Here is a 111,639-nt window from a genome sequence, read left to right on the forward strand (position 1 = left end):
ATCCGAAAGCTGCTCACAACCCTCAACGCAATCGTCAGAGACAACACCCCCTGGCGAACACAAAACCCTTGACCAACAACACAGCCGCTCATCCGTCTCGGCTTCGCCGATCCACCTTTCCCGCCAGGGGGGAAGGGTCGTGCGCCTCTTCCGCCAACGCTGCTCCGCCCTGCGGGGCCTGCGCTTGTCGCGCGGGGCAGCGCCGCCTAATCCTCGCTCCTGGAAAAGTCGTTCTCTGAAAACGACGCGCGAGGAAACATGGCTTCCCTGGATGCGCGTTATGCGCCGGATTCCTCCTATGCCTGGCTCAGGCTGGCGATGTCGCTGCTGCTCGGCACGGTCGCTTGCGTCGGCACCTGGTCGGTCGTGGTCGTGCTGCCTTCGGTGCAGGCCGAATTCGGCACGCTCAGGGCAGGGGCCGCGCTGCCCTATACCTGCGTGATGATCGGCTTTGGCTTCGGCAACATCGCCATGGGCCGCATCGCCGATCGCTACGGCATCGTCGTGCCGGTGGTAATGGGGGCGCTCCTGCTCGGCAGCGGCTATCTGCTGGCGGCGCTGGCGCAATCGCTCTGGCAGTTCGCGCTGGTTCATCTCGTCCTGATCGGTATCGGCGGCGGCGCCGGCTTCTCCCCGCTGATCGCCGATCTGTCGCATTGGTTCCGCAGGCATCGCGGACTCGCCGTGGTGTTCGGCGCATCGGGGAGCTATCTCGCCGGGGTGATCTGGCCGCAGCTCATCACCTGGGGCGTGGCGCATCATGGCTGGCGGGCGACGCATGTCGCCATCGGGCTAACGGTGCTCATCATCATGCTGCCGATGTCGCTGTTCTTCCGGCGACGTCCCTCGGTCGAGCACATGGCTGCCGACGATGTGGCGAGCAGCAACGCGCGCGGCGATCTCGGCCTTTCCGCGAACCAGTTGCAATGGCTGCTCGCGACCGCCGGCTTCTGCTGCTGCGTCGCCATGGCGATGCCGCAGGTCCATATCGTCGCCTATTGCGGCGATCTCGGTTACGGCGTTGCGCGCGGCGCAGAAATGCTCTCGTTGATGCTGCTGCTCGGCATCATCAGCCGCATCGGCTCAGGCTTCGTCGCCGACCGCATCGGTGGAACGGCGACGCTGGCATTGGGCTCAGCGATGCAGGGCGCGGCGCTGTTCCTCTATCTCTGGTTCGACGGCTTGACCTCGCTCTATATCGTCACCGGCATTTTCGGCCTGTTCCAGGGCGGCATCGTGCCGATGTATGCGGTCATCATCCGCGAATACCTGCCGGCCAAGGAGGCGGGCGTGCGCATCGGCATCGTGATGTCGGCGACGGTCTTAGGGATGGCCTTCGGCGGCTATGTCTCGGGCGCGATCTTCGACTATTTCGCGTCGTATCGCGTTGCGTTCTTGAATGGGCTGGCCTGGAACCTGGTCAACCTCGCGATCGTCTCATGGCTGATGCTCAGGGCACGGCCGCGGAATTTGCTTGGACACTCGACTCCGGCGGCCGTCTGACACGGCTTTTTGCGCTTCCGGTGCTCACGGACGAAAAGTCCGCTCCGCGCCGGTTCTCGAAAGCCACGCCAGTCGACACGCCGGAGCGAATTCCAAATCGAATTCCGGGCCGGTGGTGGCGTGAGGCGCTACCCGTCATTGCGAGCGCGGCGAAGCAATCCAGCGTCTCGCGCTACGCCCCCCTAGATTGCTTCGCTACGCCGGGAATGACGGTGAGGGTATGTCGCTGGCTTGCGCCTCACACCGGCTTGTCGCCCGGCCGGTACGTCCCAAAGCACCAGACATGCCCTTCCGGGTCCTTGCAGATGAAGTCGCGGCTGCCATAGGGCTGGTCGGTCGGCTCCATGCAGATTTCGGCTCCGGCTGCACGGGCGCGCTCGCAGCGGGCGTCGATGTCGTCGGTGGCGATATAGGGCGAGGCGGTGGTGCCGCCGAGTTCGGCCGGCCTTGCGACCAGCTTGCCGAATTCATTGTTCTCGGCCGAGCCCAGCATGACGAAGCTCTCGCCCATGCGCAGCTCGCCATGCAGCAGGGTCTTGCCGTCCGGCGAGTAGTAGGCGGCGTGTTTCTCGAAGCCCAGCGCCTCGATCAGCCAGTCGTACATTCTGGGCGCATCGGCATAGCGCAGCGAGACACAGATCATGGCGGGCGCTGTGGTCATTGCGCTTGTCCTCTCACGGGGTTTGCGGTCTTCGCCGCGCTTGACGCAACATGCCGCGTGCTGAATGTCGGCTCAACCGGCAAGGCTTGGAACCGACAAGGCTTGGAACCGGCAAGGCTTGGAAGGGCATGCGATGAAGGGCGTGACGCAGTTCGAGCATCGCAGGCAGAAGCTCATCCCCGTGCGCCGCTTCGCACTGCGGCTGGGCCGCGCCATCCTGCTCTGGCTGGGAATGGCCATCATCGGCATGGCGATCGGCATGGCCGGCTACATGTCGACCGAGGGCATGAGCGCCATCGACGCCTTCGTCAATGCGGCGATGATCCTGTCCGGCATGGGCCCCGTCGACCAGCTCAAGACCGATGGAGGCAAGCTGTTTGCCGGCGGCTATGCCTTGTTCTCGGGATTGTTCGTGGTGATCGCGACTGGTTTCGTACTGGCGCCGGTGCTGCATCGTGTGCTCCATTCCTTCCATGTCGAAGAGGGGAAGAGCAACGATGATTGAGCCGGGCCTGACGCCAGATGAAGCACCGCGCGGGAGTCTCACCGTGCGCGTCAACGCCATGCCCGCCGACACCAACGCCAATGGCGACATCTTCGGCGGCTGGGTGATGTCGCGGATGGACGCCGCCGGCGGCATCGCCGGGGTGGACCGGGCGCAAGGGCGCGTGGTCACGATCGCTGTCGATGCGATGACCTTCATCAGGCCGGTCAAGGTCGGCGATGTGCTCAGCGTCTATACCGAGGTCGAGTCGGTTGGGCGGACCTCGATGAAGATCCATGTCGAGGCCTGGGCGCGGCGCTTCCGCACGACGCTGCATGAGAAGGTCACCGACGCGACCTTCACCTTCGTGGCGATCGACGAGGAGGGCCGGCCGCGTCCGGTGCCGAAGCCGCCGGAAGGGTGAGTTGCAAGCGGCGCCCGCCGCCTCGCTTCCGCCGCATGGCCTAACGAATGCTGAAGCACCGGGGCGGGCGAGTGATTCAGAAGAATCCGCCCGCTTAAACGTTCCTTAAGTGCATATCCGCGATCTTCAGCTTCGGAAGGCCTTGTCCTGCCTTCTGAAATCGGGGCTGTGCACGCATGCGCGACCGTCGCGAGGTTCTCGCTCTGCGCGAACCTGCGCCAGGTCGCCGGCGGCGCGGTCTGCCGCTTTCTGTCCTTATTTCCTGATTCTTTCCACGCGTTGCGTCAGCATTTCGGAGAGCGCTTCATGACCAAGGCTACGAAGCCCGCGCGCCAGCGCACGCCGCTTCGCATCGGCATCGCTGCCCGCATCTATGCGGCGCTTGGCCTGCTCACGGTGCTGACGATCGTAGCCTCGCTGGTGGCATGGTTCTCCTATGATCGCGTCAACCAGACCGTTTCCGAGACGGTCGAGCGCAAGATGCCGACCGTGGAGCTTTCGCTCGAGCTTTCGCAGGCTGCGACGCAATCGACGGCGCTGGCGCCCCGTTTCATGGAAGTCACCACGGTGCAGCAGCGCGCGAAGCTGACCGGCGAGCTCGACGCCATCGAGGCGCGCCAGTTCGATCTCATCCGCCGCATCGCCGCGCTCGACGCCATCGACATGAAGCCGATCCAGACCGGCGTCGATGAATTGTCGCGCCAGATCAACGATATCAACGACCTGACCGGAGAGCGGCTGCGCAATGCGGCGGCGATGCAGGCCTCGCTCGAACAATTGTCGAAGGCGCGGGGCGTTTTCGTCGGGGTGGTCGGGGCCGAGGCCGATGAGGCCCGGTTCAACATCCTGATGGGGATGGAAAGCGTCAAGGGCTTGAGCGGAGACGATCTCAACGCCTCGATCCAGGGGCTGATCGAGCGCGATTTCCAGGCTTTCGACCTGGCGCGGAAGCTGGAAGCGCAGGTCAACGAATTGATCGGCCTGCTGCGCGAGATCGCGCAGGTCGACGACAAGGCGAAGCTAAGCGCGGCGCGCGACCGCTTCAGCGCCATCGTGACGCGCATCCGCAAGGATTTGTCGGCGATCGAGAAGATCGTCCCCAACAAGGTGCGCGTCGGCGCCATCAACACGGTCATCGATGTCGGCGAGGGCAGCGAAGGCGTCCTCAGCGTGCGCCAGCGTGACCTTTCCACGCAGGAGGGGATCACTGCGAGCCTGCGCGGCGTCGGCAGCGCGGCCGAGGCGTTGCGCGGGCAGGTCGACAAGCTCGTCAAGAGCGCGCGCGGCGAGGCCGTCGCCTCCAGCACCTCGACCCGCACGCTGATCGAGCAGAGCAAGCTCTGGCTCGGCGCGGTCGGCATCGGCTCGCTCCTCGTCGCGCTGGCCTTGTCGCTGCTCTATGTCCGCCCGATGATCGTCGGCCGCCTGAACCGGCTCTGGGCCGCGACGCGCGCCATCGCCGACGGCCAGCTCGAGACGGTCGTGCAGACCAAGGGCAATGACGAGATCGCCGACATCTCCAAGAGCGTGCTGCTGTTCCGCGACAATGCGGTGGCGCTGCGCGCGGCGGAAGCGGCCAAGATCGAGGACGAGGCGAAAGCCCAGCACCAGCGCCGCGAGATGATGGCCGAGCTCGGCGCGGCCTTCGGCGAGGTCGTCGCCGCTGCCGCTGCCGGCGATTTCAACCCGCGTGTCGCGGCGACCTTCGCCGATGCCGAGCTCAACGCGCTCGCCGATTCGGTCAATGCGCTGCTCGAGACCGTCCAGGCCGGCCTGTCGGAAACCTGCGATGTGCTGGCCGAGCTCTCGGTCGGTCATCTCTCGACCCGCGTCGAGGGGCGCTATCAGGGCGCCTTCGCCGAGCTCAAGAACGGCACCAACAGCCTGGCCGAAGAGTTCGAGAGCACGCTGGCGCGGCTCTCCAACACGGTCGCGGCCGTGCGCAGCGCCACCAGCGAGATCCTCGACGGCGTCACCGACCTCGCCGAGCGCACCAGCGAGGAGAGCAACGCCGTCTCGATGGCGACGAACCAGCTCACGGCCTTTGCCGGCACCGTCAAGAAGACCGCCGCCGAAGCCGCCCAGGCGACCGGAATGGCCGAGGGCGCCGAGAGCCAGGCCCAGCAGGGCGAGAAGGTCGTGGCCTCCGCGCTGGAGGCGATGCACCGCATCCGCTCCTCCTCGAACAAGATTTCCGAGGTCATCGCGATGATCGACGAGATTGCCTTCCAGACCAATCTGCTGGCGCTCAATGCGGCGGTGGAGGCAGCCCGCGCCGGCGATAGCGGACGCGGCTTCGCCGTCGTCGCGACCGAGGTGCGCAGCCTGGCCAAGCGCTCGGCCGACGCCTCCAACGACGTCAAGAAGCTGGTCGAGGCCGCCCATGGCGACGTCAAGGTCGGCGTCGGCCTGGTCGAGGAGACCTCGGCGATGTTCGAGGCCATCGTCGCCTCGGTCAACGATCTGACCGGGCTGATGAACGGCATCTCGCAGACCGCCAGGAGCCAGGCCACCGACGTCTCGGCGATCAACAACGAGATCGACGGCATCGGCACCATGGCTCATCAGAACGCGGCGCTGGTCGAGGAGACCAATGCGGCGTTGGCCCTGACCGACGAGCAGACCCGCGCACTGACCGAGCATATCGGCCGCTTCAAGTTCCGCGAGGGCCATATCGCCGACCATGGCGAGGAGCCCCGGATCGCGGAAGCCGCCTGAGACCCGCAGCCGAACCTCAAGGCGAAGCCCTTCACGCCCCCGCTGCCGCAAGGCGGCGGGGGCGATCGATTTGGGCAAGGCCTCAATCCTTTTGCGCAAGTGCCCAGACCGGCCTTGCCCGAAGCGCGGCTGCGATGTTACGCGGGGTGTGGGCCGGTAGCTCAATGGTTAGAGCTCGCTGCTCATAACAGCGCCGGTGCCGGTTCGAGTCCGGCCCGGCCCACCATTTCCGATCAGAGCTGTGAGCTAAGACGTGGCCGCGCGGCATGGCTTCGCAGGTTTTTCTCGAAGTTGTCGTTTCTGCCGACGACCCGGATTGATCCGGGCTCGACGATTATGGCGGCGACGCCGGCATGGGCCAGCTGACGGGCGATCTCGAGGCCAATCCCTTTCTTGGCGCCGGTGACCCGTCCTCGGAGGGCTGGGTGCCTTCGGTGATCAGAAGGCCCATTGTCGCGCGCCGTGCGTAACATTCGGGCGCCAGGTCGCCAGGCGTGCCGTCGGGCTTGGCCCGGCTACGGGTCATCGGTGCCATGGCGAGGCGATGCGGCAGCTGCAGGGCGCCGATTTTTATGGTGGACCAGACATCGGTCATGGGGGTTGGAGGCGAGGGTCAGAGCTTGCCTTCGGCGAGCATCTCGCGAGTTCGCTTCAGCGTGGACAAAAGGGCGGCCTTGTAGCCCTTGTCGCTGTCGAGCTGGGCCTGCTCGGCCTGTTCCTCGGCGCCGTTCGGCTCTTTGCCACGCAGCCCGAGGTAGCCGTAGAATCTGAGCTGAAGCGCGCCCGCTTCATCCTCGAACAGCTCGTTGATGATCGCGCCTTCGCGCGGCCCGGTGGCCTGGAAGAAAGTCACCTTGCGCTGTGGTTCAAGCGTGATGATCTCGCGCAGGTCGGAACCCGCGATGGTGGCGTCACGGACGAAATGCGTCGCGCTTTCCTCCGTGACGTCGCAGCGGGTGCAGAGGCCGGGCGGGAGGAACAGGCGCGCATCGCGCGCCTTCAGCTCCAGGCCTTTCCAAGCCTGCTCACGTGTGAGTTTGGCTTCGCCTTCCGGGTTCACCGGGACGGTGGCGGTCGAATAGATCATGATGATGGTCCTTGTCGGCGTGGTTGCAATTGCAGGATGTCAGCCGGCGATCTGTGCGACGTAGTCGCGATAGGACCGCAACGGACGTCCGAGCAGGGTCGTCAGCCGATCGATGTCGCCGGCATCGGGGAGCATGCCGTCGCTCAGGAACCGCTCGGCCATCAGACGCATGTCGAAGGCCATCCAGCTCGGCATGAACTGGCGCAGGTTCTGCTCGAATCCGGCGGTGTCGTTGCCGGGAAACGCGATCGTACGGCCGAGGACGTCGCTCCAGATGGCGGCGGCGTCCGCACCGGTCAGCGTGTCCGGGCCGACCAGGTTGATGCGGTTGAGCGGCAGCGGCGTGGCCGACTGTTCGCGGCGCATCAGCTCGATCGCCGCGATCTCGCCGACATCTCGGGCGTCGATCATCGCGAGGCCCTTGTCGCCGATCGGCATGGGGTAGATGCCGTAGCCGGTGACCACGTCCTTGATGGTGATCTCGTTGTCCATGAAGTAGGCCGGGCGCAAAATGGTGGCGTTGAGCCCCATCTGCTCGATCATCCGCTCGACGCCGAACTTGCCCGCAAAATGCGGCACGTTCACATAGACATCGCTATGGATCACCGAGAGGTAGACGATCCGCTCGATCTTGGCCTCGCGGGCGATATTGAGAGCGATCAGCGCCTGGGTGTACTCATCGGCGACAACCCCGTTCAGCAGGAACAGCGTGGAGACGCCGGAGAAGGCGCTGCGTAGTGCGTCGACGTCGAGCAGGTCGCCTTTGACGACTTCGACGCCGGCGGGGAAGCTGGCCTTGGACGGGGCGCGGACCAAAGCGCGCACATCGGCGCCACGGTTCTCGAGCTGTTCGACGACGTTGCGGCCGACATTGCCGGTCGCGCCGGTCACGAGAATGGTCATGGGGGGTAACTCCTGGGTTGAGCCGTTTGGCTGTCCCGAATTTATCGATCCACATTCGCGCCAATAGACGCTATATTTGGACAGACCGTCTCTTGGGTGGAACGTATGGATCTGCTTGCCCTTGCCGATTTCAACCTGGTCGCCCGTCACGGAGGGTTCAGAAAAGCCTCGCGCGCCGCAGGCCGTCCCAAGGCGACCCTGTCCCGCCGCGTCGCGGAACTGGAGGCCAGCCTTGAGCTCCGCTTGTTCGAACGGGGCGCACGCGTCCTAAAGCTGACCGAGGAGGGGCGGGCGCTGTTCGAGCGGACGGGCCAGTTGCTCACCGAACTCGACGAGACGGCTGCGGCGATCGCCTCGGGTGGGCATAGCCCCCGAGGAAGGTTGCGGATCAGCGCGCCCTTGCTCTTTTCCCAGACCGCGATGGGGAAGCTCGCCGCCGGCTTTGCGCTGAAATTTCCCGACGTCCGGCTCGAAGTCACGACCGAGGACCGGTCCGTCGACATGATCGAGGAAGCCTATGACTTGGTGATCCGGGTCAATCCGGAACGGGACGAAAGCCTCATTGGGCGAATCTTCCTTCACGACCAGCTGGTGGTCGTGGCGAGCCCGAAGCTGGCGCCGCCTGTCGATGAATCTGCTGCCCCGGCCGTCGTGCGAGGCCAAGGCCGAGAAGCCGAAGCTTGGGAAGTGACGACAGCGACAGGAAAAGCCAGGATCGCGGTCAATCCGATCCTCAGCCTGGCGTCGCTTGTCATGGTCCGGGACGCCGCGCGCATGGGCGTGGGTGCCGCGCGCCTTCCCATCTCGCTCGTAAGTCACGATCTCGCCGATGGCACTCTGGTGCGTTGGGGGGACGTCGAGGGGCCGGAGATCGCTCTGTGGGCGCTCTATCCCTCGCGCCGACTGCTCAGCGCTCGCGTCTCAGCTTTCCTGGAGCATTTGAAGGAAGCCTTTCCTCAAGGGACACCAGACGAACTCGCTGCCTATCTCGGGCGATAAAGGCCCGTAGGGGCCACAGCCGCTCGCAGCAAGCAGCCGACACGCCAGCGCCGGCTTGATGGCGGTTAAACCGACATGCTCTTCGCCCGACGGTCCGTTTAAGGACCCAAATTCTCGCCGATCGTTCCACGCATGAAACGCTTTGTCTAAATTCGAGGGATAGTTGGCACGGAATTGGGCCGATAAAAGATGTTGGAGAAACGGCGGCCTCATTGAGAGGCTCCCCTGCCGAGGAGGCAATCATGGCTAGTTCCGGGAACGACAAGATCCCCACTCGACATTCCAAGATTTTGATTCTCGGGGCGACCGGGGGCACCGGCCGCCTGATCGTCAAGGACGCTCTGGCGCGAGGATACGACGTGACGGTCCTCGTCCGCTCCGCCGAGAAAGGACGCGATCTTGGAGGTGTCAAACTCGTCATCGGCGACGCTCGAGACGAGACCGTGATGCGCGAAGCTCTCAGGGGCCGCGACGCCGTCGTGAGTGCGCTTGGGACGCCAGCCAGCCCGTTCCGCGAGGTGACCCTGCTTTCGTCCGCGACGCGCAGGCTGGTCGACGCGATGAAAAGCGAGGGTGTTACTCGTCTCGTCGCCATCACCGGGATGGGCGCGGGCAACAGCGTCGGGCATGGTGGATTTCTCTTCGACACCCTGATCTTCCCGCTGCTGCTACGCCATGTCTATGCCGACAAGAACCGGCAGGAGGCCATCATCAAAGAGAGCGGACTCGATTGGGTGCTGGTCCGTCCCGTCATCCTGAACAACAAGCCCGGCCGCGGCACCGTGCGCGCCCTAGACGATCTCTCCGGCTTTCACGGCGGGAATATCGCCCGTGAAGACGTCGCACGCTTCGTGGTGGATCAGGTTGAGGGCGAGGCGTGGCTGCGCCGCTCACCGCTGATCACGTGGTGAATGTCTCCAGCTTCGTCGGAGATGGCCTGTGTGACGCGCTCGATCCCTGTGCCGGACCTCACATGACCGCAGCCGACGTTGCGCGCGTCGTCAGCCTCTGGCTCGAGTTTCTACAAGCCCATACCTGTCGGCATCTTTGACCAGCGCTCGTCCTCTGCCAATCAGCGAACGAACGCACCCTAGCAAAAATAGATGGGCCTCCATGGCGCCGTTAGCGGTCGTTGGCCGCTCGCCAGGAAGCAGACATTCCGACATTCTTTCACTGCTGTTGCGGATGGCTAGGCTTTCGGCATCCAGTCAGACTTCAAGGAAGCCAGCACGGCGTGCGCGGCAGCTAGACCGGTCTGAAGGGCGCCATGCGCCGTCGAGAAATCCTGCTTCGAGCAGGCTTCCCCGGCGAAGAAGAGCCTGCCGTCGACATCCCCGGCGAGGATCGCCCGCGCCTCCGCATGGCCGGGCAGCGCGTGGCTGTACGAGCCTTGCGCAAAGGGCTGGCGCCCCCAGCGGGATTGCGCGATCGGCTCCAGCCGGCTCCTGATCCCGGAGCCGAACAGCCCCGCCAGCTCGGCGCGCGCGAAAGCCGCAAAGGCATCGCCGTCGGCTTCAAACGCGCGTGCGGCCTCGCCGCCCACGAAGCCTTCGATCAGCGGCCGGCCGAAGGGCCGCAGATGGTAGCTCGCCGTTCGTTTCACGGACGGATTGCCCAGGACCTGCGTGTCCGGTTCGAAGCCGTCGCAATCGGACAGCTTGAAGATGATCTTGTCCGCCAGGCCCAGCGGGAGCGCGCCGGCAGCGTCGATATGGTCCGCTGCGCGCGGCGGCAGGCGGATTGCGCCGGAAGCCAGCACATCGGTCGGGACCGTGACGATGACGCGCTCAGCCTCGATCTCGCCTTTGGCACTGGCCAGCCGCAGGGCGCGGCCCGATGCGTCGATGCTGGTGACCGCCGTGTTCAGCGCGACCGGCACGTCCTTCGCCGCGGCCGCAACGAGGCTGCCATAGCCCTCGGTCACGCGCCAGTTCACGCCGGTCTCGGCATCGGCATAGGCGAGATAGTCGCGGATCGAGAGCTGCCCCAGCTCCGTGCCGTTAATATAGGTGCTGAGCGCCTCGAGATAGGGCGTCCAGCGGTCGCTTGGGTCCAGAAGGTCGGAGGCGCGGTCGTTCCCGGGAGGGGCCTCGCGCAGGCGCTGCTCGAAACGGACGAAGGCGGCCCGCGCGGCACGCTGGTCGGCTGAGGGAAAGCCGAGATCGCGAAACTGGACGCCCCATGGCGGCGTGGTCCGATCGATATGGAAGCCGAGTTCCGGTGCGAGCGCAGCCCAGCCGTTGCGATCCGCCGAATGGAGCCAGCCGCAGCCGAGGTCGAAATGCAGGCCGTCGTGGAAGGCGGTGTGCGCCCGCCCGCCGATCCTGTCGGTCGCCTCGATCAGAAGCACGTCGAGCCCGGACGCGGCGAGATGCCGGCCCGCCGCAACGCCAGCCGCTCCGGCACCGACGATCGCGACATCGACCGGCTTCATGCGCTGCCCTCCCGCGGCGCGGCGCCGAGTTCCAGCCAATCGAGCTCTTCCTCGAGCCGGTGGAAGGCGTCATCGCCGATGGTTCCGCGCTTCCGCAGATCGAATGCGGTCTTCCTCGCGACCGCGAGCGCGGTCCGCCGCAGGGCATTGTGGTCGGTGTCGAGCTGCGCGGCCCGTCCGGTCTGCTCCAGCATTTCGCGATACTCCTGTCGGATGGCCGCCGCAGCCGCCTTCTGCGCTCCTTCGAGCGATTCGATCGCGGCCTCCAGCGCGGCCTTCCGCGCGAGGGCGAACTCGCGCTCGACGGGGTGATCATCGCTGATCGCGAGATAGCGCAGCAGTGGCGCCAGCGTCAGCCCCTGGATCAGCAACGTGCCGACCACGACGGTGAAGGCACAGAGCAGGATCAGGTCGCGATAGGGGAAATCGGAGGGAAGGGCGTAGGCCGCGGCGAGCGTGACGATGCCGCGCATGCCGCACCAGGCGACGACGACGCTGCCCTTGGCGTTCTGGAGAAAAGTCGCCCTTTCCCGCGCATCCGAAGAGCGACCCGAAACCAGAAGGGCGAGCCCTCTGTAGGTCGCGACCCAAGTCAGCCGCACGAGAATGACCGTTGCGAGGACTGCGAGCGCGATCCAGGCGTAACCGACACGTTGCGCGGCATCGAAACCTTCGAGGATCGGGCGCAACTGCAGGCCGACCAGCACGAAGGCGAGAACCTGGAGCACGAAGACGGTCGTCTCCCAGACTGCGTAAGAAGGGATGCGCAACCGCGCGCTGGTCACGGCGGGAACCGTTCGCGCTAGCACGATGCCATAGACGACGACAGTGATGATGCCGGACAGATGCAGCCGCTCCGCCAGGATCCAGACGCCGAAGGTCGTAACGAACTGCACGATGATGGCACTTGCCGGATCGCGAAACAACACGAGCAGCCGCACCGCGGCCAAACCGAGAACCATGCCGAGAACCATGCTGCCCACCGTGACGAGGGCGAAGGCTGGCAATGCATTCGCCAGGCTGAAGCTGCCGGCCGCCACCGAACCCACCGCAAGGCGGTAAATCAGCAGCGCGGTCGCATCGTTCAGCAGGCTCTCGCCCTCGAGGATGACGACGATGCGATGGGGCGGCCGCACCCTTCGCAGGATCGCCGTCGCTGCAACGGCGTCGGGCGGGGCGACGATCGCTCCGAGCGCAATCGCAGCCGCCCAAGGCAATTCGGGCACGAACCATCGCGTCACAACTGCAACGACGGCGGTGGTGACGCCGACAGCCACGAAAACCAGACTGGATATGGGCAACCAGTTCCTGCGCAGATCCCGCGGCGAACTGTCGAAGGCGGCATCGAGCAGGATCGGCGCGACGAAGAGGGCAAGCACCAACTCCGGATCCAACGTGATGCGCGGCGCATTGGGAATGAAGGCGAGAGCTGTCCCGCCGATGGCGAGAACGACCGGATATGGGATGCCGGCTCGCCGCGAACCAGCAGCGAGGATGACAGCTCCGAACATGATGACGAGGATTGACTCGAACAGGACCATGCTCGGCCATTCTATCTTCGATTGCCGTGGTTTCGATCGCAGGCGATCCGCCCCGGCAACATCCTAGCTTCTTTCAGGCGGCATCCGCCAGTTGCGGAAGCCGAGCAGCGCCTCAAGCGAAGCCTTGCGTGAGAGCGTCTCTGGCCGTCAGGCCTCGCGTCGCCCGGCCCGTGCTTCTATGCCCTGTATCCTAGCGGTTACCTGGCCGCGCGGAGGATCAGCTCAGAGATTCTTTCAGGAAAGGACAGCATTGTGACATGACTGGACGGCACTTCGATCGACATCGCCCGTGATCGCTCCACCTGATCCTTCTGGAGCTGCGGCGGAATGATGGCATCGTTCGTCGCAATTGCCATGAAGGTGGGCTTATCTCGCCAGGCCGCGCGGACGACCGGAGTCGTGAGAGTTCTTGCGTGCAGCCTGCCTTGCACGGCGGTCACCAGCTTCTGCTCTCCGACCGTCAGGTCCGGAGCAAAATAGCGGGAGATTCCCGTATCACTGATCCTGAGGAACCCGTCTTCATCGCGGATGTACTCGGCACGACTTTCCTGTTGCGGATATCGAGAGGTGATGTGGCTCTGGGCCTCTCCGCTGTCTGGCGCGTAGGCCGCCACGTAGACCAGCGCTCCGACCTTAGGGTCGTTACCAGCTTCTGTGATGACGATCCCGCCATAAGAATGCCCGACCAGAACAACCGGCCCCTCAGCATCGCGGATCGCGCGCCGCGTCGTCTCGACGTCGTTTTCAAGCGATTGCAGCGCGTTTTGGACGGCAATGACCTTCAAGCCGGCCTTTTCCAGCAGGGGAATGACTTTGTGCCAGGAGGATCCGTCGGCAAAGGCGCCATGGACGAGGACGACGGATTTGGCCGCCACCTGGGCCATGGTGGTCGAGCTGGCGATCAAAGCGGCGGCACCGGCCGCCACGAAAAGCATCTGCCGAAAACTGCTCATTTTCGCCTCTCTGATGTTGAAGACGTTGGTCGGCCGATCCGATAGGAAGATTAGCGCTCGGCGGCGAGCACAGCTGTAAAATGGTGTAAAATCTGCGACGGGCGCCAGCCCACTCGGAACCTTGGATGGATCGATCCTGACGTCCCTACTCATGCGGATAGGCCAGCAGCCGCGCTTTCGGACCGGTCGAGCATTTCCTACGCGTTGGCTATCTCAGCATCAAAATGGCTGAGCAGCGATCTCGGAACGATCTTCTGGATTTCGCGTAAGCGATCGTCCCGGCTTTTTGACGACCTCAAGCAGGAACGAATGTGCCATCCCAACTGGCCGGTTTGCTTAGCCAGTATCAGCGATTGATCGAGAAGCGCCTCGCCCGAGGTCTGTTCGCCGAGACGCAAGGCGAGTTCTCCCTTCAGGCGCAGGATCTCGGGCGCGACCCAGAGGCGACTGTCGCGCTCGAGATAAGCAAGCTGCTCGTCGAGTAGCACGTGGGCGGAATCCGACTGGCCAACAGATATGAGCGCTTCGACGAGGGCTAGCACGAACCCCGAGTGATGCTGCATGAAGCGTGCACTGCGGAGCTCGTCGACCGCGCGCTGCATGAGGGGTAAGCCGTCGTCGGGCTCCCGCTGCAGTGAGTGCAAATGCCCCCGATAGGCCTGCGCATAGATATGCCAGACCTCGAGGCGGTGCCGCGTCGTCTCCTCGACCAGTTCGTCGATCATGCGTTCCGCCTGCTCAAGATCGCCGTTCAGCAGCGCTATCGGGCAGGCGGACTGGGCCAACGCGTAGCAAAGCGACAGATGGTGATCGAGGGATCGGGCCTCGGCGATACTGGCGGCGGCCATGTCTGCGGCCGCGCCCAGATAGCCCTGCAGCCACAGGACGCGAGACAGCGTCATCAGAGCGGCAATTCGTGGGGCGACCTGATAGCGGGCGATGTGAGAGCGATGGCCAGGCGCCGGGTAGCGATCGAGCATCTGCTCGATGTGGTGGCGCGCACCTTCCTGGTCGCCCAAGAAGTGCAGCGAGGTACCGATCAATCTGTCACCGATCGCGAGATCGTCGGAATCCAAGGAGTGCTCTGCGGCGCTCTTGAACTGGAACGCACTTTCGAGCGCCGTTTCGAAGGCGGCGCTCTTCATGTTACCTGCCCAGAGCCCCCATAGCGATCGCAATCTATAGTCGTTATCGTCCAGACGTTCTGCGAGGCCGTGAGCGGCCTTCCACACGTCGCTCGTCTGCCGCGCCGTACCGGCATTGTACATCAGCGCCCAGCCACGCGCGGTTTGCAGCTTCAAGACAATTTCGTCGTCGGAATCGTCTTCATCACCGTGTCGCGCCAGCGCTTCCTCGACACGTTCTCGGCATTCGCTGACCATTGAAAGACGCAGCCAGAGAGGAATGGCGGCTACGGTCAGCGAGACGCCGGATTTCGCGTCACCATGCGGCGAGAAGGCCCAATTCAAGGCCGCGCGCAGATCAGCCAGCAGGCCTAGTTCGTCGGCGGCCCGCGCCGGGTCGGCTGGCCGCTCGGTCTCGGCGAGCAGATCCAGGCACCATCTTGCATGCCGCTTCGCGACTTCAGTCGCGCAGGGTGCGGCCGCGAGCTTTTCCCGGGCATAGGCGCGGGTGGTCTCCAGCAGGATGAAGCTAGGCTCTTCCTCGGCCGGTGCCGTACTGATCAAGGACTGCGAGACGAGATCGGCGATGCCCTCGGTCACGTCCGTGGTGCTCAATTCGCCCCAAGCCGCGATCGCGGAGGCGGAAGCCAGTGTAAACCGGTTCGAAAACACGGCCAGCCGCCTCAAGAGCGTCTGATCACGCGTGGTAAGCAGGTTGAAGCTCCAGTCGAGTGTCGCATGGAGCGTCTGCTGCCGAGGCAGAGCCTTGCGCTCGCCGCGGGTCAGTACCGCGAAGAGATTGTCCAGGACGGCGGCAAGCCCGCGGGCGCCGAACGCCTCGAACCGTCCAGCGGCGAGTTCCAACGCCAAGGGTATGCCGTCCAGGCGTCTGCAGATGTCGGCCACGAAGCGGCCATCGTCATCGCGAAGCGCCATGCTCCCGCAGCGGGCGCACACGCGTTCGACGAAGAGAGTGGCAGCGGGATAGGCTAGCGCTTCATCGAGGCTGAGTGTCGCTGCGACGGGCGGCGCGGCGAGCGGTTGCAGTCGATAGACCCACTCGTCGGCGACGCGCAGCGGCTCCCGGCTCGTCGCCAGGAGGAAGACATTCGGGGCATGACATAGAATGGCCTCGACGATATCGACCACGGGGTCGATGACGTGCTCGCAATTGTCGATGACGAGGAGGCACGCCTCCTCGCCGAGATAGTTCACGATGCTCGATAGCGCATCGTCGCCGGCCAGGACCACGCCAAGCGCCGAAGCGAAGGCGCTTGGAACGGCTTGCCCGTCGGAGAGCGAGGCGAGATCCACGAAGACGATCTTCTGCCAGGCAGGCTTCTCTCCGTCCTGGCGCATCTGGGCGATCAAGGAGAGGACCAGTGTCGTCTTGCCGACGCCCCCCGTGCCGACCACGGTGACGAGTCGCCGCTGCCGGACTTGCTTCACAAGCGCCTGGATCGATCGATCCCGCCCGATGATCCTACCCGGCCAGGCGGGTGGCGAACCGGCGCCCGCCCGATCTGCGGCGATAGCAGGATTGCCGGGCGGAGCAACGGGCCTGCGGCGCACCGTCTCGACGAAGCTGTATCCACGATTGGGAACGGTTGCGATGTATCGCCGGCCATGGCGTCCATCGCCAAGCACACGACGCAGCTCGTTGATTTGGACGCGAACATTGGCCTCCGCCACGAAAGTGCTCGGCCAGGCACGCGCCAGAAGGTCATCCTTGCTCAGAATCTGACCGGAGGCATCGACGAGGAGACAGAGAATGTCCAGGGCGCGACTGCGGATGCCGACCGGCTTGCCGCTCTCAAGTAGAATCCGTCGCGATGGCATGAGCTCGAAAGAGCCGAACGACAGAACCTCTTCTGATCTGTCGATCCTTGTCATGCGTCTAGCGTTTGGCTCGAGATTGCCGCATGTCGGCATGCCTGCCGGCCCGGCAAGCTTTGACAAGCAATCTGCTCGTCCGATCGCCGCTTGAACTGCTGTTCGTCACGACCCCCCGCCTCTGGCCAGCCCGCGCGCCAAATCATCCTAGCTTTCAGGCGCCGCAGCCGTCCATGGCCATTCCATCTACCGTCAAGTTCTTGAGACGGTCACCGCGCCAGTTTTGAATTTTACATCTTTTAACCGCAGCTCCCAGCGCCACGGTGCTACCTCTTTCCGTGACGCGTATCGGCGGCTCGGTTTAGCCAAAACCGCCGACTTCATTGGAATGACAGGTGGCTCGGGCTCCACGGCATGAGGCGTTGGTCGCCCTTCGAGCCATTGCATCGAGACGCCATCGAATCGAGGGAAAGCGGCCATGCCTCGCACGCTCGACACACTGACGCTGGCAGATGCCAAGCAGATGCTCGAGGCTGGCGAGGCCAAGGCAGCGATCCTCGGGATTCCCTACAATATCGCAGTTGTCGACGCCGGCGGCGCCCTCGTCGCCTTCACACGCCAGGATGGCGCGCTCGCGGGAAGTATCGAACTGGCGATCGGCAAGGCAAAGACCGCCCGTATGTTCGACAAGGCGACGGATTGCCTTGCCGGGTTGGCACAGCCCGGCGCGCCGCTCTTCGGCATCGAGCAGAGCAATGGCGGCAATGTCGTGATCTTTGGCGGCGGCTTGCCGGTGAAGATCGGCGGCCAGATCGTCGGCGCGGTGGGCACCAGTGCGGGTTCGGTCGAGCAGGATATTGCGGTGGCCGAGGCGGCAGCCGCGGCCATCAGCCAGAGCACGGACTCGCAGAAGGCCATTTTCGCGGTAACGAACAGCAACGTCTAGCGAGGGAAGGCGTCGGTATGATCGAACTAACCGTCAATGGGATCAAACACCAAGTAAACGTCGTCCCTGAAATGCCGTTGCTCTGGGTTTTGCGCGATGAACTCGGCATTACAAGCGCCAAATATGGCTGCGGAATAGCTCAATGCGGCGCCTGCACGGTACAGATTGACGGAGCGGCCGTTCGCTCGTGTCAGACGCGTATGGCCGATGTCGCAAGCAAGGCGATCATCACCATCGAAGCGATCGGCAACGGAAAGCTGCATCCGGTGCAGGAATCCTGGATCGAGCATCAGGTACCGCAATGCGGCTACTGCCAGACCGGTCAGATCATTCAGGCGGTTTCCCTGCTCAAAGCGATTCCCAAGCCGACCGATCAAGACATCAACGAGGTCATGTCGGGAAATCTCTGCCGATGCGGCACCTATGAGCGCATTCGTGTTGCGATCCACTCGGCCGCCGAGAAGACGGGGGACAAATGACATGGGCAGGATGCCAAGTCTTTCGCGACGCAATTTCGTTTTCGGCTCCGTCGCGGTCGCTGGCGGTGTGGCCTTCGGTCACTATGGTCAGGCGCAACAGGCACCTTCCGCCGCTGCCGCGGCGAATCCGCTGATGGCGGATCTCGGTCCGCATTCGGTTGCGTTCAATCCCTGGGTCGAGATCAGCCCGGAAAAAATCACACTGATTGCCCAGCATGCCGACAAGGGCCAAGGCGTTGGCTCTATCCAGACCCTCATGATCGCCGAGGAGTTGGACCTCGAGCCCGGCCAATTCGAGCTCCGCTTCGCCGGGCCTAGTCCCGCCTATTTCAATACCGGCTTTGCCCACGAACTTGCGCCCTTCATGGCGCCGGACCAAAGCCCCGCAGCTGAGAAGGCTCGCGCGGTCGCACTGGAGTGGCTGAGGAAGGCCGGGCTGCAGATGACCGGGGGCTCCAGTACGATTCCCGATACATACGAAAAGCTGCGAATGGCCGGCGCGATTGCGCGGGAAACGCTGAAGGCGGCGGCTGCGAAACGCAGCGGACACGCGGCCGCCGCCTTGCGCACCGAAGCCGGAAACGTGATCCTGCCGGACGGGACGAAGATCCCCTACGTGGCGCTTTCCGCCGATGCGGCGAAGATTGCGCCGGTCGCGGCCGTCAAGCTGCGTGAACCATCGCAATGGCGAATGATCGGCAAGCCGATGGAGCGGCTCGATATTCGTTCGAAAGTCACCGGCGAAATGAAGTTCGGTATCGATCGGAAGATGGACGGTATGGTGTACGCGGCCGTCAAGCTGAACCCCAACAAGGGGCAGCCGATCAAATCCTACGACGCGACCAAAGCTCAGGCGATGCCTGGGGTACAGAAGATCCTCAAGGTATCGAATGGCATCGCGGTCATTGCGACGAACAGCTGGTACGCGATGCAGGCGGCCGAGGTTGTCGACTGCGTGTGGGAGCCGAGTAAGTATCCGGCCGAGCAGGCTGACCACTGGAACATCGTGGGTTCTTCCTTTGCTCCGCAGTTCCTAGGCAAGGAGTGGCGCAACGACGGCAATCTCGACGCCGGATTGAAAGACGGGAGGCTGATCGAGGCGGAATATCGCGCACCCTATGTGGGGCATCAGCCGCTGGAGCCGCTTAACGGCATCGGCATCGTGACCGACAAGGGAATGGAAATCTGGGTCGGACATCAAACGCCGCAATCCGTGCAGTACATCGCGGCCACGGCGATCGGCATGAAGCCAGAACAAGTGACCTTTCATAACGAGTGGATGGGCGGGAGCTTCGGGCATCGGCTCGAATTCGAGAATATCAGAGTGCTTGCCGAGATCGCGAACCAGATGCGCGGGACACCGGTGAAGCTCATCTTTTCGCGGGAGGAGGACTTCCTGCAGGACATTCCCCGGCAGATTGCGATGGGCCGGTGCAGGGGAAGCGTCAAGGATGGAAGGATCGTCGCGGCTGATTTGCAGGTGGCCGCAACAGCGCCGTTCAAGGAGCTCTTGGCAAGGATGGGCTCACCCTCGAAGGACCCCGATGGCCAGCTGGGGGTCGGAATTTGGAACGTTTACTACGACATTCCGAATTACCGGGCGACAAGCTTCGAAGTCCTGGGACTGTCACCGTGCACGACCTGGCGGGCCGTAGGGGCTTCCGCCAACGGGTTCTTCACCGAGGGTTTCATCGACGAGTTGATACACGCCGCAGGTCTCGACCCGCTCATGGCGCGCATCGAGATGTGCAAGATTCCGATCTACCGGAAGCTCCTGGAAACCGTTGGCGAGATGGCGGAGTGGAAGGGGCCCCTGGGACGGGGAAAAGGCCGTGGCGTTGCGTTTGTCGAGTCGTTTGGAACGGCTGTCGCCGAGATCGTCGAAGTGACTTCGACCGAGGCGGGCATCAAGATCGACAAAGTCTGGGTGGCGGCCGATGTCGGCAAGATCTTGGATCCTGTCAACTTCGAGAATCTCGTTCAAGGCGGCGTCGTCTGGGGCCTTGGCCATGCCATGAACTGCGAACTCACCTATTCCAAGGGTGCCGTCCAACAGACCAACTACAATCACCACGAAGCAATGCGCATGTATCAGTGTCCGGTGATCGAGGTGCGCGGCCTGGAGAATGATTTCACGGTCCGGGGCATCGGGGAGCCACCCGTACCCCCTGCGGCGCCAGCGCTGGCCAATGCCATCTTCGCCGCGACCGGCAAACGCATACGAGAAATGCCTTTCAACAAATTCGTCGATTTCGTGTGAGGGCAGGTCATGAGAAGGCTAGCTTTGATCGCGCTCACATGTGCCAGTTCATCAATCGTCGCCCTGACGGGTTTTGTTCTAGCCAAAGACGAGTCGAAAGATGCGTTGCCACTGGGCAGCATCAGCCAGGCCGAGGGGCTGCAGGCCTGGAAGAGAATTGAGGCGGTGGTGACGCATCCACGCTGTGCCAATTGCCACGTCGATGCGAAGGCAATTCCAATCTGGACGCCAGCCGGTGAAAGCAAATCCCGAGTGCATGGCATGAACATTCACGGCGGAAAAAGCCGTATCGGAGCAGAGACCGTTCCGTGTTCGACGTGCCATGTCACTTCAACGTTGCCGAATCCTCCCGCACCGGCGCCCTTGCATGCAGGCATCGACTGGCAGCTTGCACCCGTGGAATTCATCTGGTTCGGCAAGAGTGGTGCCGAGATTTGTGCCCAGCTTAAGAATCCCGGGCGTAATGGCGGTCGCGACGCTGTCGGCCTCCTTCAGCATTTGAGGCATGATGCATCGCTAAACGGCTTCATACCCAGGGCATGGGAGCCCGGCGCCGGCCGCGCGACTCCGCCGGGAACCTTTGAGGCTCATGTCAAAGACATGGCTCTATGGGGAGCTGCCGGGCAGCCCTGTCCGGGCTGAGAGCCTGTCCCGAAACTCTACTCCGGAGGCCATCTGACGCGGCTTTCTGCGCTTCCGGTGCTCACGGACATGAAGTCCGCTGCGCTCCGGTTCTCAAAATCCGCGCCAGCCGACTCACCGGAGCGAGTTTCGAGACAGACTCTGAGAGCGCAGGCAAAGGCGAAGATGTCGATGCTGCTCCTTCGCTATAGCCTCATGTTCCCGAAACGACGTTTCTTTGTGAAGTCAATATTGCCGTCAATATGGATGCCGTCGGTGCAAAAAGCTGTCTTAGTGCAGATTTCCGAAGGAATGATCTTGCTCATGGCAATGGAGATCATCACGGAACCTTCCCACTAGGGTCCGACCGCACGACAGGACGATTCCTCGGATTGCTCCGCATGGATCGGCACGATCCGCACAGCCATCGCGAATGGAGGCACTGATGCTGGACAAGGCCTATCGCGGTCAATGTGCCGCAGTGAAGGTGCATTGCACGGACGAAGCAGAGCGGCGCAACCGCGGCCTCACGCTGTTTGCCCTGGCGCTCGGCAGCTTCTGCATCGGGACGTCCGAGTTTGCGAGCATGGGGATCCTTCAGCTTTTTTCGGCCAGCCTTGGCATCGATATCCCCACGGCGACGAACGCGATTGCGGCCTATGCCTTCGGCGTGGTGATCGGGGCTCCTGTGGTGACGCTGGTGGCGGCGCGGCTGAACCGGCGAACGCTCCTCCTATGCCTGATGGGCCTGTTCATCCTCGGCAACGTCCTGTCGGCGGTCGCCTCGGATCTCGGCATGTTCGCCCTGGCGCGCTTCGTCAGCGGCATGCCGCAAGGGGCGTATTTCGGCGCCGGCGCCGTGGTGGCGTCCTACATCGTCGGCCCCGGTCACGCGGGCAAGGCGTTCGCGCTGGTGATGACCGGGCTGACGGTCGCGACGATCATCGGCTCGCCGCTGGCGACCTTCCTTGGCCAGACCATGGGGTGGCGAAACACCTATTTCACCGTCGCCGGGGTCGCCGTCCTGGCCTTCCTTGCCTTGTGGACCTGGGTGCCTCGAACCGAGGCGCTTCACGGCGGGCCCGTGGTGCAGGAGCTTGGCTCGCTGCGCAAGCCGGTCGTCTGGGCGACGATGCTCGTCGCGGCGCTCGGCGTTGCCAGCATCTTCGCCGTGTACACCTTCATCGGCCCCTTCGTCACCGATGTAGCGGCGCTCGATCAAACGTGGATTCCGCTCGCGCTCGCGCTGTTCGGGCTGGGCATGACCGCCGGCAACCTGATCGGTGGAAGGCTGGCGGACAGCTATCCCGCGCGAGGGTTGGTCATGGGCTTCGGCAGCGCCCTGATCGCGCTTGCGGTGCTGGCCGCCGGTGGCGGCCATGTCTGGGTCCTGATGCCGGCGCTGTTCGGCGTCGGCATGACGATGATGGTCGCCATCCCCACGATTCAGGTGCGCTTGACGGGCTTCGCTCCCGAGGCGCCCACGCTGATGGGCGCCATGAACCTCGCGGCGCTCAACACCGCCAACGCCGTCGGTGCCTGGGCGGGCAGCGTGACGATTGCGGCCGGCTACGGCCTGCTGTCTGCGGTATGGGCGGGCTTCGGGCTGACGCTGCTGGGCCTTCTCGTCTTCGCGCTCACCTTGCCGAAGGCGCCGCAATTCGCACCGGCGTGATTGCGGTCAAGCTCCTGATCTGGTCGGATGGTGTCGCGCACGAGAAGTGGCATAGGCCCGATAGGGAGGTCACCCCATGGCAATCGGCGAGGCTCGGCGAGAGCAGATTTTTCCGACATTGTCCGCCCTTCAGATCGCGACGGCGCATCGCTTTGCGAGCGGCGCACCGCGCAGCTTTGGTCCGCGCGAGGTCGTCTATGAGATCGGCGCCCGCGACGCTCCCTCCTGGCTGATGCTCGATGGCTCGGCTGACGCGATCCGGCGCGGCGCAGCCGGCCAGTCGTCCGTGGTCACGACCTACGGTCCCGGCCAGTTCACCGGCGAGACCAATCAGCTCTCGGGCCGTCCATCCCTCATGTCGGTCGTGGCGGGGGACAGCGGCGCGGTCGCGATCCCCTTTGATGCGCCGCATCTGCGTGCGCTCGTCATCGGATCGGCGGATGTCGGTGAAACGATCATGCGCGCCTTCATCCTCCGGCGCGTCATGCTGATCGAGGAGGGGCAAACCGGCGGCGCAGGGTCGATCCTGGTCGGACGCCGGGATGATCCGGGCATCGTCGAGTTGTCGGGGTTTCTCACCCGCAACGGCTACCCCCACACCGTCATTGCCGCGTGCGAGCCGGAGGGGCGCGAACTGGTCGAACGGCTCGGCGTCGCCGCCGAAGATCTGCCGCTGATGATCTGTCCGAACGGCACATTGCTGAGAAGCCCGAGCAATGCCGATGCCGCGACCTGTCTCGGCATCACACCGGATCTCGATCCGAAGACCATCCATGACGTGGCGGTCATCGGGGCCGGGCCGGCCGGGCTTGCCACGGCCGTCTATGGCGCATCGGAAGGATTGTCCGTCCTGGTCCTGGACAGCCGCGCCTTCGGCGGCCAGGCGGGCGCATCCGCCCGGATCGAAAACTATCTCGGCTTTCCGACCGGCATCTCCGGACAGGCGCTGGCGGGCCGGGCCTTCAATCAGGCGGCGAAGTTCGGCGCCGAGCTCGCCATTCCGCTGACCGTGGGATTGCTCCGCTGTCACGGAGCGGATGCGGAAGCTCCGTTCACCCTCGAGCTCAGCAACGGTGGCACTGCTCGGTCGCGCACCATCGTGATCGCCTCGGGAGCGCGCTACCGGCAGCCCGACATTCCCAACATCGAAGCGCTGGAAGGGGCCGGCGTTTCCTACTGGGCATCGCCCGTCGAGGCTCGGCTTTGTGCCGGCGAGGACGTCGTCCTGGTCGGCGGAGGCAACTCGGCGGGCCAGGCGGTTGCCTATCTCGCACCGCAGGTCAGGCATCTGCACCTGGTGGTGCGCCGCCCCCTCGAGCAGACCATGTCCCGGTACCTGATCGACCGGATCGCGGCACTGCCCAATGTCGAACTTCATGTGGACAGCGAGATCGTCGATTTGCACGGCGACCGGGCGACAGGCCTGACCGGGACGAGGTTTCGGGACCGCCGGACAGGTGCGATCCGGGAGTGCACCTCGCGCCACCTCTTCCTGTTCATCGGTGCCGACCCCAATACGCACTGGCTCGACGGCTGTGTGGCGCTCGACGCGACGGGCTTCGTCCTCACGGGGGAGCGTGCCGGCGACGGCGAGCGGCTGCCGCTCGAAACCAGTTGTCCAGGCATCTTTGCCGTAGGGGATGTGCGGGCCGGCTCGACCAAGCGGGTCGCAGCCGCCGTCGGCGAAGGCGCCGCCGTCATCTCACAGATTCATTCCGTCCTGGCACGGAACGTCGGGCGCGCCTTGAATGCGGTGCGGCAAGCATGAGGAAACGCAACCTCTGCATCGCGTCGGGGCCAGCTACGTTGAGATGCGTGCCCGGTCCGGCGGAGTGTTGAAAGCCTCCAATTGTCGGGACTGAAACGCGCCACGAACGCCCATCGCCCGGTCGGGCGAAAGGTGCCAGAAGCGGCCGCACCAGTGCGAATGAGGCGAAGTCGATCCGGCCGCTTCGGTCGCCTTGGTTCGACCGGTACGCCGCTATTGATTTGCCGGCTCTAGAATATACGGTTCTCTGCCTGGAGAGAGCCCGCGATTCGATGAAAAAGGTGAAGCGTGCATCGGACAAGCCGCGTCCCCAGATCGCCGCCCTGCCGGTGCGCCGCTCGCCCTCCGGGGAGCCGGAGATTCTGCTCGTCACGACACGCACGACCCGCAGATGGACCGTTCCCAAAGGCTGGCGGATCAAAGGCAAGAAGGGGCATGAGGCGGCCGCCATCGAAGCGCGCGAGGAAGCCGGGATAGTCGGCAAGATCCGCAAGAAACCCTTGGACCGCTACATCTACTGGAAGCGGATGGAGGATCATTTCATGCTGTGCAAAGTGACGCTCTACCTCCTCAAGGCCGAACGGCGCCTTGAGAACTGGGCGGAAAGCGACCAGCGCCAGTCGCATTGGTTCTCACAGAAAGACGCCGCCGACATTGTCGAAGAGCCGGGGTTGAAGGCGGCGATCCGCTCGCTCAAATTGGGCTGACCGTCAAGCTTAGCCATCAGCGCCCCGTCAGGAACAGGCCCGATGCAGCATAGGCGATCGCCGAGATGAGTCCGGCCATCGGCATCGTCACGATCCAGGCGAACACGATGCCGCGTGCCACGCCCCAGCGCACTGCAGTCACCCGCCTTGCGGCGCCGACGCCAATGATGGCGCCGGTGATGGTGTGCGTCGTCGAGACGGGAATGCCGAGATAGGTCGCCATGAACAGCGTGATTGCCCCGCCAGTCTCGGCGCAGAAGCCCTGCTGCGGTGACAGCCGGGTGATCTTGGAGCCCATCGTATGGACGATGCGCCAGCCGCCGCAGAGCGTTCCCAGCGCCATCGCCGTCTGGCAGGAGATCACCACCCAGAACGGCACCGAAAAGGTCTCGCCCATCATGCCATGCGAGAACAGCAACACCGCGATGATGCCCATGGTCTTCTGCGCGTCATTGGCGCCGTGCCCGAGCGAATAGAGCGAGGCCGAAACGAACTGCAGAAGACGAAAGCTGCTGTCGACTTTCATCGGCGCGATTCGCAGAAAGGCCCAGGACACGATCAGGACCAAAAGTAGCGCCAGCGCGAAGCCGATGGCCGGCGACATAAAGATTGCAACGACGGTCTTGCCGAGGCCCCACCAGACTATCGACGAGAATCCTGCCTTGGTTAGCCCGGCGCCGACCAGCCCGCCGATCAGCGCATGCGACGAACTCGACGGGATGCCGGCGATCCAGGTGACCACGTTCCAGACGATTGCGCCCGTCAGCGCGCCAAAGATGACGCGGTCGTCGATGATCGCAGCTTGAACGATGCCGGAGCCGACCGTCTGGGCCACGTGCAGGCCGAAGAACAGGAAGGCGATGAAGTTGAAGAAAGCCGCCCACAACACGGCCCAGCGCGGCGCCAGCACGCGGGTGGAGACGATCGTCGCGATGGAATTGGCGGCGTCGTGCAGACCGTTCAGGAAATCGAACAGCAGCGCGACGGCGATCAGGAAGATCAGGGCGGGGGCGATGCTGGCGATGTCCACGAGCGCGCCGCTCAGAGATGCTCGAGGACGATGCGGCTGACGCGCTTGGCGACATCCTCGAAGCGATCCACCACCTTCTCGAGATGATCGTAGATCTCCGCTCCGACGATGAAGGACATCGTGTCCAATGTCTGGTGCGCCTTGAAGAGAGCCTTCAGCCCCTCGTCGTAGAGTTCGTCGGACCGTTCCTCGATTGCCCCGATCTCCTTCGCGAGCGCGCCGATCGAGATTGCGTGCTTCTTGATGTCGCGCAGCATCGGCAGCAGCACCGCGACGCGCTCGGACGCCTGGACGATCACCATGCCGAGATCCTTCATGCAGGGCGCGAAGCTCCCAACCTCGAACAGCGTGATCGCCTTCACGGTCTTCTGCATCTGGTCGATGGCATCGTCCATCGCGCCGATCAGCTCCTCGATGTCGCCGCGATCGAACGGCGTGATGAAGGTTCGGCCGACCTCCAGCATCACCTGGCCGGCAATCTCGTCGGCGCGGTTCTCCTGGGCAATGACCTCGGCGCATCCTTCCGGGACAGGCACCGCGCCGGCAAGCAGCCCGTTCAAGGCCTTGGCGCCGGCGACGAGCGTTACGGCGTGGCTCTCGAACAGGTCGAAGAATTTGTTCTCCTTGGGGAGGAGCTTCTGAAACCAGCCGAGCATCAGAGCCTCGTCTTCCATCGGTGAACTGTCACAAATGGCGATAGGCGCTTGCGATTTGGCTGTAAAGCGACCCTCGCGCCAATCGGGATCTCTCCGGCCGGACAGGTCGAGGCAAGTACAAACGATCAGGAATCGTCGGAGAGGATGGGCGCGGCATCAACCGCTGACGATCCGGCCGCCTTTCATCACAAGGATCGGGATGACATCGGGTCCGGTTTTGTGACAGCTTCATGACTTGCCGCCGCATGGACATGCGGTCCGGGCGATCTCGACCGACCTCGACGTCGGCGATGTTTAATAATTGGGAGGACGACATGATCACACGCAGGATCGCGCTCGCGACCGCGCTCGGCTTCAGCCTTGCGACCTCCGCCGCTTTCGCTCAGGCGCCGGCGGGCAAGGTCACGGTCGTGACATCCTTCTCGAAAGACGTCACCGACCCGATCAAGAAGGCCTTCGAGAAGGCGACGCCCGGCGTCACGCTTGAGGTCCAGAACCGCAACACCAATGCCGGCGTGAAATATCTGGAGGAGACCAACGCCAACAACCAGGTCGACCTGTTCTGGGCCTCGGCGCCTGACGCTTTCGAGGTGCTGAAGGGCAAGCAGCTGCTCACCGCCTACAAGCCCAGGGCGACCGGCATCCCCGAGAAGATCGGCTCCTACCCGATCAATGATCCGCAGGGCTTCTATTCAGGCTTTGCGGCGTCGGGTTACGGCATCATGTGGAACGAGCGTTACGCCAAGGCCAACAAGCTGCCCGAACCCAAGGATTGGCAGGACCTCGCCAAGCCAGTGTTCTACGACCATGTCTCGATCGCGTCGCCTGCCCGCTCGGGCACGACGCATCTGACGATCGAGACTATCCTGCAGGGCGAAGGCTGGGACAAGGGCTGGCGCACCATCAAGGAGATGTCGGGCAATTTCCGCACGATCACCGACCGCTCCTTCGGCGTGCCCGAGGCGGTGAATTCCGGTCAGGTCGGCGTCGGCATCGTCATCGACTTCTTCGCCTTCTCGGCGCAGGCCTCGGGTTTCCCGGTCAAGTTCGTCTACCCGAGCGTGACCACGGTGGTGCCCGCCAATGTCGGCATCGTCACGAACGCGCCCAACAAGGCAGCCGCCGAAGCCTTCGTCGAATTCCTGCTCTCGCCCGCTGGGCAGGAGGTGCTGTTGGAGCCCGGCATCCGCCGCCTGCCGGTCAACCCGGCGGTCTACGCCAAGGCCGGTGCGGACTATCCCAACCCCTTCACCGATCCGCGCTTCCAGAAGATGATCGGCTTCGATGTCGACAAGTCGGAGGCGCGCACGGCGGTCGTCGACACGCTCTTCGACCAGTTGATTTCGTTCCAGCTCGACGCGCTCAAGGGAGTCACCAAGACCCTGCATGAGGTCGATACGGCGCTCGCCAGGAAGCCCAGCCCGCAGGCCAGGGCGCTGGCCGACGAGGCCCGCAGCCTGATCGCGGCGCTTCCCGTCACCGAGGCGCAGGCCGCCAGTGCCGAATTGCGTGGCGCCTTCACCGGCGCCAAGGAAAAGGGCGCGCGCCAGGCCGAAGTCGAAAGTCAGTGGGCGAGTTTTGCCCGAGACAACTACGGCAAGGCGAAGGCGAAGGCGGAAGAGGCGCTGAAGGCGGCGCGGTGAGGAGGTGCATCATCCCGAGTGCGCAGCGGCGTGGGACGCCGCTGCGCAGAAGCGGGACCGCGCGACGAGACGCTGCCTCTTTCTGATGACGGTCCCGCATCTGCGCCGACGCACTGCGTGCGGGATGACACGTAACGACAGGCCTTCATGACCGCCATCCCTGCCACAGTCAGCGCTAAACGCCTCTCGGCCACGCCCGGCCAAATCGCGCTGGCGCTCGCCATCGCGGCGTTCCTGGGGCTGTTCCTGGTGCTGCCGGTCGCCACGGTGCTCTACGTCGCCTTCACCGAGAAGGGCACGAGCACGTTCACGCTCGTCAATTTCTACGACTTCGTCCGGACCGAGCTGTTCATGCGCTCGCTGTGGAACTCGTTCTATGTTTCGGCGATGTCGGTGGTCTGGGCCTCGGTCTTCGCCCTGCCGCTGGCCTATCTGACGACGCGCTTCGCCTTTCGCGGCGCAGCCCTTGTGCAGACGCTCGGCTTCTTGCCGCTGATCATGCCGCCCTTCGTCGGCGCGGTCGCGATGCAGCTCTTCTTCGGCCGCAACGGCTCGGTCAATCTGCTGCTCGACGACTGGTTCGACTTCAAGATCGGCTTCATGGAGGGGCTGAACGGCGTCATCTTCGTTCAGTCGGTCCACTACTTCCCCTTCATCCTGATCAATCTCTCGGCCGCGCTGCGCAACATCGACCGGGCGATGGAGGAGGCGGCGCAGAATCTCGGCTCGTCCGGTTTTCGGCTGTTCCGCCGCATCGTCTTCCCGCTCGCCATGCCGGGCTATCTCGCCGGAGCCTCGCTCGTTTTCGTCAAGGTCTTCGACGATCTGGCGACGCCGCTGCTGCTCAACGTCAAGGACATGCTCGCGCCGCAGGCCTATCTGCGCGTTACCTCGATCGGAATCGCCGATCCGATGGGCTATGTCATCTCGGTCGTGCTGATCGTCGCCTCGGTCGTGGCGATGTGGCTCTCGGCGCTGGCGCTGAAGGGCCGCGACTATTCTACGACGCAGCGCGGCGGCGGCGGCCTCGCCCGGCGGGTGATGACGCCCTTCGAGGCGGTGTTTGGCTATGGTGTCGTCATCCTGATCCTGGCGCTGGTGCTGGCGCCGCATCTGGGCCTTCTGCTCTTGTCCTTCGCGACGATCTGGTCGTTTTCACCTCTGCCGGACGCATACACGGCGGCGCATTACGCCCGCGTCTTCGGTGAGAGCTCGATCTACATCAAGAACACGCTGATCTATGCCTCGATCGCCGGCGGCATCGACGTCGTGCTCGGCGTCGCCATCGCCTATCTCGTGCTGCGTACGAAGCTCGTCGGGCGCGAATGGCTCGACTGGGCCGCCTCGGCGGCGCTCGCCATTCCCGGCGTCGTGCTCGGCATCGGCTATCTTCGGACGTTCTACGGCGTCACCTTGCCCGATGGCACGCCGCTCGCCTCGCTCTGGATCATGATCGTGCTGGCGCTCGCCATCCGGCGCCTGCCCTATGCCCTGCGCGCCTGCCATGCTGCGCTTCAGCAGATTTCCGTCTCGCTGGAGGAGGCGGCCGAGAATCTCGGCGCGACCAAGGCCCGCACGGTGCGCCGCGTCGTCGTGCCGCTGATGGTGGGCGGCATCCTCGCCGGCTTCGTCACCTCGTTCTCGACGGCCGCGGTCGAGCTCTCGGCGACGCTGATGCTGGTCCAGTCGAACTCCGACGCGCCGCTTGCCTATGGCCTCTACGTCTTCATGCAATCGGCGGCAGGCCGGGGGCCGGGCGCGGCGCTCGGGGTCGTCGCGGTCCTGCTCGTGGCGCTCTGCACTTTCCTCTCCCATCTCATTATCGAACGCAGCCAGAAGGCCAAGGGAATGGGCCACTGACCATGAACGCCATCGCAGCGATTTCCACGCCGGCGCTCGCCGTCGACATCGAAGGCATAAACCTCTCCTACGGCACAAACCACGTCCTGAAGGACGTCAACCTCACCATTCAGCCCGGCGAATTCTTCGCCTTCCTCGGCCCCTCCGGTTGCGGAAAAACCACGCTTCTGCGGCTTATCGCCGGATTCAACCAGGCCGATACAGGCCGCATCATGATCGGCGGCAAGGACATCTCGAATCTGCCGCCCTGGAAGCGCGATGTCGGCATGGTTTTCCAGTCCTACGCGCTCTGGCCGCATATGACCGTTCGAAGGAACGTCGCTTTCGGCCTGGAGGAACGCGGCGTGGCGCGCGCCGAAATCGAGCGACGCGTCGATGTCGCGCTCGATCTTGTCGGCCTGGGCCATCTCGGCGAGCGGCGCCCGTCGCAGCTTTCCGGCGGGCAGCAGCAACGCGTCGCGGTGGCGCGCACCGTTGCGGTCGAGCCGAAGGTGCTCCTGCTGGACGAGCCGCTCTCGAACCTGGACGCCAAGATGCGCGTGCAGGTTCGCCGCGAATTGCGCGACCTGCAGCGAAGGCTCGGCCTGACCACAATCTTTGTCACGCATGACCAGGAGGAGGCGAACACGATCTGCGACCGCATCGCGGTCATGAATGACGGTGTCATCCAGCAGGTCGGAACGCCGATGGAACTCTACGAGCGACCGGCCAATCTCTTCGTCGCAAATTTCCTGGGCACGGCCAACATCCTCGCTGGCGACATCGTCGATTCCGGCCCCGAACGTCATTTCGCGATCGACGGCGGGATCAGGGTGCCAATAGCGAGCGATGCGATCGTTCCTAAGGGCGCGAAGCTGGTGTTTCGGCCGCAGCATGCCGGGCTGACTGGTCCCGAGACTCCCTCAGGCAATGCCTTGGCTTTGCCCTGCGTGATCGCACATCGCGAATTCCTCGGAGCGAGCGTCCGCTATGGAGTCAGGATTGGCGCCACCGAGGTCGCCGTCGACGTGCCATTCCAATCTGGCGAGGGCCTGTTGGAGATCGGGGAAGCCGCAACGCTTACATTGCCTCAACGCTTGCTGCTCTGGATTGCTGCGTAGCTTTTTTCACCGTTCTGGAACATTGCGCCCCATAGGCCGCAATGACCGAGACGGTTGAGAAGCAGCCGGACGCTCCGCAGCCCCGGCTCATCGAGCCGGGGCTGCCTCGCTCCAAGACCTCAGCCCTTGATGAAGGCGAGCAGGTCCGGGTTGATGATGTCCGGATGGGTCGTGCACATGCCGTGTGGCAGGCCTTCATAGATCTTGAGCGTGCCGTCCTTCACCAGCTTGGCCGCGAGCAGGGCCGAGTCCGCGATCGGGACGATCTGGTCGTCGTCGCCGTGCATGATCAGGACCGGCACATCGATCGCCTTCAGGTCCTCGGTGAAATCGGTCTCCGAGAAGGCCTTGATGCAATCGTAATGGGCCTTGGCGCCGCCCATCATGCCCTGCCGCCACCAATTGTCGATCGCGCCCTGGGAAACCGTCGCGCCTGCCCGGTTGAAGCCGTAGAACGGGCCGGTGGGCACATCGATATAGAACTGCGCGCGGTTGGCGACGAGCGCGGCGCGGAAGCCGTCGAAGACCTCGATCGGCAGGCCGCCGGGATTCGTCTCGGACTTCACCATCACGGGCGGCACCGCGCCGATCAGCACCGCCTTGGCGACGCGGCCGGGCTCGGCGCGGGCGACGTAATGGGCGACCTCGCCGCCACCGGTGGAGTGGCCGATATGGACGGCGTTCCTGAGGTCGAGCGCCGCGGCAAGCTCGGCGACGTCGGCGGCGTAGGTGTCCATCTCGTTGCCGGTCGCGGTCTGGGTCGAGCGGCCATGGCCGCGGCGATCATGCGCGATCACCCGGTAGCCCTGTTCGAGGAAGAACAGCATCTGGTTGTCCCAGTCATCGGCGCTGAGGGGCCAGCCATGGTGGAAAACGATCGGCTGCGCCTCCTTGGAACCCCAATCCTTGTAGTAGATCTCGGTGCCGTCACGGGTGGTGATCGTGCTCATCGTTTGGTTCCCTTCGATTGCCGGGCAGTGGGATCGCCGCCCTCGATGTAGACGGTATAACCGCGCCGTCGCATGCTGCCGCTTGGCGGAACCGACATTATGCGAGGCGAAACTGACAGCATGACGACTGCTCAGAGGATCAAAGCCGAAATCGGGCTCTTGCTCTATCCCGATGTGCAATTGGCGGCCGTCCATGGCCTGACCGATCTGTTCCGCATCGCCAGCGACATGAGCGCGGCGCATGGCGAACCGCCAGCGCCCGCGATCCGCGTGAGCCATTGGCAGCTGGCGGCGCAGGATACTGCGGCTCAGGAGCATGCGGCGCAAGGTGATGCGGCAGTCGAATGCGTCTTCGACAGCCATCCGGGCCCGGCGCACAGGCTCGGCCATCTGATCGCCCCGCCGAGCCTGGTGATGCCGGCCAGGATGCAGCCGATGGCGGGCTTCGCTGCCTGGATGACCAAGCGCCATGGCGAAGGGGCGATTTTGTGCTCGGTCTGCGCGGGCGCCTTCCTGCTCGGCGAGACGGGATTGCTCGCAGGCCGCGAGGCGACGACGCATTGGGCCTTCGCGGAGGCGCTGGCGGCGCGCTTCCCGGCGATCCGCGTCGACAGCGATCGCATGGTGATCGATGGCGGCGACATCATTACCGCCGGCGGCATCCTGGCCTGGACCGATCTCGGCCTGACCCTGGTCGAGCGCCTGCTCGGGCCGAGCGTGATGCTGGAGACGGCGCGCTTCCTGCTGATCGACCCGCCGGGGCGGGCGCAGCAGCCTTATGGCCGCTTCGTGCCGCGCCTCGACCATGGCGATGCGGCGGTGCTGAAGGTGCAGCACTGGCTCCAGGCGACGGGCGCCAAGGACCATGCCGTGCCGGCGCTGGCGGCGCGCGCCGGACTCGAGGAGCGGACCTTCCTGCGCCGCTTCCGCAAGGCGACCGGCCTGCGCCCGACTGAATATGCCCAGCATGTCAGGATCGCCAGGGCGCGCGAGGCGCTCGAGCAGAGCCGCCGCCCGGTCGCGCAGATCGCCTGGGAGGTGGGCTATGGTGATGCCTCGGCCTTCCGCAAGCTGTTCCAGCGCGTCACCGGGCTCGCGCCGGCGGATTATCGCCGCCGCTTCGGCATTGCGGCCTGAGCGGGCGGGATCAAGGTCGCTCCGGGCCAGGCCTCGGTTCCGCAGAGACCGGCCAGCAGGCTCTCGATTTCCGCGCCGAGCTGGCGCGCCAGCGGCTCGGCGAGCGTGCTCTGCCGCATGATCAGCGCCAGCGTCGCGAGGATCGGCGGGTTGTCGATGGCGCGGCGGCTGAGCTCGCCGCGCGCGACCTCGGCCTGGACGGAGGCATGGGTCAGGATCGTGTAGCCTTGCCCGACGCGGACCATGGCCTTGGTCAACGCGACGCTGTCGACCTCTGAGCGGATGGCGAGCCGGACCTCATGGCGTGCCGCCGCCTGTTCGAGCACCCGGCGGTTGTTGTGCGGCAGGCTCGGCATGATCAAGGGCAGGCCGGTGATGTCCTTGATGCGGATCTCCGGGGTCTCGCCGATCCTGCGCGTGTCGCCGGGCGGGCCGACGAGCACCATGCGCTCGCGCAGCAGCGGTACGATCCGGAAGCCGTCGACCGGCATGGCATTGTAGACCAGGCCGACATCGATGCGCTTTTCCGCCAGCCATTCATGGATCAGGGAGCTCACGCCCTCGCGCAGATTGAGGACGATCTCGGGATAGGCCTGCGCCATGTGCGCGGCCAAGGGCGGCCCGAGCAGTAGACCCGCCGCCGGCGGCAGGCCGAGGGAGACCGTGCCGCGCAGGGCAGGGCGGTCCTGGCGGGCATCGGTTTTGATCTGGGCCAGCAGATGCTCGATTTCCTCGGCCCGTTGCAGCACGCTTGCGCCCAGCGCCGTCAGACGGACGCCGCGGCCATGGCGGACGAGGAGCGGCCGGCCGAGTTCGTCCTCGAGTTCGCGGATGCGCCGACTGAGCGCGGGCTGCGCGATCCGCAATTCCTCGGCGGCGCGGCTGAAGCTGCCGGCGCGCGCGACGCTGGCGAAATATCCGAGCTTGCGGGAATCCAAGCGCCTTCTCCGAATTGCCGCGGGAGCATAAGAGATTGAAGCCATGCCGTCACGGCATGGCTGGCCATTCCAACATGGTTTTGGCGTCGATGTGCCTCTCCTGCCAGAGTCGGCAGATTGATCGGACCGCCGGAAGAGCGGCAAAGACCATTCCCAGGGGGAGGGATAATGATGCAGGCGAGATTCCGCGGCTGGCTCGTGATGGCCGCCATGCTGCTGGCCCAGGCGGCGAGTGCCCAGACTTTCCCGAGCAAGCCGATCAGGCTCGTGGTGCCCTTCGCCGCGGGCGGCCCTGCCGATACGATCGCGCGGGCGGTCGCCGAGAGGATGCAGGCGATCGTCAAGCAATCGGTCGTCATCGACAACCGCGCCGGGGCAGGCGGGGCTGTGGGCACCAAGGCGGTCGCGATGGCAGAGCCCGACGGCTACACGATCGGGATCAGCACGGCGGGCGCGCTCGCGATCAGCGTCAGCATGCAAGAAGCGATCGGCTACGACCCGCGCAAGGATTTGCGGGCGCTGACATTGGCGGCAAGCGTCCCGGAATTGCTGGTCGTCGGCTCCAAGGTGCCGGTCACGAGCCTGCCCGAGTTGCTGGCGCTGGCGAAGGCCAAGCCCGGCACGCTGAATTTCGCTTCGTCCGGCGCCGGCAGCATGCCGCATCTGGCTGGCGAACTGCTCAAGCAATATGGCCAGGTCGACATGGCGCATGTGCCCTATCGCGGCGCGGCGCCGGCCGTGACCGATCTGATCGCCGGGCAGGTCGAACTGATGTTCATGGATATCGCGGTGCTGCTGCCGCATGTCCAGGCCGGCACGATCAAGGCGATCGCGATCGGCAGCGCCACGCGCTCGCCGAGCCTGCCCGATTTGCCGACAACGGCGGAGCTCGGCCTGCCCAAGGTCGTCGCCGATAACTGGTATGGCATCGTGGCGCCGCGCGCGACGCCGCAGCCGATCGTCGACAAGCTTCATGCCGCTTTGGTCGAGGCGCTGCGCTCGCCTGAGGTCAAGGACAAGCTCGCTCTGCAGGGCGCCATCGTCGTCGCCAACAAGCCCGAGGAATTCGCCGCCTATATCGTGAGCGAGATCGACAAATGGGCGGCCGTCGTCAAGGCGGCGAACATCAAGACGAACTAGAGCAATTTCCAATCCGGTCGGATCGTCCAATTGCCTTAGATCTTTGTTTTAACGCGTTTTCTTCACGCGAACCGGTATCCGCTTCGCTCGAAAACGCTCTAAGGGGCGGCTCTCATGCCTGTTGCATCGCTTGGCTCCTGCGAGCTTCGCTACGAGATCAGCGGAGAGGGGCCGGATCTGGTGCTGATCCACGAGCTCGGAGGGGCGCTGGACAGCTTCGACGGGCTGCTCCCCCTGCTGACCCCGCATTTCCGCGTGCTGCGCTATGACCAGCGCGGCGCCGGCGGATCGAGCCGCAAGCCTGCCGCGCTGTCGATGGAGGATCATGCGGCCGATCTCGCGGGGCTTGTCGCGATGACCGGTTTCGGGCCGCGCTGTCTGCTTGCCGGCGCCGCGGCCGGGGCTGCGATCGCGGTGGCTTATGCGGCGCGCGACGAGGCTCTCGTCGACGCGCTCGCCCTGTGCGCCCCAGCGCTTTCGGTTCGGCCAGAGCGCAAGGCCTATCTCGACCGGCGCGCCAGGCTCGCACGCCGCGATGGCATGGCCGCGATCGCCGAGGCGAGCCTGGCTCGCTCCTATCCGGAGGCGCTGCGCACCGACAGGCGGGCCTTCGAGGCCTATCGCGAGCGCTTCCTTGCCAATGATCCCGAGAGCTACGCGATGGCCAATGCCGTCTTGGCCGGGACGCGGGTGGCCAAATGCCTGCCGTCCCTGACGATGCCCTGCCTTGTCCTTGCCGGCCGGCACGACCTCTTGCGCCCGCCCGCCGAGGTCGAGGCAACAGCGGGTACAATCCCAGACGCTCGCTTCACGACGATCGAGAGCGGGCATCTGATGCCGGTGCAGGCCGCGCAGGCGATGGCGGCGCAGCTCGTGCCATTCCTGACGCGGCATGCTGGCAGCCACAAGCCCATCGCGGAGAGCGCCCATGTCTAAGGGCCTGTTGCTTGTTGCGATGGAGCCTCCCGCCGCGTTCGAGGAGGAGTTCAACGACTGGTATGACAGCGAACATTTTCCGCAGCGGTGCGGCCTGCCCGGCTTCGAGAGCGCCTCGCGCTGGGTCTGCCTGTCGGGCTGGCCGCGCTGGCTAGCGATTTACGATCTGAATTCCGTCGAGGCGCTCGCGACGCCCGAATACGCCGCCGTCTCCGGGGGAAATTCCACGCCCTGGAGCAAGCGCCTCCTGCCGCGCATGATTGGGCGGCGACGGGTCGTCGCCGAGCAGCTTCATCCCGGAAGTGCTCTGGCTCTGCCCGTGAGCGAGGTCGCGCGCCTCTGTGTGGCGCAGTATCCCGGGGCGGATGATGCGGCCATCGAGGCGCTGCTTCAGGTCGCCGCCGAGCTCGATGGCTTGAGCCAGTTGCGCCTGTTCCACGACACCGCCGGCGCCTTGTGGCTGCTCGCCACCTTCTCGCGTCCTCTCGGTTTCGAGCGCGTCGAGGCCGCGTTCACTATGGCAGGCGGGCACGGTGCGAAACTGCTCAACCTCTATGCCCCCTATCGGCGAGATTGAGGCAAACGCATGCGTATCAAGGATTTCACGCAAGGCGAGATGAACGAGGCCCAGCGACGCGTCGCCGAGGAAGCGGCCTCGGGCAAGCGCGGGCGCGTTCCGGCGCCGCTGCGGGCCTGGCTGCACAGCCCGGAATTCGGTGCCCGGGCCCAGCGGCTCGGCGAGTTCCTGCGCTACGACACCAGCCTCGGGCCGCTGCTTTCGGAGCTTGCCATCCTGGTGACGGCACGGCGCTGGACCTCGCATTACGAATGGTTCGTCCATAAGCGCGAGGGCTTGAAGGCGGGCCTCGATCCGGCGGTCGTGGCGGCGATCGCCAGGCGGGAGACGCCGGATTTCGCGGGGCAGGCGCAGCAGGCCGTCTATGACTACGCGATGGCGCTGCACGAGACCCACACGGTCCCCGCGGCCGTGCATGCGGCGGCGGTGCGCGAGCTCGGCGAAGCCGGCGTGGTTGAGCTCGTCGGCGTGCTCGGCTACTACACGCTGGTCTCGATGACGCTGAATGCCTTCGAGATCGGCCTGCCCGAGGGCGAAGCGCCGGAGCTCACGCTGTGACGGTGGGGGTGGGGCGTCTTGCCGGCAAGGTCGCGCTGATCTCCGGCGCTGGCTGCGTCGGGCCGGGCTGGGGCAATGGCCGTGCCGCAGCGGTGCTGTTCGCGCGCGAAGGGGCGAAGGTTTTTGCGCTCGACCTCACAGCCGAGACCATGGCTGAGACGGTCGCGCGCACTGAGGCGGCCGGCGGCACGATCGCGACCCATCTCTGCGACGCGACCGACAGCGCGCAGGTCGAGAAGGCTGTGCAGGCCTGTTGCGAGGCCTTCGGGGCGATCGACATTCTCGTCAACAATGTCGGGGGCTCGGCGCCAGGCGGTGTGGTGGCGCTGTCGGAGGAGGGCTGGCGCCGCCAGCTCGACTTCAACCTGTCGAGCGTCTTCCTCGCCTGCAAGCATGTCATCCCGGTGATGGAGGCGAATGGCGGCGGCGCGATCGTCAACACCGCCTCGACCTCGGGCCTGCGCTGGACCGGCGCGGCGCAGGTCGGCTACGCCGCGGCCAAGGCCGCGATCATCCAGTTCTCGCGGGTCACGGCGGTCGAATACGCGCCCAGGCGCATCCGCGTGAACACAGTCGTGCCGGGCCAGATGCACACGCCGATGGTCGAGGCCCGGCTGGCCGGGCAACGCGCCGACGGCGATGTCGAGGCGCTGCTTGCAGCCCGCGTCGCCCGCATCCCGCTCGGCTTCATGGGGGATGGGCGCGACACAGCCCATGCGGCGCTGTTCCTGGCCTCCGACGAGGCCCGTTTCATCACCGGCACCGAGATTGTCGTCGATGGCGGCATGACCGCACGCTGCGATTGAGGACCTGACAATGACGACGCCGAAGCCCGACGGCCCGCCGCCGAACCCCAACCCGCGCAAGCCGGCGCTCGCGCTGCCGCCCGGCGCCTGCGACGCGCATTGCCACATCTACGGCCCCTTCGACCGCTTTCCGCTGCCGCCCGAGCGCAGCTTCACCCCCAATGCCGCACCCGAGACGGCGCTGCGGCGATTGCACGACCATCTCGGCATCGCCCGGGCCGTGATCGTCCAGAGCCAGGGGCATGGCCTCGATCACCGTCCGCTGCTCGCCGCGCTGACTGAGGGCGCGGGGCGCTATCGTGGCGTCGCGCTGCTGAAGCCGGATTGCACGGAAGGCGAGATCGCGGCGTTGGACGCCGCCGGCATTTGCGGCGTCCGCTTCAACTTCCTGACGCATCTCGGTGGCCAGCCCGATCTTGCGGCGATGCGGGAGATCATCGCCAAGGTCGCGCCGTTTCGCTGGCATGTCGCGATCCATGTCGCGGGCCATGACATCGCCACGCAGGAGAGCTTCATCGGCTCCATCGCCGTGCCTGTCGTGGTCGACCATATGGCGCGGCCGCCCTTGGCGGAGGGGCCGGACGGGCCGAGCATCGCGGCGCTGAAGCGCCTCATCGACACTGGCCGCGTCTGGCTCAAGCTCAGTGGCGCCGACCGGCTGTCAGTTGCCGGGCCGCCTTTTCGCGACGCCTTGCCGATCGCGGCGAGCCTCGCCCGGCACGCGCCCGAGCGCATGCTCTGGGGCAGCGACTGGCCGCATGTGAACCTGCACGGGCCGATGCCGGATGATGGCGACCTCGTCGATCTCCTGACGGAGATCGCGCCCGGCTCGGGCGAGCGCCAATTGATGCTGGTCGACAACCCCCGGACGCTGTTCAACTTCGATTGAACAGCGCCTGGAAAGCTGGATTCAGGCTAGCCCCTTGGCGATCAGCCTGGTCAGGCGATCGGAGAAGGCCCTGGCGTCGCTCGGTCGCTCGCCATCGAGGATGCGCGCCTCGTCGAGCAGCAGATGAGTGATGTCGCTGCGCAGCGGCTCGTCCTGCGATCCGGCGAGGCGGATGATCAGCTCATGCTGCGGATTGACCTCGAGGACCGGCTTGTTGGCGCCGTCGAGGCGGCCGGCGGCGGAGAGCAGGCGCTCGAACTGGCGGTCGGGGCCCTTATCGGTCGCAACCAGGCAGACCGCGCTGTCGGTCAAGCGGTCGGAGGCGCGGACATCCTCGACCTCGGCTGCCAGCGTCAGCTTCATCGCGCCGAGCAGCGCCGTGACCTCGGCGCTGGTTTCGAGCTGCGGCTTCGCCTCGCCGTCGAGCAGCGGGATCAGGCCGAGATCGGCCGCACCCTGCGTCACGGATTTGAACGGCTTGCCGTCATGGTCGGGCGCGTTCGAGACCCAGAAGCTGTCGACCGGGTCGCTCAGCAGCAGGACCTCGATGCCGCGGGCGCGGAAGCCCTCAAGCTGGGGCGAGGCGGCAATGCGCGCGGGATCGTCGCCGGCGATGTAGTAGATCGCCGTCTGGTTCTCCTTCAGCGCCGCGACATAGTCCTTGAGGCTGCGCCAAGTATCGCCGGAAGCGGTCGTCTTGAAGCGCGCCAGGCCGAGCAATTGTTCGCGCCGCTCGAAATCCTCATAGAGGCCTTCCTTGATGACGGGGCCGAAATTCTCCCAGATTTTGGTGAAGGCCTCGCCATCCTGCTCCGCGAGCTTGCCGAGATCGGTGAGGATGCGGTTGGTCACACCCTTCTTGATCGCGCCCAGCAGCGGGCTGTCCTGGATCATCTCGCGGGAGACGTTGAGCGGCAGGTCGGCGGTGTCGACGAGGCCGCGCACGAAGCGCAGATAGCGCGGCAGGAGCTCGGCTTCATCGGTGATGAAGACGCGCTTCACATAGAGCTTCATCCGGCCCTTGCGGTCGGCGTCGAAGAGATCGAACGGCTTGCCGCCCGGCACGAAGGCGAGCGTGGTGTATTCGTGACGCCCTTCGGCGCGGAAATGGATCGTCGCGGCCGGCTCATCGTATTGGCCGGCCACGCTGCGGTAGAAGTCGGCATAGTCCTCGGGCTTGATCTCGCTTTTCGGCCGGGTCCAGAGTGCGGCGCCATCGGCGAGCGAGGTCGGTTCAGTGCCGGGCTTCTCGACGAGGGAGATCGGCACCGGGACATGGCCGGACTGCGCCTTGACGATGCGCTCCAGCGTCCAGCGTTCGGCATAGCTCTTGGCGTCGTCGAGCAGCGAGAGGGTGACGCGCGTGCCGCGGGTGGGAGCCTCCTCCAGCGTGGCCGGTGCGACCGAGAACTCGCCCTTGCCGTCCGATGACCAGCGCCAGGCCTCTTCGCTGCCGGCGCGGCGGCTGACGACCTCGACCTGGCCCGCCACCATGAAGGCGGAATAAAAGCCGACGCCGAACTGGCCGATGAGCTGCGCGCCCTCCTTGCCCTGGGCCGCCTCGACGCGATCCATGAAGGCGCGGGTGCCGGAGCGGGCGATCGTGCCGAGCGCCTCGATCATCTCGTCGCGGGTCATGCCGATGCCGTTATCGGCGATCGAGAGCGTGCCGGCCTCGGTATCGGCGGCAATGGTGATCGCGAGCCTGGGATCGTCGCCGATCAGCTCCGGCCTGGCGATCGCCTCATAGCGCAACTTCTCGCAGGCGTCGGCGGCGTTGGAGATCAATTCGCGCAGGAAGACGTCCCGGTCCGAATAGACCGAATGCACCATCATATGGAGCAGGCGCGAGACGTCGGCTTCGAAACTGCGATTCTCGGTGGTCGTGGTCATGCTGAAAAGCTCTTTGAACGGATCATCGTCGCGGCCAGCGATTTGGCCGCAAAGTGGCGCGTTTTCAAGGTGTGTGAAGTCTTTTGGGGCGAGCGGATCATGCTGATGCTGGCAAGCTGGGCCCGCTTCGCACATACCGGCGCGCCCGCTTCCGATATTTCGGGCGCCTGGCGGCCGGTCTCGCCGGACGGCAAGGGCATCAACATCCTCGGCGGCGAAAACGGCTATCAGCTTGCCGACGCCGTCCAGCCGGGACGCACCGCGGCTTGGAAGATCTGAGGCGCGGGTTCTGGCGAAAAATGCACGCAGCCCAAGCCGCTGGGTTTCCGTATCGACTGGCGTCGATCGCGGGGGCGCGGTCCTTCAAGGAGACCCAAGCGAAGCCCTGACCGCATCCGCGCCGTCAGATCAACGCCTCCGAAGCGACGATGTGCACGCCGCTCGCCCCAGTTACGGCTGCGGCGACCATAGCGGCAGCGATGCGCTCGGCAGGGTTGATACGCCAGCGCCGCGGCAGGGCTGGGCCGAGCAGGCGCAGGACGAACGACGCCAAGCGTTCGCCTGTGCGGAACTCTTGCCGGTTCCCCCCAATCAGACCCGGCCGCACATAGGTCAATGAGCGAAAGCCTAGGGCGGCGAGATCGCGCTCTACCTCTCCCTTCACCCGGTTGTAGAAGAAGTGCGAGGCGATGTCGGCGCCGATCGCGGAGTTCAGAACGAAGGTCGGCGTGCCACGCGTCCGGGCGAGGCGGGCGGCGGCGAGCGGGTAATCATGATCGACGCGATAGAAGGCCTCGCGCGAACCAGCCGTCCGCAAGGTGGTACCAAGCGCGCAGACGACGGCATCCACAGTCCACCAGGGCGCCTCTTCCGGCAAGACGTCGAAATCGACAACCGGCGCGAGCAGCTTGGAATGCACGGGCAGCGCACGCCGAACCGGCGCGACCACCTGATCGATGCGGTCATCGGCCAAGGCCAGCCGCAAGACATGACTGCCAACCAGGCCGCTTGCGCCCACCACGAGCAGTCTCATGCCGATCCACTTTCCATGCGACCTGCCTTATCGACGCGCGAGCCGCTCGATCGCCTTGCCGATCGGCGTCTCGCCGGCGGTCAGCTCGATGATGATCCGACTAACCGTGGGCTGCTCGATGATCTGGACGAGCGTTGCGGCGACATCATCGCGGGGAACCTCGCCATAGGGAATAGCCAAATCGGCGCTGACCTTGCCGGTGCCGGGAACATCGGACAGCGTTCCCGGCCGCACGATCACCCAGTCGAGATCCGTCGCGACCAGATGCGCGTCGGCGAGCCTCTTGACGCGGATGTAGTTCTCGAAACCCTCCGAGCGCTTCTCGTCGCGCAAGGCGTCGGGGAACGCTGAAACGAGCAGAAACCTCGTAATGCCGGCGATCTGCGCCGCCGCGGCCGCGAGTTCCAGCCCACGACCATCGATCGCATTGGTCACTTCCATGCCGGCGCCGCCGGCGCCAGCCGAGAAGACGACGACGTCACTGCCCTTCATCAAACCCGCGAGTTCGTCCGCCATCAGCTTGGTAAGGTCACCCGCGACGGCTGTCGCGCCGAGTCCGGCGAGCTCGCTCGCCTGTTCGGGCTTGCGGTGCAGGGCGACCGGGTGGTGGCCGCGCTGCGCCAATTGGCGGGACAAGCGGCGCGCAACCTTACCGGCCGCTCCGATGATGAAGACCTTGGCCATGACACTCTCCTCGATTTTTTGCAGCCCGATGCCGGGCCGGCTTCCCTCTGGTCGGCAGGCATCTTTGAAATGCAGGCGTCCGCGGGGGCGCCTCAGGCGCTTGGATGAGTGTGGTAGATCTTGCTGACGATGGTCCATTTGCCGTCGACCTTCAGCAGGTTGAAGAAGTCGGTGAAGCGGTAACCGGAGATGTTGTCGGTATCGATCCGGGCGTTGGCGGCCGTGCCGACGATGTCGATGCGGACGATGGCCGCCTTGGCCTCGGGCGACGGTCGGAAGGCGCTGTCGATCGTATCGAACAACCCCTGGATCGGGCCACCGGAGAGTTTACCGTCCTCGATGCCGAAGATCGTCGCCTTGTCGCTGAAGGCCGGCTTCATCACGGCGCTGTCGGCTTTCTTGCCGCCTTCATTGTACTGGCTCAGCACCGCGACGATGGCATTGTACTCATCGACATAGGTCGGATTGGTCATCATAGTTCCTTTCGTGAAGGGATGGTTGCCCCGGCCTCGCCAGGAAAAATCGCGCCGTCAGGCGGCAACTCGCCGGGCGGGGGACACAGGTCCCAACTGCCGCAGCATGTCCGGCCTCTCCGTCGTGATCGAGGAGAGCGGCGAAGCTCACACGGTCAAGGCAGGCGACAGCTTCGTCCTGCGCGCCGGCTTCAAGGGCACTTGGGAAGTGATCGAGACGACCCGCAAGGACTATGTGATCCGGACTTGAGGCAGCATGGCGGGCGGCGACCGGCGCCGCCCTTCGTGCGGCGGCTCAGCCCTTGGTCTTGCTGGCCTCGTAGCGGGCCTTGTTCTCGGCGTTGGGCGGATAGAGCCCCGGCAGAGCGGCGCCGGCCTCGACCTCCTGCATGATCCAGGCTTCGAGCCGCTCCTGTTCGGGCGCTGCTTCGAGCACGGCGTCGATCAGAGCGGCGGGGATCAGGACCGCGCCATCGTCATCGGCGACGATGATGTCGTCGGGATAGACGGCGACGCCGCCGCAGGCGATCGGCTCCTGCCAGTTGACGAAGGTCAGGCCCGCGACCGAAGGCGGTGCGGCGGCGCCCTGGCACCAGACCGGCAGGCCGGTGCCGAGCACGCCGGCGACATCGCGCACGACGCCGTCGGTGATCAGCGCGGCGACGCCCTTCTTGGCCATGCGCGCGCAGAGGATGTCGCCGAAGATGCCGGCATCGGTGACGCCCATGGCGTCGACCACGGCGATGCAGCCATCCGGCATCGCCTCGATCGCGGCGCGGGTCGATTTCGGCGAGGACCAGGATTCCGGCGTGGCGAGATCCTCGCGGGCGGGCACGAAGCGCAAGGTGAAGGCACGCCCGACGAGGCGCGGCTGGCCTGGCTTCAGCGGCTTCGTTCCGCGCAGCCAGACATTGCGCAAGCCCTTCTTGAGCAGGATCGTCGTCAGGGTTGCCGTCGTCACCTTGGACAGGACATCGACGATATTTGCATCGGTGGTCATCGGAAGTTCTCGCTGCTGAAGGATGGGAAGGAACGATCAGATGCTGGCTATCAGGCCGCCGTCGACGCGGATGACGCTGCCGGTCAGGTAGGCGGCGCGTTCGCTCGCCAGGAAAGCGACGACATCGCCATACTCCTCCGGCCGGCCATAGCGACCGAGCGCAATCGCGCCAGTGCTCTCCGCCGCGACGGCTTCGACGCTGCGGTTCTCGCGCTCGGCCTTCTGCTCATCGAGGAAGCTGATGCGCGACGTCGCGATCCGGCCGGGCAGCACGATATTGGCGGTGACGCCGTCGGAGCCGACCTCCCGCGCCAGCGTCTTCGACCAGCCGACAAGCGACAGCCGCAAGGCGTTCGAGATGCCGAGGTTGGGGATGGGCGCCACCACACCCGAGGAGGTCGAGGTGATGATCCGGCCCCATTTGCGCTCGCGCATGCCGGGCAGGACCCGGTCGGTCAGCGCGATCACCGAAAGCACCATGGCCTGGAAATGCTTCGCCCAGAGTTCGCTCGGTTGGCCGGAGGCGGGCGTCGGTGGCGGGCCGCCGGTGTTGTTGACGAGGATGTCGACCGGTCCGATCTCGGCCTCGATGGTCGCGATACGGCCCTCGATGATCGAGAGATCGGCGAGGTCCCAGGCCAACGCCAGGGCCGTACCGCCTTCGGCCCGGATCTCGCCGGCCGTGCGCTCGAGCGCCGCCGGATCGATGTCGCCGAGCGAGAGGCGCGCACCCTCGCGCGCTAGCGCCTTTGCGATGGCGCCGCCTAGCCCGCCGCCGGCGCCCAGCACCAGTGCGGTCTTTCCCTTGATGCCGAGATCCATCGGTATTCTCCTGTACTTGCGATCAACTTCAGCCGAGCCGGCTGCAGGCATCGGCGATGCGCTCGCAGGCGGAACTCAGGCGCTCGGTGGCCGTGGCGAAGGAGATCCGGAAGAACGGGGCAAGCCCGAAAGCCGAGCCTGGCACGACAGCGACATTGGCCTCCTCGAGCAGGAAGGTGGCAAAGTCGACATCCGTCTCGATCTTTCGTCCATCCGGTCGCATGCGCCCGATCAGGCCGGCACAGGACGGGAACAGGTAGAATGCGCCGTCCGGCGCGCGGCAGCTCAAGCCCGGGATATCGTTGAAGGCCGCGAGGCAAAGGTCGCGACGCTGCTGGAACACCGCATTGCGCTCGGCCAGGAAGTCGAGTGGACCGCTCAGGGCCGCGACGGCGGCGGCCTGAGACACCGAGCTTGGATTGGTCGTGCTCTGCGACTGGATCGTCGCCATGGCCTTGATCAACTGCGTCGGGCCGCCGGCATAGCCGATGCGCCAGCCGGTCATCGCATAGGCCTTCGACACGCCGTTGCAGGTCAGCACGCGGTCGAACAAGGCCGGCTCGACGGCAGCGATAGTGGCGAATTCCCAACCGTCATAGCGCAGGTGCTCGTACATATCGTCGGTGAGAACCATCATCTGCGGATGGTCGAGCAGGACGTCGGCGAGCGCGCGCAGCTCGGCGGCCGAATAACCGGAACCGGTCGGGTTGCTTGGCGAGTTCAGCACCAGCCATTTGGTGCGTGGGGTGATCGCCGAACGCAGCGTCTCGGAGGTCAGCTTGAAACCGTCGGCCTCGCCGCAGGCCACCGTGACAGGCTTGCCGCCAGCAAGCCGGACCATGTCGGGATAGGAGACCCAGTACGGTGCCGGGATGATGACCTCGTCGCCCTCGTCGAGCGTGGCGCAGAGCGCGTTGTAGAGGACCTGCTTGCCGCCGGTGCCGACGCTGATCTGCGACGGCTCGTAGCGCAGGCCGTTCTCGCGCTCGAACTTGGCGATGATCGCGCGCTTCAGCTCGGGCGTCCCGTCCACATCGGTGTATTTCGTCTGCCCCGCGTCGATGGCGGCCTTGGCCGCCTCCTTGACGTGGGCGGGCGTGTCGAAATCCGGCTCGCCCTGTGAGAGGCCGATCACGTCCTTGCCCTGGCGGCGCAGTTCGTTGGCGAGTTGCGTGATCGCGATCGTCGGCGAGGGCTGGACCGCCGACATGCGCCGCGCGAGCCGAACGCCCAGCCCCAGTGCGGGCGGGAATGTTGCAGTGACGCCGTGCATCGTACCGCTCTCCATCAGCGTGCGCGCCATACCGTCAGCCAGATCGGCGCGGCGCCACATGTCGTATTTGCTGACAGCATGCGCCCTTTCTGTCGAAAGGGAATGCGGGTTTCATCGATTTCGAAAGACAGGAAAACTATCAATACCAACGCGGCGCAGCCCATAGCCTCTAGCGATTGGGCAGGCTGAGTTCCTGCCGGATCGCGCGCGCCTCAAGCTCGACCTCGCCACCGGCGATCGGCGGGCGCGCTCGGTAGACCAGCACGCCACGGCGGATCGGCTCGCCGAGTGCGCCGAGCAGGGCCGGCCCCCACAGCTCCGGGATCTCGTGCGCATGGAAGAGCGCGATGCGCGTGGTTTCGCTCCAGGAATGCCCGAGCTTCGCCAGCGTCGTGCCGACCGTGTCGATGGTGAAGCGGGTGCGGCGCTGCATCGCGGCCGGGCTCGTATCGCCCTCGGCAATGATTTTGCCGTCCGCCCCGATATCGGCCTGGCCGGACAGCAGGAAGGTGGTCGCCTTCACCGTCCTGGGAACCGTATAGCTGAAAGCACACATCGCGGTCGCAACCGGTGGATGAAGATCGAGCGCGATATTCGAGCGGCAGACCAAGCTATAGTCGCCGAAGACCAGGCCCCATTCGCGCAGCTTTGCGAGGTAGGGTACGTTGAAGCTCGACCATTTGTCGAAAGTCAGCGGCTCCGGCACCCGCAGCTCGATGCCGCAGAAGGCCTGGACCGGCCGGCCGATGCTCTTCAGGTAGCTTTCGATGAAGCCATAGGCCTCTCCGAGCGGAGCCCAGCTCTGGAGCTCGGCGCGCACAACCTCATATCCCTGATCGGGAACGATGCCGGAGCAATAGGCCGCACCGCTCGGCAGGATGGCGTAGTTGCCGGCAATGTTGGCGAGCAGCCCGTCGGAACGGGTCGTGATCTGCGGCGTGTCGGTCATGGCACTCTCCCTGATGGCGTCTTGAGGCGGCCTAGAATTCGTCGAGCCCCGGCGGGTCGAACCAGTTGGTCAGCGACAGACCGCCATCGACGACAAAGGCCGAGCCCGTGACATAGGCGGATAAGCGGTTTGACAGGACCGCGAGCGCCATCGGCGCGAGATCCTCGCTGCGTCCGAGCCGCCCAAGGGGAATATGCCGCGTCAGCGACGGATCGGCCACGAATCCTCCAGCCGCGATAGCTCCCGGCACCAGTGCGTTGACCCTGATGCCGAAGCGGCCCAGCGTCTTGGCAAGTTCCTTGACCAGCATGGCCAGCGCCGCCTTCGAGGTACTGTAGTGCGGCAGGTTGCGCGGCGTGGCGGCATGGAGCGAGGTCAGCAGCAGGAACGAGCCCGGCTTGCGCTCCGCGATCAATGAGCGCGCGATCTCGCGCGCAAGGTGGAAGCCGGCATCCACGTTCACGGCGCGCATGTATGCCCAGCTATCATCCGACACCGCCAGCGCGTGATCCGCCTCACGCCGCGGCGGCGCGGCGCTATGGACGAAATGGCTGACGGTTCCGAGCGCGGTGCGGGCATGGGCGAGCAGCGCATCACAGCCCTCGCGGATGGCGAGGTCACCGACCCACGGCACGGCCAGTTCCGGCCGGGACGAGCCAGCGATCGCAGCCTCGACTTTATCCTTACTCAGATCGGCGAACACGGTGCGTACGCCTTCCGCGACCAAGGCCCGCGCGATGGCGCGGCCAATGCCGTTGCCGGCACCGGTCACGAGCGCGGTGTCGTGCTTGGGATCGAAAGGGCGATCGAAAATGCTCATATCGCTACATCCTGATGAGGAGCTGCCGCCACGACGCCCAATTGGCTAATTCGTCACCCGCGGCACTGCAGCACATGATCATTGACGCCGCCGCGCTGCGAGGGAATATGTGTTTTCCTGCCTTCGACATTCAGGGAAACTGATAGTGGAGACGCGCTTTCTCCAAACCTTCCTGAGCGTCGTGCAGACCGGTTCGCTCTCAGAGGCGGCAAGGCGGCTCAACATCACGCCGTCGGCAGTCATCCAGCGAATCAAAGCGCTGGAAGACGAGATTGGACGGCCGCTCATCCAGCGTTCCGGTCATACGATGCAGCCGACACCGGCCGGAGCCGCCATCCTCGCTGAGGTCGAGCGCATGCTCGCCGTCGCCGACGACATCAAGGCTGCCGCTGCAGCCGACCTTGAAACCGGCTTGCTACGTATCGGCGTGATCAACTCCGCCCTGACCGGCCTGCTTCCCGATCTGCTCGTGCAGTTGCGGCAGAACCGGCCCGGGATCGAACTCTACATCCTGCCGGGAATGTCCGGGGATCTCTATTCCTGCATCACCGACGGCGAGCTCGACGCGGCAATCATGGTGCAGCCTCACTTCGCGCTCCCCAAGGCCCTGGACTGGCTCCTGTTGCGCCAGGAGGAGCTACTGGTCATCACGCCGCTGAGCGTTACCGAAACCGACACGTGCGCGATCCTGAAGCGCCAGCCCTTTATCCGCTATGATCGCAACCACTGGGGTGGTCGCATCGTCGATCTGCACCTGCGCAAGCTGAAGATCCGGCCGCGCGAGCAATATGAACTCGATTCGCTCGAAGCGATCACAGTCCTGGTCAGCCGCGGCCTCGGCGTTTCGCTCGTGCCGGACTGGCTGCCACCCTGGCCAGAAGGCGCCAATGTGCGCCGGATCAGGGCGAGCGGCGCGCCGACGCGCGATGTCGGTATCCTCTGGTCGCGAAGCTCGAAGCGGCTGCCGTTGATCCGCGCCTTCATGGCCGAGGCGGTCAACGCGATCCGCCTGAAGCATTCCCCGGGCATACGGTCTGCATAGGGATAGCCGCAGCCGGCACTACGGCCGCGGGACGGCCGCGATGCCGGGCCGGCATGGCTGAATGCAGGGTCGCCGGGTCGTTCCTGGCGATATTGGGTCACACGGTCCTGCCGACCGAATAGGCCAGCGTCGGCATGGATGGCCGCGGCGCCCTGGCGAGCGGCGGTGCGTCGGCGAGAACGAAGGTCGCGACCAGCTCGTCCAACCGGCCGATCTGCTCAGTCAGCACGGAGGCCGAGCCGGCATTCTTGTCGGCCAGCGCGACGTTCTGTTGCGTCATGGCGTCCATATGGGTAACGGCCTGGTTCATCTCCTCGATGCCGTGGGCCTGTTCGCTCGAAGCCGTCGAGATTTCCGATACGGTCTCGGCGACCTGCTTCGAAGCGACGACGATCTGCTCCAGCGCCGAACCGGCCGAGCGAACAAGGCTGGAGCCCTGCACGACCTCCTGCGTCGCCGCCGCGATCAGCTTGTTGATCTCCTGCGAAGCGCTTCCGGAGCGCTGGGCGAGGATCCTGACCTCGCCGGCGACGACGGCGAAGCCCTTGCCGGCATCGCCGGCGCGCGCCGCCTCCACGGCCGCGTTCAGCGCCAGGAGATTGGTCTGGAAGGCTATATCGTCGATCAACCGGCTGATCTTCGAGATCTCGCGGCTGGTCTCCTCGATGCGTTCCATGGCCGAGATCGCCTCGCGGACGATCGAGCCGCCCTGCGCCGCCACCGCTGCCGCATCGCTGGCGGCGAGTGCGACGGTGGCGGCAAACTGGGCGCTGATCTTGACCGACGCGGCCAATTCGTCAGTGGTGGCGGCCGTCTGTTCGAGCGAGGCTGCCTGTTCCTCGGCCCTGTGCGAAAGATCATCGGCGCCCGAGCGTATATCGTTGGCAGCCGAGGAGACTTGCGCCGCCGAGGACTGGATGCCGGAGACCACCTGAGACAGATGCGCGATCATGTCGCCGACGGAGCGGTTGAGCTCGGCGAAACGTCCCTGGTAGCGGCCCGTCACGGAGCGGGTCAGATCGCCCTGGGCGATTGCCGCCAGCACCTGTGAGAACTCGGTCGTCGCCAGATCGACGACCGCATTGATCTCGTTGATGCCGTTGACCAGCTTCTGCATCTCGGCGTCGGCATGCTCGATCCTCAACCGCGCGCTGAAATCGCCCGCCGCAGCGGCCGCGACGACGGCACCGACATCGTTCACCACCGCGATCATCGATTCCGCCCGGGCGGCGCGCTCGGCGGCGGCGGCACGCTCCTGCGTCTCGAGCGCCCTGATCCGGATGAGGTTGTCGCGGAAGACCTCGAGCGCGGCCGCCATCTCGCCGATCTCGTCCTTGCGCTCGCGTGCCGGAATGTTGGTTTCGAGCCGGCCCTCCGAGATCTCGCCCATTGCCTGCGTGATCTCGCGGACCGGCCGGGCGATCGAACGGCCGACGATGAAGGCAACGCCGCAGCCGATCAGGAAGACGATAGCGACGAGGACGAGTGCGGTTCGCCCGGCCTGGACCATCACCGCCTCGATCTCGGGACCGGCCACCGCCGCCTTGCTCTCCAGCGCGGCCGCCGCCTGCTTGATCGCGGTCGAACTGTCCTCACCGAGCTTGAGCAGCGCCTGCGAGGCATCGGCCTGCAGCCCCGTCGCCTTCAGGCCGGTCACTAGCTTGAGATAAGCTGCGACCTGGTCGTCGAGCGTTCCGATCAGGGCCTCGACGCCGTCGCGAGCGGCCGCTTTCGCCGCCATGATGCTGTCCAGGCCCGCCTTGGCCGCGGCCTCCGCCTCATCGAGCTTGGAGGGATCGAGGGACAGGCCGAAGGCCTCGCCGGCGAGGCGTGCATCGGCGAAGCTCGCCTGCGCCTTGGCTAGCCCGGCCGCGACGCTCGTGATGGAGCGATATTGCCCGTAGAGCGCCAGCGAACCCCGCGCAGAGGAGATAGCGAGCCAGCCCAGTAGCGCCGACATGGCGACCACGGACAGGAAGCCGATGGCGATCCTGGTCTGAAGGCTGATGGTGTATCCCGCTTTGCGCATGCCGGTTCCGTGGCTGTCAGGTCGGTTGATGGGCGTTGACCCAGCCATCGACGAGATTGAGGCCGAGCAGGAATTCAGAGCTGAAACGCCTCCGGATCAGCGGCTCGACCGGGATTGTCGCAGAAAGGAAAACCTGTTCCGCGGCCCGTGCCGCCACCGCCTCGGCATGGGTAACGACGTGGAAACGGAGCGAGGTCCCGGGCCGCGCCTGCGCGAGCCGGCCGAGATCGGGGCCGATGATCGTCGCGATCTTGGGATAGCCGCCGGTCGGTTGGCGGTCGGCCATCAGCACGATCGGCTGACCTTCGCCCGGCACCTGGATCGCGCCCATGACAATGCCGTCGGAGACGATGTTGAAGCCTTGTGCATGAGTGAGCGTCGGCCCTTCGAGGAAGCAGGCCATGCGGTCACCTCGCGCCGAAATCCGCCAGGGGCCGGCGAGGAAGGCGGCGATCTGGTCCGGCGCGAAATAATCGTCCTGCGGCCCCAGGATGACGCGGATCACCTCCGCCGGCCGGTCGAGCATCGGTGCGACGATCAGGCCGGCCTCGACACCGTCATCGGCGTTCGCCGCGATAGCGATCCTGTCGCCGGCCGCGAGCGCCCGGCCGCCCAGGCCGCCCAGGCTGGAGCGGATATGGGTCGCGGCGGAGCCCAGAGCCTTCGGCACGTCGAGGCCGCCCGTCACGGCGAGATAGCACCAGCTGCCCGCCTGTCCGGCGCGCAGCTTGAGCTTGGCACCGGGCTCGACGAGCGCGACCGTCGCGGGCGGCAGTGCTTGTCCGTCCAGCGCAATCGCGAATTCTCCGCCCGCGACGGCGACCGCCACGGGGGCGCCCTCGGCGGTGACCTCGATGCCGCCGAGCGAGACTTCGATTGCGGCGGCATTGGTGGGGTTTCCAAGCGCGCGGTTGGCAACCGCATGGGCGAAGGGGTCCATCGGGCCCGCGCCGGTGACGCCATAGCGCAGATAGCCGTGGCGGCCGCCATCCTGGATGGTGGCGCCGGGGCCGGCCGAGAGCAGGCGCAGCGCCGCGGTCATGGCGTGATCCTCCGGGCCACGACCTCGCCCGCCTGGACCCGTGCCTCGAGCGCCGCGAAGGTCGCGGCGTCGACAGGCTCGAAACGCAGATCGTCGCCGGGCTCCATCAGGAACGCCTCGGGCCGCTCCGGCGCATAGAGCCGCTCGGGCGTGCGCCCGACGACATACCAGCCGGTCGGCATGGCGAAGGTCGCGATGGCGCTGAGGCCGCCGCCGACGAGCACGGCGCCGGCCGCATGCGGCGGGCGCGGCTTGCTGCGCCGCGACACCGCGATGTCCTCGCCGAGGCCGCCGAGATAGGTGAAGCCGGGAGCAAAGCCATACATGTAGACGCGATAGGTCGCCGCCACATGGCTGGTCACGATCTGCCCGGGCGAAAGGCTCATCGCCCCGGCCATCTCCGCGAGGTCCTCGCCATGGGGCGGCTCGTAGCAGCAGGGGATGGTCCAGAGGTTGGCGATGCGCGTCCCGGCTACAGGGGCTGACAGCCGCGCCGTCACCGCCTCGACCAGCGCCTGGCGGGCGATCCGCAGCGGATCGTAATGGATCATGAGCGAGCGATAGGTCGGCACGAGCTCGCGGACGCCGGCGGGCAGGTCGGCGCTCAAGACGGCGTCGAGCGCGAGCACGCGGTCGTTGATCGCGGGATCGACCACGCGGCCGAACTCGACGACCAGCGCCGCCTCGCCGGCGTCGAGGAAGCGTGGCTGCACCTCGCCGGGATCGTCTTCCTGGTCGGGACCGTCTTGGCTCATCGGAAGGCGGACAGGCGCAGGCCGGCCTGCTCCAGGGCCTGGCGCACGCGCCTCGCCGTGGCGACGGCATGGTCGGAATCGCCATGGACGCAGATCGAGTGGATCTGCGTCGGCAGGCGCTTGCCGGAAGCGGTGATGATCACGCCCTCGGTGACCATCTCGACCATCCGGCCGGCGGCTTCATCGGCATCCGTGATCAATGCGCCGGGCTTGTCGCGGGCGATGAGCTGGCCCTCGTCGGTGTAGCCGCGATCGGCGAAGATCTCCTGATGGACGGCAAGCCCGGCAGCCTCACCGGCAGCGACCTGCTCGGTCAGGGCGATGGCGAGCATGGCGAGACCGGAATCGACCGCCTTGACCGCGCGCGCGATCGCATCCGCCACGCCGCGATCCTCGGCGGCGATGTTGCCGAGCGCGCCATGGGGTTTGACATAGCTGATGCGGTGGCCGGCATAGGCGGCGAGCGCCGCTGCCGCGCCCACCTGATAGGCGACGAGGCGCTCGATCTCGCCCGTCGAGAACGGAATGCGGCGGCGGCCGAAGCCCCAGAGATCGGGAAAGCCGGGATGGGCGCCGACCGCGACGCCGCGCTCGCGGGCGACGGTGAAGGCGCGCGCCATGATCTCCGGATCGCCGGCATGCAGGCCGCAGGCGACATTGGCGGAGGTGACGACAGCTAGCATCGCCTCGTCATCGCCGCAGCGATAAGCGCCGAAGCCTTCGCCGAGATCGGAATTCAGATCGATCGAGAGCATCACATCTCCTCGCTCTTTCCGGCAGTTTGGCCGCGCGCTGGTCCGGGGGAACGCGGGCGCGCGGCCAAGCGCCTAAAGCAGTTTCCGATCCGATTGGATCGTTCGACCGCTCCAGCTCTTTGTTTTAACGCGTTTTCTCCGCGCAAACGCTTCGCGTTTGTCGCGGGGGAACCGGTGTCCACTTCGCTCAACAACGCTCTAGATGCCGAGATAGGCCTTGCGGATGTCGGGGTTGTCGCGCACCTCGGCCGCCGTGCCGGAGAGGATGACCCGTCCGGTCTGCAAGACATAGGCACGGTCGGCGATCTCCAGGCTCTCGGCCAGGCGCTGTTCGACGAGCAGGACGGTGACGCCGGCCTTGCGGATGGCCAGCACCGCCTCGAAGATCTCGTCGACGAGCTTGGGCATGATGCCCTGCGAGGGCTCGTCGAGCATCAGGATGCGCGGCCGCGTCATCAAGGCCCGCCCGATGGCGAGCATCTGCTGCTCGCCGCCCGAGAGGGTGGAGGCCCGCTGCGGCAGGCGCTCCTTCAGGCGCGGAAAGAGCGTGAAGACCTGCTCCATGGGCTGCTCCCGGTCGGGACGCTTGCGATGCAGATAGCTGCCGAGCCGGAGATTGTCGGAGACCGACAGGCGCGGGAACAGGCGCCGGTTCTCGGGCACATAGGCGACGCCGCGCGCGGTGATCTCGTGTCCGGGCAGGCCGCTGATGCGCTCGCCGTCGAAGCTGACCTCGCCGGAGCGCGGCCGTTCCATGCCCGAGATGCTCTTGAGCAGCGTCGATTTGCCGGCCCCGTTGGCGCCGGCGACGACCACGATCTCGCCCTCGGCTACGGAGATCGAGATCTCCGAGATGGCGATCAGGCCGTCATAGGCCGTGGTCAGGGAGGAGACTTCAAGCAGCACGGTGTCTCTCCCCCAGATAGGCGGTGATGACGGCGTCGTTGCGGACGACGTCATGCGGCCTGCCCTCGGCGAGGACCGTGCCGAGATTGAGCACCACGGCCCTGTCGACCAGCGGCATGACGATCTCCATGACGTGCTCGACCATGACCACGGTGACGCCCTGGTCGCGGACCTTGCGGACGAGCTCGACGCCGAGCCGCGCCTCGCTCGGCGTCAGGCCGGTCATGACCTCGTCGAGCAGCAGGAGTTTGGGCTTGGTCGCGAGCGCTCGCGCGACTTCGAGGCGGCGTTTTTCGGGTGGGGTCAGGTCGCCTGCCGAGGCCCCGGCGCGATGGGCGAGGGCGGCGAACTCCAGCGTCTCATAGGCGATGTCGCGGGCCGCGGCCGCACTCCGCGCCCGGACGAAGCCGCCGACCATGACATTGTCCAGCACGCTCATCGAGTCGAAGGAGCGCGGGACCTGGAAGGTGCGGGCGATGCCGCGCTGGCAGCGGAGCGGGGCGGAGAGGGTGGTGATGTCCTCGCCCTCGAACATGATGCGCCCCTCATTCGGCGCGAAGGTCCCGGCGACGAGGTTGAACAGGGTCGACTTGCCGGCGCCGTTGGGGCCGATCAATCCGAGGATCTCGCCGCGCCGGACGGTGATCGAGACATTCGCATTGGCGACGAGGCCGCCGAAGCGCCGTGTCACGTTGTCGACGCTGAGCAGAGTGTCGGTGCTCATGAACGCGCCTCCCGCTTCGGCTTGCGCTGGAACAGGCTGAGGATGCCCTCGGGCCTGGCCAGCGAGACGACCATGATCAGGCCGCCATAGATGATGAGGTCGATGCCCGAGCCGGAACCGCCGAGATAGGAGCGCGTGATTTCGGTGAGCGGGATCAGGATGGCGGCGCCCACGAAGGGCCCCCACAGCGTGCCGATGCCGCCGAGCACGGCAGGCAAGGCGAAGAGCAGCGAGAAGCGGAAGCTCATCACGCTTTCCGGGTCGATATAGGCCAGGAAGCTCGCATAGAAGCTGCCGCCGACCGCGGTGAAGAAGGCGGAGACGGCAGCCGCCGCCATCTTGGAGTGGAAGATCTCGACGCCGAGGCTTTCGGCCGCCTCGGGGTTGTCCTTGACGGCGCGCCACCAATAGCCCCAGCGCGAGCCTTCGATCAGGAAGGTGACGAACCAGGTGACGGCCAGCAGGCCGAGGGAGAGATGGACGTAAGGCACCTTGTCGCGGGCGAATTGCAGCGTCCACCAGCTGTCGGAGCCGAACGGCCACTGGATGCCGAGCGCGCCGCCGACGAAGTCCCAGTTATGGATGAGCAGCAAACCGATCTCGGCAATGACGATGGTCGCGATCGAGAAATAATGGCCCTTGAGCCGGAAGCAGGGATAGCCGAGCAGGAGTGCGACTGCCGCCGAGAGCACGCCGCCGACCAGCATGCCGCCCCAGGGCACGACGCCATAGGTGACGAACAGGACCGAGGTGGCGTAGGCGCCGATGCCGAAATAGAGCGCGTGGCCGAGCGAGATCTGGCCGCAATAGCCGCCCAGGATGTTCCAGCTCTGCGACACGGCGGCATAGAGCAGGGTCAGGATCAGGACGTTCTGGAGATAGACGTCGCGGACGAGGAAGGGCGAGGCCGCGACGGCCGCGAAGACGAGGGCAGCTGTGAGGAGCTGCTTGCGCCGCTGCGGCAGCATGCCGGCCGTGCGGGGAGGGGAAAGCGCGTCTGCTGTCATGGTCAGAGCTTTCCGAAAAGGCCGCTCGGCCGCACGAAGACGACGCCGAGATACAGCATGTAGATGCCCAGCGACTTCATCGCCGGCGGCAGGATGGCGGCGGTCAGGGCCTCGACGAAGCCGACGATGATACCGGCGACCAGCGCGCCGAAAACGCTGCCGAAGCCGCCGAGTGCAACCGTGACATAGGCGATCAGGCCGAAGGTCGCGCCGACCTGCGGGTGGATGTAGTAGAAGATCGCGAGTACCGCGCCGGCCAGGCCGACGAGCGCGGCCCCTAACCCCCAGCCCAGCGTGAAGACGCGGTTGCGGTCGATGCCGACCAGCGCGACCGCGCCCTGGTCTTCGCGGGTCGCCTCGAGCGCCTTGCCGAAATCGGTGCGCGACATCAGGAGATAGAGGCCGCCGAAGGCCGCAATCGAGACCAGCCCGCCGAAGATCTGCGGCAAGGGCAGGAAGACGCCGCCGAGTTCGAGCGTCTTGCCGCCCAGCCAGGAGTTGCCGATGCTGCGGTAGTCGGGCGTCAGAAAATACTGCGCGGCGCCCTGCAGCAGGGTGGCAAGACCGAAGGTCGCGAAGATCTGCACCATGCCCTGATTGGCCTTGGCCCGCATCGCGAAGCGCACCACCCCGAGATAGACCACTGCGCCAACGCCGAAGAGCACGGCGACGACGATGGGCATGACCAGGATGGGATCGAGGGAGGTCAGGAACACCAACCCGAAAGCCACGTACATCGCCGTCATCAGGAACTCGCCATGGGCGAAGTTCACGACATCCATCAGGCCGAAAATGAGCGAGAGGCCCACTGCGATCAGGGCGTAGATGAGCCCCATCAGCAGGCCGCTCGCAAGCACTTGAGCCAGTGCTTGCGCCGTCATGTGAATTTCCTTCCGCCTGTGGAGCGTCAGCCGTTCATCGGCCAGATCGCACCGGCGATCGCGACGTCGGTCGGGAAGATCGTGACGAACTTGCCCTCGACATATTGCAGGAGGACGGGGCTCGCATCGGGGTTCTGGCCGTCGGCGCCATAGCGCACGCGCGCCCAGGGCATGATCGTGCTGGTGCCGGGGATATCGGTCGCGGCCAGCGCGTCGCGCACCTTGGCGCCGTCGGTCGTGCCGGCGCGGTTGATCGCCTCCGCCAGCAGCAGCAGGCCCATGAACTGGCGCGAGCTGTTGTCGTTGAAGTCGCGGGTCGAGCGCGCCTTGAACATGTCGTTCACCGTGGTGATGAACGGGCGCTTGGCCGCCAGATCGAGCGAGAAGCTGGCGCGGGTGATCGCGCCGCGCAGCTTGTCGCCGACCGCGTCATAGGTGACCTGCTCCGAGAAGCCGCTCGCCTGGGCGACCAGGTTCTTGGGCTTGTAGCCGAGCTCGGCCGTCGTCTTGACGAGCAGCATCGCGTCCGTGGTGTAGGAGGACGGCATCAGCACGTCGGGATCGGCGGATTTGAGCTGCTGGACCTCGGCGGTCAGCGAGGGCGAATTGGTGCGGTATTTGACGTCGGCTGCGATCTTGTAGCCGCGCTCGGTGGCGAGCTTGCGCTGGACGTTGGAAGAGTCGACGCCGAAGATCGTGTCCTCGAAGAAGAGCGCGACAGTGTCGATCTTCTTGCCCTTGGCCTTCTGCGCATCGAAGAAATCGAACATCGCGGCCGAGAACATCTCGTCCTGCGCGGCGGGGCGGAAGAAGAACTTCATGCCGCGGCGCTGCAGGCTGGGCGAGGAGGAATCGGCGCACAGGAACGGCACGCCGTAACGCTCGGTGACGGCGCTCACCGTGGCGGAAACAGAGGACTGGTAGCAGCCGATGATGGCGGAGACCTTCTCCTGGGTGATCAAGCGCTCGGCCTCGGCGCGGCCCTTCTGCGGGTCGGCCTGGTGGTCGGCGAAGACCAGCCGCAGCTTGGCGCCGCTGAGCGCCGAGAGCCCTGCGCCCTTGGCGCCGATCAGATCGAGCGCATGGTCGTTGTTGACGATGTCGAGCGCGGTTTCGAAGGCGTGCCTGGCGTCGATGCCAACCTGGGCGCTGGCGCCCGACATCGGATAGATCACGCCGATGACGACCTCGCGAGCCGCCTGGGCCTGGACTGCCCCGGCGAAGCCGGCCGCAGCGGCGAAGGACATGGCGGAGGCTCCGCCGAGCAGCAGTTCTCTACGATTCATGATGTAACCCCTCTTCGTGATGGATGGGCTCTTCGGCCCCTTGTTTGGATCTCTCGCAGTCTGGTCTTCAGATGATCGCGAACTCCGTGTTGCGGCGATCGGTCACCAGCATGCAGCCGGGCGCATGGGTGATGGCGAAGGACGGCTTGACCTCGGCGATGACCGATTGCGGCGTGACGCCGCAGGCCCAGAACACCGGGATCTCGTCGGGCAGGACCTCGACCGGGTCGCCATAATCGGGCTTCGACAGGTCGCGGATACCGATCTGCTCGGGATGCCCGATATGGACGGGCGCGCCATGCACGGCGGGGAAACGGGAGGTGATCTGGATGGCGCGGATCGCCTGGGCTGGCTTCAGCGGGCGCATCGAGACGACCATCGGCCCGGAGAAGCGGCCCGCAGGCGAGCAGGGAATGCTGGTGCGGAACATCGGTACGCGGATGCTGCGCTCGACATGGCGCAGCGGGATGCCTTCGTCGAGCAATGCCTCTTCGAAGGAGAGCGAGCAGCCGATGACGAAGGAGACGAGATCGTCGCGCCACCATTCGCTGACATTGCCGGTTTCCGCGACGAGCTCGCCGTCCTTCCAGACGCGGTAGCCGGGCAGATCGGTGCGGATATCGAGGTCGCGGCCGAGCACGGGAACCCTGGGGCTGCCGACATCGGAGACGCCGATGATCGGGCAGGGGCGCGGATTGGCCTGGCAGAAGCGCAGGAAATCGGCGGCGAGATCGGCGGGCAGGACGGCGAGATTGCCTTGGACGAAGCCCGGCGCCAGACCGGAGGTAGTGCCGGTCAGGGAGCCGTTGCGGCATGCCAGCCGGATCGCTTGCGCGGCGGCGGCGGAGCCCTGGGCGGTCGTGGCGGGAGTGATCTGATTCATCGTGCTCATGGTCCCTTCCTGCCGGTTGCTGTTCGATTGGCACATCGTTGCGTCAGCCCGTCCAATCTTGAATCGGGATCGACCGCGATAAGCTCCAATTATAGAAGCCCCGGCGAGCTGGGCGGCGCCCGCAAGGGTTTGAGAAACATCGCATAAAGGTCAGCGCGCCCTGGCGGGCGCACCGATCTGAACGGCAGCTGAGACAGGCTTAGTTTGACGAGCCCACACCAAATTGAAAGGCGTGTTTCCTCGCTTTCGATTTTAAGGGAATCTGCAAATGGAGGCGACGATCGCCGCAGCAGCGAAGAACGAAGCGATGCGCGGCGCCCCGCGGTAAAGGGCCGAGCAGTGCAGGCAAGCTGAGCCGGCGGGCGATCCCGATCAGGCGTCGGGCGCGGCCTCGAACTGGCGCGCGACCTCCTGGGCGAGCTCGGCCATGGGCTGGGCCAGTCCGCCCATCAGCGCCAGCGGGAAGGCGGCCGTGAAGACGAGGTCGGGCACGGTGAGCGAGGTCTGGACGATGCGCAGGCGTCCTTCCGACAGCTCCTTCTGGACGACGATGGGCGGAATCACGCTGAGCCCGATCCGGTCCAGCGTCATCCGGACGATGGTGGTGAGCGAGGAGTTCCCGAAGATGCGCGGCGGCGGCAGGCTCGGATCGTTCAGCGCCTCGCGCAGGCGGGGATAGGGCGATGTCGCCTTGGGATAGGTGATGATCGGGAAACTCCGGATCCGCGCGAGGCTCAGCGGCTCCTCGCCGATGTCGAGATCGGGAGAGGCGATGAAGGCGAGCGAATAGGCACATAACTCGCGATTGGCCATGGTCGCGTCGCCAAGCGGCCCGAGCAGGAAAGCGAGATCGAGCTCGCCGCGCCCAAGCAGGTCGCGCATGGTCGGGGAGACATCGACCGTGAGGTCGATGACGATGTTGGGATAGACGGCATGCGCCCGCTCCATGAAGCGGCTCAGCCAGGTCTGCGCGATCGTCTCCGAGACGCCCAGCCGCAGGATGCCTTTCATGGCAACGGTGGAGCCGACATCGGCGACCATTTCCGTGCGCAGCAGCAGGAAGCGCTCGGCATAGTCGACCAGCTTGCGGCCCTGATGCGTCAGGCTGATCGAGCGCGAATTGCGCTCGAACAATTTGACGCCGAACTCAGCCTCCAGCGCGGCGATCCTCTGGGAGACGGCGGGCTGCGTCGTGTTCGCCCGCTCGGCGGCCTTGCTGAAGCTGTTTAGCTCCGCGACCCAGTAGAACAGCTCGAGACTGCGAAAATCCGTCATGTTCGCTGCGCGTCTCCAGGCATCGAGGCAAAGCGGCCGAAACAGAGGGAAGCCGGATTGTCGACTGTCGCGGTCTTTTGGCTAGCACAAGCCGTGATGAGGGTCACGGAGACGGCCTGCGCGGCGCGCCTGCTACTTCACCTGCCGCCAGTCGCCGCGGTCGCCCTTCCAGTTGACGGAATGCCCGAGCGCCCTGAGTACGGAGGCCCGCAGCGTGCGCACCAGGCCCTCCCATTCCAGGGCGGAGATGCCGTCGACCGCCGGCTCTGGCGCCATGAACATGCCGTCCACGCCGCCGCCCGCGACGCATTGCTCGATGCAGCGCACCTCCAGCTCCGGCTCATGGAAGACGACTTCGTTCTGGAGCAGGGCTGTGAGCGCGGCGATGATGCCGGTCGCGCCCCAGTTCGAGACATTGGCGACGACGAGATGGCTGGCAGCGGTTGCCGCCGCCACGCCGCCGCGCCCCGGGATGCCACAATCGGCGGCCTTCGGGGAGAACCGCGGCAGGTCCTGCGCGATCACGCCCATGCCGAGCTCGTTGCCGCCGTCGCCGATACCGATGAAGGGCAGGCCGAGCTCCTTGCCGGTCCGAAAGAGATAGTCGAGATCGCCGACCATGTCGTCGAGCGGCCGGCCACCCAGACCGTGATAGAGCCCGTTGGCATTGCAGCCGGGACGCTCGATCGCGATCAGCAGGCTCGGCCGGGTCCGCTCCAGCAGGTCGTCGCTGACGGCGCGGCTGCCCTCGGCATCCTTGGGGATGGTGCGGATATAGACCGGGCGCAGGAAGGCGATCGGCTCGATGACGCCCGAAGCGGGGAAGGGCATGGGGGAGAGGCCGGCGCCGAGGCAGGTCTGGCGCATCATCGCCTCCCAATCCTCATCGACGACGATCACGCTCTCGACGCCGAGGCCGAGAAACAGCGCCCGGGCCAGCAACGCCGCGCCGACCGGGCCATCGGTCTCCGGCACGCCACCGCCTTCGGGAAAACCCGTCGCGATCAGAACGGGCCCACCCTTCTCCTTGATCGTGCGCAGGATGATCTCAGCCGCGCCCATGCAGATCGGCCCGGGCTGGCGCTGGCCCAGCGCCGCATGGATGTTCCCGATCAGGCCGACGCCTGTGAGGTCGATCGTCATGAACTGGTCGATGGTCGCGGCGATGCGGCCATAGAGCGGTGAATCACTTGAAAGCATGGGAAGTCCGGTTCTCTAGGAAGGGCGCCGATGTCGGGCGGGCTCAGTCGGCGATGCAGGCGCTGAACTTGTCGTGGTCGACATTGCCGCCGCTGAGCACGAGCGCGACGGTCTTGCCGGCGATATCGAGCTTACCGGCGAGGATTGCGGCGAGCGGGGCGACGCCGCCGGGCTCGACCACGAGCTTCGTCAGATCGTAAGCGACGCGCATCGCATGCCGGACCTCGGCATCGGTGACGGCGATGCCGCCGGCGAGCAGCGCCTGGTTGACGTGGAAGGTCAATTCACCCGGGATCTGCACCTGCAGCGCATCGCACAGGCTCTTGGCGCCGGGTGCATTGCCCTCGCGGCGGCCGGAGGCGAGCGAGCGGATGGTATCCTCGAACCCTGCGGGCTCGACGCAATAGACTTGGGTCGCGGGCGAGACGGCGTTCATCGCGACGGCGGTTCCAGCTGCGAGGCCGCCACCGCTGCAGGCGACCAGCATGAGGTCGATCGCGGCACCGAGCTCGCGAGCTTGTTCGACGCATTCGAGCGCGACTGTGCCTTGGCCGGCCATGATGTCTGGATCGTCATAGGGCGGGATGATCACCGCGCCGGTCGCCCGGGCGATCTCGGCGCCGATCTCCTCGCGCACCTCGGTCAGCCGATCATAGAGGCGCACGGTGCCGCCGAAGCGCTCGGCGCCCTCGACCTTGGCACGTGGCGCGTCGGACGGCATCAGGATTGTCGCCTTGATGCCGTGCCGGGCTGCCACGGCCGAAATCGCCAAAGCGTGATTGCCCGAGGACCAGGCGACGATGCCGCCAAGCCTTTCCTCCGGCGTCATCCTGGAGACGCGGTTGAGGGCGCCGCGGAACTTGAAGGAGCCGGTGACCTGCAAGGTTTCCGCCTTCAGTAGCAGGCGTGCCGACAAGCGTTTGTCGAGCTCGTCATTGCGGATCAGAGGTGTCCTGACGGCTTGTCCGCGGATACGGCCTGCCGCGTCTTCAATATCGGCGAGATCAATACCGAACGTTGCATTGCTGTTCTGGGCAGTCTTGTTCGTCGAGCCGAGCACGTCTTCATCTCCGATTTAAGTGGAGACGCTAGTCGAGGTGGCGTTTCAGTCAAATTCTATCTGTTTATTCTCTGGGATAAGCTGGACTTATTCGAGAATTGAGCCCTCATCATTCGAGACGCCATTCTCTAGGGAATGACGTCTCGAATGATGAGGGCTGTGGGTCATCTCAAACGGTCATATGAGCCGTTGCGGCTGGCAATCCTGCGCAGCATCGCGACGTCGTCTCGCCAGAGGGCTTCTGCGTGGCTGGGTCTGGATGATGCGCGTTTTGCGCCGTTCCGCGGTCAAATCACGAATTCGCGCGCGGGTTCTTCTTAGTTTATAATTATTATAAGGAAAAAACATAGAAATTGACAGCTTCCGGCCGCGGGAATCTAAGCCTCGATACTTGGTCCGCCTCTCCCACAGGACCGGAGTTGCAGAGGTTGTCATGACACTGATGCCGTCTTCCCTGATGCGCGCCGCCGCGCTCGCCTTGATCCTGTCCGGCGCGTCGCACGCCGTCCGCGCCGCCGATGAGGGCATCACCGTCTATAATGCGCAGCATGAAAGCCTGACCAAGGCCTGGGCCGACGGCTTCACCAAGGAAACCGGCATCAAGGTGACGATCCGCAAGGGCGGCGACACCGAACTCGCCAACCAGATCGTCCAGGAGGGCGCGGCCTCGCCCGCCGATGTCTTCGTCACCGAGAATTCGCCGGCGATGGTGCTGGTCGAGAAGGCCGGGCTGTTCGCGACCTTGCCCAAGGACGTGCTGGCGCAGGTGCCGGCGAATTTCCAGCCGTCGAGCGGGCGCTGGGTCGGCGTCGCGGCGCGCAGCACCGTCTTCGTCTATGACACGCGCAAGCTGAAGGAGGCCGACCTGCCGAAGTCGCTGCTCGATCTCGCCGATGCGAAGTGGAAGGGCCATTGGGCCGCCTCGCCCTCGGGTGCCGACTTCCAGGCGATCGTCGGCGCGCTGCTCGAGCTCAAGGGCGAGAAGGTCACGGCCGAATGGCTCAAGGCGATGAAGGCGAACTCCACCGCCTATCGCGGCAACAGCGTCGCCATGAAGGCGGTCAATGCCGGCGAAGTCGATGGCGCGGTGATCTACCATTATTACTATTTCGGCGATCAGGCGAAGACGGGCGAGAACAGCGGCAATGTCCGGCTGCACTATTTCCGCAACGGCGATCCCGGCGCCTTCCTCAGCACTTCGGGCGCCGGCGTACTGGCTTCGAGCAAGCATAAGGAGCAGGCCGAAGCTTTCGTGAAATGGATGGCGGGCAAGCATGGCCAGGCCGTGCTGCGGGACGGCGACAGCTTCGAATACGCCATCGCCAACGGCGCGGAATCAAACCCGAAGCTGGAGCCGATCGCGCAGTTGCAGGCGCCGAAGGTCGAGCCCTCCAAGCTCGACAGCAAGAAGGTCTCCGAACTGATGACGGCGGCCGGGCTGCTCTGAGGTCCAGGTCATAAGGGGCGATGGCGTGACTCGTGTCGCGCCGTCGTTCCGCTTCGCCTTTTGGCTGGTTCGATCGCGTTCATGACCCTGCAGGCGCAGCCCTTGCGAGCCTATCCCGTCCTCGCGACGCAGCCCTTGCCGCTGCGCCGGGTCCGGCAGCTCGCGGCCAAATCCCTGTTCGGGCTGGCGGCGCTGGTTTCGCTCGTCACGCTGCTGCCGCTCGGTTTCATTCTCTGGATCACGCTCCAGACCGGCTGGGAGACGGCGTCTGCCCTGATCTTCCGGGCACGCGTCGGCGAATTGCTGGTCAATACCGCGCTGCTCGAAGTGCTGACCCTGCCGCCCTGCATCGTGCTGGCGGTGGCGCTCGCCTGGCTGACCGAGCGCAGCGACGTGCCGGGCGCGCGGTTCTGGTCCTGGCTCGCGGTCGCGCCGCTGGCGATCCCGGCCTTCGTGCAGTCCTATGCCTGGATCGGCGTCGCGCCGGGGATGCACGGGCTTTTTGCCGCCGTTTTCGTTTCGGTGCTGGCCTATCTGCCGTTTCTCTATCTGCCGGTGGCGGCCCAGTTGCGCCGGCTCGACCCGGCGATGGAGGATGCCGCCGCGTCGCTCGGGCTCGATCCCTGGCGGGTGTTCCTGCGGGTCGTGCTGCCGCAATTGCGGATCGCGCTCTGCGGCGGCTCCTTGCTGATCGGGCTGCATCTGCTCGCCGAATACGGCCTCTACGCGATGATCCGCTTCGACACCTTCACCACCGCGATCGTCGACCAGTTCCAGTCGAGCTATAACGGGCCAGCCGCGAACATGCTGGCGGGTGTGCTCGTACTCTCCTGCCTCGGCCTGCTCGGGCTCGAGGTGCTGATCCGGGGCGATGCGCGCTATGCCCGGGTCGGTTCGGGCGCGCCGCGCCCAGCCTCGCGCCGCCGTCTTGGTCGGGCGCGCGGGGTTTCCATGCTCCTGCCGCTCGCGCTGAGCGGGCTTGCGCTCGGCGTGCCCGCCTATGCGCTTGGCCGCTGGCTCATCGCCGGCGGCAGCGAGATCTGGCAGGCGCGGGAGTTGGCGTCGGCCTTCGGCGAGACGCTGCTCTATGCCGCCGGCGGGGCCCTCGCGACGACGCTCGTGGCGATCCCGATGGCCTGGCTTTCGGTGCGCGCGCCGGGCCGGCTGCAGCGGGTTCTCGAAGGCTGCCATTACTATGTCGGCGCCTTGCCCGGGGTCGTGGTCGCGCTTGCCCTGGTCACGATCACGGTCAGGATCGCCTTGCCGCTCTACCAGACGGTCGCGACCGTGCTCCTCGCCTATGGTTTGATGTTCCTGCCGCGCGCGCTGGTGGGCCTGCGCGCTGGCATCGCGCAGGTGCCAGTCGAGCTGGAGCGCGCCGCGATCGCGCTCGGGCGCAGGCCGGCCGGCGCGATCTTCTCGGTGACGATGCGGCTCGCGGCGCCGGGCGTCGCCGCCTGCATGGCGCTCGTCGCCATGGGCGTCACCACCGAGCTGACCGCGACGCTGATGCTCGCGCCCAATGGCACGCGCACGCTCGCGACCGAGTTCTGGGCGCTGACGAATGAGCTCGACTATGCGGCGGCTGCGCCTTATGCGGCGCTGATGATCGCCTTGTCCTTGCCTCTGACGGCACTCCTGCATGCGCAATCGCGACGGGTCGCCGGACAGTGAGCCTTCTCGACGTCATCGGCCTGAGCAAGCGCTACGGTCCGCAGATCGCGCTGGAGGGTGTCGATCTCACCGTGCCGGCGCGCAGCCGCACGGCGATCGTCGGCCCCTCCGGCTCCGGCAAGACCACGCTGCTGCGCATCATCGCCGGTTTCGATGCGCCCGATGCCGGCCGCGTGACGCTGAACGGCCAGGTGCTGGCGGACGGGCCATTGATCGCGCCGGCGCATCTGCGCGGCATCGGCTATGTGCCGCAGGATGGGGCGTTGTTTCCGCATCTGAGCGTGGCCGAGAATATCGGCTTCGGGATCGATGCCAGAGACCCGGAGCGCGACCAGCGCGTCAACGAGCTGATGGAGATGGTCGAGCTCGATCGCGCCATGTTGCGCCGCCGCCCGCATGAGCTCTCCGGCGGTCAGCAGCAGCGCGTGGCGCTGGCCCGGGCTCTGGCGCGCCGGCCGGCGCTGATGCTGCTCGACGAGCCGTTCTCGGCGCTCGATACCGGCCTGCGCGAGGCGGTGCGCAAATCGGTGATGCGCGTGCTGAGCCAGGCCGGCATCACCGCGATCATGGTGACGCATGACCAGGCCGAGGCCTTGTCCTTTGCCGATCAGGTCGCGGTGCTGCGGGGAGGGCGGCTGATGCAGGTCGGTGCGCCGGGCGTGCTCTACTGGCAGCCGAAGGACCGCGAGACCGCGCTCTTCCTTGGCGATGCGACGATGCTGGAGGCGCAACTGGGCGAGGGCTTCGTCGATTGCGCGCTCGGGCGCATTCCGGCCGAGACCGGCGCGCGGCGCGGCCCCGGCGAGATCATGCTGCGGCCGGAGCAGATCAGCCTCTCGCCAGCCGCGACCGGCCCCCAGGAGACTGCCGCCTGTCATGGCGAGGTCGAAGAGGTCGAGTTCGGCGGAGCGCTCTGCGCCATCACCGTGGGGGTCGGCTTCGAGGAGGCGCGGATACGCGTCCTCGTCCGCTCGCCGGGCCGCGATCTGCCTCTGCCGGGCGCGCGCGTCCGGCTCTCCGTACACGGCGGCGCGCATATCCTCGAGCGATAGAGTCTGCGACCGGTAACGCCGTCCAGCCGTGTCTTCGATGCTGGCAGTTCGATGGGTTGCTTATGAAATAGGCGAATACAGCCGTCGTGCATACAAGATGCATGTAATCTGGCCAAAGGCATGCCGCAGCGTGCATTGACGTGCTTCATTCGGCAAGCGCTGTCGATCGCGAATTCGAGGTCGCTTTCAGCGCGAACAGGCGGCAATCGCAAGAAAAACCGGCTTCTGCCACACTGCGAAGGCCTCAAACGAGGTTGGGTTCCGCCGCCATCATCGTGCTTTCGAGCGCGGTTTGGGGCGGCACGCTCTGTGCATGAGGAATGGTGTCTTTCCGTCGCCAGCGCCGTTCCAGGGCTGCTGGCGCATGCCAGCCTGTCCGCGCATCGAGGGATCGCTCCATGACAATCACACGCCGCACCGCCATTGCTGCCGGCCTCGGCCTGCCCTTCATCGCCCGCAACGGCGCTGCGCAGGCCCAGGCGCCGAGCCGCAGCGAGACGCTGCTCTTGGTGCAGGAATACGGCCCCAACAGCCTGGACATGCAGGGCATCGGCTCGTCGCAGCCGGTCAATGGTGTGGCGCTGAACTGCTACGATCGGCTGCTGCGCTTCAAGCCGGTGCCGATTCCGGGCGGGGGCGGCAACACGATCGCGATGGGCGAGCTCGAGGGCGAGCTGGCGGAAAGCTGGCAGCTTGCCTCAGACGGTATGAGCTGCACCTTCAAGCTGCGCGACGCCACCTTCCATTCCGGGCGCAAGGTCACGGCCAAAGATGTCAAATGGTCGCTCGACCGCGCGGTCTCGATCGGCGGCTTCGCCACGACGCAGATGAACGCTGGCTCGCTGGAGAAGCCGGAGCAGTTCGTCGTGATCGACGACAAGACGCTGCGCATCGACTTCATCCGCAAGGACAAGATGACGTTGCCGAACCTGGCCGTCACCATCCCCTTCGTGTTCGACTCCGAGCTTGCCATCAAGAATGGTGGCGATGACCCCTGGGCCAAGGACTATCTCAAGAACAACATCGCCGGCTCCGGCGCCTACAAGGTCGAGAGCTGGAAGCCCGGCGTCGAGACGATCTATGTCCGCAACGATGCCTGGGCCTGCGGCAAGCTGCCGAGCCTGCGCCGCATCATCGCGCGCGACATCGCCTCGCCCTCGACCCGCCGGGCCCTGATCGAGCGCGGCGACGCCGACATCTCCTACGGTCTGCCGCCCAAAGACTTCAAGGATCTGGCTGACGCCGGCAAGGTCAATGTCGTCGGCGTGCCAATCCCCAATGGTGTCTGGGGCTGCTATCTCAACACGCAGGTCGGGCCGTTCAAGGATGTCCGCCTGCGCCAGGCCGTCGCCTGGGTGATGCCCTATGAGAAGATGCTGCAGGCCTCATTGTTCGGGCGCGGCGTCGACATGTCAGGCGGGCCGGAGACGCCCAAGGTCGCCTGGCCGCAACCTTTCCCCTACAAGACCGACGTCGCCAAGGCGAAGGCGCTGGTCGATGCGGCCGGCGGTGGCTTCTCGACGACGCTGCTGTTCGATGCCGGCAATGCGACGGTGGCCGAGCCGATGTCGGTGCTGATCAAGGAGGCGCTCGCGACCATCGGCATCAATGTCGAGATCTCGAAGGTGCCGGGCGCCAATTTCCGCGGCGAAATCCAGAAGAAGACCAACCCGATGGTCCTCAACCGCTTCGCCGGCTGGCTCGACTATCCCGACTATTATCTGTTCTGGACGATGCACGGCAACAATTCGATCTTCAACATCGCCGCCTACCAGAACCCCGCGCTCGACAAGCTGGTCGACGAGGCCCGCTTCACTGCCGACAAGACGGTTTATGACAAGAGCGTCGTCGAGTTCATCAAGCTGGTGAACGTCGAGGTGCCGATGGTGCCGATCGCCCAGCCGACCCATGACGTCGCCATGCAGAAGTCGATCGGCGGCTATCAGTTCCAGCCCTGTCGCGAGCCGGATTTCCGCTACCTGACGAAGGGGTGAGCGGTCCCTTCGTCATGCTCGGGCTAGGCCCGAGCATCTCCTGACAGAGATTCTCGGGTCTGCGTGGAGTTTATCCTTGGGCCGGCCAAAGCCGGACCCGGGGGCTGCGCCCGAGAATGACGACACGGTTCAGAAACCTGTTGAAGGAGGCCAAGCCATGCTCAAGATGATCGGCCAGCGCCTCATGACGACCATCCCGTCGATCATCGGCGTGATCATCGTCACCTTCCTGCTGACGCGGGTCCTGCCGGGCGATACCGCCGCCTATTTCGCCGGGCCGGCAGCTTCGCCCCAGGCCATCGCCGAGATCCGCGGCAAGCTCGGTCTCGACCAGCCGCTGCCGGTGCAGTTCGTCTCCTATGTCACGGCATTGCTGAAGGGCGATCTCGGCCAGTCGCTGACGACCGGCCAGCCGGTGACCAGGGACATCGCGGCGAGGCTGCCGGCCTCGGCCGAACTGACGCTGGCGGGCTTGCTGCTTGCCATGGCGGTGGCGCTGCCGCTGGGTGTGCTGGCGGCGGTGAAGCAGGGCTCCTGGATCGACCATCTCTGCCGGATCGTCGCGACGGCGGGCGTCTCGCTGCCGGTGTTCTTCACCGGCCTCTTGCTGGTCTATGTCTTCTACTTCCTGCTCGGCTGGTCTCCGGCGCCGCTCGGACGGCTCGATGTCTTTGCCTCCGAGCCGCCTGGTGTCACCGGCTTCCTGCTGGTCGACATGCTGCTCGCGCGCGATCTTGAGGGCTTTCGCGCCGCCTTCTCGCAGCTCATCCTGCCGGCCGTGACACTCGCCATCTTCTCGCTCGCGCCGATCACGCGGATGACGCGGGCCTCGATGCTGGCTGTGCTCGGCGCCGATTTCGTCCGCACGGCGCGCGCCAGCGGCCTGACCAACGGCAAGGTCATCGGCACCTATGCCTTCCGCAACGCGATGCTGCCGGTGGTGACGACGCTCGGCATGGTGTTCTCCTTCCTGCTCGGCGCCAACGTGCTGGTCGAGAAGGTCTTTGCCTGGCCGGGCATCGGCTCCTATGCGGTCGAGGCGCTGATCGCCTCGGACTACGCCCCGATCCAGGGTTTCGTGCTGACCATGGCGGTGATGTATGTCGCGCTGAACCTCATGATCGACGTGCTCTACGGCGTCATCGATCCCCGCGTCAGGCTGGAGGGGTGAGGCCGTGAACGACATGTCCCAAATCGTCAAAAAAGAACCCGAGCCTGTTCCCGCCGAATCCCTGCCCGCTGAATCCTCGCCAGCACTGCGCTTCGAGGCACCGCCCTCGACCAGCCTGTGGGCGCATGCGCGCCATATCGTGGCGGAAAACCCGGTGACGGGGCTCGCCTTCGGGCTGTTCGCGCTGATCCTGCTGGCGGCGCTGATCGGTCCTTCGATCGTGCCGTATGATCCTCTCGCCTCGAACACCAATGCGGCGCTGCAGGCGCCGAGCCGCGCGCATTGGTTCGGCACGGACCAGCTTGGCCGCGACATCTTCAGCCGCGTCATCGCAGCGACAAGGCTCGATTTCTCGATCTCGGTGTTCTCCGTCGCGCTCGTCTTCGTGCTCGGCGGGCTGGCCGGCGTCATGGCCGGTTTCTTCGGCGGCTGGGTCGACAAGCTGGTCGGGCGCATCGCCGACACGATCATGGCGTTCCCGCTCTTCGTACTGGCGATGGGCATCGTCGCGGCGCTCGGCAACAGCGTCACCAATATCGTGCTGGCGACGGCGATCATCAATTTCCCGCTTTATGCCCGCGTCGCCCGGGCCGAGGCGAATGTGCGCCGCGAGGCCGGTTTCGTGCAGGCGGCACGGCTCTCGGGCAATTCCGACTGGCGGCTGCTGCTGACGCAGATCCTGCCCAACATCATGCCGATCATGGCGGTGCAGATGTCGCTGACCATGGGCTACGCCATCCTGAACGCGGCGGGCCTCTCCTTCATTGGTTTGGGCGTGCGCCCGCCGACGCCTGAATGGGGCATCATGGTCGCGGAAGGGGCGAGCTTCATCGTCTCCGGGGAATGGTGGATCGCCTTCTTTCCGGGCTTGGCCCTGATGATCGCGGTGTTCTGCTTCAACCTGCTCGGCGATGGCGTGCGCGATCTCGTCGATCCGCAGCGGAGGAATTGATGCGGGCCCAGGTATTTACCGCTGTCATTGCACTGACCTCTGTCATTCCGGGGCGCGGCGCAGCCGCGAACCCGGAACCCACGGGCAGGGGCGCTCCCTGCTCGCTTCCCAGCTCTCACCCAGTCGTTGGTTCCGGGTTCTCGCTGTGCGAGCCCCGGAATGACAAGGGCGGCGCTCAATGACCTCTCCGCCCCTTCTCGATATCAAGAACCTCACCGTCGAATTCGCCACACGCCGCGGCGCCGTTCAGGCGGTGAAGTCGATCGACATCCAGGTCGCCAAGGGCGAGACGGTCGCGATCGTCGGCGAGTCCGGCTCGGGCAAGTCGGTGACCTCCTATGCCGTGGTGCGCATCCTCGATCGGGCAGGCCGCGTCGCCGAGGGCGCGATCTCATTCTCCGGCATCGACCTCGTCACGGCCGATGAGGCGCAGATGCGCGATCTGCGCGGGCGCGAGATCTCGATGATCTTCCAGAACCCGCGCGCGGCGCTGAACCCGATCCGCAAGGTCGGCCGGCAGATTGAGGACGTGCTGCTGCAGCATGTCCAGGCGACGCGCGCGACCGCCAGGGAAAAGGCGATCGAGGCCCTGACCAAGGTCAAGATCGCCCGCCCTGAGGAGCGCTACGACGCCTATCCCTTCGAGCTCTCGGGCGGCATGTGCCAGCGCGTCGTGATCGCGCTCGCGCTCGCCTGCCAGCCGCAATTGCTGATCGCTGACGAGCCGACGACGGGCCTCGACGTCACCACCCAGAAGGCGGTGATGGACCTGATCGTCGAGCTCACGCGCGAGCGGGCTATGTCGACCATCCTGATCACCCATGATCTCGGGCTGGCGGCAGCCTATTGCGACCGGGTCGTGGTGATGGAGAAGGGCAAGGTGGTGGAGACGGCGGCAGCCGCCGACATCTTCCGCAATCCGCAGCACCCCTATACCCGCAAGCTGATGCGGGCGACGCCGCGCATCGGCATGTCACTCGCCGATCTGTTGCCGGATGCACCAAAGGGGCCGCCGGCCGAGGCGAGGGCGCCTCAGGCGACGCCCGCGGGGACTGAGCCGCTGATGCGGGTCGAGAAGCTGGTCAAGGAGTATCCGCGACCTGCCACGGGTGCCTTCTTCGCCAAGCTCAGGGGCAAGGCGGAGCCGGAGAAATCCGCTTTTCGCGCAGTCGACGGTATCAGCTTCACGCTCGCCAAGGGCGAGACGCTCGGGCTCGTTGGCGAATCCGGTTGCGGCAAATCGACGACCTCGATGATGATCACGCGACTGATCGACCCCAGCGGCGGGCGTATCGTCTTCGACGGCGCCGATATCGGCGCGATCCCGGCCAAATCTTTCGCGGCCTCGCCGTATCGCCGGCGCATCCAGATGGTCTTCCAGGATCCGACCGATAGCCTGAACCCGCGCTTCACGGCCGAGCGGGCGATCGCCGACCCGATCCTGCGCATGGGCGGGATCTCGGGTCGCGATGCCCTGCGCGCCCGCTGCGAGGAGCTGGCGCGGCTCGTCGGCCTGCCGGTCGAGCTGATCGACCGCTTTCCGCACCAGCTTTCGGGCGGGCAGAAGGCCCGTGTCGGCATCGCACGCGCCATCGCGCTCGACCCCGATCTCGTCATCCTGGACGAACCGACAGCGGCGCTCGATGTCTCGGTTCAGGCCGTGGTGCTGAACCTGCTGGAAGAGCTGAAGGGGCGGCTCGGCATGAGCTATCTCTTCGTCTCGCATGATCTCAACGTGGTGCGGCTGCTCTGCGACCGGGTCATCGTGATGAAGACCGGCGCGATCGTCGAGGAAGGCACGGCCGAGGAGGTGTTGGGCAATCCGCAGGCGGCGTACACTCAGGAATTGCTGACCGCGATTCCGCACCCGCCGATGTGACATGACACCCTCACCGTCATTCCGGACAAGCCGCTCTTGCGGCGCCGATCCAGAATCCATCGTAGAGTTCAGCGCTCTTCGATGGATTCCGGGTCTCCGCTTCGTTGCGCCCGGAATGACGGTGAGGGTGGAAACAAGGACGATACAGGAATGAAGATCAACGACCCCGCCGTGCTTGCCGAAGTCGAGGCCGCTTTTGCCGCCTATGAGACGGCGCTGACGACCAATGACGTCACGACGCTGGATGCGCTGTTCAAGGACAGCCCGCAGACGCTGCGCTACGGGGTCGGGGAAAATCTCTATGGCTATGCCGAAATCGCGGCCTTCCGCGCGGCGCGCTCGCCGGTCGGGGTGATGCGCACGATCGAGCGTACCGTCATCACCACTTATGGCGATGCCATGGCCACGGCCAACACGCTGTTCCGGCGCGACAGCATGGTCGGCAAGATCGGGCGGCAAAGCCAGACCTGGGTCAAGTTCCCGGAAGGCTGGCGGGTCGTCAGCGCCCATGTCAGCGTGATCCCGGAATGACGTCCGGTTGCGCTGCGCCATGACCCGTATGTGCCGGCCTGCTAGAGCAGTCTCCGGTCCAATCGGATCGCTCAACCGCTCCAGCTTTTTGTTCTAGGGCGTTTTCTTGACGCGAACTGGTGTCCACTTCGCTCGAAAACGCTTTAAGCAGATGCTCGCGCTTCCGCCGAATCCCTGGTCCTGATCCATGCCGCCTCGCCGCGCCGCCGCCGTTGGACTTAAGCCCACAGCCCCCACGCGCACGGAAACCTTGCGGCTCCAGATCGCCGACGAAATCGTCTCGGGCGCGCTCGAGCCCGGCACGCCGCTCGACGAGCAGGAGCTCGCCGCGCGCTTTGGCGTCTCGCGCACGCCGGTCCGCGAGGCGATCCGCCAGCTCTCGAGCTCGGGGCTCGTGAGCGTCAGGCCGCATCGCGGCGCCGTCGTGGCGCTGCCGACGCCGAGCCAGCTCCATGACATGTTCGAGGTTATGGCGGAGCTCGAAGGGCTTTGCGCCGGGCTTGCTGCCCGCAACATGACGGTGCCCGAGCGGCGCGGGCTCGAGGCGCTGCACCAGGCCTTGCGCACGCTCGTCCACGAGGGCGACCCGGCGCGCTATCACGAGACGAACGAGGCTTTCCACGCCGCGATCTATGCCGGCACGCATAATGGCTATCTCGCCGAGCTCACCTTGATGACGCGGGCGCGTGTCGCGCCGTTTCGCCGGGCGCAGTTCCGCGCCACGGGGCGGCTGGGCGGCTCCTATCAGGAGCACGATACGATCGTGCAGGCGATCCTGCGCGGCGATCAGGCTGGCGCGACCGAGGCGATGCGCGCCCATATCGGCATCGTGCGCGATGCCTTCAGCAGCTATGCCGAGGCACGGTGAGGCGTTGTCGCGTTATAGTGGCGGCAAGCGCGTGAACGGGTTGAGCGATGCGATGTCGAGCGGACGAAAATGCCGCTCATTCGCCGTCAGCAAGGTCAGCCCATGTGCCGCTGCGGTCGCGGCGATGGCAATGTCGGCAAAGCCCATTGCATGGCCGCGCGCCTTGTCCAGCATGGCGCCGGCTCTCCGGGCAACGTTCCCATCGAACGGCAGCAGCCTCTCTCCGTAGAGCTGTTCGACCGTCGCCAGCCACAGGCGCAGCTTCTCCGCCTTCGTCGTCGCGCCGGTACCGATGGCGGCGGCGATGCCCTGCTCGATCTCGGCCAATGTGATTGTCGACAGGTAGAGTCGGTCGCTGGCCCCGAATAGCCAATCGTTCCACTCGGCCCGCGCCTGCGCCTTCGGTGGCGCCGCAGCCGAGAGCACGTCGGTATCGAGCAGATAGGTCAAAGATCGATAGCGCGGGGGGCTGCGCGATCCCGCTCAGGAATGTCGTCTTGCGCGGCAGGGAAGGCGGCGAGCAATTCGCCGAAGCTTGGAACCCGTGACAGACGCTCATACTCGGCGAAAGATAGAACGACCGCTTCCTTGCGCCCATGCCGGGTGATCAGGGCCGGCTCCCCGGCAACAGCGCGGTCGACCAGGGACGAGAGAGAGGCTTTTGCCTCCCGCAATTGAACTTCCTTCATTGTGGCACCTTAATGTGACTACACATGACTACATAAGGGGCGACGGCTTCGCGAGCAAGAGGCCGCCGCCTTGCAGCTCACGCCGCGCTCGCTTGCGCCGAGACATAAGCCCGCCAGCCGCCATATTCCGTGACGTCGCGCGCGCCTTCCGTAGCGATGGCCTCGCAGAGGAAACCCTTGACCCGCGTGCCATCCGCCAAGGCGAGCGTGCCGATGCCGAGCGGGGAGGGGATGCCGGCGACGAAGCGGCCAAAACCTTCTGCGGGCAGCGCCCAGACTTCGAGCGCGACCGTCGCGCCCTGGCCGGGCGCGACGCGCACCAGGCCGGGCCGCGCCGGCGGCCCGCCGGGGAGGGCGAAGAGGCGGTAGTCGGCCGTGGTCGTCGTCGCGCGCAGGAAGCTCGCTCCGAGCGCGGTCAATTCGCCGTTCAATGGCATGCCGGAGAGATGCGCGCCGACGACGGCGATCTCGATCGTGCCGGGAGCGGGGGCGATGGGCCGCGCCGCCAGCACCGGCGCGCGCGTGCCCGTCGCGCCCAGGGTCAGGCCGGATGCGGCATGGAAGGTGCGGCCGAGGCCAGCCAGCGCCGCGTCATGGCCGCTTGGCGCGATGAAGGTGACGCCGGCTGCCGTGCCGCCTTCGGTCAGGCTCACCGGCACGGCGAGCGCGCACATGTCGAGCAGGTTCACGAAATTGGTGTAGCGGCCGAGCATGGAGTTCTGGCCGATGGGGTCTGCCGCCATCTGCGCCAGCGTGACCGGGCGTGGTGCCGTCGGCACCATCATCGCGTCGATGCCGTTCAGGCCCGCCTTCGCAGCCAGCGCGAGTTCGGCCAGCTTGTAGCGCGCGGCGAAGCCGTCGGCTGCGTCCGGCAAGGGCTTGCCGGCGATGACCTGGCGGATCACCGGCAGGATCGCCTCGGGGTCGTGGGCCAGCAGGTCGCGGATGGCGAGAAAGCGTTCCGCGACCCAGGGGCCGTCATAGAGCAGGCGGGCGGTGTCGTAGAACGGCGTCATGTCGAGCGGCACGATGGTCGCGCCGAGCGAGCGGGCGCGTTCGACTGCCAGCGCGAAGCTCTGCGCCGCCTCGGCATCGCCGTCGAAATCAAGATCGGCGGCCCGTGGAATGCCGAGCTTGAACTGCGGCGGGATCGCGCCCGGCTGGCCGAGAGTGACGGCGCGCGAAAAGGGATCCGAGGCGTCCGGCCCTGCGACCACCTCCAGCACCGCAAAGGCGTCGTCGGTCGTCAAGGCGAAGACGGAGACGCAATCGAGCGTGCGGCAGGCGGGCACGACGCCCGCTGTGGGCACGAGGCCGAGGCTCGGCTTGAGGCCGACGAGGTTCTGCAGGCCGGCGGGCACGCGGCCCGAGCCCGCCGTGTCCGTGCCGAGCGCAACCGGGACGATGCCGGCCGCGACCGCGCTCGCCGAACCCGAGCTGGAGCCACCGGGAACCAGATCGGCGTGCAAGGCGTTGCGCGGTACGCCATAGGGCGAGCGTGTGCCGTTCAGCCCGGTGGCGAACTGGTCGAGATTGGTCTTGCCGATGATGATCGCGCCCTGCGCGCGCAGCCGCGCCACGGCGCTGGCGTCCTCTGTCGGCGTATAGGCGAAGGCCGGGCAGGCCGCGGTGGTGGCCAAGCCGGCGACGTCGATATTGTCCTTCACCGCGACCGGCACGCCCCAGAGCTTGCGGCCGCGCGGACCCTCGGCCTGGAGGCGTTGCGCTTCGCTCAGAACCTCGGCTTCGGGCCGCAGGCTGATGAAGATGGCTGCATCGCCATGGGCGCGGTGGCGCGCATAGCTGGCGGCGATCGTCTCGGCGATCGTGGCGCGGCCGTCGAGATGGTCGGCGAGGAGGGCACTCAGTGTCGGCACGGCAAGGTCTCTCGGCGAGGGGCTATAAAACAGGCATTAATTAGCTCGATGCATACAAGGATTATGCACGTTTGCGATAGGCAGCTCCGGCCTCTGCCTCGGCGTCAGGGGAGAATTTCGATTTCGGCGAAATGGCCGTTCTGATTTCCATGTGATTCCATAATCTTACGATTATCCCTCTCGGCGGAGGCCCGCTCGGTCAGGCTCGTTGGCTTTCAGGCATAGCCCTTGCAAAGCCCGTTCCGTTCGCCAGTGACGGGAGCGTTTTCGGTGAGCCGGTCCGAGATTCCAGCCCAGCCTTCTCCACTCAGCGTCGATTTCGCGCGCACCGCGCTCGTGATCATCGACATGCAGCGCGATTTCCTGGAGCCGGGTGGGTTCGGGGCAGCGCTCGGCAATGATGTCTCGCTGCTCGTCGCTGCGGTCGGACCCTGCCAGGCCATCCTGGCCGGTGCGCGCGAAGCCGGCATGTTGGTGATCCATACCCGCGAGGGGCACAGGCCGGATCTGTCGGACGCACCGCCGGCCAAGGTTTTGCGCGGCGATCCGAAGAAGCGTATCGGCGCGGCAGGCCCGATGGGGCGCATCCTGATCCGCGGCGAGGCCGGCCATGACATCGTTCCGGCGCTGGCGCCGCTGGCCGACGAACCGGTGATCGACAAGCCCGGCAAGGGCGCCTTCTACCAGACCGATCTCGACCTGATGTTGCGCAATCGCGGCATCGAGACGCTGCTCGTCACCGGCGTGACGACTGAGGTCTGCGTCCACACCACGGTGCGCGAGGCGAATGACAGGGGCTATCGCTGCCTCGTGCTCGGTGACGCCTGCGCCTCCTATTTTCCGGAATTCCATGCGGTGGGTCTGCGCATGATCGCGGCCCAGGGCGGGATTTTCGGCTGGGTTTCCACGACAGGCGAGGTGCTGGCAGCGCTCGGTGCTGCCAGGCGCCCTGCCTGAGCACAACACAGGAGGGGGCTATGGCGACGGCGACCGCGGCGACGACCTCACCGAAACTCTGGACGCCGGGCGACTGGAACGCCCTGTTCGGCTTCGGCACCAATATCCTGGTCAACCTGCTGGTGTTGACCGGCCTGCTGCAATTCGTGCTGAAGATGCCGGGCGAGATCGTCTTCGGGCGCATCCTGCCGGCGCTTGGGCTGATGATGGCGCTCTCGACCGGGTACTATGCCTGGCTCGCCTACAAGCTGGCGAAGGAGACCGGCCGCGACGATGTCTGCGCGCTGCCCTCGGGCATCAGCGTGCCGCATATGTTCGTCGTCACCTTCGTGATCATGCTGCCGATCGCCTCGATGACCGGCGATCCGGTCAAAGGTTGGGAGGCGGGGCTGGTCTGGGTCTTCTTCCAGAGCTTCATCCTGATGATCGGCGGCTTCATCGCGCCCTATATCCGCAAGATCACGCCGCGCGCGGCGCTGCTCGGCACGCTGGCTGGCGTCTCGATCGCCTTCATCTCGATGCGCCCGGCGCTGGAGATCTTCCTCACGCCGGCGATCGGGCTCACTTGCCTTGCGATCATCCTGGTGAGCTGGTTCGGCGGCGTGCGCTATCCCAGGGGCATTCCGGCGGGCCTTGTCGCCATCGCCTTCGGCATGGTCATCGCCTGGGGTTCGGCGCTGCTGGGGCTCGATGTCGGTGGCTTGAGCCTCGCCAAGCTGGGAGCGGCCTTCTCGACCTTCGGCTTCTCGCTGCCGCTGCCGGCTGTCGACCATGTCTTCTCGGGCTTCAGCTATCTCGGCGTCATCCTCGTCACCGCGATCCCCTTCGGCATCTACGATCTCGTCGAGGCGATGGACAATGTCGAGAGCGCGGAGGCTGCCGGCGACCATTACCCGACGACACGGGTGCTGACGGCCGACGGCGTCGTTAGCCTGATCGGCTGCCTGATGGGCAATCCCTTCATCAACGCGGTCTATATCGGCCATCCCGGCTGGAAGGCGATGGGTGGGCGCATCGGCTATTCCGCTGCGACCGGGCTGATCGTCGTCGTGCTGTGCTGGTTTGGCGTCATCGCACTCTTGCTGGCGCTGATCCCGATCGTCGCGATCTCGCCGATCCTGCTCTATATTGGCATGTTGATCGGCGCGCAGGCCTTCCAGACCACGCCGGTGAGCCATGCGCCGGCGATCGTGCTGGCGCTGACGCCGCATCTTGCCGCCTGGGCCAAGGTGCTGATCGACGGGGCGCTTGGAGCCGCCGGCACCAATGCGGCGGCGGTTGGCATCGACAAGATGGCGAATATGGGCGTGCTCTATCACGGGCTCGAACTGATGGGCGGCGGCGCGATCCTGTCGGGCCTCGTGCTCGGCGCCATCGCCGTCTTCGTCATCGAGAAGCAGTTCCTGCAGGCGGCGGCGTTCGCGGCTGCAGGCGCCGTCCTCACTTATTTCGGGCTGATGCACGGTGAGGCGATCGGCGTCGGCAAGGGGCTCGGCGTCACACCCTCGATCAGCCTCGCCTATGCGATGGTGGCGGGCTTCCTCTATCTCTGCTCGCGCTCGCCGGTTGGGGCCGAGGCGCCCAAGCCGATGATCTCCGAATCGCAGGGCATATTGGAACCGGCCGAATGAGCCAGACGAAACCTGCCTTCGACGCCGCGCGCCATCTCGACGCGATGGCTCCGGCGCTGGGCCTCACGATCACGGAGGCGCAGCGCCCCGGCGTGCTGCAGTTCCTTGGTGTCGCGCATCTGATGTCGGAGATCCTGCGTGCCGCGCCGCTCGACAACGCCTCCTTCGAGCTCGCGCCGGTGTTCCGGCCGGGGCGGACCAGCGACGGAGAGCCTGCGTGAGTTTCGATGCCTTCACGCCGGCCCATCTGATCGCGGCGCAGATCAAGGATGGCGCGATCTCGGCCGAGGCCGTCGTCACCGGCTTCCTCGACCGGATCGCCAGGGTCAATCCGCAGGTCAACGCATTTACCGACGTCACCACTGAGCGGGCTTTGGTGCAGGCGCGCAGGATCGATGCGGCGCGCATTGCGGGCCAGACGCTCGGGCCTTTGGCGGGCGTGCCCTTCGCTGCCAAGAATCTCTTCGACATCGAGGGCCTGCCGACGCGGGCTGGTTCGAAGATCAATCGCGAACGCGCGCCGGCGCCGCGCGACGCCGTGCTGATCGAGCGGTTGAGCGCGGCCGGCGCGGTGCTCGTGGGCGGGCTCAACATGGGCGAATACGCCTATGACTTCACCGGCGAGAATGCCCATGACGGCGCTTGCCGCAATCCGCACGATCTTGCGCGCATGGCCGGCGGTTCGTCGTCAGGCTCCGGTTCCGCAACGGCGGCGGGGCTGGCTCCGCTATCGCTGGGCTCGGACACGAATGGCTCGATCCGCGTGCCGAGTTCGCTCTGCGGTGTCTTCGGGCTCAAACCCACCTATGGCCGTTTGCCGCGCACGCGCAGTTTTCCGTTCTGCGACTCGCTCGACCATCTCGGCCCCTTCGCCCGCGACGTGACCGATCTCGCCCTGGCCTACGACGCGATGCAGGGAGGCGACGCGCATGATCCAGCCTGCGCGCAACGGGCGGTCGAACCGGTGCTGCCGACGTTAATGCATGGCGTCTCGGGCTTACGCATCGCGGTGGCCGGAGGGTATTTCGCGACCGACGGCATGCCGGAGGCCGATGCGGCGGTCAAGGCGGTTGCCGCGGCTCTTGGCGCGACGCGGAATCTGCTGCTGGAGGGGGCAGGCATTGCCCGCGCTGCGGCCTTCCTGATCACCAATGCCGAGAGCGCCGCCTTCCATCTCGAGCGTTTGCGGGCGCGGGCCGATGATTTCGATCCCGAGACGCGTGACCGCTTCCTCGCCGGCGCGATGCAGCCGGCGGCGTGGTACATCCAGGCGCAAGCGGCGCGGCGCTGGTTCCATGACGCGATGATGCGGGTCTTCGCCGATGTCGACCTGATCATTGCCCCGGCGACGCCTTGTCCGGCGCCGGACATCGGCCAGAAGACGCTGAGCTTGCGCGGCGAGACCGTGCCGCTGCGGCCCAATCTCGGCCTGTTCACCCAGCCGATCTCCTGCATCGGCCTACCCGTCGCGGCCGTGCCGGTGTTCGGCGCGGGCCTGCCGATCGGCGTGCAGGTGATCGCCGCGCCCTGGCGCGAGGATTTGTGCCTGCGCGCGGCCTATGCGCTGGCGCAGGCGGGCGTTTGCGAGGCGCGGGCACCGGCTGCGCTCGCTTAAGGCTGCTCAAGCTCGACGAAATCGCGCAGACGCCCAAGAGCCTGATCCCACTGCGCCGAGATCTGGGCAAGGTAAGCGCCCACATCCTCCAGGCGCTCGGTCCGCAGTTCCCAGACCTTGTCGCGTCCGCCGCGCTTGCCGTGCACCAGATCCGCATCCTCCAGCGCGCGAAGGTGCTTTGCGATGGCCTGTCGCGAAAGCCGCGTTGCGGAGGTCAGGCTCATGGTCGACAGCGGCCCGCGGGCGCCCAGCCGCGTGACAATGCCCAGCCGCGTCGGGTCTCCCAAAGCGGCAAAGACGAGGGCATTACGGCCGGCATGGCCTGCGGCTTGATCCGCGATCGACATGATCGGTTTCCTGCGATGGCGGGCTAGGATGCCGACGTGCCGACAAGGTATTTTTTGATCAGCTCAGCCTGCTTCGTCCAGCCTCCATCATTGGCGGTGAAGGCCTCAGCGCGGCGGCTCAGCGGGATGGCGTCGAAGCCGGACTCGCTGATTGTCAGCAGAACGCCATCGGCGACTTCTGCGAGATCAAAAGTGACAAGCGTCATCGGCTCGCTGTCATAGTCGACATCCGGATCGACTGCGTAGGGGTGCCAGCGAAACACGATCGTCCGCATCGGCTCGACGCGATCCACGATGAAGGTGAAGGTCTTGCCTTCATGGGGCTTCTGCATCGCCGCGACCTCGGGATCGACCTGCGTCGGCGTGATCCGCCCGACCAGCCGGGTGCCGGCCACGAACGGCCCGTCGAAGACGACGCCGAACCAGACGCCGAACTGACTGGAATCAGCGATGGCCTGCCAAACGCGTTCGAGCGGTGCGCGGAGATGAACTTTCTTTTCGATGCGATCTGACATCACGAGCAACCTCCTGGTTGCTCGTCAATTAGCAATTGTCGTCCCAACCTGCAACCGTTTGGTTGCTCATTGGCAGGGGCCGTCTCCGCATGCGAGCCTTAAGCCCCGCCGATCAAGATCCCCGCCGCCAGCACCAGCCCGCCGCCGAGCACGACCTGGAAGGCGGCGCGCAGGAAGGGCGTCTCCATGAAGCGGTTCTGGATCCAGACGATGGCCCAGAGCTCGATGAAGACGACGACGAGCGCGATCGCGGTCGCGGTCCAGAAGGACGGGATCAGATAGGGCAAGGCGTGGCCGAGCCCGCCGAGCATCGTCATCATGCCCGAGGCCAGTCCGCGTTTCCAGGGCGCGCCCCGGCCCGAGATCTTGCCGTCGTCATGGGCGGCCTCGGTGAAGCCCATCGAGATGCCGGCGCCGACCGAGGCCGAGAGGCCAATCAGGAAGGTGGTCCAGGGGTTCTGGGTCGCGAAGGCGGTGGCGAAGATCGGCGCCAGCGTCGAGACCGAGCCGTCCATCAATCCGGCAAGGCCGGGCTGGACCCAGGTCAGGATGAACTGGCGCTTGGCGGCCATGTCCTCGTCGGCGCGGGCCTCGCCGCCGAGATGCGTTGCGGTCAGGTCCTGCGCCTTGCTCTCATGCTTGGCTTCGGCCGCCGCCAATTCGCCGAGCAGCTTGCGCGTGTCGATATCGCTCGAACGCCCGGCCGCTGCGACATAGAAGTCGCGGGCCTGGCGCTCCATGTCCTCAGCCTCTTCCCGCATCCGGTCGAGGCCGAGATTCTCGATCAGCCAGACCGGCTTGCGCGTGTAGAAATCAGAGACATGCTCGCGCCTGATCGGCAAGATGAGGTTGCCGAACCGGCGCTGATAGAGGTCAATCAGCCGTCTGCGGTGCTCGTCCTCCTCCTCCGCCATGCCATCGAAGATCGCGGCCGAGGCGGCATAATCGGAGCGCAGCTTCTGCGCATAGATCGCATAGATGCGGCCATCCTCCTCCTCGGAGGAAATCGCCAGGGCGAGGATTTCCTTCTCCGACAGATCGTCGAAGCGGCGTTTGCCGGTGAGGCCGGGCAGGGAGAAGCGTGAGAGCATGTGAGATCTCTAGTTTAGAATAATTCTAGATTAGAGTCCTCCGGGCTGATGTGCAAGGGGCATGACGATGTCTGGCGGGGAGCAGCCGGAACCCGGACAAAAAAAGGCCCGGCCTTTCAGCCGGGCGTGATGGTGTCGGAAAGCGGTGCGCGCTCAGACGGTCAGCTTGCCGGCCTTGGCGGCGGCGTAGCGCTCATTGACCTTGGCCCAGTTGACCACGTTCCACCAGCTTTTCAGGTAGTCGGCGCGGCGGTTCTGGTACTTCAGGTAATAGGCGTGCTCCCAGACATCGTTGCCGAGCAGGACCATATGCTTGTCCATCAATGGGCTGTCCTGGTTCGGTTTGCCGAGCAAGGCGAGCTTGCCGTCGGCGCCGACCGTGACGAAGACCCAGCCCGAGCCGAAGACGCGCAGGCCCGCCGCCTCGAAATCGGCCTTGAACTTGTCGAAGCCGCCAAGATCCTTGGTGATCGCGGCCGCGACGTCTCCGGTCGGTGCGCCACCGGCATTCGGGCCCATGACCTCCCAGAACATGGTGTGGTTGGCATGGCCGCCGCCGGCATTGCGGATTGCGGTGCGGGCCGCTTCGGGAACCGAGCCGATATCACCGAGCAGTTTGTGGAGGGGTGTCGAGGCGACGACGCCGTGGTCCTTGGCAACGGCATTAAGGCCGGCGACATAGGCGGCGTGGTGGCGGGTGTAGTGGATGTCCATCGTCGTGGCGTCGATATTGGGTTCGAGCGCGTTGGTCTCGTAAGCGCGCTTGGGCAATGAGAAGGGGCCAGCCGGAGCCGCCGGCGCCGCGGCCTGGGCCCAGACCCTGGGGGCGGCCGAGACAGCGATGGCGGCCGCGCCGAAGCCGAGCAGCGAGCGGCGGGAAAACGAAGTCGCGTTGGTCATGAGATCCTCCATGGGCCGATTGGCTTGCTGGCTCGGCCTTGCCTTTACGTTATGCACGCAACAGTTCTGCGGATGCAGAGGGGGGCGTTCAAAAATTTGCGGTGCTGGCGGTTTTCCGGAACACCTCATCTGCTGCTTTTTCTGCACATGGCGCAGACGACTTCGCATGACGGCCGGCACCGCGTCTCTGCCATAATCGTGGCATGAGTTCGACCAACGCCCGCACGCTCCTTCTCGTTCCCTTGCTCGGCCTGCTCTGGGGCTTCAACTGGCCCTCCGTCAGGATATCGCTCAGCGAGATCGCACCCTGGACGCTTCGTGCCGGCGGCATGACCTTCGCGGGATCGACGCTGGTCGCCGTTGCACTTTTGCGCGGCCAATCGCTGCGCGTGCGGCGCCCGGAATGGCCGCGCTTGCTGCTGGCGGGGTTCCTCTCGATTGCAGCCTTCAACGTCCTGCTCGCCTTTGCGCAATTGATGGCGCCGACTTCGCGCGCCGCGATCCTGACCTTCACCATGCCGATCTGGGCAACGCTGCTGGCGCGGCTCTGGCTGGGCGAGGCGCTCGACCGGCGCAAGTTGCTCGGGCTCGCGCTCGGCATAGCCGGGCTCGCGTCGCTGGGGCTGCCGCTGATCCGTGGCGGCGGGCTGACGCTCGGCCTGCTGTTCGCGTTGATCGCCGCCCTGAGCTGGGCCCTGGGTACGATCGTGACCAAGCGCTGGCCGGTCTCGGCGCCAGCCCTGACGGTGGCCGCCTGGCAGCTCCTGATCGGCGGGGCGGTCGCCGCGCTCGGGATGTTCGTCTTCGAGGGGTTGCCGGTGCCCAAGATGCTGGCGCCGCGCACATTCGCGGCCTTGAGCTTCCACATCCTGGGCGCGCAGGCCTTGGCCTATTTCCTCTGGTTCACCGTGATCGCGCGATTGCCGGCGGGTATCGCCAGCATCGGCACCCTGATGGTTCCCGCCGTCGGCGTGCTCGGCTCGGTCGTGTTGCTGGGCGAGCGGCCGAGCCCGAGCGACTGGCTCGGCCTCGTGCTGGTGGTGGCCGCCTCGGGCACGATCCTGCTGCCGGCGCGACCGCTGGCCGGCCTCAAGGCGGCGCGATGAGCGATGGTTCCCGACCCGTTTTCTCGCATTAACGGCAGGTTTACGACGTTTCGTTACGGTCTGGGCGGACATCCCACGACCGAGGGTCACCCCCGCCATGCATGCGCTCGCTCTGAAGGCCCCCGAGCCGGCCAATGAGGATGCACAGCATGAGGCTGGAGCCGCGCATGCCGTGCGCGAGATCTCGGAGCGCTTCGGCAAGCTCGGCGTCGAGATCACCGATATCGCCGGGCGCATCGGCGATGTGACGGGCCAGCTCGAGGGGCAAGCCGAAGGGCTGCACCGCGTCGTCAGCGCCGTCGAGCAGGTCTCGCGCGCCAATCGCGCCATCCAGCAGGCGGCGGAAGGGGCGCAGGAGACGGCGTCCGTGGTCAGGAGCGGGCTGGAGCGCGTCACCGGCGCAGTCAGGGTCGGGCTCAACGCGGCGCAATCGGATATCGAGGCGCTGTCGCATGGCGCGCAGGCGATGTCGCAGGCTCTGGCCGAGGCGGTCTCCGACGCCCATAAGGTCAGGGTGTCGAGCGACGCTATCCAGTCGATCACCCGCGAGATCCAGCTGCTTTCGGTGAATGCCGGCGTCGAGGCGGCGCGCAGCGGTACGGCCGGGCGCGGCTTTGCCGTCATCGCGGCTGCGGTGAAGCAACTGGCCGAGCAGACTCGCGACGCTACCGCGCTGAGCGCCAAGCAGCTCGACATACTGGTCAAATCGGTCGACCAGCTCGCGCGCAGGAGCCAGGAGAATGCCCAGACCGCGCGCCGCGCCAGCGAGGGGAGCCAGAGCATCGCGCTGCAGGTCGGGGAGCTCGACAGTTTCGGCCGCTCGGTCGTCAAGCTGATCAGCGACATCGACGCGATCTCGAACCCGACGCGCGAGAATGCCGTCGCCTGCGCCAAGGTCGGCGAGGATCTGACGGCGTTGGTCGCCGGGGTCGATCAGTCGAGCGAGAACCTCGATCGCGCGGCGCAGCGCACCACCTCACTCGTCTCGATCAGCGAGGCGATCCTGGGCGCCATCGCCGCGTCCGGCGTGCGCACCGCGCAATCGGAATTGATCGCGACCGCGATGGAGACGGCCGGGCAGATCGGGGCCTTGTTCGAGCAGGCGCTGGCGCGTGGCGAACTGACGATGGCGGATCTGTTCGACGAGAGCTACCGGCCGATCGCCGGCTCGGACCCGCTGCAGCATATGACGCGCTTCGTCGGGTTGACCGACCGCATCCTGCCGCCGATCCAGGAGCCGCTGCTGGCCTCGAACCGCCGCATCGTGTTCTGCGCGGCGGTCGATCGCAACGGCTTCCTGCCGACGCATAACCAGAAATACTCGCAACCCCAAGGGCGTGACACGGTCTGGAACAACGCCAATTGCCGCAACCGGCGCATCTTCGCAGACCGCACCGGCTTGGCTGCGGCGCGCAACCAGAAGCCGTTCCTGCTGCAGACCTATCGGCGCGACATGGGCGGCGGCCAGTTCCTGGTGATGGAGGATCTCTCGGCCCCGATCCGGGTCAAGGGCCGCCATTGGGGCGGGTTCCGTTTCGGGCTCAGCGTTTGAGGTAGGTGAGTTCTGGCTGCCGGCGCCGTTGCGCCGCGGTCATCGTGTTGAGTGAGTGAATCGAGCAAGCGTCATGCATATCGCGCCGTCTTTCCCGAATCTCTCCGTCCTGCTGATCGATGCGAGCCCGCATTATCGGCGCATCATCCGTACGATGATGTATCAGGCGCAGCTCCACCGCATCTTCGAGGCGTCCGACCTGTCGTCTGCGGCAACGATGTTCATCCAGAAGCAGCCCAACATCGTGATTCTGGATTGGGACCTGCCCGATTCCGGCAGCATGAAATGCCTCGCCTCGATCCGCTCCTTCAAGACTTCGCCCTTCGCCAAGGCGCCGGTGTTGGTGATGATGGAGCGTCCGGACCGGCGCTCGGTCGTCCACGCCGCCAAGCTTGGCGCGCACGAGATCATCAACAAGCCGATCTCGCCCAACAACCTGTGGCTCCACCTGTCGGGAATCATCAACATCCCGCGGAAATACAAGGAGCAGAACGGCAGCATCTCACTCGTACCGCGCGCGATCAGCAATAACATGTTCTGAGGGTTGCAGGCCGAGGCGTTGCCAACTGCCGGCGGACGCCGAAAAGGCCTTAGAAACGCCCAAAAGATTGACGCATCGCGAGCAGGTTAGCGAAGTTTTTACCAATGAGACGCGATGCTCAGCGGCACATTCATGGGTCGCGCCGCCGTGGTCATCACCGTCTCCCTACCTCCCTTCCTGGGTCGCTCCGAAGCAGCTGCCTTCCGCAACCAGTTGCTGGTTGCGCTGGAGCAGAAGGAAAGCGTCGCCGTCGAATGCGCGGAGGCCGGTCCTTTCCCAAGCCTCTGGGTGCAATTGCTGCATTCCGCCGCGCTCAGCGCCAAGGCGCGCGGTCTCTCGGTCTCCCTCAAGGCGGCTTCCGAGGAATGCCGCAAATCCCTGCAGGCGATCGGGTTCGACCCCGCTCGAAGCGCTCTCGTTCTGGAGTGATATGGATGAAGATCCTGGCTATCGACGACACCAAGACCCTGCTCAGCCTGCTCTGCTTGACGCTGCGCAATGCCGGCCATGAAGTGGCTGCCGCGGAGAATGGCGAGGAGGGGCTGACCACCTTCGACAAGTTCAAGCCGGATCTGGTGATCACCGACCTCAACATGCCGTTGATGGACGGCATCGAGTTCACCCGGGCCTGCCGGGCCAGGCCGGCCGGGCAGAACACGCCGATCATCGTGTTGACCACCGAGAACGGCGCCGAGATCAAAGCGGAAGGCCGTCGCGCCGGCGCCAGCGCCTGGATGGTCAAGCCATTCGAGCCTACGACCCTGCTCGGCCTCGTCGCCCGCTATCAGAACTGAGGCTGGCTGATGGACCCGTTGGCGGAACTCAAGCAGACCTTCTTCCAGGAGTGCGAAGAACTCCTGGGCGCGCTGGAACAGAAGCTCCAGGCTCTCGATGAGGGATCGACCGATCCCGAGGACGTTAACGCCGCCTTCCGCGCCATCCACTCGATCAAGGGCGGGGCCGGCGCCTTCGGCTGCACCGAGCTTGTCGCGTTCGCGCATGTCTTCGAGGCCTCGCTCGATCATTTGCGCTCGGGCCGCGTTGCGATCGAGGATGCGCCGTTCTCCCTGTTCCTGCGCTGCTCGGACGCTGTCGCCGATCTCGTTTCCGCCGCTCGCAACGACGAGGTCGCCACTGCGCGCCCCGATCTGCTGGAAGCGCTGGAGCGGGTCGGCCAGGCGCCGAAGCCCGCCGCCTCCGCACCTGCTGCCGCCGCGCCCGAACCCGCCAAGACTGAACCCGCAAAGGCTGAAGCTGCAAAGCCGGCGGCTGCCAAACCAGCGCCCGTCGCCGCCGATGACGCTCCTCCCGGCATTGCCGCGCTCGGCAATCTGCTCGCCATGGTCGAGGCAAAGACCGGCGTCGCTGCCCCGCGCGCAGATGACGGCTGGGACGACGAGCCGGCCGCAGCCGCGCCGCCCCCCACCGACAAGCCCGGCCGCGATCTCTGCCTGCGGATCAGCCCGGAATCGGATCTGTTTCGCCGCGTCATCGAGCCGCGCGTCGTGCTGGGTTCGCTGCCCGCCGAGGATATCGTTTCGGTAGTCTGCGATCTGAGCCAGGTGCCGATGCTGGAGACGCTCGACGTCACCGATTGCCATATGCGCTTCGTCGTGACGCTGCGCACCGAGCTTTCGGTCGAGGATATCTACAGCCGCTTCGACTTCACGCTCGCCGCCGAAGAGTTCGAGATCGAGACGCTCTCGCCGCCTGCCGCGAATGACGACGCCGAGCCGGCCGAGGAGGCTCCCGCCGCGCCGGAGGCCGAAGTCTCGGCCAATGTCGCCGCCGACCTCTCTGCGATCCTCGCCAGGCTGGGGCCGGCTCCGACCAGCGCGCCGGAACCCGATATCCAGCCGACCGCCACACCTGTCGCAGCCCCGGTCCAGGCCATTGCGGAGGCTGCTCCGGCGCCCTCCAGGGCACCGGCGGCGCGAGCACCCGCCAATGATGCGGCCGCCGCGCGCCAGCGCCAGGCCGTCAGCGTGCGTGTCGATCTCGACCGCATCGACAAGCTGATGAACCTCGTCGGCGAGATCGTCATCACCCAGTCCATGCTGGTCGAATGCGTGCGTTCGCTACCCTATGACGTCCACGCCAAGACGGCCGAAGGCATCCTGACGCTGTCGCGCCAGACGCGCGAATTGCAGGACCATGTCATGGCGGTCCGCGCCCAGCCGGTCAAGGCCGTGTTCCAGCGCATGCCGCGCCTTGTGCGCGAACTGGCGCAGACGCTCGGCAAGGAAGTGAAGCTCGTTCTCGAAGGCGAGAACACCGAGGTCGACAAGACGATCATCGAGGAACTCGCCGATCCGCTGACCCATATGATCCGCAACTCGATGGATCACGGGCTGGAGACGCCGGAAGATCGCATCGCCGCCGGCAAGAACCCGGAGGGCACGATCAAGCTCGTCGCGGAGCATCGCGCCGGGCGCATCGTGATCTCGGTCACCGATGACGGGCGCGGCATCGGGCGCGACAAGCTGCTCGCCAAGGCGAAATCACGCGGGCTCGTCGGACAGGACGAAAAGCTGGCGCCGGAGGAGATCGATCAGCTGATCTTCGCTGCCGGGCTCTCGACCGCCGAAGTCATCAGCGACGTCTCCGGGCGCGGCGTCGGCATGGACGTGGTGCGCCGCAACGTCGAATCGCTCGGTGGCCGTATCTCGGTGGATTCCGAACCGGGCAGGGGCTGCAAGTTCACGCTCGCCTTGCCGCTGACCTTGGCGGTGCTGGAAGGCATGGTCATCCGCTGCGGCGACGACCGCTACGTCATCCCGATCGCCAGCGTGATCGAGACGCAGCATCTCGCCTCGACGCCGATCGAGCATCTCACCTTCGGCCAGGAGGTGCTGCGCTGGCGCGGCGAAGTCACGCCGCTGCACCGGCTCGGCGCTGTCATGGGCTCGACCGGCACGCCCAACGAGAACATCATCATCATCGCCGAGACCGAACGTGGCGATAATGTCGGCATTGCGGTCGACGAGATCGTCGGCCAGCAGCAGGTCGTGGTGAAGAGCCTCGAAGGCAATTACGGCACGGTCAACGGCGCCTCTGCCGCGACCATCCTCGGAGACGGCCTCGTCGCGCTCATTCTCGACGTCGACTCGATGCTACGCCTCGCCGCGACCAGCGGCCGCCCACCTGTTCCCGCACTGAAAATGGCTGGATGATCATGACCCTTCAACTCGGCGAAAAGCATTTCTCGTCGGCGCAGCCGGAATCGGCGGTGCGCCGCATCGTCACCTTCAAGGTCGGCGACCGGACCTTCGGCATCGATGTCGGCATGGTGCGCGAGATCAAGGGGTGGCAGGCGACGACGCCGCTGCCGCATGCGGCGCCTCATGTGCGCGGCGTACTCAATCTGCGCGGCGTGATCCTGGCGGTCTACGACCTGCGCACCTCGATCGGGCTCGGCCTCACCGATGCGACGGCGACCCATGTCATCGTCGTCGTCGACATCGAGGACAAGGTCGCGGGCCTGCTGGTCGACTCGGTCTCCGACATCGTCGACGTCCCGGTCAGCGCGGTTCGCCCGGCGCCCGATCTTGAGCGCGATGAGCACGGCCTGATCGAAGGCCTCGTCCTGCTCGACACCGATATCGTCGCCTTGCTCGATCTCGCGGCGGTGATCCGCGACGGCGGTACCGAGGGCGCGATGGCAAAGGCGGCCCGCGCCGCCTGAGATAGGTCCACTTCCGGAAAGGGTTGCGTTCAGCGTCAGGAAGAACCGCACATCACAGAACCGTACGCCAAGACAGAAACGATAAAAATGGGCAGTTCCCTCGGTTCCCTTTCCAGACTGTCGGTCAGGCTGCCGCTCATGGTCGTCGGCGCGGTCTTCATTGCAGGTGGAGCGGTTGGCGCCTGCGTCTGGCAGGTGGCAGGCGGCATGCTCGCCGCAGCGTCGCCCCAGATCCTGACATCGAGCTCGATCACGCTCTGCGTCGTCGCGCTGCTCGGCTGGCTGCTCGCCTATCGGGCCCAGCGCCCGATCGCGGCAATCCGCGATGCCGCGGTCGCGATCGCCGAAGGCGAGGACACGGTGATCCTCGGCCTGCAGCGCCGCGACGAGATCGGCGAGATCGGTCGTGCGCTCAAGACCATCCATGACAAGGCGATCGAATCCGCTCGCATCCGGGCCGCGCTCGATGGCTGCCGCACCAATGTCATGGTCTGCGACGCCGAGGATCGTGTCGTCTACGTCAACAGTTCGCTGCTCAAATTCTTCACCGGGGCGCAGGACGACTTCCGCATCGCCTTCCCGGGTTGTTCGGCCAAGGACATGCTCGGCAAGGTCATGGAGAGCGTGCGCAGCCAACCTGCCCTCGCGCATACCGGTCAGGGTGCCATTCGCTTCGCGCTCGGCCGGCGCACCGTCTCGCTTTCGCTGACCTCGGTGATGCATGCCAATGGGCGCCGCTTCGGCACCGCAGTCGAATGGCTCGAGCTCACCGACGAACTCGCGGCTTCGGCCGAGGTCGCCGACATGGTCTCGGCTGCCGCTGGCGGCGATTTCTCGCGCCGTGTTCCGCTGGCCGGCAAGCCCGAGGCGCTGATGCGGATCGCCGAGGGCATCAACAGCATCAATGCGCTCGTCGAGGATGCGGTCGGCGAATTCGCCGGCGTGCTCGGCGGATTGTCCGAGGGCGACCTGACGTCGCGCGTGCAGGGTGCCTATCGCGGCCGCTTCGGCGAGCTGAAGCAGAGCCTGAACGGCACGATGGAGCATCTTGCCCAGACCGTCGCGACGATCCAGGCGACAGCCGCCCATGTCTCGCGCGCTGCGCTGGAGATCAATGCCGGCGCCGGCGACCTTGCCCAGCGCACCGAGCAGACGGCGGTCAATCTCGAGGAAACGGCAGCGACGACGGAACAGCTCGCGGCTTCCGTGAAGCAGAGCGCGGCACGCTCGCGTGAGGCGACGGACCTCGCCAGCGAGGCGATGGGCGTCGCTGAGGACGGCAAGGCCGTCGTCTCCAAGACGGTGGGTGCGATCGAGCGGATCGAGGATTCGTCGGTCAAGATTTCCGAGATCGTCTCCGTCATCGAAGGCATCGCCTTTCAGACCAATCTGCTGGCGTTGAACGCAGCCGTCGAGGCGGCGCGCGCCGGCGACGCCGGCAAGGGCTTCGCGGTGGTGGCATCGGAAGTCCGCTCGCTCGCCCAGCGTTCCAGCCAGGCTGCCAAGGATATCAAGACCCTGATCGCGAGCTCGAACGAGCAGGTCGGGGAGGGCGTGCGGTTCGTGCGCTCGACCGGCGAGGCGCTGGACCGGATCGTCACGGCTGCCGGCAAGGTCTCCGCGACCATTGTCGAGATTTCGTCGGCCACCGCCGAGCAGGCGCATGGCATCGGGGAAATGAGCCAGACCGTCGCGCATATGGACGAGACGACGCAGGCGAACTCGGCACTGGCCGAGCAGAGTGCGACCTCGGCCGGCGAACTCATGGAGCAGATCGCGACGTTGAAGAACCTCGTCGCGTTTTTCCAGACGGAGACGGCCCCGCGGTTCGGCGGAGTGCAGGTCAGGGCAGAGCCGGCGCACCTGCCGCGCCGTGCCGAGACGCGCCGGTCGGAGCCCACTCCGTCGCAGAAGATGGCGCTTCGTCGTCGCGTGGCAGGCGGCGGTCGCGCCGAGGAATGGTCGGAATTCTAGTGTCGAGGTCCAACACCATGCTCGCCCCCCAAGCCTTCGCCGACGCGACATTGACGCGCGACGACATGGGCTTCATCGCCAAGCTCGTCTACGAGCATGCCGGCATCGTCATCCGCGAGCATAAGGAGGCGATGACGCGTGGGCGGCTGGCGCGTCGCGTCAAGGCGCTGGGGCTGGGCTCGGTCGCCGAATACTGCGCTTTCCTGAAAACGCCGGGCGCCGTCTCCGAGATCCCCGAGCTGATCAATGCGGTGACCACCAACCACACCGCGTTCTTCCGCGAGCGGCATCATTTCGACCATCTGCGCAAGGATGTGCTGCCGAAATTGCTGCAGGAGCGCAGCGGGCGGCGCGGGCGTATCCGGATCTGGTCCTCGGCCTGTTCCTCGGGCGAGGAGCCTTACAGCATCGCGGCGACCTCGCGCGACGTGCTGGGCTCGCGCAGCGATGTCGACTTCCGTATCCTGGCGACCGACATCGACACCGATATCCTGGAGCGGGCGGAGGCGGGGCTCTATCCGAGCGAATTGTTCGAGCGGCTGCCGTCCGACGTCAAGCCGCTGCTCAAGCTTGAGGCTGCGGCCAGGGGCGAGGCGCGCATCAGCGAGGATTTGCGCCGGCTGATCGCATTCAAGCGGCTCAACCTGATCGAGAAATGGCCGATGGGCGGGCCGTTCGACGTGATCTTCTGCCGCAATGTCTTCATCTATTTCGACACCCAGACCAAGGCTTCGATCCTTGATCGCTTCGTCGCGCTGCTGGCGCCGGGCGGCTTCCTCTATCTCGGCCATTCGGAATCGCTCCCGCAGCCGCATCCCCAGCTCCGGCTGATCGGCCGCACCATCTATGAGAGAACAGCATGAGTGTTGCCCGGGCCTCTCGTCGTTATTTCGACCCGCGCTTCGAGGCGACGATCATCACGGTCGCGCCAGGCGAGCACGAGATCACCGCCGCCAAGGACGAGATCGTGGCGACCGTACTCGGCTCCTGCATCTCGGTGTGCATGCGCGATCCCCAAGTCGGGGTCGGCGGGCTGAACCATTTCCTGCTGCCGAAGAACAATGGCGGTTCGGACACCAATGCCGGTGAGCGTTATGGCGACACCGCCATGGAGGTTCTGATCAACGGCCTGCTCAAGCGTGGCGCCAGGCGCGGCAATCTCGAAGCCAAAGTCTTCGGCGGGGCGCGCGTGCTCTCGGGCGCGACCATGCTGGCGATCGGTGACGGCAACATCGCCTTCGTTAATGAGTTTCTGAGGGTGGAGGGGATTCCCGTGGTGTCCAAGGACGTCGGCGGCACGCGCTCGCGCCGTATCCATTACCAGCCTTCGACCGGTCGGGCCTGGGTGCAGCATGTGCAGCCGAGCACGCGCGACAGCGAGCACGAGCAGGAAGTCGCTTATCTCAATCGCCTCAAGACTCAACCCGTGGCTGGTGAAGTGGAGATCTGGTGATGAGCACGCTGACCACCCCCGGCGGCCCGGTGAAAGTCCTCGTCGTCGACGATTCCGTACTGATGCAGAAGCTGATGACGCAGATCATCGATTCCGCGCCCGGCTTCAAGGTGATCGGCGTCGCCGGCAGCGCCGAGGAAGGCTGGGATGCGATCCAGGAATTGCGGCCCGACGTCCTGACGCTCGATCTTGAATTGCCAGGTCGCCACGGCCTCAAGCTGCTGGCCCGTGTGCTCAAGCAGGACCCGTTGCCGGTGCTGATCGTCTCGGCTTTCGGAGGGCCAGGCGCAGACAACACCATCCAGGCGCTGGAGCTCGGCGCGATCGACTTCATCGAGAAGCCCGACGGCACGACGCATACGCTCGAAGGCTTCATGAAGCATCTGGTCGCGGCGCTGTCGCGGGCCTCGGTGAGCCGGCGCATGTTCGCAGCCCGGCGCGAGGCTGCGCCCGCGCGTCCGGTGCTGGCGCGCGAGCCGGCCCGCGGCGGACGCACTTCGCTGATCGCGATCGGCGCCTCGACCGGCGGCGTGCCGGCCGTCCAGGTGGTGATGCGGGACCTCGCGCATCTGCGCATCCCTGTCGTCGTGGTGCAGCATATGCCGCCGGGCTATACCGCGAAATTCGCGGCGCGCCTGGCGACGGCGACGGGGCTCGATGTCCGCGAGGCTGCGGATGGCGACAAGCTGAAACCCGGCATGGCGGTGGTCGCACCCGGCGGGCCGCGCCATCTCGAGATCGAGGAGCGTCGGGGCGAACTCGTCTGTGTCCTGCGGGAAGGACCGTTGGTCAGCGGCCACAGCCCTTCCGTCGACGTGATGTTCCATTCGGTGGCGCGCAGCCTCGGCCAGCATGCGGTCGGCATTCTGCTTACCGGCATGGGCCGCGATGGCGCTGACGGTTTGTTAGCCATGCGTAAAGCTGGTGCGGAGACGTTAATCCAAAGTGGGGAAACCTGTGTGGTAAACGGGATGCCGAAAGCGGCCTACGAGTTGGGAGCCGCCGACAGAGTGGTGCCGCTGGATCAGATCGGTGCCGCTGTCGGCAACCTGATCGGCGAGCGACCGCATCTGCGCACCGCGTGAGGAGAGCGTGATGAAGGCGAGAAGCGACTACAGGATCCTCGTGGTCGATGATCAGAAGAGCATGCGCGGGCTCGCGACGTATTTTCTGAAGCAGATCGAATTCCAGGACATCGACGAGGCCGAGAATGCCCGCGAAGCCCTGATGAAGATGCAGAGCAAGCGCTACGATCTGCTGCTGCTCGACTGGAACATGGACGGCATGAGCGGCATCGACCTGCTGCGTGCGATCCGTTCGGTGCCGGAGCTGAACCAGATCAAGATCATCATGGCGACCTCCGAGCGCTCGGTCGACAAGATGGACGAGGCGACCACCAACGGCGCCGACCACTATGTGGTGAAGCCCTATGAGTTGCGCGACCTTGAAGTCCGCGTGAAGAAGGTTCTGTCGCTGAGTTCATAATCGCGCCGCGGCTCGACACATCACCTATTCCAGCGCCCCGAGCCGCAAGGCTGCGGGGCGCATCCGTATTGGGCTACCGTGCGTAGACGCAGGAATGGAACCTATCCTGCTCTCACTCTTTGATGAGAGACCGATTCAGATTTCAGATGGGATCGCGTGATTCCATCTGAAATCGTCGGGCTCTACGGGAGATCGCATATGTCGCTGCTGCGCCGGGAGGTACTGGGGCTGATCGCAGGTGCGGTTGCAGCGCCAGGTTTCATCGATTCGGCGGGCGCGCAGAGCCAGGCGAATGCCTATGGTTTTTCGTTCGACCAGCCTGGTGGTCGCCGGCTCGCATTGTCGGCCTATCGCGGTCATCCGATCCTGATCGTCAATACGGCGACTCAATGCGGCTTTGCCGGGCAGTTCGCGACGCTGCAACAGCTCTGGCAGCGCTATTCCGGACGTGGCTTGATGCTGATCGCGGTGCCGAGCAATGATTTCGGTGGGCAGGAGCCGCTGGAAGGCGAGGCGATCGCCGAGGCAGCGCTGCAGAGCTATGGCGCGACCTATGCGTTCGCCGAGAAGTGCAGCGTGCGCGGCCCAAACGCGCATCCGTTCTATCGCTGGGCTGCGGCGCAGCGCCCGGCCGAGACGCCGAGCTGGAATTTCCACAAATATCTGGTCGGCCGCGATGGCGAGCTGGTCGGCGGCTTTTCAAGCGGTACCGATCCGATCGGCCCGCAGCTCGTGCGTGCGATCGGCCAGGAGTTGCAGGCGGCCTGAGCAAAGGTCCGGCATGGTCCCGCGGGTTTGGCATCGTTTTCGCTTGGCCCCCTTGCGTCGCGCCGTCTTGGCGCAAGCGCGTGTCGGCGCAAGGATGGCGCCGTCATCGCCATCCAGACGCAACCCCTCCGGCAAAGCCTGCCTTAGATTTCTGATACCGAGGTTCCATGTCCCGTATCCTGACCGTCGCCGCCGCCCAGCTCGGGCCGATCCAGAAAGCCGAGGGCCGCGACATCGTCGTCGCCCGGATGATCGCGCTGATGGATGAAGCCAAGGCGAAAGGCGCCGAGCTGATCATCTATCCGGAGTTGGCGCTGACCACCTTCTTCCCGCGCTGGCATCACGAGGACCGGGCCGAGGCTGATCATTGGTTCGAGGCTGCGATGCCGAACCCGGCGGTGCAGCCGCTGTTCGACCGGGCACGCGAGCACGGCATGGGGATGAGCTTCGGCTATGCCGAACTCACGCCGGAAGGCCGGCATTTCAACACCTCGATCCTGGTCGATCGTGAGGGCGCGATCATCGGCAAATACCGCAAGATCCATCTGCCGGGCCATGTCGAGTTCGATCCCGAGCGCGCGCATCAGCATCTCGAGAAGCGCTATTTCGAGCCGGGCGATCTCGGCTTTCCGGTCTGGCGGATGATGGGCGGACTGTTGGGCATGATGATCTGCAACGACCGGCGCTGGCCCGAGAGCTATCGTGTCATGGGCCTTCAGGGCGTCGAGATGGTGGTGCTCGGCTTCAACACGCCATCGGTCAATTCGCAGAAGGCCGGCGAGGGCATGGCGCAGCGGCTGTTCCATCACCGGCTCTCGGTTCAGGCCGGGGCCTATCAGAATGCGACCTGGGTCGTCGCTGTCGCCAAGGCTGGCAACGAGGACGGCCACCACTGCATGGGCGGTACGCTGATCGTGAACCCTGACGGCGAGATCGTCGCGGAGCTGGAGGGCGAGGCGGATGGCGTCATCGTCCATGCTTGCGACCTGGACGACACCCGCTTCGGCAAGGAGACGATCTTCGACTTCAAGCGCCATCGCCGCATCGAGCATTACGGGCCGATCACTGCGCAGGTCGGCGTGATCGAGCCGAAGTAAGGCTCGCCCCTCGTCCATTTCCTCGCGTCATCCCGGCGCTCAGCTTCGCTTCGGCCAGGATGACGGCGAGGGGACGACTATTCCACTCCATGGCATTTCGACCGGATCGCCGAATGACCGACTTCACCGCTGCCTTTGCCGATCTCGAACCGCGCGAGCGCTACAAATTGCTCTGCGCCAGCGTGACGCCGCGCCCGATCGCGCTCGTCACCTGCGTTTCGCCCGATGGCGTCGTCAACGCGGCGCCGTTCAGCTTCTTCAACGTCTTCTCGGAGGATCCGGCCCTGGTCGTGCTCGGCCTGCAGCACGGGCCGGGCAACCACCCCAAGGACACCACCCGCCACATCGCGGCGGCTGGCGAATTCGTCGTCAACCTGGTCGATGAGGGGTTGGCGGAAGCGATGAACATCTGCGCTATCGATTTCCCGCCTGAGGTCAGCGAGATCGACGCGGCGGGGCTTTCGCTGCTGCCGGGCGTCAGCGTCGCCGTGCCGCGCATTGCGGAAGCGCCCTTCGCACTGGAATGCCGCAAGCAGGTTTCGCTCGCCTTCAGCCCGACGCGGGAATTGCTGATCGGCGAGGTCGTCCGCATCCATGCTCGCGCGGGGCTCGTCGACCCCAAGACGCTGCGGGTCAGTATGAGCGACTACAAGCCGGTCGGCCGCATGTTCGGCGACGGCTATTCGCGCCAGAACGATCGCTTCGACCTCAGGCGCGACAATTGCGCCAACTGGCTGGCGAAGCAGGGCTGAGCCCGTCAGGCCTTGGGCTTCTGCCCCGGCCGAAAAGCCACGATCACCGCCGGGTCGGTCTCCAGATAGGGGCCCTCGATCAGATCGATGCAGTAGGGGATCGCCGGCATCACCGCGTCGAGGCATTCGGCGATGGCGCGTGGGCGGCCGGGCAGGTTGACGATCAGCGACTTGCCGCGAATGCCGGCGGTCTGGCGCGACAGGATCGCGGTCGGCACCTTGGCGAGGCTGACCTGGCGCATCAATTCGCCGAAACCGGGCATCGGCTTCTCGATGACGTCCTCGGTTGCCTCGGGCGTGACGTCGCGCGGAGCGGGGCCCGTGCCGCCGGTGGTGACGATCAGGCAGCAGCCCTCTTCGTCGGCCAGCGTTTTCAGCGTGTCGGCGATCAGCTTGCGGTCGTCGGGAATGACGCGGGCGACCGGCGTCCATGGGCTCGTCAGTGCCCTGGCGAGATAGGCCTCGATGGCGGGGCCGCCCTCATCGGCATAGATGCCGGCCGAGGCACGGTCGGAAACCGTGACGATGCCGATCCTGATATCCGTGCTCATGTCCTGAAACCCCGGCGTAGCGCTGCGAGGCAGATGTGACCGATCGGCGCCGCGCGGGCTACCGAAAAAGACGAGCTCAGCCCTTGAGGCGCTTGCGCAGGCGGCGCAGCCTCTGGCGCGCATGCGCTGCCAGCTCCGGCAGGCCCGGCCGGCGGCTGCCGAGGGTGACGATCGCATGGCCCATCTCGCGTCGCTCGCCCCAGACATAGGTTCCGGCATCGACGCCGTCCCCCGCGCCGCTGTCGAAGACGACAGGCGGCGTGCCGGCGAAATCGGCCTGGAGCATGGCGATGGTGAGCGCCCGCCCGGGCGAGAGCCGGCTTTGGCTTTCGTCATAGGCGATCTTGAGGAAATGCCGCGTGCCGGCGCTCTCGATCAGCAGACCCATGGCGATCGGCTCGCCGTTTAGTCGTAAGCTGTCGACCTGCAGGGCGTCCTGCGCCGCGAAACCGGCGATGAGCAGGCGGAAATAGGCCGTGTCCCGCGGCAGCCGCGCGATCGCAGTGCCGGCCTCGCCCTTCCAGCCGGCGGCTTCGAGCGCGAGGAAGGCGTCGAAGCTGTTTTGGGCGGCCCCGCCCCGCTCTCGCCGGAACGCGGCCTCGCCCGCCTTGGTGAGGGTGCGGAACTGCTGCATGCGCTTCTTGTAGCTCTGTCCGAGCGCGCGCCTGAGATAGCGCTCGGCGTCGTCACCGGCTTCCGGCAGCAACATCGGCCGGCTCCAGCGCTCATGGATGGCAAGCCGGCTGCCCGTGCTGCGAAAGGCCTCGGTGAGGACGGCGTGGCATGCCCCTTCCAGCGGCAGCAATGGCAGCGCCAGCGTCTTGGGCAGGTCACTCGAGGCCAGGATGTGACGGAGCATGGCCTCTGCCGCATCGTTGGCGAGGTCGCGATCGAGAACCGGAATCGAGGAGACCTCGTAGAGTGGCAGCAGCGGCGCGACGAGCACGGGTGCAAAACCGCTGCGCCAGTCGCGTTTCCGATGCAAGGCCCAGAGGCCGGCGAGGCGCTCGGAGCCTAGCGCCTCGCTTTGCCAGGCGGCGAGCACGATGATCCTGTCGTCGGGTATGAGCAGGCGCGCGGCGGCGATGGCGGCTGGCGCCATATGCGGATTGGCGGCGAGCGCGCGCAGGCTCAGCTCGGTGAAGGCGGCGCCGCGCTCGACATAATCCGCAGGGCGGATGCGCCTGACGACGATTGTGGCGTTCAAGGCGAGACGCCGTCGCGCCGCACGCGCTTGATCTCGCCGCGCAGCGACAACACGAAGGCAATGACCTGGGCGGCGGCGCGGTAGAGCTCTTCAGGGATCTGGTCGTCAAGCTCGACGGCCGAGAGCGCCTGCGCCAGCACCGCGTTCTCTTCGACGGCGACGCCGTGCTCCCGGCCGGTCTCGATGATGCGCTGGGCCAGTTCGCCCCGGCCCTTGGCGGTGACGCGCGGCGCGCCCTGCCCATCATATTCGAGCGCGACGGCGATCTGGCGGGGCGAGGGGCCGGTCATGACATCCGGTCCAGGAACTGGCCGGCGGTCGGCTGCATCACGCGTGGCTGGCCGGTGTGGATATCGATGGCGCCATTCTCGAACTGCGCATCGACGAGCGCTGCCTCCAATCCGGGAGCGGCGCCGCGCAGCAGCCGGCTGGTCTCCTCGCGCTCGGCCCAGAGCGTGACGCCGACGCTGCGGCCCTGCAGCGTGACCACGCCCTGCAGCGGGCCCATCGGCTCGACATCGAGCGCGAAGCGGATGCGCCAGAGCGGCGCTTCGACGCCGTTGGGGCCGCGGCGGGGCGGCTCCTTCTCGATATGAAGTGGCAAGACGGCCGCGCCGGAATGGAAGGCGAGGGGGATCTCGGTCAGCCAGCGCGGGGCATGGTTCTGGTCGGGCCGCGCGCCGTCCAGCGGCAGCGAGGCGAATTGCGAAAGCGTGACGCGGTCGAGGGCGGCGTCGGTCTGCTCCAGCAGGGTCTGCGCGATCGTCAGCGGCTTTTCGCCTGCCGCGAGGGTCGGCTCCACGATCGGCTGCAGCGCAAGCGGGCCGTCGCGGCGCGGCGGCGTGGGTTTTGCCGTCGCGGTCGACGCAGCGGTCGTCTGAGGCGAGAGCAGGAGCGCCGCTTGCGGCTTGCCGGCCGGCGTCGGCTCGAAGCGCTCGATCACGGCAGCAAGGGCGTCGCGCAGCGTCACAAGGCTCGCCTTGAGGTCGGCTTGCGGCGGTACGGGTTGGCTCGCGGCTTGGTTTGTCGCGGCTTGGCGGCTCTCCATGAACAGGCCGGAGCGCTGGACGGCGTCCTTCAGGACCTCTGCCCCAAGCGGCCTGCGTTCGACAGGAACGGCCTGGGCCAGGACGCGCTCGATCAGGGTCAGCAGCGGCTTGGGCAAGGTGAGCGCGACCGAGCCTTCGGAGAGGCTGCGCAGATTGGCGAAGAGCGGCGCGAGACCGTCCTGATTGGCCAGCACCGGCCCAAGCAGAGGCCCGGCAATGGCGCGAGGCGAGGGGGCGGCGTTGGCCTGCGACTGCGCCGGTTGGGAAGTGGTGGCCGGGCGTGATGCATCGGCTGTCGCCGCGGCTTGCAGCAGCGAGCTCGGCTGGAGTGGGGCCGATGCGCGCGGGACCTCGGCCGGGGAGGTTGTCGCCGGGGAGGCTGTCGGCGTCGGATTGGGAGGAGCGGCCTGGCTGGTCTGCGGGGTGGATTGCGGCGTCGTGGGTGCAACGTTGGCGGGAGCGGGCGGGCGCATCTCGACCAAGGTCGCGCGCAGGCTTCCGCCTTGCTCCTCGGCGGCGTCGATCCTGAGCAGCAGCGTCGTGCCGGGGAGCAGAGCCGCCTGCTTCGCTTCCGGGCCGGCGAGCACGAGAGATATCTTGGTGTCGCCGATGAGCGCCGTCGCCAGGCCGTTGCCGTCAAGCGTCAGCAGCTGTGCCTCGACCGTCTGGCCCGGCGCGAGTTCGGCCGTGGGCGCGAGCGCCTGCAGCAGAGTGGCGAGGTTCTGGCTCTGGAGGAGCTGGGCGAGATTCATCGAGGCGAGGCCATGAGAGCAAGGCCAAGACCTTGACATGAAAGGTTAAGCATTTTGTTGCGCACAGGATTTGGCGGGCGAGCCCTGCGCGGGGCGCGCTGGTGCGCGGCGCGAGGCTGGGGCAGGGTCTCAGCCCCGAACTCTCGGAGTCTGATCCATGGAATATCGCCAGCTCGGCCGCTCCGGCCTCAAGGTCTCGCCTTTATGCCTGGGCACGATGATGTTCGGCGGCGCGACCAGCGAGCTGGATTCGCGTGCGATCATCGATCATGCGCGCGAAGCCGGCATCAATTTCATCGACACGGCCGATGTCTACAATGAAGGCCGCTCCGAAGAGGTGACGGGTCGCGCCATCGCCGCGCAACGCCATGACTGGGTGTTGGCGACCAAGGTCGCCAACCAGATGGGAACCGGACCCAACCGGGTCGGGCTCTCGCGCAAATGGCTGATGCAGGCCTGCGAGGACAGTCTGCGCCGGCTCGGCACCGATTTCATCGATATCTATTATCTGCACAAGGAAGACCATGCGACGCCGCTGGCTGAGACCGTGCGCGGGCTCGGCGATCTCGTCGCCCAGGGCAAGATCCGGCATTTCGGCGTCTCGAACTACCGCTCCTGGCGGCTCGCCGAGATCTGCCGGCTCTGCGACGATCTCGGCATCGACCGGCCGGTCGTCAGCCAGCCCTATTACAACGCGATGAACCGCATGCCCGAGGTCGAGCATCTGCCGGCGTGCGGCTTCTACGGGCTCGGCGTTGCCTCCTACTCGCCGCTGGCGCGCGGCGTGCTGACCGGTAAATACGAGCCCGGCCAGGCGCCGCAACAAGGCACGCGCGCGGCGCGCGGCGACACGCGCATCCTGCAGACGGAGTGGCGCGAGGAGAGCCTCGTCATCGCCCAGACCATCAAGGCCCATGCCGCCGAGCGCGGCATGACGCCGATCCAGTTCGCGGTACGCTGGGTCCTGAACAATGCCTTCCTCACCGCCGCGATCGCCGGGCCGCGCACGCTGGAGCAGTGGCAGGCCTATCTCGCGGCACTCGATGTCGCGTTCACCCCCGAGGACGAGGCGCTGGTGGACGGGCTCGTGCCCGCCGGCCATCCCTCGACGCCGGGCTATAGCGACCCGGCCTATCCGCTCGAGGGCCGCAAGGCGTTGACGGGCTGATCAGGCGGCGCGGACGGATCAGGCGGCGACCGCGACGAGCCCGCTCCAGGCCATCATGGCGGCCTGGGCGATGGCCTCCAGTTCGGGGCGCGTGGCGCCGTCGCGCGCGCGCAACGATATGCCTTGCTGCACCGTGACATAGAAGCTTGCGATCATCCCGGTATCGGTCGCGGCCGGCAACTCGCCACTTTCGACCGCTCCGCGCAGCCGTTGCGTGAAGCTGGCGATCGCCCGCTCGCGTACGCCTCGCAAATCGGCCCGGAGCGCCTCGCTCGCGCCGCCGGCATGGACCACCGCCAGCACGACCATGCAGCCGGCCGGCTTGCCCGGCCGCGTGAACATTGCCGCAGAGCGCATCAGGAAGGTTTCTATCGCGGCCCGGGCCGTCGGGGCTTCGGCGACCGCCTGGGCCAGTTCCTTGCCGTCGCAGGCCTCGTATAGCGCCATCGCCTCGCGATAGAGCGCCTCCTTGCTGCCGAAGGCGGCGTAGAGGCTGGGCGAGCCGATGCCCATCGCCTCGGTCAGGTCGCCCATCGAGGTGCCCTGGAAGCCGTTGCGCCAGAACAGATCCATGGCGCGGCGCAGCGCTTCATCACGATCAAAGCTTCTCGGTCTGCCGCGCTCGGACATGATCACCCGTTTTGTGCCAAGCGATACATAAATCGCTTGACCAGTGCCCGCAAGCGCCGCAAGTATTTATGTATCGAACGACACAAAAAGGAATCTCTCATGGAACGGTTGATCGGTAAGAAGGCGCTGGTGACCGGCGGGAGCCGCGGCATCGGCGCGGCAATCGCACTGCGGCTGGCGCAGGAAGGCGCCGATGTCGCGCTGACCTATGAGCGCTCGCAGGACAAGGCGCAGGCGGTGGTGGGCCAGATCGAGGCGCTCGGACGCAAGGGTTTCGCGCTCGCGGCCGACAGTGCCGATCCCGAAGCGGTGAAGGACTGCGTCGGCAAGGCCGCTGCTCTGCTCGGCGGTCTCGACATCCTGGTCAACAATGCCGGCATCTTCCGTGGCGGACCGGTCGCGGAGTGGAGCCTTGCCGATATCGACGCGACGCTGGCGGTGAACATCCGTGCCGTCGTGCTGGCGTCGCAGGCGGCTGCCGCCCATCTCGGCGAAGGCGGACGCATCATCTCGATCGGTTCATGCCTGGCCGAGCGCGTGGTCGAGCCCGGCGTCTCGCTCTATGCGATGAGCAAGGCGGCGCTGATCGGCTTCACCAAGGGCCTGGCGCGCGATCTCGGGCCGCGCGGCGTCACCGTCAACATCGTCCATCCCGGCTCGACCGATACCGACATGAATCCGGCTACCGGGGAGCGGGCCGATGCGCAGCGCGCCAAGATGGCGATTCCGCGCTATGGCAAGCCGGAGGATATCGCCGGGCTCGTGGCCTATCTCGCCAGCGAGGAGGCGCGCTTCGTGACCGGCGCTGGTTTCGCCATCGATGGCGGCGTCAACACCTAGACGCGATCCCTCCAGAGCAACGGCGGCTCAGTTCAGCAGGCAGAAGCCGCCGACGTTGTGGTCGCTTTGGCAGGCTGATCTGGGAGCCTCTCCCGGCTTGTTGTTGCGCGAGGATTGCCATCCCTGCGGCACCGCCTGGATGCTGGGACCCAGGGGCACGGAGGGGGGCTCGACAACGCCCCCGTCATGGCTCGAGCTGGGGCTGCTCGAGCTGATGTTGTCCGGATTGGAACTGGATTGCGCAACGGCAGAGGCCGCAGACAATTGAAAGGCTGCCACAGTGCAGACCAGGACGAGACGCAGCATGCCATTTCCCCATGAATGGCGTGCACGCTGCCTCATCGCAGGCGGCTGTGAAAGCCGCATCTGCGATCAATCTAAGCGGGGCGTTAACCGGCCGGCGCGGAAACGCGCCGCCAGACCTCGTTGCGTCAGTGCATCTCGTGGCGTCAGTGCATGATGCAGAAGCCGCCGACCACCACCTCGCTGTGGCACCAGACTTTCGTGCCTTCGCTCGAACTGACCCGGAGCGGGACCGGCCGGTCCGCGCTCGGCGACGGGAAGGGCACCCGGCGAGCTTCGAGAGAAGCGGGCTCGGCCGGAGTCGACGCGTGCCCGGCGCGCGGCACGGGGATGACGGTGGCGCTGCCGCTGGAAGAGCGCTTGCCGAAGCGCAGCCTTGCTGCCTCGGCATCGACCGGCAGGCAGGCGGTAGCGATGATGGCGATCGCGAGAACCCTGAGCATGCCGCATTCCTCTGCTTTAGCGGGCAGTCTCAACCTGCCGGCCCCAGCGGAATTTGCAAAGCGCGACGTCGGAACAACCTAAGCGCGAGGTTAAGCCGAATGGCGAGCGATGGGGGTTAGCTACCCGGCAGCACGATGATGGTCGGCTGTGCGGGAAGGCCGGCCTTGGTCAGGGTGATTGTCGGCTCCGTCTTGCGCTCGGTGGCCCAGACGCCGTCGGTTCGGCGCAGGAAGCGCTCCAGGCTGGAGCCGCCGAAGAAATGCATCGGGATCATCACCTTGGCCTGCAGCGATTTCAGCACCTCGACCATGCCTTCCTGGTCGAGCGTGTAGCTGCCATCGACCGGGAAAAGCACGATGTCGACGCGGCCGAGGGCGCGCAGATGGCCGGGTTCCAGCGGATGGTGCAGATGGCCGAGATGGGCGATGCAGAGATCGCCGATCTCGAAGACGAACATCGAATTGCCGTCATAATCGGTGGCGCCGGAGTAGCTGCGGATATTGGTCGGCACGTTGCGCACGCGCATATCGCCGAGCGTCACATCATGTTTCGCGGCGCCCTGGCCGCTGGGATCCCAGCCCGGCAGCACCTGTTTGATCGCGGGATCCGGGTTGCGTGAATTATGCGTCGAATGCGCCTTGTTCATCGTGGCGATGTCGGGCGTCTCACGTGGTCGGACATAATCGTTGTAGTCGGTCGCGGCCCTGACGCCGCCCGGCGTCTCGATCAGGAAGGTGGCGTGGCCGACAAAGGTGAGGCGGACCTCGTCCTTGGCGAGCGCGGCGCGTTGGATCGGCGCGCGCAGGCTCGCCATCTCGGGCCGGCAGCCGGGCTCGTCGGACTGGGCGCGGGCGGGGGAGGCCATCAGCCCGGCCAAGGCGGCGAGCCCAAGGCCGAAGCGCATCAGCGTGCTCCAAAAGCTCATCCGCCGCTCCCGTATTCTCCCAGCCCGGAAAAGCTTAGGCAAAAGCTGGGCCGGTGGAAGGGGTTCAACGTTGTGATGGCGGTTTCGTGAGGGACGTTCCGGGTCGTGGACAGGTGCGCTCCACCCCACTATCGAACCTGGCCTGTCTCCTGGAGGACGCCATGTCGCTACCCAACCGCTTCAGGCTGGTCGCCTTGATCTTCTTTGCCGGCGGTCTCGTCGCGTTTTTCTATGCCTTCAGGATTTCCGGCTGGGAACGCGTCGATGGCGGATCGCGTTTCGTCGTGCCCGATAGCGGCGGCCAGCAATTCGTGAAGGCGGAGATTCTGCCGTTGCTGGGCCAATATGGCGGCATCGCCATCGGACTGGGTGTCGCATTGCTCGTTGCCGCGCAGATCTACACCGCACGCCAGCGGCGCACCGTGAGCCAGGATCGCCCGCCTGCAGCGCCTGTCAAAATAGGGCTGGCCCGAACCATCGCGCGGGTCGTCCTTGCGATCGCCATAGGCGTTGGCGTAACGTTCGGCTATCGCTGGTACGACTATGTGGCCAACGCCACGAGCCCCTATGACGAGGTCGGAATCGCGATCAACAGCCGCCTGCCGGAGAGCCTGCGGGCATGGGGCTGCAGCCGGCTGAAGGAGCGCTTCGCGCGATCGATCCCGCCTTATGGCTGCAGCGACGCAAGCGGCAGGGGCTGGCGCTAACCCGGCGCAAATGGTCGCAATACCGCCTGTCTGCCCTGACGACAGCCAGCCGCTTCGTTGCCCCCTGCGCATGATTGCCGTGGCGCGCCGGCAGCGTGCGGCTGCGGCATCAGCCCGGCCTCGCTACCCGCGCGCCAGATTTCCCGACACAATCTTGCGGGTTCAAGTCCACACTGGAGCCCGCACGCCCCATGTCTCGTCACTCCATCTGCGATAAGCGCGGCCTGTCGAAGACCTATCGGGGCGGCAAGCAGGTCCTCCAGGACATCCATCTCTCCTTGTCCCCCGACGCCAAGATTGGTGTGCTCGGCGTCAACGGTGCGGGTAAGTCGACCCTGCTCAGATCATGGCAGGCCTCGACAAGAAATAGGCCGGCGAGGCCTGTGTCCCTGGATGGTGGGCGGATTCATCTTGGCTACCCGCGTCGTTCCAGCGTCCACGCGCTCAGGTAATTGCCGAGCCGGGGGAAGTGGGCAGGAGCGGGGCTGGTGCGTTTGTGAAGCGAGAGGCCGTCGGAAGATTTCGCGTGGCCGCGTCAGTGAAGCGGGTCGAGGAATGGCGTGTCGTGGCCGCTCACATAGAATATCACCACCTTCGTCGGCTCGACGGCGCTGCGGTTGTAGCCGACCATCTCGACATGCGGCGGTTCGACATAGGCCTCGCCGGCCTTTACCACCACGGCTGGTTGGCCCTTCAGTTCCAGCGTGAAGGCGCCTTCGAGGACATAGACCGTCACGGGAAAGCGGTGGCTGTGCCGGACGGTCCTGTCGCCGGGCTTGAAGGTCGCGGTCAGGATGCGGACTTCCTGCGAGGCGTCACGCGGCATGGCCTCGACGAGTTGGCGCAGCACGAGGTTCGGCTTCGCGAGGCCGGCCTCCTGCGCTTGCGCGCTGGCGCCCAGAAGAAGACCCGCGACTGCTGCTGCGGCCGAGCATGACGACATGCGCATGGCGTTGTCCTCCGACTTGGGTCTGACGCCTCGTCAGAACTGCCGAAAGGGTAGGCTTGAGCTGAGGACTATGGCAGCCTCAATTCTGCGGACAGGGGCCGCAAGACTGCAAGGTCGAGCATGTTCGATTGGAACGATCTGAAGCCTTTCCTTGCGGTCGCGCAGCATCAGAGCATGATCGCGGCGGCGAAATCGCTGGGCCTTAGTCAGACAACGGTGCAGCGACGGCTTTCGGAGCTCGAGCGGCGGATCGGTCGCGCGCTGATCGTCAGGCACCCTGCCGGATATCGGCTCACGGCAGATGGCTTGAGCCTGTTGCCGATGGCCGAGAGCGTTGCGCGCGCCGTGGCCGAGTTGGAGCGGTATCTCGACGACACTGCCCGCGAACTCGACGGCGTGATCCGCGTCACCTGTCCCGAGCCGCTGGTGCTGCGCATCGTCCAGTCGAAGCTGCTCGACGCCTTCCATGCGCGCCATCCGAAGCTGCGCGTCGAGTTCGTGACCAGCGATCGCTATCTCGATCTGTCTCAGGGCGAGGCGGATGTCGCCTTCCGCTCTGGCGACACCGATGACGAACTCGTCGGACGCAAGATCGCCGACTCGCTCTGGGCGATCTATGCCAGCCCCGACTATGTCGAGCGGCACGGTAGGCCGGCGACGGTGCAGGAAATGGCGCAGCACCCGCTGGTCGGCTTCGAGACGACGTTCAGCTCGCACCGCATGCTGACATGGCTTGCGGAGGTCGCACCGGCGGCCCGCTTCGCCGTGCGCAACAACAGCGTCCTTGGCCTGGTTTCGGCCGTCAAATCCGGCGTGGGAATCGGCCCATTGCCAACCGCGCTCGGAGACGCCGATGACGGTCTGGTGCGGATCCTCGGCCCGATCCCGGAGCTGACGCGAAGCTGGCGAATCCTGGCTCACCCCGATCTCCGGCGCACGCCCCGCATCGCGGCCTTCTTCGACTTCATCGTCGAACAGCGGGCTGCGCTGAAGCCGATCTTCACAGGGTAGAGGCGGCGAAGCGAGGACACCATGCGCAACACGTGAGACCGGCGGCTTGCACCGCACCGGTTGCGGGGAGCGGCTCGTCTCGCTACATACGCGCCAGATTTCCCGACACATCTCGCACGCCCGAGTCCGCAGCGGAGCCCGCACGCCCCATGTCCCGTCAGTTCATCTACCATATGCGCGGCCTGTCGAAGACCTATCCGGGCGGCAAGCAGATCCTCAAGGACATCCATCTCTCCTTCTACCCCGACGCCAAGATCGGCGTGCTCGGCGTCAACGGCGCGGGTAAGTCGACCCTGCTCAAGATCATGGCCGGCTTCGACAAGGAGTGGACCGGCGAGGCCTGGGTCGCCGAGGGCGCGCGCGTCGGCTACCTGCCGCAGGAGCCCAAGCTCGACGAGACGCTGAATGTCCGCGACAACGTCATGCTCGGCGTGGCGCCGCAAAAGGCGATCATGGATCGCTACAACGATCTCGCGATGAATTATTCCGACGAGACCGCCGACGAGATGACCAAGCTGCAGGACGAGATCGAGGCCAAGGGCCTGTGGGATCTCGATTCCAAGGTCGATCAGGCGATGGACGCCTTGCGCTGCCCGCCCGACGACTGGGAGGTCTCGAAGCTCTCGGGCGGCGAGCGCCGCCGCGTCGCGCTCTGCAAGCTTTTGCTGGAGCAGCCGGAACTCCTGCTGCTCGACGAACCGACCAACCATCTCGACGCCGAGACCACCGCCTGGCTGGAAGGCCATTTGCGGACCTATCCGGGCGCGATCCTGATCGTGACCCATGATCGCTACTTCCTCGACAACGTCACCAGCTGGATCCTCGAGCTCGATCGCGGCCAGGGCATTCCCTATGAGGGCAATTACTCGGCCTGGTCGGTGCAGAAGCAGAAGCGCCTCGCCCAGGAAGGCCGCGAGGACGTAGCCAGGCAGAAGACGCTGGAGCGCGAGCAGGAATGGGTTCTGGCCTCGCCCAAGGCGCGCCAGGCCAAGAGCAAGGCGCGCATCCAGCGCTATGACGAGCTCGTGCAGAAGGCCAACAACAAGGGGCCGGACACCGCGCAGATCATCATCCCCATCGCCGAGCGGCTCGGCAACAACGTCGTCGATTTCGAGAACCTCTCGAAGGGCTTCCAGGACAAGCTGCTGATCGACGGGTTGTCGTTCAAGCTGCCGCCAGGTGGTATCGTCGGCGTGATCGGCCCCAACGGCGCCGGCAAGACCACGCTGTTCAAGATGATCACCGGCCAGGACAAGCCCGATTCCGGCACGATCACCATCGGCGAGAGCGTCACGCTCGGCTATGTCGACCAGAGCCGCGACTCGCTCGACGACAAGAAGAACGTCTGGGAGGAGATCTCGGGCGGCAACGACATCCTTTATCTCGGCAAGCGCGAGATCAATTCACGCGCCTATTGCTCGACCTTCAACTTCAAGGGCGGCGACCAGCAGAAGAAGGTCGGCTCGCTCTCGGGCGGCGAGCGCAACCGCGTCCACCTCGCCAAGATGCTGAAGGCGGGCTCCAATGTCCTGCTGCTCGACGAGCCGACCAACGATCTCGACGTCGATACGCTGCGGGCGCTGGAAGAGGCGCTGGAGGACTATGCCGGCTGCGCCGTGATCATCAGCCATGATCGCTGGTTCCTCGACCGCATCGCGACCCATATCCTCGCCTTCGAGGGCGACAGCCATGTCGAATGGTTCGAGGGCAATTTCGCGGAATACGAGGAAGACAAGAAGCGACGTTTGGGCATTGATTCCACGATCCCCAAGCGCATCCAGTACAAGAAATTCTCGCGCTGACGAGGCGGGTTCGACTTTCAGGGCCAGCGTTCCCGGACCGGAGCGCTGGCCCTTTCTTTATGGGCCCGGGCTTGTCTCATGCTTCGGGGCTTGCCGCATGCTGCGAATTTGCTTTGTGCGTCGGGGGTGCCTCCGATGCGGGGTTTGGCGCGTAGCTGATATGTCAAAAGACACAGACATGGCGTGATCACGCCTCTATAGGCCGGAGTTTGACGTCTCCGCAGTGAATGGAACGAACCACCCGTGCACGACCTCGCCGATAAAGGCCCAGCTCCGGAGCGGCACGAGATCGATGCGAGGTTCATGCGCAGCCTGCTCGCCGCATCGGACGACTGCATCAAGGTCCTGACCCTCGACGGCGCGCTCAGCTTCATGAGCGAGGGTGGCCAGCGCGTGATGGAGATCAGCGACTTCAATGCGGTCAAGGGTTGTCTCTGGCCGGACTTCTGGCAGGGTGGCGGCAATGCCGATGCGAAGGCGGCGATCGAGGCGGCCAGAGCGGGACGAAGTTCGCGTTTCCAGGGCGCTGCGAATACCGCGCTGGGAAATCCGCGCTG

107 protein-coding genes, 1 tRNA gene and 3 pseudogenes (1 of these 111 only partly in view) are annotated in these 111,639 nt (G+C 65.9%); 62 read left to right on the forward strand and 49 right to left on the reverse strand.

Annotated features, from left to right (window positions below; genetic code table 11):
- The first annotated feature begins 258 nt into the window (after positions 1-258).
- A complete protein-coding gene (locus J2Y55_RS20775; RefSeq protein WP_310157525.1) occupies positions 259-1,503 on the forward strand; it encodes an MFS transporter in 1,245 nt (414 codons plus the stop codon).
- Between the two features lie 238 nt (positions 1,504-1,741).
- Here the strand turns inward: J2Y55_RS20775 and J2Y55_RS20780 are convergent, their stop codons facing one another.
- Positions 1,742-2,164: a VOC family protein gene (locus J2Y55_RS20780; protein ID WP_310157527.1), complete on the reverse strand. Its 423-nt coding sequence runs from the start codon at positions 2,162-2,164 to the stop codon at positions 1,742-1,744.
- A 64-nt stretch (positions 2,165-2,228) separates the two neighbouring features.
- Between J2Y55_RS20780 and J2Y55_RS20785 the strand changes: the two genes are divergently transcribed.
- The 4 genes from J2Y55_RS20785 (at position 2,229) to J2Y55_RS20800 (ending at position 6,016) form a co-directional block, all read left to right on the forward strand.
- On the forward strand, positions 2,229-2,669 hold the full coding sequence (locus J2Y55_RS20785) for a hypothetical protein (protein ID WP_310157528.1): 441 nt from the start codon (positions 2,229-2,231) through the stop codon (positions 2,667-2,669).
- Positions 2,662-3,072, forward strand: a complete 411-nt coding sequence (locus J2Y55_RS20790) for an acyl-CoA thioesterase (RefSeq protein WP_310157530.1) — start codon at positions 2,662-2,664, stop codon at positions 3,070-3,072. The genes J2Y55_RS20785 and J2Y55_RS20790 overlap by 8 nt, the downstream gene beginning before the upstream one ends.
- Before the next feature lie 306 nt (positions 3,073-3,378).
- Complete coding sequence (locus J2Y55_RS20795) at positions 3,379-5,790, forward strand: methyl-accepting chemotaxis protein (protein WP_310157533.1); 2,412 nt, start codon at positions 3,379-3,381, stop codon at positions 5,788-5,790.
- A gap of 150 nt (positions 5,791-5,940) precedes the next feature.
- A tRNA-Ile gene (locus J2Y55_RS20800) sits at positions 5,941-6,016 on the forward strand.
- A gap of 180 nt (positions 6,017-6,196) precedes the next feature.
- On the opposite strand, the pseudogene J2Y55_RS20805 reads toward J2Y55_RS20800, so the two are convergent.
- From J2Y55_RS20805 to J2Y55_RS20815, 3 genes and pseudogenes are all read right to left on the reverse strand, one after another.
- Positions 6,197-6,385, reverse strand: a pseudogene (locus J2Y55_RS20805) (oxidoreductase); the annotation flags it as partial.
- A gap of 18 nt (positions 6,386-6,403) precedes the next feature.
- A complete protein-coding gene (locus J2Y55_RS20810) occupies positions 6,404-6,877 on the reverse strand; it encodes an AtaL-like protein (protein WP_310157537.1) in 474 nt (157 codons plus the stop codon).
- Positions 6,878-6,916: 39 nt separating this feature from the next.
- A complete protein-coding gene (locus J2Y55_RS20815; protein ID WP_310158038.1) occupies positions 6,917-7,780 on the reverse strand; it encodes an SDR family oxidoreductase in 864 nt (287 codons plus the stop codon).
- A gap of 105 nt (positions 7,781-7,885) precedes the next feature.
- On the opposite strand from J2Y55_RS20815, the gene J2Y55_RS20820 reads away from it, so the two are divergent.
- Positions 7,886-8,779 carry a LysR family transcriptional regulator gene (locus J2Y55_RS20820; protein ID WP_310157539.1) on the forward strand — a complete coding sequence of 298 codons (894 nt, stop codon included), beginning with the start codon at positions 7,886-7,888 and terminating at the stop codon, positions 8,777-8,779.
- A 242-nt stretch (positions 8,780-9,021) separates the two neighbouring features.
- A complete protein-coding gene (locus J2Y55_RS20825; RefSeq protein ID WP_310157541.1) occupies positions 9,022-9,690 on the forward strand; it encodes an NAD(P)-dependent oxidoreductase in 669 nt (222 codons plus the stop codon).
- Between the two features lie 278 nt (positions 9,691-9,968).
- Here J2Y55_RS20825 and J2Y55_RS20830 read toward each other — a convergent pair whose 3' ends face one another.
- The 4 genes from J2Y55_RS20830 to J2Y55_RS20845 form a co-directional block, all read right to left on the reverse strand.
- Positions 9,969-11,213 (reverse strand): flavin monoamine oxidase family protein, encoded by a 1,245-nt coding sequence (locus J2Y55_RS20830; protein ID WP_310157543.1) that lies wholly within the window; start codon positions 11,211-11,213, stop codon positions 9,969-9,971.
- Positions 11,210-12,754, reverse strand: coding sequence for a cation:proton antiporter (locus J2Y55_RS20835; RefSeq protein ID WP_310157545.1), 1,545 nt, complete (start codon positions 12,752-12,754; stop codon positions 11,210-11,212). The genes J2Y55_RS20830 and J2Y55_RS20835 overlap by 4 nt, the downstream gene beginning before the upstream one ends.
- 197 nt (positions 12,755-12,951) lie before the next feature.
- The gene (locus J2Y55_RS20840) at positions 12,952-13,707 is read right to left on the reverse strand and encodes an alpha/beta hydrolase (RefSeq protein ID WP_310157546.1); all 756 of its coding nucleotides are present in this window, start codon (positions 13,705-13,707) and stop codon (positions 12,952-12,954) included.
- Between the two features lie 197 nt (positions 13,708-13,904).
- A complete protein-coding gene (locus J2Y55_RS20845; RefSeq protein WP_310157547.1) occupies positions 13,905-16,724 on the reverse strand; it encodes a winged helix-turn-helix domain-containing protein in 2,820 nt (939 codons plus the stop codon).
- Positions 16,725-17,142: 418 nt separating this feature from the next.
- Between J2Y55_RS20845 and J2Y55_RS20850 the strand changes: the two genes are divergently transcribed.
- The 7 genes from J2Y55_RS20850 (at position 17,143) to J2Y55_RS20880 (ending at position 25,120) form a co-directional block, all read left to right on the forward strand.
- Positions 17,143-17,610 (forward strand): GlcG/HbpS family heme-binding protein, encoded by a 468-nt coding sequence (locus tag J2Y55_RS20850; protein WP_310157549.1) that lies wholly within the window; start codon positions 17,143-17,145, stop codon positions 17,608-17,610.
- Between the two features lie 17 nt (positions 17,611-17,627).
- Complete coding sequence (locus tag J2Y55_RS20855; protein WP_310157551.1) at positions 17,628-18,089, forward strand: (2Fe-2S)-binding protein; 462 nt, start codon at positions 17,628-17,630, stop codon at positions 18,087-18,089.
- 1 nt (position 18,090) lies between these two features.
- Entirely contained in the window at positions 18,091-20,349 is a 2,259-nt protein-coding gene (locus J2Y55_RS20860) for a xanthine dehydrogenase family protein molybdopterin-binding subunit (RefSeq protein ID WP_310157553.1), read from the forward strand.
- A gap of 24 nt (positions 20,350-20,373) precedes the next feature.
- On the forward strand, positions 20,374-20,991 hold the full coding sequence (locus tag J2Y55_RS20865; protein WP_310157556.1) for a hypothetical protein: 618 nt from the start codon (positions 20,374-20,376) through the stop codon (positions 20,989-20,991).
- A gap of 424 nt (positions 20,992-21,415) precedes the next feature.
- A complete protein-coding gene (locus J2Y55_RS20870) occupies positions 21,416-22,645 on the forward strand; it encodes an MFS transporter (RefSeq protein WP_310157558.1) in 1,230 nt (409 codons plus the stop codon).
- Between the two features lie 76 nt (positions 22,646-22,721).
- Complete coding sequence (locus J2Y55_RS20875) at positions 22,722-24,413, forward strand: FAD-dependent oxidoreductase (protein ID WP_310157560.1); 1,692 nt, start codon at positions 22,722-22,724, stop codon at positions 24,411-24,413.
- Between the two features lie 272 nt (positions 24,414-24,685).
- The gene (locus tag J2Y55_RS20880) at positions 24,686-25,120 is read left to right on the forward strand and encodes an NUDIX hydrolase (RefSeq protein WP_310157562.1); all 435 of its coding nucleotides are present in this window, start codon (positions 24,686-24,688) and stop codon (positions 25,118-25,120) included.
- 16 nt (positions 25,121-25,136) lie between these two features.
- Here the strand turns inward: J2Y55_RS20880 and J2Y55_RS20885 are convergent, their stop codons facing one another.
- The gene (locus J2Y55_RS20885) at positions 25,137-26,150 is read right to left on the reverse strand and encodes an inorganic phosphate transporter (protein ID WP_310157564.1); all 1,014 of its coding nucleotides are present in this window, start codon (positions 26,148-26,150) and stop codon (positions 25,137-25,139) included.
- Between the two features lie 11 nt (positions 26,151-26,161).
- The gene (locus J2Y55_RS20890) at positions 26,162-26,806 is read right to left on the reverse strand and encodes a DUF47 domain-containing protein (RefSeq protein ID WP_310157566.1); all 645 of its coding nucleotides are present in this window, start codon (positions 26,804-26,806) and stop codon (positions 26,162-26,164) included.
- A 314-nt stretch (positions 26,807-27,120) separates the two neighbouring features.
- Between J2Y55_RS20890 and J2Y55_RS20895 the strand changes: the two genes are divergently transcribed.
- From J2Y55_RS20895 to J2Y55_RS20905, 3 genes are all read left to right on the forward strand, one after another.
- Complete coding sequence (locus J2Y55_RS20895) at positions 27,121-28,449, forward strand: ABC transporter substrate-binding protein (protein WP_310157568.1); 1,329 nt, start codon at positions 27,121-27,123, stop codon at positions 28,447-28,449.
- Positions 28,450-28,596: 147 nt separating this feature from the next.
- Positions 28,597-30,309: an ABC transporter permease gene (locus tag J2Y55_RS20900; protein ID WP_310157570.1), complete on the forward strand. Its 1,713-nt coding sequence runs from the start codon at positions 28,597-28,599 to the stop codon at positions 30,307-30,309.
- 2 nt (positions 30,310-30,311) lie between these two features.
- Positions 30,312-31,409, forward strand: a complete 1,098-nt coding sequence (locus J2Y55_RS20905) for an ABC transporter ATP-binding protein (RefSeq protein WP_310157572.1) — start codon at positions 30,312-30,314, stop codon at positions 31,407-31,409.
- A gap of 119 nt (positions 31,410-31,528) precedes the next feature.
- On the opposite strand, the gene J2Y55_RS20910 is transcribed toward J2Y55_RS20905, so the two are convergent.
- On the reverse strand, positions 31,529-32,359 hold the full coding sequence (locus J2Y55_RS20910; protein WP_310157574.1) for an alpha/beta fold hydrolase: 831 nt from the start codon (positions 32,357-32,359) through the stop codon (positions 31,529-31,531).
- Positions 32,360-32,479: 120 nt separating this feature from the next.
- Between J2Y55_RS20910 and J2Y55_RS20915 the strand changes: the two genes are divergently transcribed.
- The gene (locus J2Y55_RS20915; RefSeq protein ID WP_310157576.1) at positions 32,480-33,496 is read left to right on the forward strand and encodes a GlxA family transcriptional regulator; all 1,017 of its coding nucleotides are present in this window, start codon (positions 32,480-32,482) and stop codon (positions 33,494-33,496) included.
- Here J2Y55_RS20915 and J2Y55_RS20920 read toward each other — a convergent pair.
- Positions 33,466-34,434 (reverse strand): LysR family transcriptional regulator, encoded by a 969-nt coding sequence (locus tag J2Y55_RS20920; protein ID WP_310157578.1) that lies wholly within the window; start codon positions 34,432-34,434, stop codon positions 33,466-33,468. The genes J2Y55_RS20915 and J2Y55_RS20920 overlap by 31 nt on opposite strands.
- Before the next feature lie 171 nt (positions 34,435-34,605).
- Between J2Y55_RS20920 and J2Y55_RS20925 the strand changes: the two genes are divergently transcribed.
- From J2Y55_RS20925 to J2Y55_RS20950, 6 genes are all read left to right on the forward strand, one after another.
- On the forward strand, positions 34,606-35,574 hold the full coding sequence (locus tag J2Y55_RS20925; protein ID WP_310157580.1) for a Bug family tripartite tricarboxylate transporter substrate binding protein: 969 nt from the start codon (positions 34,606-34,608) through the stop codon (positions 35,572-35,574).
- 114 nt (positions 35,575-35,688) lie between these two features.
- Entirely contained in the window at positions 35,689-36,510 is an 822-nt protein-coding gene (locus J2Y55_RS20930) for an alpha/beta fold hydrolase (RefSeq protein WP_310157582.1), read from the forward strand.
- Positions 36,503-37,087, forward strand: a complete 585-nt coding sequence (locus J2Y55_RS20935; protein WP_310157584.1) for a DUF4286 family protein — start codon at positions 36,503-36,505, stop codon at positions 37,085-37,087. Before J2Y55_RS20930 ends, J2Y55_RS20935 begins: the two co-directional genes overlap by 8 nt.
- 9 nt (positions 37,088-37,096) lie before the next feature.
- Positions 37,097-37,645: a carboxymuconolactone decarboxylase family protein gene (locus tag J2Y55_RS20940; RefSeq protein ID WP_310157586.1), complete on the forward strand. Its 549-nt coding sequence runs from the start codon at positions 37,097-37,099 to the stop codon at positions 37,643-37,645.
- A gap of 2 nt (positions 37,646-37,647) precedes the next feature.
- Positions 37,648-38,451 carry an SDR family NAD(P)-dependent oxidoreductase gene (locus J2Y55_RS20945; protein WP_310158039.1) on the forward strand — a complete coding sequence of 268 codons (804 nt, stop codon included), beginning with the start codon at positions 37,648-37,650 and terminating at the stop codon, positions 38,449-38,451.
- A gap of 10 nt (positions 38,452-38,461) precedes the next feature.
- Entirely contained in the window at positions 38,462-39,340 is an 879-nt protein-coding gene (locus J2Y55_RS20950; RefSeq protein WP_310157589.1) for an amidohydrolase family protein, read from the forward strand.
- Positions 39,341-39,361: 21 nt separating this feature from the next.
- Here J2Y55_RS20950 and htpG read toward each other — a convergent pair whose 3' ends face one another.
- A complete protein-coding gene (htpG, locus tag J2Y55_RS20955; RefSeq protein ID WP_310157592.1) occupies positions 39,362-41,233 on the reverse strand; it encodes a molecular chaperone HtpG in 1,872 nt (623 codons plus the stop codon).
- On the opposite strand from htpG, the gene J2Y55_RS20960 reads away from it, so the two are divergent.
- Entirely contained in the window at positions 41,177-41,512 is a 336-nt protein-coding gene (locus tag J2Y55_RS20960; RefSeq protein WP_310157594.1) for a hypothetical protein, read from the forward strand. The genes htpG and J2Y55_RS20960 overlap by 57 nt on opposite strands.
- A gap of 124 nt (positions 41,513-41,636) precedes the next feature.
- On the opposite strand, the gene J2Y55_RS20965 is transcribed toward J2Y55_RS20960, so the two are convergent.
- The 3 genes from J2Y55_RS20965 to J2Y55_RS20975 all read right to left on the reverse strand — a co-directional run bounded on the left by J2Y55_RS20965 (position 41,637) and on the right by J2Y55_RS20975 (position 43,423).
- Positions 41,637-42,266, reverse strand: coding sequence for an NAD-dependent epimerase/dehydratase family protein (locus J2Y55_RS20965; protein ID WP_310157596.1), 630 nt, complete (start codon positions 42,264-42,266; stop codon positions 41,637-41,639).
- Positions 42,267-42,293: 27 nt separating this feature from the next.
- Positions 42,294-42,950, reverse strand: coding sequence for an SDR family oxidoreductase (locus J2Y55_RS20970; protein WP_310157598.1), 657 nt, complete (start codon positions 42,948-42,950; stop codon positions 42,294-42,296).
- A gap of 92 nt (positions 42,951-43,042) precedes the next feature.
- Entirely contained in the window at positions 43,043-43,423 is a 381-nt protein-coding gene (locus J2Y55_RS20975; protein WP_310157600.1) for a nuclear transport factor 2 family protein, read from the reverse strand.
- 97 nt (positions 43,424-43,520) lie between these two features.
- On the opposite strand from J2Y55_RS20975, the pseudogene J2Y55_RS20980 reads away from it, so the two are divergent.
- A pseudogene (locus tag J2Y55_RS20980) lies at positions 43,521-43,673 on the forward strand (cupin domain-containing protein); the annotation flags it as partial.
- A gap of 45 nt (positions 43,674-43,718) precedes the next feature.
- Here the strand turns inward: J2Y55_RS20980 and J2Y55_RS20985 are convergent.
- From J2Y55_RS20985 to J2Y55_RS21005, 5 genes are all read right to left on the reverse strand, one after another.
- Entirely contained in the window at positions 43,719-44,423 is a 705-nt protein-coding gene (locus J2Y55_RS20985; RefSeq protein ID WP_310157603.1) for a ribonuclease activity regulator RraA, read from the reverse strand.
- A 36-nt stretch (positions 44,424-44,459) separates the two neighbouring features.
- Positions 44,460-45,245 carry an SDR family oxidoreductase gene (locus J2Y55_RS20990; RefSeq protein WP_310157605.1) on the reverse strand — a complete coding sequence of 262 codons (786 nt, stop codon included), beginning with the start codon at positions 45,243-45,245 and terminating at the stop codon, positions 44,460-44,462.
- Positions 45,246-45,273: 28 nt separating this feature from the next.
- Positions 45,274-46,518 (reverse strand): pyridoxal phosphate-dependent aminotransferase, encoded by a 1,245-nt coding sequence (locus tag J2Y55_RS20995; RefSeq protein ID WP_404979004.1) that lies wholly within the window; start codon positions 46,516-46,518, stop codon positions 45,274-45,276.
- Positions 46,519-46,687: 169 nt separating this feature from the next.
- On the reverse strand, positions 46,688-47,467 hold the full coding sequence (gene cnbZ, locus J2Y55_RS21000) for a 2-amino-5-chloromuconate deaminase CnbZ (protein WP_310157607.1): 780 nt from the start codon (positions 47,465-47,467) through the stop codon (positions 46,688-46,690).
- A 31-nt stretch (positions 47,468-47,498) separates the two neighbouring features.
- Positions 47,499-48,287 (reverse strand): SDR family NAD(P)-dependent oxidoreductase, encoded by a 789-nt coding sequence (locus tag J2Y55_RS21005; protein WP_310157609.1) that lies wholly within the window; start codon positions 48,285-48,287, stop codon positions 47,499-47,501.
- Positions 48,288-48,432: 145 nt separating this feature from the next.
- Between J2Y55_RS21005 and J2Y55_RS21010 the strand changes: the two genes are divergently transcribed.
- Complete coding sequence (locus tag J2Y55_RS21010; protein WP_310157612.1) at positions 48,433-49,329, forward strand: LysR family transcriptional regulator; 897 nt, start codon at positions 48,433-48,435, stop codon at positions 49,327-49,329.
- 97 nt (positions 49,330-49,426) lie between these two features.
- Here J2Y55_RS21010 and J2Y55_RS21015 read toward each other — a convergent pair whose 3' ends face one another.
- The 13 genes from J2Y55_RS21015 to J2Y55_RS21075 form a co-directional block, all read right to left on the reverse strand.
- Positions 49,427-51,358: a methyl-accepting chemotaxis protein gene (locus J2Y55_RS21015; RefSeq protein ID WP_310157614.1), complete on the reverse strand. Its 1,932-nt coding sequence runs from the start codon at positions 51,356-51,358 to the stop codon at positions 49,427-49,429.
- A gap of 16 nt (positions 51,359-51,374) precedes the next feature.
- Positions 51,375-52,400, reverse strand: a complete 1,026-nt coding sequence (locus J2Y55_RS21020; RefSeq protein ID WP_310157616.1) for a 5-oxoprolinase subunit C family protein — start codon at positions 52,398-52,400, stop codon at positions 51,375-51,377.
- A complete protein-coding gene (locus tag J2Y55_RS21025) occupies positions 52,397-53,155 on the reverse strand; it encodes a 5-oxoprolinase subunit B family protein (RefSeq protein ID WP_310157618.1) in 759 nt (252 codons plus the stop codon). Before J2Y55_RS21025 ends, J2Y55_RS21020 begins: the two co-directional genes overlap by 4 nt.
- Complete coding sequence (locus tag J2Y55_RS21030; protein ID WP_310157619.1) at positions 53,152-53,910, reverse strand: LamB/YcsF family protein; 759 nt, start codon at positions 53,908-53,910, stop codon at positions 53,152-53,154. Before J2Y55_RS21030 ends, J2Y55_RS21025 begins: the two co-directional genes overlap by 4 nt.
- 198 nt (positions 53,911-54,108) lie before the next feature.
- Entirely contained in the window at positions 54,109-54,816 is a 708-nt protein-coding gene (locus J2Y55_RS21035; protein WP_404978991.1) for an ABC transporter ATP-binding protein, read from the reverse strand.
- Positions 54,806-55,540, reverse strand: coding sequence for an ABC transporter ATP-binding protein (locus tag J2Y55_RS21040; protein ID WP_310157622.1), 735 nt, complete (start codon positions 55,538-55,540; stop codon positions 54,806-54,808). The genes J2Y55_RS21035 and J2Y55_RS21040 overlap by 11 nt, the downstream gene beginning before the upstream one ends.
- Positions 55,537-56,547 (reverse strand): branched-chain amino acid ABC transporter permease, encoded by a 1,011-nt coding sequence (locus J2Y55_RS21045; protein WP_310157625.1) that lies wholly within the window; start codon positions 56,545-56,547, stop codon positions 55,537-55,539. Before J2Y55_RS21045 ends, J2Y55_RS21040 begins: the two co-directional genes overlap by 4 nt.
- Positions 56,548-56,549: 2 nt before the next feature.
- On the reverse strand, positions 56,550-57,428 hold the full coding sequence (locus J2Y55_RS21050) for a branched-chain amino acid ABC transporter permease (protein WP_310157627.1): 879 nt from the start codon (positions 57,426-57,428) through the stop codon (positions 56,550-56,552).
- A gap of 26 nt (positions 57,429-57,454) precedes the next feature.
- On the reverse strand, positions 57,455-58,714 hold the full coding sequence (locus tag J2Y55_RS21055; RefSeq protein WP_310157629.1) for an ABC transporter substrate-binding protein: 1,260 nt from the start codon (positions 58,712-58,714) through the stop codon (positions 57,455-57,457).
- A 67-nt stretch (positions 58,715-58,781) separates the two neighbouring features.
- A complete protein-coding gene (locus tag J2Y55_RS21060; RefSeq protein WP_310158044.1) occupies positions 58,782-59,597 on the reverse strand; it encodes a putative hydro-lyase in 816 nt (271 codons plus the stop codon).
- 381 nt (positions 59,598-59,978) lie between these two features.
- The gene (locus J2Y55_RS21065; protein ID WP_310157631.1) at positions 59,979-60,881 is read right to left on the reverse strand and encodes a LysR family transcriptional regulator; all 903 of its coding nucleotides are present in this window, start codon (positions 60,879-60,881) and stop codon (positions 59,979-59,981) included.
- 132 nt (positions 60,882-61,013) lie between these two features.
- Positions 61,014-62,081, reverse strand: a complete 1,068-nt coding sequence (locus J2Y55_RS21070) for a glutamate cyclase domain-containing protein (RefSeq protein WP_310157633.1) — start codon at positions 62,079-62,081, stop codon at positions 61,014-61,016.
- Between the two features lie 43 nt (positions 62,082-62,124).
- A complete protein-coding gene (locus J2Y55_RS21075) occupies positions 62,125-63,141 on the reverse strand; it encodes a threonine ammonia-lyase (RefSeq protein ID WP_310157636.1) in 1,017 nt (338 codons plus the stop codon).
- 433 nt (positions 63,142-63,574) lie between these two features.
- Between J2Y55_RS21075 and J2Y55_RS21080 the strand changes: the two genes are divergently transcribed.
- From J2Y55_RS21080 to J2Y55_RS21120, 9 genes are all read left to right on the forward strand, one after another.
- Entirely contained in the window at positions 63,575-64,588 is a 1,014-nt protein-coding gene (locus J2Y55_RS21080; protein WP_404978993.1) for an iron ABC transporter substrate-binding protein, read from the forward strand.
- Positions 64,589-64,669: 81 nt separating this feature from the next.
- On the forward strand, positions 64,670-66,262 hold the full coding sequence (locus J2Y55_RS21085) for an ABC transporter permease (protein WP_310157639.1): 1,593 nt from the start codon (positions 64,670-64,672) through the stop codon (positions 66,260-66,262).
- Positions 66,259-67,314, forward strand: coding sequence for an ABC transporter ATP-binding protein (locus tag J2Y55_RS21090; protein ID WP_310157641.1), 1,056 nt, complete (start codon positions 66,259-66,261; stop codon positions 67,312-67,314). Before J2Y55_RS21085 ends, J2Y55_RS21090 begins: the two co-directional genes overlap by 4 nt.
- Positions 67,315-67,712: 398 nt before the next feature.
- Positions 67,713-69,308: an ABC transporter substrate-binding protein gene (locus J2Y55_RS21095; protein WP_310157644.1), complete on the forward strand. Its 1,596-nt coding sequence runs from the start codon at positions 67,713-67,715 to the stop codon at positions 69,306-69,308.
- Between the two features lie 157 nt (positions 69,309-69,465).
- On the forward strand, positions 69,466-70,479 hold the full coding sequence (locus J2Y55_RS21100) for an ABC transporter permease (protein ID WP_310157647.1): 1,014 nt from the start codon (positions 69,466-69,468) through the stop codon (positions 70,477-70,479).
- Between the two features lie 13 nt (positions 70,480-70,492).
- Entirely contained in the window at positions 70,493-71,431 is a 939-nt protein-coding gene (locus tag J2Y55_RS21105; protein WP_310157650.1) for an ABC transporter permease, read from the forward strand.
- Positions 71,432-71,609: 178 nt separating this feature from the next.
- Positions 71,610-73,310: a dipeptide ABC transporter ATP-binding protein gene (locus J2Y55_RS21110; protein WP_310157652.1), complete on the forward strand. Its 1,701-nt coding sequence runs from the start codon at positions 71,610-71,612 to the stop codon at positions 73,308-73,310.
- Positions 73,311-73,460: 150 nt separating this feature from the next.
- Complete coding sequence (gene hpxZ / locus J2Y55_RS21115) at positions 73,461-73,841, forward strand: oxalurate catabolism protein HpxZ (protein ID WP_310157654.1); 381 nt, start codon at positions 73,461-73,463, stop codon at positions 73,839-73,841.
- Between the two features lie 187 nt (positions 73,842-74,028).
- Positions 74,029-74,709 carry a GntR family transcriptional regulator gene (locus J2Y55_RS21120; protein ID WP_310157656.1) on the forward strand — a complete coding sequence of 227 codons (681 nt, stop codon included), beginning with the start codon at positions 74,029-74,031 and terminating at the stop codon, positions 74,707-74,709.
- Between the two features lie 12 nt (positions 74,710-74,721).
- Here the strand turns inward: J2Y55_RS21120 and J2Y55_RS21125 are convergent, their stop codons facing one another.
- The 3 genes from J2Y55_RS21125 to atzF form a co-directional block, all read right to left on the reverse strand.
- Complete coding sequence (locus J2Y55_RS21125) at positions 74,722-75,159, reverse strand: PIN domain-containing protein (RefSeq protein ID WP_310157658.1); 438 nt, start codon at positions 75,157-75,159, stop codon at positions 74,722-74,724.
- Complete coding sequence (locus J2Y55_RS21130) at positions 75,156-75,398, reverse strand: type II toxin-antitoxin system Phd/YefM family antitoxin (protein WP_310157660.1); 243 nt, start codon at positions 75,396-75,398, stop codon at positions 75,156-75,158. The genes J2Y55_RS21125 and J2Y55_RS21130 overlap by 4 nt, the downstream gene beginning before the upstream one ends.
- A 77-nt stretch (positions 75,399-75,475) precedes the next feature.
- Positions 75,476-77,275, reverse strand: a complete 1,800-nt coding sequence (gene atzF / locus J2Y55_RS21135; protein WP_310157661.1) for an allophanate hydrolase — start codon at positions 77,273-77,275, stop codon at positions 75,476-75,478.
- Positions 77,276-77,545: 270 nt separating this feature from the next.
- On the opposite strand from atzF, the gene J2Y55_RS21140 reads away from it, so the two are divergent.
- The 4 genes from J2Y55_RS21140 to J2Y55_RS21155 are packed head-to-tail and all read left to right on the forward strand — an operon-like array spanning position 77,546 to position 81,478.
- Complete coding sequence (locus J2Y55_RS21140; protein ID WP_310157663.1) at positions 77,546-78,232, forward strand: cysteine hydrolase family protein; 687 nt, start codon at positions 77,546-77,548, stop codon at positions 78,230-78,232.
- A gap of 20 nt (positions 78,233-78,252) precedes the next feature.
- Positions 78,253-79,863, forward strand: coding sequence for a regulator (locus J2Y55_RS21145; protein WP_310157666.1), 1,611 nt, complete (start codon positions 78,253-78,255; stop codon positions 79,861-79,863).
- Entirely contained in the window at positions 79,860-80,084 is a 225-nt protein-coding gene (locus tag J2Y55_RS21150; RefSeq protein ID WP_310157667.1) for a DUF4089 domain-containing protein, read from the forward strand. The genes J2Y55_RS21145 and J2Y55_RS21150 overlap by 4 nt, the downstream gene beginning before the upstream one ends.
- Positions 80,081-81,478, forward strand: coding sequence for an AtzE family amidohydrolase (locus J2Y55_RS21155; protein ID WP_404978995.1), 1,398 nt, complete (start codon positions 80,081-80,083; stop codon positions 81,476-81,478). Before J2Y55_RS21150 ends, J2Y55_RS21155 begins: the two co-directional genes overlap by 4 nt.
- Here J2Y55_RS21155 and J2Y55_RS21160 read toward each other — a convergent pair.
- The 4 genes from J2Y55_RS21160 to J2Y55_RS21175 all read right to left on the reverse strand — a co-directional run bounded on the left by J2Y55_RS21160 (position 81,475) and on the right by J2Y55_RS21175 (position 84,331).
- The gene (locus tag J2Y55_RS21160; RefSeq protein WP_310157669.1) at positions 81,475-81,825 is read right to left on the reverse strand and encodes an ArsR/SmtB family transcription factor; all 351 of its coding nucleotides are present in this window, start codon (positions 81,823-81,825) and stop codon (positions 81,475-81,477) included. The two genes, J2Y55_RS21155 and J2Y55_RS21160, sit on opposite strands and share 4 nt — an antisense overlap.
- 23 nt (positions 81,826-81,848) lie before the next feature.
- Positions 81,849-82,340 carry an SRPBCC family protein gene (locus J2Y55_RS21165; protein WP_310157672.1) on the reverse strand — a complete coding sequence of 164 codons (492 nt, stop codon included), beginning with the start codon at positions 82,338-82,340 and terminating at the stop codon, positions 81,849-81,851.
- Positions 82,341-82,438: 98 nt separating this feature from the next.
- The gene (gene mbfA, locus J2Y55_RS21170) at positions 82,439-83,431 is read right to left on the reverse strand and encodes an iron exporter MbfA (RefSeq protein ID WP_310157674.1); all 993 of its coding nucleotides are present in this window, start codon (positions 83,429-83,431) and stop codon (positions 82,439-82,441) included.
- Positions 83,432-83,584: 153 nt separating this feature from the next.
- Positions 83,585-84,331, reverse strand: coding sequence for a superoxide dismutase (locus J2Y55_RS21175; protein ID WP_310157677.1), 747 nt, complete (start codon positions 84,329-84,331; stop codon positions 83,585-83,587).
- Between the two features lie 203 nt (positions 84,332-84,534).
- Between J2Y55_RS21175 and J2Y55_RS21180 the strand changes: the two genes are divergently transcribed.
- The 15 genes from J2Y55_RS21180 to J2Y55_RS21250 all read left to right on the forward strand — a co-directional run bounded on the left by J2Y55_RS21180 (position 84,535) and on the right by J2Y55_RS21250 (position 98,744).
- A complete protein-coding gene (locus tag J2Y55_RS21180; RefSeq protein WP_310157678.1) occupies positions 84,535-85,437 on the forward strand; it encodes a DMT family transporter in 903 nt (300 codons plus the stop codon).
- Positions 85,438-85,534: 97 nt separating this feature from the next.
- Positions 85,535-86,989 (forward strand): methyl-accepting chemotaxis protein, encoded by a 1,455-nt coding sequence (locus tag J2Y55_RS21185; protein ID WP_310157681.1) that lies wholly within the window; start codon positions 85,535-85,537, stop codon positions 86,987-86,989.
- A gap of 73 nt (positions 86,990-87,062) precedes the next feature.
- Positions 87,063-87,530 carry a response regulator gene (locus J2Y55_RS21190; RefSeq protein WP_069692561.1) on the forward strand — a complete coding sequence of 156 codons (468 nt, stop codon included), beginning with the start codon at positions 87,063-87,065 and terminating at the stop codon, positions 87,528-87,530.
- A gap of 114 nt (positions 87,531-87,644) precedes the next feature.
- Positions 87,645-87,959: an STAS domain-containing protein gene (locus tag J2Y55_RS21195; RefSeq protein WP_310157684.1), complete on the forward strand. Its 315-nt coding sequence runs from the start codon at positions 87,645-87,647 to the stop codon at positions 87,957-87,959.
- A gap of 5 nt (positions 87,960-87,964) precedes the next feature.
- Positions 87,965-88,324, forward strand: a complete 360-nt coding sequence (locus J2Y55_RS21200; protein WP_069692559.1) for a response regulator — start codon at positions 87,965-87,967, stop codon at positions 88,322-88,324.
- Positions 88,325-88,333: 9 nt separating this feature from the next.
- Entirely contained in the window at positions 88,334-90,703 is a 2,370-nt protein-coding gene (locus J2Y55_RS21205; RefSeq protein ID WP_310157687.1) for a chemotaxis protein CheA, read from the forward strand.
- Between the two features lie 2 nt (positions 90,704-90,705).
- Positions 90,706-91,215: a chemotaxis protein CheW gene (locus tag J2Y55_RS21210; RefSeq protein WP_069693956.1), complete on the forward strand. Its 510-nt coding sequence runs from the start codon at positions 90,706-90,708 to the stop codon at positions 91,213-91,215.
- Between the two features lie 87 nt (positions 91,216-91,302).
- The gene (locus J2Y55_RS21215; protein ID WP_310157695.1) at positions 91,303-93,189 is read left to right on the forward strand and encodes a methyl-accepting chemotaxis protein; all 1,887 of its coding nucleotides are present in this window, start codon (positions 91,303-91,305) and stop codon (positions 93,187-93,189) included.
- A gap of 17 nt (positions 93,190-93,206) precedes the next feature.
- Positions 93,207-94,052, forward strand: coding sequence for a CheR family methyltransferase (locus J2Y55_RS21220; protein ID WP_310157698.1), 846 nt, complete (start codon positions 93,207-93,209; stop codon positions 94,050-94,052).
- Entirely contained in the window at positions 94,049-94,642 is a 594-nt protein-coding gene (locus J2Y55_RS21225) for a hypothetical protein (protein ID WP_069692555.1), read from the forward strand. The genes J2Y55_RS21220 and J2Y55_RS21225 overlap by 4 nt, the downstream gene beginning before the upstream one ends.
- Positions 94,642-95,727 (forward strand): chemotaxis-specific protein-glutamate methyltransferase CheB, encoded by a 1,086-nt coding sequence (cheB, locus tag J2Y55_RS21230; RefSeq protein ID WP_310157703.1) that lies wholly within the window; start codon positions 94,642-94,644, stop codon positions 95,725-95,727. The genes J2Y55_RS21225 and cheB overlap by 1 nt, the downstream gene beginning before the upstream one ends.
- Before the next feature lie 10 nt (positions 95,728-95,737).
- Entirely contained in the window at positions 95,738-96,127 is a 390-nt protein-coding gene (locus J2Y55_RS21235) for a response regulator (protein ID WP_069692553.1), read from the forward strand.
- Positions 96,128-96,325: 198 nt separating this feature from the next.
- Positions 96,326-96,895: a glutathione peroxidase gene (locus J2Y55_RS21240; protein ID WP_310157705.1), complete on the forward strand. Its 570-nt coding sequence runs from the start codon at positions 96,326-96,328 to the stop codon at positions 96,893-96,895.
- Positions 96,896-97,062: 167 nt separating this feature from the next.
- The gene (locus J2Y55_RS21245; RefSeq protein WP_310157707.1) at positions 97,063-97,992 is read left to right on the forward strand and encodes an N-carbamoyl-D-amino-acid hydrolase; all 930 of its coding nucleotides are present in this window, start codon (positions 97,063-97,065) and stop codon (positions 97,990-97,992) included.
- Between the two features lie 113 nt (positions 97,993-98,105).
- Complete coding sequence (locus J2Y55_RS21250; protein ID WP_310157711.1) at positions 98,106-98,744, forward strand: flavin reductase family protein; 639 nt, start codon at positions 98,106-98,108, stop codon at positions 98,742-98,744.
- Between the two features lie 5 nt (positions 98,745-98,749).
- Here the strand turns inward: J2Y55_RS21250 and mog are convergent, their stop codons facing one another.
- The 4 genes from mog to fliK all read right to left on the reverse strand — a co-directional run bounded on the left by mog (position 98,750) and on the right by fliK (position 102,303).
- Entirely contained in the window at positions 98,750-99,295 is a 546-nt protein-coding gene (gene mog, locus J2Y55_RS21255) for a molybdopterin adenylyltransferase (protein WP_310157713.1), read from the reverse strand.
- 76 nt (positions 99,296-99,371) lie between these two features.
- Positions 99,372-100,502, reverse strand: coding sequence for a GNAT family N-acetyltransferase (locus J2Y55_RS21260; protein WP_310157715.1), 1,131 nt, complete (start codon positions 100,500-100,502; stop codon positions 99,372-99,374).
- Positions 100,499-100,792 carry an EscU/YscU/HrcU family type III secretion system export apparatus switch protein gene (locus J2Y55_RS21265; protein WP_310157717.1) on the reverse strand — a complete coding sequence of 98 codons (294 nt, stop codon included), beginning with the start codon at positions 100,790-100,792 and terminating at the stop codon, positions 100,499-100,501. The genes J2Y55_RS21260 and J2Y55_RS21265 overlap by 4 nt, the downstream gene beginning before the upstream one ends.
- The gene (gene fliK, locus J2Y55_RS21270; RefSeq protein WP_310157720.1) at positions 100,789-102,303 is read right to left on the reverse strand and encodes a flagellar hook-length control protein FliK; all 1,515 of its coding nucleotides are present in this window, start codon (positions 102,301-102,303) and stop codon (positions 100,789-100,791) included. Before fliK ends, J2Y55_RS21265 begins: the two co-directional genes overlap by 4 nt.
- A gap of 157 nt (positions 102,304-102,460) precedes the next feature.
- Between fliK and J2Y55_RS21275 the strand changes: the two genes are divergently transcribed.
- Complete coding sequence (locus J2Y55_RS21275; RefSeq protein WP_310157723.1) at positions 102,461-103,471, forward strand: aldo/keto reductase; 1,011 nt, start codon at positions 102,461-102,463, stop codon at positions 103,469-103,471.
- Positions 103,472-103,489: 18 nt separating this feature from the next.
- Here J2Y55_RS21275 and J2Y55_RS21280 read toward each other — a convergent pair whose 3' ends face one another.
- Positions 103,490-104,044, reverse strand: a complete 555-nt coding sequence (locus tag J2Y55_RS21280) for a TetR/AcrR family transcriptional regulator (protein WP_310157725.1) — start codon at positions 104,042-104,044, stop codon at positions 103,490-103,492.
- A gap of 156 nt (positions 104,045-104,200) precedes the next feature.
- Here J2Y55_RS21280 and J2Y55_RS21285 point away from each other — a divergent pair, with 156 nt between their 5' ends.
- A complete protein-coding gene (locus tag J2Y55_RS21285) occupies positions 104,201-104,941 on the forward strand; it encodes a 3-oxoacyl-ACP reductase family protein (protein ID WP_310157727.1) in 741 nt (246 codons plus the stop codon).
- Positions 104,942-105,390: 449 nt separating this feature from the next.
- On the opposite strand, the gene J2Y55_RS21290 is transcribed toward J2Y55_RS21285, so the two are convergent.
- Together J2Y55_RS21290 and J2Y55_RS21295 are read right to left on the reverse strand one after the other, a co-directional pair.
- Complete coding sequence (locus J2Y55_RS21290; protein WP_310157729.1) at positions 105,391-105,687, reverse strand: hypothetical protein; 297 nt, start codon at positions 105,685-105,687, stop codon at positions 105,391-105,393.
- Between the two features lie 116 nt (positions 105,688-105,803).
- Positions 105,804-106,613 carry an MBL fold metallo-hydrolase gene (locus J2Y55_RS21295; protein WP_310157731.1) on the reverse strand — a complete coding sequence of 270 codons (810 nt, stop codon included), beginning with the start codon at positions 106,611-106,613 and terminating at the stop codon, positions 105,804-105,806.
- A 161-nt stretch (positions 106,614-106,774) separates the two neighbouring features.
- On the opposite strand from J2Y55_RS21295, the gene J2Y55_RS21300 reads away from it, so the two are divergent.
- Both J2Y55_RS21300 and J2Y55_RS21305 read left to right on the forward strand, forming a co-directional pair.
- Positions 106,775-107,320 carry a hypothetical protein gene (locus J2Y55_RS21300; protein WP_310157733.1) on the forward strand — a complete coding sequence of 182 codons (546 nt, stop codon included), beginning with the start codon at positions 106,775-106,777 and terminating at the stop codon, positions 107,318-107,320.
- A 191-nt stretch (positions 107,321-107,511) separates the two neighbouring features.
- Positions 107,512-107,687: pseudogene (locus tag J2Y55_RS21305) on the forward strand (ATP-binding cassette domain-containing protein); the annotation flags it as partial.
- 168 nt (positions 107,688-107,855) lie between these two features.
- Here the strand turns inward: J2Y55_RS21305 and J2Y55_RS21310 are convergent.
- A complete protein-coding gene (locus tag J2Y55_RS21310) occupies positions 107,856-108,269 on the reverse strand; it encodes a cupin domain-containing protein (protein ID WP_310157735.1) in 414 nt (137 codons plus the stop codon).
- A 120-nt stretch (positions 108,270-108,389) separates the two neighbouring features.
- Here J2Y55_RS21310 and J2Y55_RS21315 point away from each other — a divergent pair, with 120 nt between their 5' ends.
- The 3 genes from J2Y55_RS21315 to J2Y55_RS21325 form a co-directional block, all read left to right on the forward strand.
- Positions 108,390-109,280, forward strand: a complete 891-nt coding sequence (locus tag J2Y55_RS21315) for a LysR family transcriptional regulator (protein WP_310157737.1) — start codon at positions 108,390-108,392, stop codon at positions 109,278-109,280.
- Between the two features lie 149 nt (positions 109,281-109,429).
- Positions 109,430-111,082, forward strand: coding sequence for an energy-dependent translational throttle protein EttA (ettA, locus tag J2Y55_RS21320; RefSeq protein ID WP_310157739.1), 1,653 nt, complete (start codon positions 109,430-109,432; stop codon positions 111,080-111,082).
- A 303-nt stretch (positions 111,083-111,385) separates the two neighbouring features.
- Positions 111,386-111,639 carry the beginning of a PAS domain-containing sensor histidine kinase gene (locus J2Y55_RS21325; protein ID WP_310157742.1) on the forward strand. It continues 697 nt past the right edge of the window, so the window shows 254 of its 951 coding nt (coding positions 1-254); its start codon is at positions 111,386-111,388; the stop codon falls past the right edge of the window.

It is taken from the genome of Allobosea sp. BE125 (assembly GCF_031456075.1).
GTDB lineage: Bacteria > Pseudomonadota > Alphaproteobacteria > Rhizobiales > Beijerinckiaceae > Allobosea.

Bases quoted from the DNA above. Each gene is read 5' to 3' on its own strand.
- J2Y55_RS21060 (WP_310158044.1), bottom strand. From the start codon at position 59,597: ATGAATCAGATCACTCCCGCCACGACCGCCCAGGGCTCCGCCGCCGCC.
- J2Y55_RS21070 (WP_310157633.1), bottom strand. From the start codon at position 62,081: ATGCTTTCAAGTGATTCACCGCTCTATGGCCGCATCGCCGCGACCATC.
- J2Y55_RS21040 (WP_310157622.1), bottom strand. From the start codon at position 55,540: ATGAGCACCGACACTCTGCTCAGCGTCGACAACGTGACACGGCGCTTC.
- J2Y55_RS21210 (WP_069693956.1), top strand. From the start codon at position 90,706: ATGACCCTTCAACTCGGCGAAAAGCATTTCTCGTCGGCGCAGCCGGAA.
- J2Y55_RS20795 (WP_310157533.1), top strand. From the start codon at position 3,379: ATGACCAAGGCTACGAAGCCCGCGCGCCAGCGCACGCCGCTTCGCATC.
- J2Y55_RS21160 (WP_310157669.1), bottom strand. From the start codon at position 81,825: ATGTCGATCGCGGATCAAGCCGCAGGCCATGCCGGCCGTAATGCCCTC.
- J2Y55_RS21025 (WP_310157618.1), bottom strand. From the start codon at position 53,155: ATGAGCCAAGACGGTCCCGACCAGGAAGACGATCCCGGCGAGGTGCAG.
- J2Y55_RS21265 (WP_310157717.1), bottom strand. From the start codon at position 100,792: ATGACCGGCCCCTCGCCCCGCCAGATCGCCGTCGCGCTCGAATATGAT.
- J2Y55_RS21050 (WP_310157627.1), bottom strand. From the start codon at position 57,428: ATGACGGCGCAAGCACTGGCTCAAGTGCTTGCGAGCGGCCTGCTGATG.
- J2Y55_RS20835 (WP_310157545.1), bottom strand. From the start codon at position 12,754: ATGGTCCTGTTCGAGTCAATCCTCGTCATCATGTTCGGAGCTGTCATC.
- J2Y55_RS21315 (WP_310157737.1), top strand. From the start codon at position 108,390: ATGTTCGATTGGAACGATCTGAAGCCTTTCCTTGCGGTCGCGCAGCAT.
- J2Y55_RS20895 (WP_310157568.1), top strand. From the start codon at position 27,121: ATGATCACACGCAGGATCGCGCTCGCGACCGCGCTCGGCTTCAGCCTT.
- mbfA (WP_310157674.1), bottom strand. From the start codon at position 83,431: ATGCTCTCACGCTTCTCCCTGCCCGGCCTCACCGGCAAACGCCGCTTC.
- J2Y55_RS20985 (WP_310157603.1), bottom strand. From the start codon at position 44,423: ATGACCACCGATGCAAATATCGTCGATGTCCTGTCCAAGGTGACGACG.
- J2Y55_RS21245 (WP_310157707.1), top strand. From the start codon at position 97,063: ATGTCCCGTATCCTGACCGTCGCCGCCGCCCAGCTCGGGCCGATCCAG.
- J2Y55_RS21280 (WP_310157725.1), bottom strand. From the start codon at position 104,044: ATGGATCTGTTCTGGCGCAACGGCTTCCAGGGCACCTCGATGGGCGAC.
- J2Y55_RS21180 (WP_310157678.1), top strand. From the start codon at position 84,535: ATGAGTTCGACCAACGCCCGCACGCTCCTTCTCGTTCCCTTGCTCGGC.
- J2Y55_RS20970 (WP_310157598.1), bottom strand. From the start codon at position 42,950: ATGGCCAAGGTCTTCATCATCGGAGCGGCCGGTAAGGTTGCGCGCCGC.
- J2Y55_RS20850 (WP_310157549.1), top strand. From the start codon at position 17,143: ATGCCTCGCACGCTCGACACACTGACGCTGGCAGATGCCAAGCAGATG.
- J2Y55_RS21005 (WP_310157609.1), bottom strand. From the start codon at position 48,287: ATGAGCATTTTCGATCGCCCTTTCGATCCCAAGCACGACACCGCGCTC.
- J2Y55_RS21285 (WP_310157727.1), top strand. From the start codon at position 104,201: ATGGAACGGTTGATCGGTAAGAAGGCGCTGGTGACCGGCGGGAGCCGC.
- J2Y55_RS20990 (WP_310157605.1), bottom strand. From the start codon at position 45,245: ATGGATCTCGGCATCAAGGGAAAGACCGCACTGGTGCTGGGCGCCGGC.
- J2Y55_RS20775 (WP_310157525.1), top strand. From the start codon at position 259: ATGGCTTCCCTGGATGCGCGTTATGCGCCGGATTCCTCCTATGCCTGG.
- J2Y55_RS21105 (WP_310157650.1), top strand. From the start codon at position 70,493: ATGTCCCAAATCGTCAAAAAAGAACCCGAGCCTGTTCCCGCCGAATCC.
- J2Y55_RS20855 (WP_310157551.1), top strand. From the start codon at position 17,628: ATGATCGAACTAACCGTCAATGGGATCAAACACCAAGTAAACGTCGTC.
- J2Y55_RS21295 (WP_310157731.1), bottom strand. From the start codon at position 106,613: ATGAGCTTTTGGAGCACGCTGATGCGCTTCGGCCTTGGGCTCGCCGCC.
- J2Y55_RS20905 (WP_310157572.1), top strand. From the start codon at position 30,312: ATGAACGCCATCGCAGCGATTTCCACGCCGGCGCTCGCCGTCGACATC.
- htpG (WP_310157592.1), bottom strand. From the start codon at position 41,233: ATGACCACGACCACCGAGAATCGCAGTTTCGAAGCCGACGTCTCGCGC.
- J2Y55_RS20930 (WP_310157582.1), top strand. From the start codon at position 35,689: ATGCCTGTTGCATCGCTTGGCTCCTGCGAGCTTCGCTACGAGATCAGC.
- J2Y55_RS20995 (WP_404979004.1), bottom strand. From the start codon at position 46,518: ATGCACGGCGTCACTGCAACATTCCCGCCCGCACTGGGGCTGGGCGTT.
- J2Y55_RS21215 (WP_310157695.1), top strand. From the start codon at position 91,303: ATGGGCAGTTCCCTCGGTTCCCTTTCCAGACTGTCGGTCAGGCTGCCG.
- J2Y55_RS21085 (WP_310157639.1), top strand. From the start codon at position 64,670: ATGACCCTGCAGGCGCAGCCCTTGCGAGCCTATCCCGTCCTCGCGACG.
- J2Y55_RS20880 (WP_310157562.1), top strand. From the start codon at position 24,686: ATGAAAAAGGTGAAGCGTGCATCGGACAAGCCGCGTCCCCAGATCGCC.
- J2Y55_RS20825 (WP_310157541.1), top strand. From the start codon at position 9,022: ATGGCTAGTTCCGGGAACGACAAGATCCCCACTCGACATTCCAAGATT.
- J2Y55_RS20940 (WP_310157586.1), top strand. From the start codon at position 37,097: ATGCGTATCAAGGATTTCACGCAAGGCGAGATGAACGAGGCCCAGCGA.
- J2Y55_RS21120 (WP_310157656.1), top strand. From the start codon at position 74,029: ATGCCGCCTCGCCGCGCCGCCGCCGTTGGACTTAAGCCCACAGCCCCC.
- J2Y55_RS21290 (WP_310157729.1), bottom strand. From the start codon at position 105,687: ATGCTCAGGGTTCTCGCGATCGCCATCATCGCTACCGCCTGCCTGCCG.
- J2Y55_RS20975 (WP_310157600.1), bottom strand. From the start codon at position 43,423: ATGACCAATCCGACCTATGTCGATGAGTACAATGCCATCGTCGCGGTG.
- J2Y55_RS21240 (WP_310157705.1), top strand. From the start codon at position 96,326: ATGTCGCTGCTGCGCCGGGAGGTACTGGGGCTGATCGCAGGTGCGGTT.
- J2Y55_RS20840 (WP_310157546.1), bottom strand. From the start codon at position 13,707: ATGAGCAGTTTTCGGCAGATGCTTTTCGTGGCGGCCGGTGCCGCCGCT.
- J2Y55_RS21225 (WP_069692555.1), top strand. From the start codon at position 94,049: ATGAGTGTTGCCCGGGCCTCTCGTCGTTATTTCGACCCGCGCTTCGAG.
- J2Y55_RS21145 (WP_310157666.1), top strand. From the start codon at position 78,253: ATGGCGACGGCGACCGCGGCGACGACCTCACCGAAACTCTGGACGCCG.
- J2Y55_RS20950 (WP_310157589.1), top strand. From the start codon at position 38,462: ATGACGACGCCGAAGCCCGACGGCCCGCCGCCGAACCCCAACCCGCGC.
- J2Y55_RS21190 (WP_069692561.1), top strand. From the start codon at position 87,063: ATGCATATCGCGCCGTCTTTCCCGAATCTCTCCGTCCTGCTGATCGAT.
- J2Y55_RS21220 (WP_310157698.1), top strand. From the start codon at position 93,207: ATGCTCGCCCCCCAAGCCTTCGCCGACGCGACATTGACGCGCGACGAC.
- J2Y55_RS20830 (WP_310157543.1), bottom strand. From the start codon at position 11,213: ATGAAGCCGGTCGATGTCGCGATCGTCGGTGCCGGAGCGGCTGGCGTT.
- J2Y55_RS20965 (WP_310157596.1), bottom strand. From the start codon at position 42,266: ATGAGACTGCTCGTGGTGGGCGCAAGCGGCCTGGTTGGCAGTCATGTC.
- J2Y55_RS20785 (WP_310157528.1), top strand. From the start codon at position 2,229: ATGTCGGCTCAACCGGCAAGGCTTGGAACCGACAAGGCTTGGAACCGG.
- J2Y55_RS20810 (WP_310157537.1), bottom strand. From the start codon at position 6,877: ATGATCTATTCGACCGCCACCGTCCCGGTGAACCCGGAAGGCGAAGCC.
- J2Y55_RS21045 (WP_310157625.1), bottom strand. From the start codon at position 56,547: ATGACAGCAGACGCGCTTTCCCCTCCCCGCACGGCCGGCATGCTGCCG.
- J2Y55_RS20935 (WP_310157584.1), top strand. From the start codon at position 36,503: ATGTCTAAGGGCCTGTTGCTTGTTGCGATGGAGCCTCCCGCCGCGTTC.
- J2Y55_RS21055 (WP_310157629.1), bottom strand. From the start codon at position 58,714: ATGAATCGTAGAGAACTGCTGCTCGGCGGAGCCTCCGCCATGTCCTTC.
- J2Y55_RS20915 (WP_310157576.1), top strand. From the start codon at position 32,480: ATGACGACTGCTCAGAGGATCAAAGCCGAAATCGGGCTCTTGCTCTAT.
- J2Y55_RS21015 (WP_310157614.1), bottom strand. From the start codon at position 51,358: ATGCGCAAAGCGGGATACACCATCAGCCTTCAGACCAGGATCGCCATC.
- J2Y55_RS21300 (WP_310157733.1), top strand. From the start codon at position 106,775: ATGTCGCTACCCAACCGCTTCAGGCTGGTCGCCTTGATCTTCTTTGCC.
- J2Y55_RS21080 (WP_404978993.1), top strand. From the start codon at position 63,575: ATGACACTGATGCCGTCTTCCCTGATGCGCGCCGCCGCGCTCGCCTTG.
- J2Y55_RS21065 (WP_310157631.1), bottom strand. From the start codon at position 60,881: ATGACGGATTTTCGCAGTCTCGAGCTGTTCTACTGGGTCGCGGAGCTA.
- J2Y55_RS21195 (WP_310157684.1), top strand. From the start codon at position 87,645: ATGCTCAGCGGCACATTCATGGGTCGCGCCGCCGTGGTCATCACCGTC.
- J2Y55_RS21175 (WP_310157677.1), bottom strand. From the start codon at position 84,331: ATGACCAACGCGACTTCGTTTTCCCGCCGCTCGCTGCTCGGCTTCGGC.
- J2Y55_RS21235 (WP_069692553.1), top strand. From the start codon at position 95,738: ATGAAGGCGAGAAGCGACTACAGGATCCTCGTGGTCGATGATCAGAAG.
- J2Y55_RS20790 (WP_310157530.1), top strand. From the start codon at position 2,662: ATGATTGAGCCGGGCCTGACGCCAGATGAAGCACCGCGCGGGAGTCTC.
- J2Y55_RS21165 (WP_310157672.1), bottom strand. From the start codon at position 82,340: ATGTCAGATCGCATCGAAAAGAAAGTTCATCTCCGCGCACCGCTCGAA.
- cnbZ (WP_310157607.1), bottom strand. From the start codon at position 47,467: ATGACCGACACGCCGCAGATCACGACCCGTTCCGACGGGCTGCTCGCC.
- hpxZ (WP_310157654.1), top strand. From the start codon at position 73,461: ATGAAGATCAACGACCCCGCCGTGCTTGCCGAAGTCGAGGCCGCTTTT.
- J2Y55_RS21110 (WP_310157652.1), top strand. From the start codon at position 71,610: ATGACCTCTCCGCCCCTTCTCGATATCAAGAACCTCACCGTCGAATTC.
- J2Y55_RS20845 (WP_310157547.1), bottom strand. From the start codon at position 16,724: ATGACAAGGATCGACAGATCAGAAGAGGTTCTGTCGTTCGGCTCTTTC.
- J2Y55_RS20870 (WP_310157558.1), top strand. From the start codon at position 21,416: ATGCTGGACAAGGCCTATCGCGGTCAATGTGCCGCAGTGAAGGTGCAT.
- J2Y55_RS20820 (WP_310157539.1), top strand. From the start codon at position 7,886: ATGGATCTGCTTGCCCTTGCCGATTTCAACCTGGTCGCCCGTCACGGA.
- J2Y55_RS20960 (WP_310157594.1), top strand. From the start codon at position 41,177: ATGGAGCAGGCGCGAGACGTCGGCTTCGAAACTGCGATTCTCGGTGGT.
- ettA (WP_310157739.1), top strand. From the start codon at position 109,430: ATGTCCCGTCAGTTCATCTACCATATGCGCGGCCTGTCGAAGACCTAT.
- J2Y55_RS21095 (WP_310157644.1), top strand. From the start codon at position 67,713: ATGACAATCACACGCCGCACCGCCATTGCTGCCGGCCTCGGCCTGCCC.
- J2Y55_RS21275 (WP_310157723.1), top strand. From the start codon at position 102,461: ATGGAATATCGCCAGCTCGGCCGCTCCGGCCTCAAGGTCTCGCCTTTA.
- J2Y55_RS21150 (WP_310157667.1), top strand. From the start codon at position 79,860: ATGAGCCAGACGAAACCTGCCTTCGACGCCGCGCGCCATCTCGACGCG.
- J2Y55_RS21185 (WP_310157681.1), top strand. From the start codon at position 85,535: ATGCATGCGCTCGCTCTGAAGGCCCCCGAGCCGGCCAATGAGGATGCA.
- J2Y55_RS21200 (WP_069692559.1), top strand. From the start codon at position 87,965: ATGAAGATCCTGGCTATCGACGACACCAAGACCCTGCTCAGCCTGCTC.
- fliK (WP_310157720.1), bottom strand. From the start codon at position 102,303: ATGAATCTCGCCCAGCTCCTCCAGAGCCAGAACCTCGCCACTCTGCTG.
- J2Y55_RS20925 (WP_310157580.1), top strand. From the start codon at position 34,606: ATGCAGGCGAGATTCCGCGGCTGGCTCGTGATGGCCGCCATGCTGCTG.
- J2Y55_RS21250 (WP_310157711.1), top strand. From the start codon at position 98,106: ATGACCGACTTCACCGCTGCCTTTGCCGATCTCGAACCGCGCGAGCGC.
- J2Y55_RS21100 (WP_310157647.1), top strand. From the start codon at position 69,466: ATGCTCAAGATGATCGGCCAGCGCCTCATGACGACCATCCCGTCGATC.
- J2Y55_RS20815 (WP_310158038.1), bottom strand. From the start codon at position 7,780: ATGACCATTCTCGTGACCGGCGCGACCGGCAATGTCGGCCGCAACGTC.
- J2Y55_RS20860 (WP_310157553.1), top strand. From the start codon at position 18,091: ATGGGCAGGATGCCAAGTCTTTCGCGACGCAATTTCGTTTTCGGCTCC.
- J2Y55_RS21205 (WP_310157687.1), top strand. From the start codon at position 88,334: ATGGACCCGTTGGCGGAACTCAAGCAGACCTTCTTCCAGGAGTGCGAA.
- J2Y55_RS20780 (WP_310157527.1), bottom strand. From the start codon at position 2,164: ATGACCACAGCGCCCGCCATGATCTGTGTCTCGCTGCGCTATGCCGAT.
- J2Y55_RS20875 (WP_310157560.1), top strand. From the start codon at position 22,722: ATGGCAATCGGCGAGGCTCGGCGAGAGCAGATTTTTCCGACATTGTCC.
- J2Y55_RS20900 (WP_310157570.1), top strand. From the start codon at position 28,597: ATGACCGCCATCCCTGCCACAGTCAGCGCTAAACGCCTCTCGGCCACG.
- J2Y55_RS21310 (WP_310157735.1), bottom strand. From the start codon at position 108,269: ATGCGCATGTCGTCATGCTCGGCCGCAGCAGCAGTCGCGGGTCTTCTT.
- J2Y55_RS21030 (WP_310157619.1), bottom strand. From the start codon at position 53,910: ATGCTCTCGATCGATCTGAATTCCGATCTCGGCGAAGGCTTCGGCGCT.
- J2Y55_RS20910 (WP_310157574.1), bottom strand. From the start codon at position 32,359: ATGAGCACGATCACCACCCGTGACGGCACCGAGATCTACTACAAGGAT.
- J2Y55_RS20890 (WP_310157566.1), bottom strand. From the start codon at position 26,806: ATGCTCGGCTGGTTTCAGAAGCTCCTCCCCAAGGAGAACAAATTCTTC.
- mog (WP_310157713.1), bottom strand. From the start codon at position 99,295: ATGAGCACGGATATCAGGATCGGCATCGTCACGGTTTCCGACCGTGCC.
- J2Y55_RS21020 (WP_310157616.1), bottom strand. From the start codon at position 52,400: ATGACCGCGGCGCTGCGCCTGCTCTCGGCCGGCCCCGGCGCCACCATC.
- J2Y55_RS21130 (WP_310157660.1), bottom strand. From the start codon at position 75,398: ATGAAGGAAGTTCAATTGCGGGAGGCAAAAGCCTCTCTCTCGTCCCTG.
- cheB (WP_310157703.1), top strand. From the start codon at position 94,642: ATGAGCACGCTGACCACCCCCGGCGGCCCGGTGAAAGTCCTCGTCGTC.